This is a genomic window from Planotetraspora mira, from assembly GCF_016863275.1.
GTDB classification, from domain to species: domain Bacteria; phylum Actinomycetota; class Actinomycetes; order Streptosporangiales; family Streptosporangiaceae; genus Planotetraspora; species Planotetraspora mira.
This window is the reverse complement of the sequence record NZ_BOOO01000001.1, coordinates 283,794-382,220: the sequence shown is the minus strand read 5'-3', so window position 1 is coordinate 382,220 and position 98,427 is coordinate 283,794. Positions and strand designations below refer to the sequence as shown.

93 protein-coding genes and 1 riboswitch (1 of these 94 cut by a window edge) are annotated in these 98,427 nt (G+C 69.7%); of the genes, 40 read left to right on the top strand and 53 right to left on the bottom strand.

Translation table 11 applies throughout. The annotated features are described in order from the left end of the window. Positions 1-100: 100 nt before the first annotated feature. On the bottom strand, positions 101-544 hold the full coding sequence (locus tag Pmi06nite_RS01755) for a VOC family protein (RefSeq protein WP_203950977.1): 444 nt from the start codon (positions 542-544) through the stop codon (positions 101-103). A gap of 358 nt (positions 545-902) precedes the next feature. Between Pmi06nite_RS01755 and Pmi06nite_RS01750 the strand changes: the two genes are divergently transcribed. Beyond that, positions 903-1,676: an alpha/beta fold hydrolase gene (locus Pmi06nite_RS01750; RefSeq protein WP_239113470.1), complete on the top strand. Its 774-nt coding sequence runs from the start codon at positions 903-905 to the stop codon at positions 1,674-1,676. A gap of 110 nt (positions 1,677-1,786) precedes the next feature. Here the strand turns inward: Pmi06nite_RS01750 and Pmi06nite_RS01745 are convergent, their stop codons facing one another. Beyond that, entirely contained in the window at positions 1,787-2,665 is an 879-nt protein-coding gene (locus tag Pmi06nite_RS01745) for an alpha/beta fold hydrolase (RefSeq protein WP_203950976.1), read from the bottom strand. 340 nt (positions 2,666-3,005) lie between these two features. Next, a complete protein-coding gene (locus Pmi06nite_RS01740; protein WP_203950975.1) occupies positions 3,006-3,341 on the bottom strand; it encodes a hypothetical protein in 336 nt (111 codons plus the stop codon). 483 nt (positions 3,342-3,824) lie between these two features. Between Pmi06nite_RS01740 and Pmi06nite_RS01735 the strand changes: the two genes are divergently transcribed. Continuing rightward, positions 3,825-4,316: a hypothetical protein gene (locus Pmi06nite_RS01735; RefSeq protein ID WP_203950974.1), complete on the top strand. Its 492-nt coding sequence runs from the start codon at positions 3,825-3,827 to the stop codon at positions 4,314-4,316. 47 nt (positions 4,317-4,363) lie between these two features. Beyond that, a complete protein-coding gene (locus Pmi06nite_RS01730) occupies positions 4,364-4,702 on the top strand; it encodes a tyrosine-type recombinase/integrase (protein WP_203951026.1) in 339 nt (112 codons plus the stop codon). Between the two features lie 27 nt (positions 4,703-4,729). Here the strand turns inward: Pmi06nite_RS01730 and glnA are convergent, their stop codons facing one another. Then, positions 4,730-6,154 carry a type I glutamate--ammonia ligase gene (gene glnA / locus Pmi06nite_RS01725; RefSeq protein ID WP_203950973.1) on the bottom strand — a complete coding sequence of 475 codons (1,425 nt, stop codon included), beginning with the start codon at positions 6,152-6,154 and terminating at the stop codon, positions 4,730-4,732. 193 nt (positions 6,155-6,347) lie between these two features. Then, on the bottom strand, positions 6,348-7,490 hold the full coding sequence (locus Pmi06nite_RS01720; protein WP_203950972.1) for a DNA glycosylase family protein: 1,143 nt from the start codon (positions 7,488-7,490) through the stop codon (positions 6,348-6,350). 112 nt (positions 7,491-7,602) lie between these two features. On the opposite strand from Pmi06nite_RS01720, the gene Pmi06nite_RS01715 reads away from it, so the two are divergent. Then, positions 7,603-8,067: an RDD family protein gene (locus tag Pmi06nite_RS01715; protein ID WP_203950971.1), complete on the top strand. Its 465-nt coding sequence runs from the start codon at positions 7,603-7,605 to the stop codon at positions 8,065-8,067. A gap of 31 nt (positions 8,068-8,098) precedes the next feature. Here the strand turns inward: Pmi06nite_RS01715 and Pmi06nite_RS01710 are convergent, their stop codons facing one another. The 11 genes from Pmi06nite_RS01710 to Pmi06nite_RS01660 form a co-directional block, all read right to left on the bottom strand. After that, positions 8,099-8,887: a class I SAM-dependent methyltransferase gene (locus tag Pmi06nite_RS01710; RefSeq protein WP_203950970.1), complete on the bottom strand. Its 789-nt coding sequence runs from the start codon at positions 8,885-8,887 to the stop codon at positions 8,099-8,101. A 63-nt stretch (positions 8,888-8,950) separates the two neighbouring features. Continuing rightward, the gene (locus tag Pmi06nite_RS01705) at positions 8,951-9,607 is read right to left on the bottom strand and encodes a DUF4191 domain-containing protein (protein WP_203950969.1); all 657 of its coding nucleotides are present in this window, start codon (positions 9,605-9,607) and stop codon (positions 8,951-8,953) included. Positions 9,608-9,655: 48 nt separating this feature from the next. After that, positions 9,656-10,585: a lipoyl synthase gene (lipA, locus tag Pmi06nite_RS01700; protein ID WP_203950968.1), complete on the bottom strand. Its 930-nt coding sequence runs from the start codon at positions 10,583-10,585 to the stop codon at positions 9,656-9,658. Between the two features lie 4 nt (positions 10,586-10,589). Then, positions 10,590-11,264, bottom strand: coding sequence for a lipoyl(octanoyl) transferase LipB (lipB, locus tag Pmi06nite_RS01695; protein ID WP_239113468.1), 675 nt, complete (start codon positions 11,262-11,264; stop codon positions 10,590-10,592). A 3-nt stretch (positions 11,265-11,267) separates the two neighbouring features. After that, entirely contained in the window at positions 11,268-12,008 is a 741-nt protein-coding gene (locus Pmi06nite_RS01690; RefSeq protein ID WP_203950967.1) for a Type 1 glutamine amidotransferase-like domain-containing protein, read from the bottom strand. 30 nt (positions 12,009-12,038) lie between these two features. Then, positions 12,039-12,932, bottom strand: a complete 894-nt coding sequence (locus tag Pmi06nite_RS01685; protein ID WP_203950966.1) for a TIGR01777 family oxidoreductase — start codon at positions 12,930-12,932, stop codon at positions 12,039-12,041. 182 nt (positions 12,933-13,114) lie between these two features. Further along, positions 13,115-14,602, bottom strand: a complete 1,488-nt coding sequence (gene sucB / locus Pmi06nite_RS01680; RefSeq protein WP_203950965.1) for a 2-oxoglutarate dehydrogenase, E2 component, dihydrolipoamide succinyltransferase — start codon at positions 14,600-14,602, stop codon at positions 13,115-13,117. 30 nt (positions 14,603-14,632) lie between these two features. Beyond that, positions 14,633-16,012, bottom strand: a complete 1,380-nt coding sequence (lpdA, locus tag Pmi06nite_RS01675; protein ID WP_203950964.1) for a dihydrolipoyl dehydrogenase — start codon at positions 16,010-16,012, stop codon at positions 14,633-14,635. Between the two features lie 78 nt (positions 16,013-16,090). Continuing rightward, on the bottom strand, positions 16,091-17,578 hold the full coding sequence (locus tag Pmi06nite_RS01670) for a leucyl aminopeptidase (RefSeq protein ID WP_203950963.1): 1,488 nt from the start codon (positions 17,576-17,578) through the stop codon (positions 16,091-16,093). A gap of 262 nt (positions 17,579-17,840) precedes the next feature. After that, positions 17,841-18,773 carry an adenosylcobinamide-GDP ribazoletransferase gene (locus Pmi06nite_RS01665; RefSeq protein ID WP_239113467.1) on the bottom strand — a complete coding sequence of 311 codons (933 nt, stop codon included), beginning with the start codon at positions 18,771-18,773 and terminating at the stop codon, positions 17,841-17,843. Between the two features lie 34 nt (positions 18,774-18,807). Beyond that, complete coding sequence (locus tag Pmi06nite_RS01660; RefSeq protein ID WP_203950962.1) at positions 18,808-19,869, bottom strand: bifunctional adenosylcobinamide kinase/adenosylcobinamide-phosphate guanylyltransferase; 1,062 nt, start codon at positions 19,867-19,869, stop codon at positions 18,808-18,810. Positions 19,870-20,029: 160 nt separating this feature from the next. Here Pmi06nite_RS01660 and Pmi06nite_RS01655 point away from each other — a divergent pair, with 160 nt between their 5' ends. Continuing rightward, positions 20,030-20,236, top strand: coding sequence for a hypothetical protein (locus tag Pmi06nite_RS01655; protein WP_203950961.1), 207 nt, complete (start codon positions 20,030-20,032; stop codon positions 20,234-20,236). A gap of 47 nt (positions 20,237-20,283) precedes the next feature. On the opposite strand, the gene Pmi06nite_RS01650 is transcribed toward Pmi06nite_RS01655, so the two are convergent. From Pmi06nite_RS01650 to Pmi06nite_RS01640, 3 genes are all read right to left on the bottom strand, one after another. Continuing rightward, positions 20,284-21,285, bottom strand: coding sequence for an aldo/keto reductase family protein (locus Pmi06nite_RS01650; RefSeq protein ID WP_203950960.1), 1,002 nt, complete (start codon positions 21,283-21,285; stop codon positions 20,284-20,286). Positions 21,286-21,311: 26 nt separating this feature from the next. After that, complete coding sequence (locus Pmi06nite_RS01645; protein ID WP_203950959.1) at positions 21,312-23,321, bottom strand: multicopper oxidase family protein; 2,010 nt, start codon at positions 23,319-23,321, stop codon at positions 21,312-21,314. A 366-nt stretch (positions 23,322-23,687) separates the two neighbouring features. Then, positions 23,688-24,281 (bottom strand): DUF3043 domain-containing protein, encoded by a 594-nt coding sequence (locus tag Pmi06nite_RS01640; protein ID WP_203951023.1) that lies wholly within the window; start codon positions 24,279-24,281, stop codon positions 23,688-23,690. Positions 24,282-24,447: 166 nt separating this feature from the next. On the opposite strand from Pmi06nite_RS01640, the gene Pmi06nite_RS01635 reads away from it, so the two are divergent. From Pmi06nite_RS01635 to pspAB, 4 genes are read left to right on the top strand one after another with little or no spacing between them, the layout of a single operon-like run. After that, positions 24,448-25,245 (top strand): PspA/IM30 family protein, encoded by a 798-nt coding sequence (locus tag Pmi06nite_RS01635; protein WP_203950958.1) that lies wholly within the window; start codon positions 24,448-24,450, stop codon positions 25,243-25,245. Beyond that, the gene (gene pspAA, locus Pmi06nite_RS01630; RefSeq protein ID WP_203950957.1) at positions 25,242-25,520 is read left to right on the top strand and encodes a PspA-associated protein PspAA; all 279 of its coding nucleotides are present in this window, start codon (positions 25,242-25,244) and stop codon (positions 25,518-25,520) included. The genes Pmi06nite_RS01635 and pspAA overlap by 4 nt, the downstream gene beginning before the upstream one ends. Next, positions 25,520-26,413 (top strand): zinc metalloprotease HtpX, encoded by an 894-nt coding sequence (gene htpX / locus Pmi06nite_RS01625; protein WP_203950956.1) that lies wholly within the window; start codon positions 25,520-25,522, stop codon positions 26,411-26,413. Before pspAA ends, htpX begins: the two co-directional genes overlap by 1 nt. Next, positions 26,413-26,961: a PspA-associated protein PspAB gene (pspAB, locus tag Pmi06nite_RS01620; RefSeq protein WP_203950955.1), complete on the top strand. Its 549-nt coding sequence runs from the start codon at positions 26,413-26,415 to the stop codon at positions 26,959-26,961. The genes htpX and pspAB overlap by 1 nt, the downstream gene beginning before the upstream one ends. 49 nt (positions 26,962-27,010) lie before the next feature. On the opposite strand, the gene nadA is transcribed toward pspAB, so the two are convergent. After that, a complete protein-coding gene (gene nadA / locus Pmi06nite_RS01615) occupies positions 27,011-28,165 on the bottom strand; it encodes a quinolinate synthase NadA (protein ID WP_203950954.1) in 1,155 nt (384 codons plus the stop codon). A 219-nt stretch (positions 28,166-28,384) separates the two neighbouring features. Here nadA and erpA point away from each other — a divergent pair, with 219 nt between their 5' ends. Next, positions 28,385-28,738: an iron-sulfur cluster insertion protein ErpA gene (gene erpA / locus Pmi06nite_RS01610; RefSeq protein ID WP_203950953.1), complete on the top strand. Its 354-nt coding sequence runs from the start codon at positions 28,385-28,387 to the stop codon at positions 28,736-28,738. A 190-nt stretch (positions 28,739-28,928) separates the two neighbouring features. Further along, complete coding sequence (locus Pmi06nite_RS01605; protein WP_203950952.1) at positions 28,929-29,915, top strand: carbohydrate kinase family protein; 987 nt, start codon at positions 28,929-28,931, stop codon at positions 29,913-29,915. Positions 29,916-29,975: 60 nt separating this feature from the next. Here the strand turns inward: Pmi06nite_RS01605 and Pmi06nite_RS01600 are convergent, their stop codons facing one another. Further along, complete coding sequence (locus tag Pmi06nite_RS01600) at positions 29,976-30,296, bottom strand: sulfurtransferase TusA family protein (RefSeq protein ID WP_203950951.1); 321 nt, start codon at positions 30,294-30,296, stop codon at positions 29,976-29,978. Beyond that, complete coding sequence (locus Pmi06nite_RS01595) at positions 30,296-31,429, bottom strand: cysteine desulfurase family protein (RefSeq protein WP_239113464.1); 1,134 nt, start codon at positions 31,427-31,429, stop codon at positions 30,296-30,298. Before Pmi06nite_RS01595 ends, Pmi06nite_RS01600 begins: the two co-directional genes overlap by 1 nt. 186 nt (positions 31,430-31,615) lie before the next feature. Between Pmi06nite_RS01595 and ctaC the strand changes: the two genes are divergently transcribed. From ctaC to Pmi06nite_RS01575, 4 genes are all read left to right on the top strand, one after another. Continuing rightward, positions 31,616-32,446 carry an aa3-type cytochrome oxidase subunit II gene (gene ctaC / locus Pmi06nite_RS01590; protein ID WP_203950949.1) on the top strand — a complete coding sequence of 277 codons (831 nt, stop codon included), beginning with the start codon at positions 31,616-31,618 and terminating at the stop codon, positions 32,444-32,446. 5 nt (positions 32,447-32,451) lie between these two features. Next, positions 32,452-34,107: an aa3-type cytochrome oxidase subunit I gene (gene ctaD / locus Pmi06nite_RS01585; RefSeq protein WP_373317236.1), complete on the top strand. Its 1,656-nt coding sequence runs from the start codon at positions 32,452-32,454 to the stop codon at positions 34,105-34,107. After that, a complete protein-coding gene (locus Pmi06nite_RS01580; RefSeq protein WP_203950947.1) occupies positions 34,104-34,499 on the top strand; it encodes a cytochrome c oxidase subunit 4 in 396 nt (131 codons plus the stop codon). The genes ctaD and Pmi06nite_RS01580 overlap by 4 nt, the downstream gene beginning before the upstream one ends. 152 nt (positions 34,500-34,651) lie before the next feature. After that, complete coding sequence (locus Pmi06nite_RS01575) at positions 34,652-35,827, top strand: L,D-transpeptidase (protein WP_239113461.1); 1,176 nt, start codon at positions 34,652-34,654, stop codon at positions 35,825-35,827. Positions 35,828-35,917: 90 nt separating this feature from the next. Here Pmi06nite_RS01575 and qcrB read toward each other — a convergent pair whose 3' ends face one another. Genes qcrB through ctaE form a run of 4 tightly spaced genes read right to left on the bottom strand, consistent with a single transcriptional unit; the run spans position 35,918 to position 40,072 of the window. After that, positions 35,918-37,549: a cytochrome bc1 complex cytochrome b subunit gene (gene qcrB / locus Pmi06nite_RS01570; RefSeq protein ID WP_203950946.1), complete on the bottom strand. Its 1,632-nt coding sequence runs from the start codon at positions 37,547-37,549 to the stop codon at positions 35,918-35,920. After that, a complete protein-coding gene (gene qcrA / locus Pmi06nite_RS01565; RefSeq protein ID WP_203950945.1) occupies positions 37,549-38,628 on the bottom strand; it encodes a cytochrome bc1 complex Rieske iron-sulfur subunit in 1,080 nt (359 codons plus the stop codon). Before qcrA ends, qcrB begins: the two co-directional genes overlap by 1 nt. Then, positions 38,625-39,458, bottom strand: coding sequence for a cytochrome bc1 complex diheme cytochrome c subunit (gene qcrC, locus Pmi06nite_RS01560; protein WP_444544141.1), 834 nt, complete (start codon positions 39,456-39,458; stop codon positions 38,625-38,627). The genes qcrA and qcrC overlap by 4 nt, the downstream gene beginning before the upstream one ends. After that, on the bottom strand, positions 39,455-40,072 hold the full coding sequence (ctaE, locus tag Pmi06nite_RS01555) for an aa3-type cytochrome oxidase subunit III (RefSeq protein ID WP_203950943.1): 618 nt from the start codon (positions 40,070-40,072) through the stop codon (positions 39,455-39,457). Before ctaE ends, qcrC begins: the two co-directional genes overlap by 4 nt. A 162-nt stretch (positions 40,073-40,234) precedes the next feature. On the opposite strand from ctaE, the gene Pmi06nite_RS01550 reads away from it, so the two are divergent. Both Pmi06nite_RS01550 and trpD read left to right on the top strand, forming a co-directional pair. Next, positions 40,235-40,642: a hypothetical protein gene (locus Pmi06nite_RS01550; RefSeq protein WP_203950942.1), complete on the top strand. Its 408-nt coding sequence runs from the start codon at positions 40,235-40,237 to the stop codon at positions 40,640-40,642. 23 nt (positions 40,643-40,665) lie between these two features. Further along, positions 40,666-41,709, top strand: coding sequence for an anthranilate phosphoribosyltransferase (gene trpD, locus Pmi06nite_RS01545; protein ID WP_203950941.1), 1,044 nt, complete (start codon positions 40,666-40,668; stop codon positions 41,707-41,709). Between the two features lie 359 nt (positions 41,710-42,068). Here trpD and Pmi06nite_RS01540 read toward each other — a convergent pair whose 3' ends face one another. Both Pmi06nite_RS01540 and Pmi06nite_RS01535 read right to left on the bottom strand, forming a co-directional pair. Next, entirely contained in the window at positions 42,069-42,356 is a 288-nt protein-coding gene (locus Pmi06nite_RS01540; protein WP_203950940.1) for an Lrp/AsnC family transcriptional regulator, read from the bottom strand. A gap of 51 nt (positions 42,357-42,407) precedes the next feature. Further along, the gene (locus Pmi06nite_RS01535) at positions 42,408-44,138 is read right to left on the bottom strand and encodes a DEDD exonuclease domain-containing protein (protein WP_203950939.1); all 1,731 of its coding nucleotides are present in this window, start codon (positions 44,136-44,138) and stop codon (positions 42,408-42,410) included. Positions 44,139-44,271: 133 nt separating this feature from the next. On the opposite strand from Pmi06nite_RS01535, the gene Pmi06nite_RS42480 reads away from it, so the two are divergent. Continuing rightward, positions 44,272-45,507, top strand: coding sequence for an acyl-CoA dehydrogenase family protein (locus Pmi06nite_RS42480; protein ID WP_203950938.1), 1,236 nt, complete (start codon positions 44,272-44,274; stop codon positions 45,505-45,507). Positions 45,508-45,524: 17 nt separating this feature from the next. Here Pmi06nite_RS42480 and Pmi06nite_RS01525 read toward each other — a convergent pair whose 3' ends face one another. Next, complete coding sequence (locus Pmi06nite_RS01525; protein ID WP_203950937.1) at positions 45,525-46,115, bottom strand: 1,2-dihydroxy-3-keto-5-methylthiopentene dioxygenase; 591 nt, start codon at positions 46,113-46,115, stop codon at positions 45,525-45,527. 96 nt (positions 46,116-46,211) lie between these two features. On the opposite strand from Pmi06nite_RS01525, the gene Pmi06nite_RS01520 reads away from it, so the two are divergent. Genes Pmi06nite_RS01520 through mtnK form a run of 4 tightly spaced genes read left to right on the top strand, consistent with a single transcriptional unit; the run spans position 46,212 to position 51,136 of the window. Beyond that, a complete protein-coding gene (locus Pmi06nite_RS01520) occupies positions 46,212-47,297 on the top strand; it encodes a substrate-binding domain-containing protein (protein ID WP_203950936.1) in 1,086 nt (361 codons plus the stop codon). Further along, complete coding sequence (locus Pmi06nite_RS01515; protein WP_203950935.1) at positions 47,294-48,817, top strand: sugar ABC transporter ATP-binding protein; 1,524 nt, start codon at positions 47,294-47,296, stop codon at positions 48,815-48,817. Before Pmi06nite_RS01520 ends, Pmi06nite_RS01515 begins: the two co-directional genes overlap by 4 nt. A gap of 34 nt (positions 48,818-48,851) precedes the next feature. After that, a complete protein-coding gene (locus Pmi06nite_RS01510; protein ID WP_203950934.1) occupies positions 48,852-49,907 on the top strand; it encodes an ABC transporter permease in 1,056 nt (351 codons plus the stop codon). After that, entirely contained in the window at positions 49,904-51,136 is a 1,233-nt protein-coding gene (mtnK, locus tag Pmi06nite_RS01505) for an S-methyl-5-thioribose kinase (protein WP_203950933.1), read from the top strand. The genes Pmi06nite_RS01510 and mtnK overlap by 4 nt, the downstream gene beginning before the upstream one ends. Here the strand turns inward: mtnK and mtnB are convergent, their stop codons facing one another. The 8 genes from mtnB to Pmi06nite_RS01465 are packed head-to-tail and all read right to left on the bottom strand — an operon-like array spanning position 51,137 to position 59,139. Continuing rightward, positions 51,137-51,766, bottom strand: coding sequence for a methylthioribulose 1-phosphate dehydratase (gene mtnB, locus Pmi06nite_RS01500; protein ID WP_203950932.1), 630 nt, complete (start codon positions 51,764-51,766; stop codon positions 51,137-51,139). It lies immediately after the preceding gene. Continuing rightward, on the bottom strand, positions 51,763-52,461 hold the full coding sequence (gene mtnC, locus Pmi06nite_RS01495) for an acireductone synthase (RefSeq protein WP_203950931.1): 699 nt from the start codon (positions 52,459-52,461) through the stop codon (positions 51,763-51,765). The genes mtnB and mtnC overlap by 4 nt, the downstream gene beginning before the upstream one ends. Beyond that, a complete protein-coding gene (locus tag Pmi06nite_RS01490; RefSeq protein ID WP_203950930.1) occupies positions 52,458-53,414 on the bottom strand; it encodes a nucleoside hydrolase in 957 nt (318 codons plus the stop codon). The genes mtnC and Pmi06nite_RS01490 overlap by 4 nt, the downstream gene beginning before the upstream one ends. Continuing rightward, positions 53,411-54,448, bottom strand: a complete 1,038-nt coding sequence (locus Pmi06nite_RS01485) for a translation initiation factor eIF-2B alpha/beta/delta subunit family protein (protein ID WP_203950929.1) — start codon at positions 54,446-54,448, stop codon at positions 53,411-53,413. The genes Pmi06nite_RS01490 and Pmi06nite_RS01485 overlap by 4 nt, the downstream gene beginning before the upstream one ends. Next, a complete protein-coding gene (locus Pmi06nite_RS01480) occupies positions 54,445-55,356 on the bottom strand; it encodes an ABC transporter permease (protein WP_203950928.1) in 912 nt (303 codons plus the stop codon). The genes Pmi06nite_RS01485 and Pmi06nite_RS01480 overlap by 4 nt, the downstream gene beginning before the upstream one ends. Further along, on the bottom strand, positions 55,353-56,462 hold the full coding sequence (locus Pmi06nite_RS01475; RefSeq protein ID WP_203950927.1) for an ABC transporter permease: 1,110 nt from the start codon (positions 56,460-56,462) through the stop codon (positions 55,353-55,355). The genes Pmi06nite_RS01480 and Pmi06nite_RS01475 overlap by 4 nt, the downstream gene beginning before the upstream one ends. Continuing rightward, complete coding sequence (locus Pmi06nite_RS01470; RefSeq protein WP_203950926.1) at positions 56,459-58,096, bottom strand: ABC transporter ATP-binding protein; 1,638 nt, start codon at positions 58,094-58,096, stop codon at positions 56,459-56,461. Before Pmi06nite_RS01470 ends, Pmi06nite_RS01475 begins: the two co-directional genes overlap by 4 nt. A 2-nt stretch (positions 58,097-58,098) precedes the next feature. Then, positions 58,099-59,139 carry a BMP family ABC transporter substrate-binding protein gene (locus tag Pmi06nite_RS01465; protein ID WP_203950925.1) on the bottom strand — a complete coding sequence of 347 codons (1,041 nt, stop codon included), beginning with the start codon at positions 59,137-59,139 and terminating at the stop codon, positions 58,099-58,101. A gap of 209 nt (positions 59,140-59,348) precedes the next feature. Between Pmi06nite_RS01465 and Pmi06nite_RS01460 the strand changes: the two genes are divergently transcribed. The 3 genes from Pmi06nite_RS01460 (at position 59,349) to Pmi06nite_RS01450 (ending at position 63,465) form a co-directional block, all read left to right on the top strand. Beyond that, positions 59,349-60,665, top strand: coding sequence for an NYN domain-containing protein (locus tag Pmi06nite_RS01460; RefSeq protein WP_203950924.1), 1,317 nt, complete (start codon positions 59,349-59,351; stop codon positions 60,663-60,665). Positions 60,666-60,890: 225 nt separating this feature from the next. Next, a complete protein-coding gene (locus tag Pmi06nite_RS01455; protein ID WP_239113458.1) occupies positions 60,891-61,838 on the top strand; it encodes a C40 family peptidase in 948 nt (315 codons plus the stop codon). An 882-nt stretch (positions 61,839-62,720) separates the two neighbouring features. Continuing rightward, positions 62,721-62,879, top strand: a riboswitch (cyclic di-AMP (ydaO/yuaA leader). Positions 62,880-62,943: 64 nt separating this feature from the next. Continuing rightward, positions 62,944-63,465, top strand: coding sequence for a C40 family peptidase (locus Pmi06nite_RS01450; RefSeq protein ID WP_239113455.1), 522 nt, complete (start codon positions 62,944-62,946; stop codon positions 63,463-63,465). Positions 63,466-63,607: 142 nt separating this feature from the next. Here Pmi06nite_RS01450 and Pmi06nite_RS01445 read toward each other — a convergent pair whose 3' ends face one another. Then, positions 63,608-64,336: a LysR family substrate-binding domain-containing protein gene (locus Pmi06nite_RS01445; protein ID WP_239113453.1), complete on the bottom strand. Its 729-nt coding sequence runs from the start codon at positions 64,334-64,336 to the stop codon at positions 63,608-63,610. Between the two features lie 55 nt (positions 64,337-64,391). On the opposite strand from Pmi06nite_RS01445, the gene Pmi06nite_RS01440 reads away from it, so the two are divergent. Then, complete coding sequence (locus Pmi06nite_RS01440) at positions 64,392-64,763, top strand: DUF5997 family protein (RefSeq protein WP_203950922.1); 372 nt, start codon at positions 64,392-64,394, stop codon at positions 64,761-64,763. 178 nt (positions 64,764-64,941) lie between these two features. Here the strand turns inward: Pmi06nite_RS01440 and Pmi06nite_RS01435 are convergent, their stop codons facing one another. From Pmi06nite_RS01435 to Pmi06nite_RS01425, 3 genes are all read right to left on the bottom strand, one after another. After that, positions 64,942-65,559 (bottom strand): DedA family protein, encoded by a 618-nt coding sequence (locus tag Pmi06nite_RS01435; protein ID WP_203950921.1) that lies wholly within the window; start codon positions 65,557-65,559, stop codon positions 64,942-64,944. Positions 65,560-65,570: 11 nt separating this feature from the next. Next, a complete protein-coding gene (locus tag Pmi06nite_RS01430) occupies positions 65,571-65,720 on the bottom strand; it encodes a hypothetical protein (RefSeq protein WP_203950920.1) in 150 nt (49 codons plus the stop codon). Between the two features lie 80 nt (positions 65,721-65,800). After that, positions 65,801-67,429, bottom strand: a complete 1,629-nt coding sequence (locus Pmi06nite_RS01425; protein WP_203950919.1) for an MDR family MFS transporter — start codon at positions 67,427-67,429, stop codon at positions 65,801-65,803. Positions 67,430-67,551: 122 nt separating this feature from the next. On the opposite strand from Pmi06nite_RS01425, the gene Pmi06nite_RS01420 reads away from it, so the two are divergent. Continuing rightward, entirely contained in the window at positions 67,552-68,211 is a 660-nt protein-coding gene (locus Pmi06nite_RS01420) for a TetR/AcrR family transcriptional regulator (RefSeq protein WP_203950918.1), read from the top strand. A gap of 71 nt (positions 68,212-68,282) precedes the next feature. Here Pmi06nite_RS01420 and Pmi06nite_RS01415 read toward each other — a convergent pair whose 3' ends face one another. The 5 genes from Pmi06nite_RS01415 to Pmi06nite_RS01395 all read right to left on the bottom strand — a co-directional run bounded on the left by Pmi06nite_RS01415 (position 68,283) and on the right by Pmi06nite_RS01395 (position 75,789). Continuing rightward, positions 68,283-70,367, bottom strand: a complete 2,085-nt coding sequence (locus Pmi06nite_RS01415; RefSeq protein WP_203950917.1) for a xanthine dehydrogenase family protein molybdopterin-binding subunit — start codon at positions 70,365-70,367, stop codon at positions 68,283-68,285. A 201-nt stretch (positions 70,368-70,568) separates the two neighbouring features. Further along, a complete protein-coding gene (gene argG, locus Pmi06nite_RS01410) occupies positions 70,569-72,017 on the bottom strand; it encodes an argininosuccinate synthase (protein WP_203950916.1) in 1,449 nt (482 codons plus the stop codon). Positions 72,018-72,108: 91 nt separating this feature from the next. After that, positions 72,109-73,269 (bottom strand): NAD-dependent formate dehydrogenase, encoded by a 1,161-nt coding sequence (locus Pmi06nite_RS01405; RefSeq protein WP_203950915.1) that lies wholly within the window; start codon positions 73,267-73,269, stop codon positions 72,109-72,111. A gap of 101 nt (positions 73,270-73,370) precedes the next feature. Further along, positions 73,371-74,339 (bottom strand): LysR family transcriptional regulator, encoded by a 969-nt coding sequence (locus tag Pmi06nite_RS01400; RefSeq protein WP_239113451.1) that lies wholly within the window; start codon positions 74,337-74,339, stop codon positions 73,371-73,373. Between the two features lie 49 nt (positions 74,340-74,388). Then, positions 74,389-75,789 (bottom strand): MFS transporter, encoded by a 1,401-nt coding sequence (locus Pmi06nite_RS01395; RefSeq protein ID WP_203950914.1) that lies wholly within the window; start codon positions 75,787-75,789, stop codon positions 74,389-74,391. A gap of 196 nt (positions 75,790-75,985) precedes the next feature. Here Pmi06nite_RS01395 and Pmi06nite_RS01390 point away from each other — a divergent pair, with 196 nt between their 5' ends. Beyond that, a complete protein-coding gene (locus Pmi06nite_RS01390) occupies positions 75,986-76,837 on the top strand; it encodes a peptidase MA family metallohydrolase (RefSeq protein WP_203950913.1) in 852 nt (283 codons plus the stop codon). A gap of 274 nt (positions 76,838-77,111) precedes the next feature. After that, positions 77,112-78,260: a glycosyltransferase family 4 protein gene (locus Pmi06nite_RS01385; RefSeq protein WP_203950912.1), complete on the top strand. Its 1,149-nt coding sequence runs from the start codon at positions 77,112-77,114 to the stop codon at positions 78,258-78,260. A gap of 10 nt (positions 78,261-78,270) precedes the next feature. Here Pmi06nite_RS01385 and Pmi06nite_RS01380 read toward each other — a convergent pair whose 3' ends face one another. Further along, the gene (locus tag Pmi06nite_RS01380) at positions 78,271-80,055 is read right to left on the bottom strand and encodes an AMP-dependent synthetase/ligase (RefSeq protein WP_203950911.1); all 1,785 of its coding nucleotides are present in this window, start codon (positions 80,053-80,055) and stop codon (positions 78,271-78,273) included. Positions 80,056-80,293: 238 nt separating this feature from the next. On the opposite strand from Pmi06nite_RS01380, the gene Pmi06nite_RS01375 reads away from it, so the two are divergent. From Pmi06nite_RS01375 to Pmi06nite_RS01345, 7 genes are all read left to right on the top strand, one after another. Next, a complete protein-coding gene (locus Pmi06nite_RS01375) occupies positions 80,294-81,061 on the top strand; it encodes a metallophosphoesterase family protein (protein ID WP_203950910.1) in 768 nt (255 codons plus the stop codon). 14 nt (positions 81,062-81,075) lie between these two features. Then, positions 81,076-81,513 (top strand): SRPBCC family protein, encoded by a 438-nt coding sequence (locus tag Pmi06nite_RS01370; RefSeq protein WP_203950909.1) that lies wholly within the window; start codon positions 81,076-81,078, stop codon positions 81,511-81,513. Then, positions 81,510-82,670 (top strand): ArsA family ATPase, encoded by a 1,161-nt coding sequence (locus Pmi06nite_RS01365; RefSeq protein ID WP_203950908.1) that lies wholly within the window; start codon positions 81,510-81,512, stop codon positions 82,668-82,670. The genes Pmi06nite_RS01370 and Pmi06nite_RS01365 overlap by 4 nt, the downstream gene beginning before the upstream one ends. Beyond that, positions 82,667-83,152 carry a hypothetical protein gene (locus Pmi06nite_RS01360; protein WP_203950907.1) on the top strand — a complete coding sequence of 162 codons (486 nt, stop codon included), beginning with the start codon at positions 82,667-82,669 and terminating at the stop codon, positions 83,150-83,152. Before Pmi06nite_RS01365 ends, Pmi06nite_RS01360 begins: the two co-directional genes overlap by 4 nt. A 159-nt stretch (positions 83,153-83,311) precedes the next feature. Continuing rightward, positions 83,312-84,253 (top strand): ROK family glucokinase, encoded by a 942-nt coding sequence (locus tag Pmi06nite_RS01355; protein WP_203950906.1) that lies wholly within the window; start codon positions 83,312-83,314, stop codon positions 84,251-84,253. A 28-nt stretch (positions 84,254-84,281) separates the two neighbouring features. Continuing rightward, positions 84,282-84,971 (top strand): endonuclease/exonuclease/phosphatase family protein, encoded by a 690-nt coding sequence (locus Pmi06nite_RS01350; RefSeq protein ID WP_203950905.1) that lies wholly within the window; start codon positions 84,282-84,284, stop codon positions 84,969-84,971. A 103-nt stretch (positions 84,972-85,074) separates the two neighbouring features. Then, positions 85,075-86,253 carry a beta propeller repeat protein gene (locus Pmi06nite_RS01345; protein ID WP_203950904.1) on the top strand — a complete coding sequence of 393 codons (1,179 nt, stop codon included), beginning with the start codon at positions 85,075-85,077 and terminating at the stop codon, positions 86,251-86,253. A 27-nt stretch (positions 86,254-86,280) separates the two neighbouring features. On the opposite strand, the gene Pmi06nite_RS01340 is transcribed toward Pmi06nite_RS01345, so the two are convergent. Beyond that, on the bottom strand, positions 86,281-86,745 hold the full coding sequence (locus Pmi06nite_RS01340) for a hypothetical protein (protein WP_203950903.1): 465 nt from the start codon (positions 86,743-86,745) through the stop codon (positions 86,281-86,283). 12 nt (positions 86,746-86,757) lie between these two features. Next, entirely contained in the window at positions 86,758-87,522 is a 765-nt protein-coding gene (locus Pmi06nite_RS01335) for an alpha/beta hydrolase (protein WP_203950902.1), read from the bottom strand. A gap of 126 nt (positions 87,523-87,648) precedes the next feature. Here Pmi06nite_RS01335 and Pmi06nite_RS01330 point away from each other — a divergent pair, with 126 nt between their 5' ends. Both Pmi06nite_RS01330 and Pmi06nite_RS01325 read left to right on the top strand, forming a co-directional pair. Next, complete coding sequence (locus Pmi06nite_RS01330; protein ID WP_203950901.1) at positions 87,649-88,347, top strand: lysophospholipid acyltransferase family protein; 699 nt, start codon at positions 87,649-87,651, stop codon at positions 88,345-88,347. Positions 88,348-88,416: 69 nt separating this feature from the next. Further along, positions 88,417-89,955: an MDR family MFS transporter gene (locus tag Pmi06nite_RS01325; RefSeq protein WP_203950900.1), complete on the top strand. Its 1,539-nt coding sequence runs from the start codon at positions 88,417-88,419 to the stop codon at positions 89,953-89,955. Positions 89,956-90,038: 83 nt separating this feature from the next. Here Pmi06nite_RS01325 and mmuM read toward each other — a convergent pair whose 3' ends face one another. From mmuM to Pmi06nite_RS01310, 3 genes are all read right to left on the bottom strand, one after another. Then, the gene (gene mmuM, locus Pmi06nite_RS01320; RefSeq protein WP_203950899.1) at positions 90,039-90,893 is read right to left on the bottom strand and encodes a homocysteine S-methyltransferase; all 855 of its coding nucleotides are present in this window, start codon (positions 90,891-90,893) and stop codon (positions 90,039-90,041) included. 463 nt (positions 90,894-91,356) lie between these two features. After that, complete coding sequence (locus Pmi06nite_RS01315; RefSeq protein WP_203950898.1) at positions 91,357-93,936, bottom strand: VIT domain-containing protein; 2,580 nt, start codon at positions 93,934-93,936, stop codon at positions 91,357-91,359. Further along, positions 93,933-94,802, bottom strand: coding sequence for a MerR family transcriptional regulator (locus tag Pmi06nite_RS01310; protein WP_203950897.1), 870 nt, complete (start codon positions 94,800-94,802; stop codon positions 93,933-93,935). Before Pmi06nite_RS01310 ends, Pmi06nite_RS01315 begins: the two co-directional genes overlap by 4 nt. 548 nt (positions 94,803-95,350) lie before the next feature. Here Pmi06nite_RS01310 and Pmi06nite_RS01305 point away from each other — a divergent pair. After that, the gene (locus tag Pmi06nite_RS01305) at positions 95,351-96,562 is read left to right on the top strand and encodes an alkaline phosphatase PhoX (RefSeq protein WP_239113449.1); all 1,212 of its coding nucleotides are present in this window, start codon (positions 95,351-95,353) and stop codon (positions 96,560-96,562) included. Positions 96,563-96,791: 229 nt separating this feature from the next. Here the strand turns inward: Pmi06nite_RS01305 and Pmi06nite_RS01300 are convergent, their stop codons facing one another. Then, entirely contained in the window at positions 96,792-97,700 is a 909-nt protein-coding gene (locus Pmi06nite_RS01300; RefSeq protein ID WP_203950895.1) for a bifunctional helix-turn-helix transcriptional regulator/GNAT family N-acetyltransferase, read from the bottom strand. A 294-nt stretch (positions 97,701-97,994) separates the two neighbouring features. Between Pmi06nite_RS01300 and Pmi06nite_RS01295 the strand changes: the two genes are divergently transcribed. Next, positions 97,995-98,427, top strand: the beginning of a protein-coding gene (locus tag Pmi06nite_RS01295; protein ID WP_203950894.1) for a 6-phosphofructokinase. The gene runs 593 nt beyond the window's last position; the window shows 433 of its 1,026 coding nt (coding positions 1-433); its start codon is at positions 97,995-97,997; its stop codon lies off the right edge, out of view.

The following is a 98,427-nucleotide window of genomic DNA, read 5'->3' as shown; positions in this document are numbered from 1 at the left end:
CCCGCCAGTGCGGCGGGAGCCCGGCCGTCGTGCCGAGCGGAAGCGACGCCGGCCGAGCAGCGGTGAGCAGGCCGATTCAGGCCTCGCCGGGTCTATGTGTCTACCCCTCCTCGACCAGCCCGAGGTGCACCCGGCCGCTCTCGTCGACCCGCCAGCCGGGGTTGTGGGCGATCTCCCAGATCACGCCGTTCGGGTCGGCGACATGGCCGTGGTAGCCCCCGAAAGCCGCGATCTGGGGACTCTTGACGAGCGTGCCGCCCGCCTCGACCGCGCGACGTACGGTGGCGTCGACGTCGTCGGGGGTCGGCACGTTGTGCGACAGGGTGAGACCTCCGAGTTCGCCGTCGGCCGTCGTTCCCCGCATGTCGGCGACGAACTGCGCCCTGTCGAAGAGGCCGAGGACCACGCCGGGGCCCACCTGGAAGAAGACGATCTCGCCCGGAACGTCCAGGAGCGCCGTCCAGCCCAGCCCCTCGCAGTAGAAGGCGCGCGCAGCGTCGAGGTCGGGCGTCGACAAGGTGATGAAGTGGATCCGTTGTTCCATCCCCCAAGCATGGGCTGGTCAGGGGGCGGCCGTCTTGAACGGATCGGACGCCGCGTCGCCTCGCGACAACAGGGGCACGCACTGATGCGGGTCTGTCCATTGAAAGAGAGACAGAGCCGTTCGTCTTACAGTCCCGGCGGCGGCGTGCGCCGTGACGGCGTTGGTCGACAGAAAAACTGTTTGGCGGGGCCGCGTCCGGGTTGATAGCGTTCCGGAGCCGTGACACCGCCCGAGGAGGTGAGACCCATGAACGCTGTACGCACGTGGGTGCTCCCTCACTTCGTTACGGTCGGGCGATTGACGTAGGTGTCGCCGGGAGCGCCGCACCAACAAGGCACTCCCGAAAGGCAGCAAACCTATGCATTCTGTGCGTTTCACCACGGAGACATCGTCGAACGGTGTCCTCGAACGCGACTTCATGGTGGGCGAAGTCCCCGGCGTGCTCTGGTCGCCCGTATCCGGCTCCGATCACGCCCCGCTGGTGCTGATGGGTCACGGCGGCGGCCTGCACAAGAAGACGCCGGCACTCATGGCCCGCGCTCACGACATCGTGACCACCCACGGTTTCACCGTGGCCGCCATCGACGCACCCGGACACGGCGACCGCCCGCGCACGGTGGAGGACGAGCAGGCCCGCGCCGACCTCCGGCAGGCCATGGCGGCGGGCGAGACCGAGCGCGTCGAGTCGGTCAGCGTCCGGTACGGCACCTCACTGGCGGAGCGTGCCGTGCCGGAATGGCAGGCGACCCTGGACGCCCTTCAGCGACTGCCGGAGATCGGCACCGAGGCGCCGATCGGCTACGGCGGTGGCATCACGTTGGGTACCGGGATCGGGATACCGCTGACGGCGACCGAACCCAGGATCACCGCCGCGATCTTCGGCGGCGGGTTCGTCGTCAAGGAGGCCCTGATCGAGGCGGCGAGGCGAATCACCGTTCCGGTCCAGTTCCTGCTCCCGTGGGACGACGAGCACGTCGACCGCCAATCCGCTCTCGCGTTGTTCGATGCCTTCGCCTCAAAGGAGAAGACGTTGCACGCCAACCCGGGAGATCACCGCACCATCCGCTGGTTCGGGCTCGACAACGACTTCCTGGTCCGGCATCTCGGCCGGACCGGCACGTCACCGGCCTGACCTGACACGACAGCGGTATCGGCGTCCGGCTCCGCATCGGGCGCCGATACCGCTGTCGCACCTCGTCGCAGCCGAGCATGGACAAGGAGGCGTCGTTCGAATGCCGCCCCTCACTCCTTCGCGGCCGCCGCCACGTGTTCAAGGACGTGTGTCGCCCACGTCTCCGGTGCCTCCAACGGGCTGAAGTGCCCGACGTTCTTCATGATGTGCAGGCTGTAGTCGCTGTAGTAGTCGTCCAGGGTGTCGCTCCATTCCGTGGGGAAGAGCGGGTCGCTGTCCGGCCACAGGATGGTGATGTTCTTGAAGAACCGGTCGGACGGAGCCGGCTTGGTCTCATTGGCGTAGTAGGTGATCGGGTTGCCTTCGGGGTGCCGGAACCACATCACGCTGGCCAGGAAGGCGCCCGGTGCGGAGTGGTTCTCGGTGAGGTGGTCGAGGAGTTCGTCGACGACGGAGGATCCGGGGGCCGACCAGTTCTGCAGGTTCTCCTTCAGCGCCGCCCGGACCGCGTCAGGCTTCCCGTCGATGAGATCCTCGACGAGTCTGGTTTTGTACAAAATGGCGTTCAGGAAGGCGTTGACGGCATCTTCCTCCAGGACCCGTCGCCCCACCCCCATGGTGGGCGGGGCGATGACCAGGGAGTGCGCGAGGTCGGGCCGCTTCATGGCGATGGTTTGGACGGTGAAACTGCCCACGTCGTAGCCGCACAGAACGGCGTCGCTGATGCCCAGTTCGTCAAGGAGCGCGATGACGCCGTCGACCTGGCCGCTGAGAGCGTAGGCATTGCCGACGTTCTCCAGATGGTTGTCGGATTGCCCGTAACCGCGCAGGTCGGGGACGACGACCTCGACACCGTCCCCCAAGAGAGGTACCAGGCGAGAGTATTCCTTGTGGTCCCCGGGATTGCCGTGCACGAGCACGACGGGCGTCCCGCTACCGGAGCGCTCGTAGTGGAGCCGGAATCCCTGTGTGGGCTGCGAAAACGGCATTGCATCCACCCCTCGACCGGTTGTCTGCTGGTGAAGTGCAGCGAATACGATTTTCAAAGTCGTCCGACTTTCTAAACGCTAGCACCGGCTCTCCAAGCGACACTGAGCGCCACAACGCGAAAGGCCACCGACCGCGCCTTCGATGCGGCGCCGGCCGATGGCCTTCCTTTGGACGTGAGTGCCCTTGATGTGCCTTGGACGGAAGCCGTACGGCTTTCCGTCCAGGTCAACGGCTCAGGAGATCACATCGACGGAGAGAGCTACCGGGAAGTGCGTCGCACATGGCTCGATCCATCGACGGGAGCCACGGCTGGCGCACCGGAATGAGCCCTGCATCCGCTCAGCCCGGTTCTTGCTGGATATCGGTGTAGCGACCGGGCATGACCATGCAGTACAGGCCGCCGGTCTCGTTGGTCATGCAGTAGACCGGCCGTGACGTGTCGAAGTCGCCCGCGTTGCGCTGCTCGCCGACTTTCTGGATTGTGATGTTCTGCGGGTTCTTGGGGGCCTCTTGCACAGGGTCCTTATCCCATGGGTGCCACGCCAGCAGGCCTCCACCGATACCGGCGAACAGGATCGCGGTGGCTAGCAGGCCATTGCCGACCCGGGGTTTCGTGGTCGTTGCCTGCGGCTGAGGCGGTGACGGCTGCGGTACAAGGGTCTCCGGGGACGACATGCCAGACAGTCAACATCATCGCTTCCCTGATCGGATAGGTGAGCGGGTGTGCTGCCCGCCGCCCAGGTCCAAAGCATCGACGGAGAGAACTACCGGAAAGTTCGTCACACGGCTCGATCCGTCGGCAGAAGCCACGGCTGGGAGTGAGCCCTGCACCTTCGCGCGCCGATTCGGATGTTGAAGCGGAACTCTGATCGTCACTCCACCGACGTGGGCGTTTCGCTCTCTGCGCTGGTCGAGCGGCCTTCCGGGCGTCACGTCGGTAGTTGTTCGTTGCCGACGTTTCACAGTGAATTGTGCCCCGTACGTGCCCCTGCGGGCTGCTGGTAGCGGGACTTTTTAGATACCTAGCGAGCTGCTCCGCCAGCGGAACGCAACGGGAACTGCAACGGAGACACCTCGACCGAAAGTGGTGGTCACATCGATCTGGTTGTCTGAACGCGTAACTGTGGGACCCGACATCCCTATTGCCATACTTGGCCGATGAACCCCGTGCACGACGAGCAGGTCCATGCCAGCGACCGATGGGTCTTCGGCCTCGAGGAGATTCCGGCGTCCGACAAGGGCGAGGACGGCGAGATCTACCGCGTCGCCTCCTCCTTCGGTCGGACGGTGATCAGGACTCCCGTGGGCACCCCGCAGACAGTGCAATGGGCGGCAGAGGAGATCGTCGCCCAGTGCGGACCCGAGTGGGTAGCCTCAGCGATCCTCTTACAGTGGCTCAGGATCGAGGCAGGAGACGAACGTCGGCTGGGAGTAGAAAGCTGCGTTCTGGAACGCATCTCCGATGATGAGATCCTCTTCCATGCCCACTACAACCAGTGGGAGGACATAACAGTGCCCATCTCCGACGTCCGGCGCATGCTGATCGACATGATGCACTTCATAACGAATGAAGCTCGTCGCCCACTACCGAGGTGGCGGATCAAGTACTTCAGCGAAAGAGACTGGACGCAAAAGCGCGTGGAGGGTTAAGGCAGATCGCCGCCACGTTGCGGTGCCCCTTGAACGTCGGCAGCTACATGGTCGGGCGTCGACGCACGCCAGACCACCTGACTGTCCATCCCGTCTGCGCCCCGGTCGGCCCGTGGAAGCTCGAACGCGCAATGCGAAAAGCCCGTGGCAAGGTGCAGGACCTTCCCACGGGCTTCCGGTTCCACGACTTGCGGCACTACCTCGCGTCACTCCTGATTGCCTCAGGCGCAGACGTGAAGGTAGTTCAGGCCCGCCTACGACATGCGAGCGCCGACACCTACGGCCACTTGTGGCCGGATTCCGACGAGTCGACGCGGGCCGCGATCGATGCGGTGCTTGTCGCTCGGACAGAACTGAGGCAGAACCAGACGGACACCGCGCGATGAACTTGCAGGTCACCGCGCGGTAACCGGTCACACGTCGTAGTAGAGCTCGAACTCGTGCGGGTGCGGGCGCAGCCGGATCGGGTCGATCTCGTTCTCGCGCTTGTACGCGATCCACGTCTCGATCAGGTCGGGCGTGAAGACGCCGCCCTCGAGCAGGAACTCGTGGTCGGCCTCGAGAGCCGCGAGGACCTCAGGCAGCGAGCCGGGAACCTGCGGAACCTGGCCGGCCTCCTCCGGAGGAAGCTCGTACAGGTCCTTGTCGACCGGCTGCGGCGGCTCGATCTTGTTACGGATGCCGTCGATGCCGGCCATGAGCTGCGCGGCGAACGCGAAGTACGGGTTGCACGACGGGTCCGGCACGCGGAACTCGATGCGCTTGGCCTTCGGGTTCGATCCCGTGATCGGGATGCGGATGCAGGCGGAGCGGTTGCGCTGGGAGTAGACCAGGTTGACCGGCGCCTCGTAGCCCGGCACCAGACGGTGGTAGGAGTTCACCGTCGGGTTGGTGAAGGCCAGCAGCGCGGGCGCGTGCTTGAGCAGACCGCCGATGTAGTAGCGGGCGGTGTCCGACAGGCCCGCGTAGCCCACCTCGTCGTAGAAGAGCGGCTCGCCGTCCTTCCAGAGCGACTGGTGGCAGTGCATGCCCGAGCCATTGTCACCGAAGAGCGGCTTCGGCATGAAGGTGACCGTGTGACCGGCCTCGATCGCCGTGCTCTTGATGATGTACTTGTACAGCATCAGGTTGTCGGCCGTCTTCAGCAGCGTGCCGAACCGGAAGTCGATCTCGGCCTGGCCCGCGGTGCCCACCTCGTGGTGCTGCATCTCGGTCTCGATGCCGGCGTCGATCAGGTTGCGGACCATCTGCGAGCGCAGGTCGGTGAAGTGGTCCATCGGCGGAACCGGGAAGTAACCGCCCTTGTAACGAGGCTTGTACCCGAGGTTGCCGCCCTCGGAGGCCTTGCCCGTGTTCCAGGCGCCCTCGACCGAGTCGATGTAGTAGTAGCCCGCGTTGGACTTCGTCTCGAAGCGGACGTCGTCGAAGATGTAGAACTCGGCCTCGGGGCCGAAGTACACGGTGTCCGCGATGCCGGTCCCCTTGAGGTACTCCTCAGCCTTGCGGGCGACGTTGCGCGGGTCGCGGCTGTAGGCCTCGCCGGTCAGCGGGTCGTGCACGAAGAAGTTGATGATCAGCGTCTTGTGCTGACGGAACGAGTCAAGCACCGCGGTCGTCGGGTCGGGCAGCAACAGCATGTCCGACTCGTGAATTGCCTGGAAACCGCGAATTGACGAACCGTCGAACATGAGGCCGTCGGTGAAGACGTTCGGACCAAAGTTCTCAACCGGGAAAGTGAAGTGGTGCGTCGTACCCGGCAGGTCCGTGAACCTGACGTCGACGAACTGCACACCCTCCTCACGGATGAACTTGAGGACGTCATCGGCAGAGTTAAACACTCTTGAACCTCCCAAGGGCATGTGCTAGCAGACCCGAAAATAGGCCGAGGCCGTTTCCGCTCGGTGTCTCGATTGTTTCGTGGGTGTTAAGGGGAGCGTCCCTTGACGCTATCCCCGGCGGTCGGGCGAAGGCCTGCTGACCCGCGCCGGTTGACCCACTCTTGTCCCGGCCCGCTAGGACTCTCCGCGCAGGTCACGTGCCCATGGTGGGCAGGCACCGGTGGCGTCCGGCCTGGTTCTCCCTCCGATCGTACGGGTCGACCTGTGGGCCCGAGGGCCCGGCCTCCCTCGGCTGGCCGGGAGTCCCGGGACTCCCGGGATGACCGGGAAGATCGGGATGGACGAACCCGTCCCCGGCGGCGCCGCGAAGGTCGCATCTGGTGCCGAAGGTGCTCCGTGCGATGCCGTCCACCCAGATCACGAGCCGGCCGCCCTCCCGGTAGGCGGAGATCCTCACCACGTAGTGGGCCACCACCCGCATCGTCGTCACCTGATCACCGTGCGGGCGGACCGCGTAGACGAACAGATAGTCCGATTTGATCGTGACGCCCTTCCGCCCCTTCGCGGCCGTCCCGGCGCGGTCCCGCCTGTCACCGCTCCGGGTCGCGGCGATCGTCGTCTCGCCGTCGACCTTGACGGTGTCCCCGTTCGGCTCCGCCGTACGGGGATCAAGACTGAACACCCATGTCCGGGTGTCGGGTGTGCCCGCCTTGTCGAGATGACGGGTGAACCACTTGCGCTGCCCGGGGTCGAGCAGCTTGACGAAGGCGTCAGGACTCTTCCCGCGAAGGGCGGCCGGGTCGAGATAGGCGGCGGCGAGCAGGCTCCGGACGCGGGAGAGCGCGGCCCCGACCTCCTCTTCGGTCAGCCCGCCCAGAGCCTCGGCCGTGGGCATGACGAGACCGGCCTTCCCATCGGCGAACGCGGCCGCCGGGGAGCCGGCGAAGGGATCTGCGAGGCGCGGCAACTCCTGCCCGGCGTCGTCGTCCGCGATGGGAGTGAGGATCGGATCGGCCCTCGCGACAGTGGGGGCGTCGCCGTACCGGGGGCTGGGAGTGTCGCCCTGGCCGGGATCGCCGAGCATGTCAGGGCTGAGGCTGATGATGAGGCCGATGAGCACGACCAGCCCGGACAACACGATCACCACGATCGGGAGTGCCCCCCGGCGGTCGAAGCGCCGGCGGGGAGCGACCACAGGAGACTCATCGGGATCTTCGGCCGGGTCGTCGGCGAGGCCCTCGGCCTCCTCGGTGAGACGCCTGATCTCGTCCTTGTCGAACTGGGCGATCAGCGCTTCGAAGCGCGCGTCGATGTCGTCGGGATCCCTCGGCCGCATCGTTCCCTCCCATGGATGAAACAGGCGGAAAAAAGCCGATCGCCGTGCCCATGATGAACGGCTTAGCCTCCGAGCGGAAGACCGATCACCGGCCCCGATACGCTGGGGGACCATGAGTGACCGGCAGCCCCGATGGACACAGACCTGGCTCGGAGGCGTGCGGGCGGCCGGAGCCGACTTCGGCTACCCGGGACAGCGGCTGGACCTGCCCGAGGAGGGGTCCGGCTCCGTCTCGGGCTTCGGCAGGAGGCTCGCCGCGATCGCGGTCGACTGGCTGGTGTGCACGGTGGCGATCGCCCGGGGCCTGCTGCACGCCGATCCCCGGGATCAGGGCTGGATCGGTCTCGCCGTCTTCGCCGCGGAGTACATCCTGCTCGTCGGCACCCTGGGGATGACCTTGGGCATGCGGCTGTTCGGGATCCGGGTGGCCGCGATCGAGGGCGGCGGCCGCCCCGCGTTCCTGCCCGTGCTGATCCGCACGTTCCTGCTGTGCCTCGCCGTACCGGCGCTGATCTGGGACAGGGACCGCCGCGGCCTGCACGACCGTGCCGCCGGCACGGTCGTGGTCAAGATCTAGCAGGCTCGTACGGCACGGCCGCGGACGTGCCTCACGGCCGGCGGCACTGGAAGATCGCGGTCCCGGGGAAGAGCCGGCCGCGAAGAGGGCTCCAGCCGCCCCAGATCTGCTCGTGTTCCTCCGGCCACTCCGGTTCGACCAGCCCGGTCAGAGTGAGGCCCGAGGACACGATCAGGGCCACCCAGTCGCTCATCGTCCGGTGGTGCTCCACGTAGGACGGCACACCGTCGTCGGAGAACTCGACGTACGGCGTCCGGTCGAAATACGAGCGGTCGGCCGTGAGACCCCCCGGCCCGGGGTCGTCGGGGAACGCCCACCGGATCGGATGGCTGACCGAGAACACGAACCTTCCGCCCGGGCGCAACACCCGGCGGATCTCGGACAGCACCGCCCCGGCGTCCGCCACGAACGGCAGCGCCCCGAAGGCCGAGCAGGCGAGATCGAACGAGCCGTCCGCGAACGGCAGGACCTCGGCGTCGGCCTGGACGACGGGCAGCGCCCCGCCGGTCGACAGGTCGATGCGGCGGGAGTGTTGCAACTGCCGGTGGGAGAGATCGAACCCGGCGACCGAGGCGCCCCGGGCGGCCAGCCACCGGCCGCACTGCCCGGCCCCGCAGCCCACCTCCAGGACGTTCCTGCCCGCCACCTCGCCCAGGAGGTGCGCGTCGGCCTCGTCCAGTCCCTCAGGGCACCAGATGAAACCGTCGTCACGCAGGAACTCGCCGTGCTCCGCCTGGTAGTCGTCGGCCTCGCCGTCCCACCAGCCGCGGTTGGCCGTGGAGGCCTCCGCGCGCGAGACCGCCCTCCTGCCGACGTCCATCCTGGAACCCCCCGAGAACCTTCTGCCGGCCCGCCTGAGCGGGATCCACGAGATCCGTGCGGATCAACGGGGCCGCTGCTGCGAGCGCGGCATCGGGCCCTTTGGAATCGGCATCGCCGGGGTCAGCGCGCGCATGCGGTTGTTGACCTCGGAGACGACCGGCTTCTTCAGGTTGCGGGGGAGCTTCATCAGGTGCCGCTGAAGCTTGGCCAGCGGCACCTGGCCCTCACCGTTGCCGCACTGGATGTCGTACACCGGGACGTCGATGGCGACCCGCTGGACGCGCTTCTTCTCCGCGACGAGCATCTTCTGCACCCGGGTCCCCGGCCCCTCGGAGACCAGGACGATGCCGGGATAGCCGACGACGCGGAACACCACGTCCTGGTCGCGGTTGAACGCCGCCGGCTTCTCATCGACGTACCAGTTGCCGCGCATGTTCTTCATGACGGCGAGGCTCGCGCCGGGCTGACCGTCCATCATCGAGTACTGCGCGCGCTGAGACCTCCGGCCGAACAGGAACATGCCGACCAGGACGGCGGCGAACACGCCGGTGACGTACCAGGTCCAGCCGAAGAACAGGCCCAGCACCACGAACACGACGAGCGTCCCGAGGGCCGACGCGTACACGATCGGCATGGCCTTGGGATCGCCTTGCTTGGTGATCTGGACCAGCATCCGGATCTGCTTGAGCCGTCCGGGAGCCGCAGGGTCTTTCGCCATGGTCTGAAGGATACAAATCTCAGGGTGGATTAATGAAAACGAGACCGATCAGAGGGTCTGCCGCGCGGCGATCGCCTGCTGGTACAGACGCCCGGCGCGGTAGGACGAGCGGACGAGCGGCCCGGACATGACGCCGGCGAAGCCGATCTCCTCGGCCTCCCGCTGCAGCTCGACGAACTCTTCCGGCTTCACCCATCGGTCCACCGGGTGGTGGCGCGGAGTGGGCCGGAGGTACTGCGTGATCGTTACCAGGTCGCATCCGGCGTCGTGCAGGTCGCGGAGGGCCTGGGTGATCTCCTCGCGCTCCTCGCCCATGCCGAGGATGAGGTTCGACTTGGTGACCAGACCGGCCTCGCGGGCCATGGTGATGACCTGCATGGACCGGTCGTAGCGGAAGGCGGGCCTGATCCGCTTGAAGATCCGCGGCACGGTCTCGATGTTGTGGGCGAAGACCTCGGGCCGGGAGGAGAAGACCTCCTCGAGCTGCCCGCGGTCGCCGTTGAAGTCCGGCACGAGCAATTCGACGCCGCAGCCGGGGACCATCGCGTGGATCTGCCGCGCGGTCTCCGCGTACAGCCAGGAGCCGCCGTCGGGCAGGTCGTCACGGGCGACACCGGTCACCGTGGCGTAGCGGAGGCCCATCTGGGTCACCGACTCGGCCACGCGGCGCGGCTCGTCCCTGTCGTACTCGGCCGGCTTGCCGGTGTCGATCTGGCAGAAGTCGCAGCGCCGGGTGCACTGGTCACCGCCGATGAGGAAGGTGGCCTCCCGGTCCTCCCAGCACTCCGAGATGTTGGGACATCCGGCTTCCTGGCAGACCGTGTGCAGTCCCGCGCCCTGCACCAAGGATTTGATCTCGTTGAAATTGGGGCCGTTGTGCAGCCGCGTCTTGATCCACGGCGGCTTCTTCTCTATGGGGGTCTGGCTGTTGCGCACCTCCAGGCGGAGGAGCTTGCGGCCTTCTGGTGCAACCGTCACGCGTTCAGCTTATTACCTCGGCCAAATCTTCCTCGTACAGGTCGTACGCCTCGGCGCCGAGGGCCTCCGCCAGGCGTTTTCCCGCGGAGGGGATGACCTGCTCGACGGTGATGCGACGTCCGGTCTCCGCCGACAGGGAGGTGACGCCGCCGTCGCCCGCCGCCGCGGGCCGGATGCGGTCGTACCAGCTCAGGTCGTTGACGCAGTTGAGCGCGAAGCCGTGCATGGTCACGCCGCGGGACACCCGGATGCCGATGCTGCCCAGGCGGCGGTCGTCCAGACCCCGCAGGGGATCGCCGGGCACCCACACCCCGCCCCGGCCCTTCACCCGGCTCGCCGCGACCCCGAAGTCGTCGCAGACCTGGATCAGCACCTCCTCGAGGAGGTGGACGTAGGCGGAGACGTCGTCGATCCGGATGATGGGATAGCCGACGAGTTGGCCGGGGCCGTGCCAGGTCATGTTCCCGCCGCGGTCGACGTCGATGACCGGCGTGCCGTCGGTGGGCCTTTCGTCCGGACGCGTCCGCTTGCCCGCCGTGTAGACGGGTGCGTGCTCCAGCATGAGGCACAGATCGGAGACCTCGCCGGCCACCCGCCGGTCGTGTGCACGCCGCTGCGTGCTCCACGCCTGCTCGTACGGAACGTCGACACCCATCCGAACGATGGCCAAGCCCTTCACGTCCTAAAGGGTAGAGGCCAGCTGACGAGGTTCGATACGGAACTCCTTGACTCCCGCGCCGTCACGCTCGATGCGGTAGGCGTAACCGCTGGGATCGACGGTGACCGCCTGGATGAATTCGGTGCCGACGTAGTGGAGTGCGACGCCCTCGTCGGCGGCGTATCCCTCGGGCAACTCGCCGGACGCCACGGACTCGTGCAGCAGTTTGCGGCGCTGCGCGTCGGAGTTGTAGTGCACGCCGCAGGAGTACGGCAGGAGGCCGAGACCCTCGGACCAGGGCCGCAGTTCGGGACCGAAGGAGTCGGTGTTGCCGCCGACGTGCCAGCACAGGGCGCCCGCGCTCTGGCCGGACAGCACGATGCCGGACCGCCAGGCCTCGGCGAATGCCTCGTCGAGGCCGTGGAGCCGCCACAGGGCGGCGAGGTTGGCGACGCTTCCGCCGCTGACGTAGATGGCGTCCTGCTCGAGGATCCACTCACGCGCGTCGGCGACGTTGGGCATCGGGAAGACGGTGAGGTGGCTGACCTCGACGTCCCAGTGGCTGAACGCGCCGTACATCTTGAGCAGCCAGTCGGCGTCGTCACCGGTGGCGGTCGCGAGGATGCCCAGCTTCGGACGGTCCTCGCCGGTGAGGTCCAGCACGTAGCGCATCAGACCCGTCGGCTCGATGAATCCGTACCGTTCCGTCTGCCGGAACGACCCCCCGCCGATCGCGACGATGTGCGACTGCCCGATCCGGCTCATTGTTCACTCCAGTGTCAGAAGAAGGACTCACTAGAGTACGGCCGCCAGTGCCTCTCCGAGGGTGGGATGGGTGAACCGGTAGCCCGCGTCGAGCAGGCGCCGGGGGACGGCGCGCTGGCCGATGAGGAGTCCCTCCTGTGCGAACTCCCCGAGTGCGAGCCGCAGTGCGAAGGCCGGGGCGGGGACGGGCATGGTCGGCCTGTGGAGCGCCTTGGCGAGTTCCCTGGTGAACTCGGCGTTCGTGACCGGCTCCGGCGCCGTCAGGTTGACCGGCCCCGACATCCCCTCGTTCGCCAGCAGGAAGCAGGTGGCCGCCACCCAGTCGGGCAGGGAGATCCACGACATGTACTGCCTGCCGCTTCCCAGCGCCGCGCCCGCTCCGATCTTGAAGATCGGCAGCATCCGGCCGAGCGCTCCGCCGTGCCCGCTGACCACGAAGCCCGTCCGCAGGCGCACGACCCTGATTCCGGCGTTCTCCGCGGGCGCGGCCGCATGTTCCCACTCACGCGCGAGGCCGGCGAGGAACCCCTTGCCCGCCGGCGCGGACTCGTCCACGACGCGGTCCCCGGTGTCGCCGTAGAACCCCACCGCGGAGCCGGACAGCAGGACGCGCGGCTTGCGGTCCAGTGCGGCCATGGCCTTCGCGAGGGTCCGGGTGCCCGGCACCCGGCTGGCGAGGAGCTTGCGCTTGTACTCGGGCGTCCATCTGTGGTCGCCGACGCTCGCGCCGGCGAGATGGACGACCGCGTCCACGCCCTCCAGGACTGCGGGGGCCAGGACCCCTCCTGCCGGGTCCCAGAAGGCCTCATCCGGGTTTTGCGGGCAGTGCCGTACGAGTCTGAGGATCTGGGCTCCGGCTCCCCGCAGAGACTCGATCAGGGCCGAGCCGAGCAGGCCGGACGAGCCGGTCACCGCGATCGTCATTTCATCCACGTTAGGGCTTCTACCCCACCCCGCCCGCCGATGCGGGCGCTCCCGCGAAAGGACGCCGCTCGGTGGGCCTCCCGGGACGGTGAGGAGCCCGTGAAACGGCGGAAGCCGCCCCGCGCGACGGCGAGGCGGCTTCCGGACGGCGACCGCCCGGGTGCCGGGCGGGCGCGACCGTGTCAGGCGAGCCCGAGCTGGCCCTCGAAACGGCCCTCCTCGAGGCGGCGCTTGATCGTGGTGAGGAAGCGCGCGGCGTCGGCGCCGTCGACCAGGCGGTGGTCGTAGGTCAGCGCCAGGTACACCATCGAGCGGACCGCGATGACCTCGCCGTCGGGGGTGTCCACGACGACGGGGCGCTTGACGACCGAGCCGGTGCCGAGCATGCCGACCTGCGGCTTGTTCAGGATCGGCGTGTCGAACAGCGCGCCGCGGCTGCCGGTGTTGGTCAGCGTGAACGTCCCGCCGCCCAGCTCGTCCGGGCCGATCTTGTTGGTGCGGGTGCGCTCGGCCAGGTCGGCGATCTTGCGAGCCAGCCCGGCGATGTTCAGGTCACCGGCGTTCTTGGCGACCGGGACGATGAGGCCGCGCTCGGTGTCGACCGCGATGCCGAGGTTCTCGACGTCGTGGTAGGTCACCTCGCTCGTCTCGTCGTTGATCACGGCGTTGAGCTTGGGGTGAACCTTCAGCGCCTCGACCGCGGCCAGGGCGAAGAACGGCATGAACGACAGCTTCACGCCCTCGCGGGCCTCGAAGGCCGCCTTGGCGCGCGAGCGCAGCGTGGCCACGCGCGTCACGTCGACCTCGACGACCGTGGTGAGCTGCGCGGAGGTCTGGAGCGACTCCAGCATCCGGTCGGCGATGACCTTGCGCAGGCGCGTCATCTTCTGCGTGGTGCCCCGCAGCGTGGTGTCCACCTTGACCGGCTCGGGAGCGGCGGCCGGGGTGGCCGCCACGGCCTGAACGGGAGCCGGAGCGGCGGCGGCCTGCGGTGCGGGCGCGGGAGCCGCGGCGGCGGCCTGCTCGCGCTGCACGCGGGCCGCCTCGATGACGTCCTGCTTGCGGATGCGGCCGCCCACGCCGGTGCCGGTCAGGGCGTCCAGGTCGACGCCGTGCTCGGCCGCGAGCTTGCGGACCAGCGGCGTGACGTACGGGCTCTCGCTCGACGAGGGGAGCGGGGCCGGCTCGACGGCGGGCGTGGTCGCGATCGGCGTGACGGGGGCCGGAGCCGGGCTCGGCGCGGGAGCCGGTGCGGGCGGCGTCACGACGGCGGGCGCGGGCTGCGGGATCGAGGAGATCGGCTGCACCGGGGGCTGGGCCGGCGCGGGCGGCGCGGCCTGGACCGGGGCGGGAGCCGGCTCGGGCTCGGGGGCGGGCTCGGGCTCGGCGACCGGAGCCGGCGCCGCGGCGGGAGCCGGAGCGGCGGCCGCGCCGTTGGAGTCGATCAGAGCGAGTTCGGCGCCGACCTCGACGGTCTCGTCCTCAGCAACAATGATCTTGGTGAGATAACCCGCCGAGGGCGAGGGGATCTCGGTGTCGACCTTGTCGGTCGACACCTCAAGAAGCGGCTCGTCCGCCTCGACGTGGTCGCCTTCGCTCTTCAGCCAGCGGGTGACGGTGCCCTCGGTAACGCTCTCACCGAGCTGGGGCATTGTTACGGAGACCGGCATGGTCCTTCTCTCTCGCGTTTCCTAGAGGGCTTAGTTGTGTACGTGCAGCGGCTTGCCGGCCAGGGCCAGCATCGCCTCGCCGAGAGCCTCGGACTGGGTGGGGTGCGGGTGGATCAGCTGGGCGACGTCGGTGGTCGTGGCCTCCCAGTTGAAGATCAGCTGAGCCTCCGCGATGAGCTCGCCGACACGGCTGCCCACCATGTGCACGCCCAGGACCCGGCCGTCGCGCTCGGAGACGACCTTGACCTCGCCCTGAGTCTGGAGGATCTTGCTCCGTCCGTTCCCCGCGAGGTTGTAGGCGAGCTCGACGACGTCGTGACCCCGTTCCCGGGCGACGGCCGTGCTGATGCCCACCGACGCCACCTCGGGCTCGGAGTAGGTGATGCGCGGCACGCCGTCGTAGTCGATCGGCACCGGGTTCAGGCCGGCGATGTGCTCGGCGACCAGGATGCCCTCGGCGAATCCGACGTGGGCAAGCTGCAGGGTGGGGATGAGGTCGCCCACCGCGTACACGCCCGGCACGTTGGTCTGGCAGTACTCGTTGACCAGGACGTAACCGCGGTCGACCGCGACGCCCGCCTCCTCGTAACCGAGGCCGGCGGAGACCGGTCCGCGCCCGACGGCGACGAGCATGAGCTCCGCGTCGAGGGTCTTGCCGTTCTGCAGGGTGACGACCACGCCGGTGTCGGTGGTCTTGACGCTCTCGAACCGGGCGCCCAGCTCCGACTTGATGCCGCGGCGGCGGAAGGCCCGCTCGAGCAGCTTGGAGTTGGACTCGTCCTCGAGCGGGAGCAGGTGGGGGAGCGCCTCGACGATCGTGACCTCTGCGCCGAAGGAGCGCCACACGCTGGCGAACTCGACGCCGATCACACCGCCGCCGAGGACGACGACCGAGGACGGCACGCGGTCGAGGACCAGCGCGTGCTCGCTGGAGATGACCTTGTCACCGTCGATGTCGAGGCCGGGCAGCGACTTCGGCACCGATCCGGTCGCCAGCACCACATGGCGGCCTTCGAAGATCTGGTCACCGACCACGACGCGGTTCGGGCCGGCCAGACGGCCCTCGCCCTCGACCACGGTGATCTTCTTGCTCTTGATGAGGCCGGCGAGGCCCTTGTAGAGCCCGCTGACCACCTTGTCCTTGTAGGAGTGGACCCCGGGGACGTCGATGCCCTCGAGCTTGGTGCGGACGCCGAAGGCCTCGCCTTCGCGGGCCTGGTCGGCCAGTTCCGCCGCGTGCAGCAGGGCCTTGGTGGGGATACAGCCCCGGTGCAGACAGGTGCCGCCGACCTTGTCCTTCTCGATGAGGACGACGTTCAGGCCGAGCTCCGCCGCTCGCAGGGCGCAGGCGTAACCACCGCTGCCGCCACCCAGGATCACTATGTCGAAGGGGCCGCTGCCATCAGCCACTGGAATGCTCCTCGCTGGATTCACGCACCGCCGGATCGATCCGACAGCATCTTTTCATTTGTCTGTGAAGATCGGGGTTCAGTTGCCGGCGTAGCGCTCGGCGATGCCGATCAGCGTGCGAGTGATCGCGCCGGTGCCGCCCTTGGGCGTGTAGCCGTGCGGCTCACCCTTGTTGAACGCGGGGCCCGCCATGTCGACATGAGCCCAACGAATGCCGTCCGGCACGAATTCCCGCAGGAAGATGCCCGCGGCGAGCATGCTGCCCCAGCGCTCGGGCTGGAGGTTGGCGATGTCGGCCACCGGGGAGTCGAGGCCCTTGCGCAGCTCCTCGGGGAGGGGCATGCCCCAGGCGCTCTCGCCCACGCCGCCGGCGATCTCCACGACCTCCTCGCGCAGGGCGTCGTCGTTGGACATGACGGCGGCCGTGCGCCATCCGAGGGAGACGATCTGCGCGCCGGTCAGGGTGGCGACGTCCACGATCAGGTCGGGGGAGTCCTCCGCGGCGCGGGCGATGCCGTCGACCAGAACCAGGCGGCCCTCGGCGTCGGTGTCGAGCACCTCGACCGTCTTGCCGCTGTAGGTGTGGAGCACGTCGGAGGGGCGCTGGGCGGAACCGGACGGCATGTTCTCCGCGATGCAGAGATAACCGACGGCGTTGACGGCGAGGCCGAGCCGGGAGACCGCCAGGAGCGCGCCGAGCACGGCGGCCGCGCCGCCCATGTCGGACTTCATCCAGTCCATCGAGGCGGCGGGCTTGAGCGAGAGGCCGCCGGAGTCGAACGTGATGCCCTTGCCGACGAAGGCGACCGTCCGCGTGGCGTCAGGGTGCCGGTAGCCGAGCCGGACGAGGCGGGGCGGGTTGACCGAGCCCTGGCCGACGCCGACGATGCCGCCGAAGCCCTGCTTGCGCAGCTCGGAGTCGTCGAGCACGTCGACGGACAGTCCGGCCTCGCCGCCGACCTCCTGCGCGATCTCCGCGAACTTGCCCGGCCACAGGTCGGACGGGGGCGTGTTGACGAGGTCGCGGACCAGGTCGACGACGCCGGCCACCGTGGTGGCGCGCTGGAGCGCCTCCTCGGCGCCCGCGGCGGCGGACGACACGACCAGCTCGCCGACCGGGGCCTTCTTGTCCCCGTTGGTGCGATATTTCGAGAAGCCGTATGCGCCCAGCAGGCCGCCGGTCGCGATGGCCTCGGCCTGCTCGGCCGTGGCGGCGGGCAGGGCCAGGACGGCGGAGGCCGTGCCGGCGAGGGTCCTCGCTGCGGCGCCCGCGGCGCGGCGCAGGGTCTCCAGCTCGTAGTCACCCTCGGGGGCGGCGCCCAGTCCGACGGCGATGACGACCGGTGCGGGCAACGCCCCGAGCGTCGGGATCTTGGCGATTTCCTCGGCCTTGCCCGCGAATCCCACTGTGGTGAGGATTTCGGCGAACCGGCCGTCGAAGGCCTGGTCGAGTCCGTCCGCACCTGGGGCCGTCCGGGGTCCTTCCGGAGAGGCATGGATGCCGACGATCAATGCATCGGTCTCGATGGAGACCGATTGAGAGGCGTTGAGGCGCACTGTGGTCACGTGAGCCGATGCTAGCCCTGCTTACTCCCCCACGCATAAACGAGGGTTCGTCCTACGAATGACCGCGTCGGGCCGGGCCCCCAACAGGCAGTGGGGTGATCATGCACAGGCTCGGTGATATGCCGCCCGACCAGCCCTGATTTCAGGCGTGATCATGCGCGGATTCGATGATCACGTGCCTGACCGGCGACGTCACGATTTGTGATCATGCGCGAGTTCGCGGGAAGGCCGTTTCGCCGGGAAATCGCCGGGAAACCGGCCGTCAAAGCAGGACCCAGACGAGCAGGCTCACGGTCGTGGCGGTCTCGACCAGCGCGCCGAGCACGTCGCCCGTGATGCCGCCTAGCCGTCGTACGGCCCGCCGGCGCAGCAGGGCGGCGGCGGCGAGCCCCGCCGTCAGCGAGAGCACGAGGACGAGCAACATGCTTGCGGGGACGCCGATCGCCTCGCAGAGGCGGGCCGGGCCCACGGCCACGGAAGCCTTGCCTGCCGACCAGAGGTCGGGGACGGCCGGGCAGGCGGATCCCGTCCAGAAGTGAGCGGGTCCCGTCCAGAGGTGGATCGAGAGTGCCGCCAGGGCGAGGACGGCCGCCGACACCGCCGTCGTCGTGATCGCCTGGCTCCGCCGTACGGCGCCGGCGACGAGGGCCCCGAGGCCGTCGGGGCGCGCGGGGGGCACGCCTTCACGGCAGGCCCAGGTCGCGGCGAGTCTGCCCGTGGTGCAGGCGGCCACGAGGGCGAGTGCTCCGTACAGGGGCGCCGGATGCGGCGCGGCGGTCTGGACCCGTGCGATCGAGACGATCTGGACGAGGAGCGTGAAGATCAGTGTGACGACGCCGAACGGCCCGATGTCCGACTGCTTCATGATGTCGAGCGCCCGCTGCGACGGCGCGCGGCTGCCCAGCCCGTCGGCGAGGTCGGCCAGCCCGTCCAGATGGAGCCCGCGGGTCAGCCAGGCCAGCGTGCCGACGGCGAGCGTCGCGGCCAGAGGCGCGGACCCCGACAGGTACTGCACGATGAGGAGGACCCCCGCTGCCACGAGCCCCAGCGACATGCCGGCGAAGGGCGCCAGTGCCATGCCACGGCCGGCGACCGCGCGGTCGACGGTCCCGATGCGCACCGGGAACACGGTCAGCATGCCGACCGTGAACCGCCATGCGGAAAGAAGGCCAGGCTGTTGCGGCGTTCCGGACACAACCGACGATCGTACTGACCGGGGACGGCCCGGCTCAGAGCGGCAGCGGCAGCACCCGTCCCGCGACGACCAGAGCCGCGTCCTCCGATTCCTGCGCGAGCCGCTGGTTGAGCCTGCCGAGCGCGTCGCGGAACAGCCGTCCGCTCGCGGTGGCGGGGATCACCCCGAGCCCGACCTCGTCGCTCACCGCCACGACCCGGCCGGGCGCCCGCCGCCAGGCCGCCACGAGATCGTCGCAACGCCGGGCGACCTGGTCGGCCGCGGGAACCTCGGACTCGTCCGCGGAGCCGGGCTGTCCGGGCCACGCGCCGCACTCGTCGAAGACCGCCGCCAGCCAGGTCCCGAGCCCGTCGATCAGGAGCGTGCCCGGTGGGTCCGCGAGCAGGGGAGCGAGGTCGGTGGTCTCCACCGTCCGCCAGTGCGCAGGGCGGCGGTCCCGATGGGCCTTCACCCGGGCCAGCCAGGACGGGTCGTCGCCGCCCGACGGCCCCGTCGCCACATAGGTCACGTCGGGGTCGGCGGCCACGCGTAACTCGGCCTCCGCCGACTTGCCCGAACGGGAGCCGCCGAGCAGCAGCGTGCGGCCCCGGGGCCGGGGAGGAGCCTCGTCCGGCGGGCCATGGACGACGACGCCGAACGAGGTCCCGTCGGGTACGGCTCTCGCGTCCCAGAACGCGAGCCTCCTGGCCAGCTCGGCCTCCGAGGTGACGCGATGGTCGACGCCCACGGCGACCACCTGTGTCTGAGGGGACACCAGCCCGCGACGGCGCAGGTCGCCGAGGCGTTCCGGCCGGTCGAGGAGGTCGATGAGCACCAGATCGAAGGGTTCCGGCGCGTGCGGCCGCGAGCCGGGCCGCCGGGAGGCGGCGGAGTGGAGGAGGCGCCCTCCGTCAGGCGCGATGACCTCGTCGCCGTCGGGCCCCCGCCTCACCTCGTATCCCTCGGGCAGTGCCTGACCGGGAAGCCACGGATGACCGTCGAGGAGGATCGACGCCGGTCTGCGGTGCCCGGGGGCCAGGCGTCCGCAGGACGCGCATCCGCAGCCGGGGGCGGGCCAGCCCTCTGGCCCGGCCGTGCCCTCCAGGTAGACCTCCACGCGACCTCCGGTTCTTCACGAGGTGCCCGACCCTAGCGCCGCGCACCGACGTTCCCGGCACGCGCCTCGCCCCCCGCCGAGCCCACGCCGATATAGGGTCGGCTGCATCCCACGGGGGGAGACCCACGTGGTGAGGACGGTTCGGAAAGGGCGTGCGGGCATGACATGGCGCTGGCGTTACGAGGACGCTAAGGGCGGCGAGCTGACGGACCGCCCGCTGCCGCGTGAGATCTTCTCCAGCCAGGCCGACGCCGAGTCGTGGCTGGGAGAGACCTGGCGCGACCTGCTCGAGACCGGTGTCGAGCAGGTCACGCTCATGGAGGACGAGCGCGTCGAATACGCGGGGATGTCCCTGCGCCAGGCCTGACGGGGTTTGCGCCAGGCCTGACGGGGTTTGCGCCAGGCCTGACGGGGTTACGGACGCCGGGCGGGGCTCACGGTTTTGGCGGGATCGCGTTCCACCACGGAGCCGAGCACCTCGTCGATCTTCTTCATGGCGTCCGCGTCGAGCGTGACGCCGGACGCCTTGACGTTGTCCCGGACCTGCTCGGGACGGCTCGCGCCCACGATGGCCGACGAGACGTTGGGGTTCTGCAGCACCCAGGCGACGGCGAGCTGGGCCATCGTGAGGCCGTGGTCCGCAGCGATGGGCTTGAGGTCCTGCACGCGCTGGAGCACGTCGTCGTGGAGGAGGCGGCTGATGAAGTTGGCCCCGCCGGACTCGTCCGTCGCGCGCGATCCCGAGGGCGGCGGCTGACCGGGCAGGTACTTGCCCGTGAGCACGCCCTGCGCGATCGGAGAGAAGACGACCTGGCCGATGCCCTCCTTCTCCGACAGGGGGACGACCTCGGCCTCGATGACCCGCCACAACATGGAGTACTGCGGCTGGTTGGAGACGAGCCGGTCGAAGCCCATGTCATCGGCGATCTTGACGGCCCGGGCGATCTGCTCGGCCGACCACTCGCTGACCCCGACGTACAGGACCTTGCCCTGCCGTACGAGATCGTCGAAGGTCTTGAGGGTCTCCTCGAGAGGCGTCTCGACGTCGTAGCGGTGGGCCTGGTAGAGGTCCACGTAGTCGGTCTGCAGCCGCCGGAGCGATCCGTGGATCGACTCGGTGATGTGCTTGCGGGACAGACCCCGGTCGTTGCGGCCGGGACCGGTCGGCCAGTAGACCTTGGTGAAGATCTCCAGCGACTCGCGGCGCACGCCCTTCAGCGCCCGCCCGAGAACCTCCTCGGCCTTCGTCCCCGCGTAGACGTCGGCGGTGTCGAACGTGGTGATGCCCTCGTCGAGCGCCGCCTGCACGCACGCGCGCGCCGCGTCCTCCTCGACCTGAGAGCCGTGGGTGATCCAGTTGCCGTAGCTGATCTCGCTGACCATGAGACCGCTGCGGCCGAGATGGCGGTGTTCCATGATCCGACACATTAGATCAAATGCCGTCACATGTGACCGTGTCCCGCACGCATCGCCATGACCGCGTGCGGGAAGACCACGAGCGGGCGCATCATGCCCTCATCCTGGTGTTCCAGCAGGTGGCAGTGGTAGGCGAAGCGCCCGGTCGCCCCCTCGAACCGGCCGGCGATGGTGACGACCTCGTTCACGCCGACCTGGATGACGTCCTTGAGGCCCTTCTCGCCCTCCTCCAGCACCCCGGCCTGCTTGTACGCGATGGGCTTGGTCGTGGCGCCCATCGTCGCGTCGAATCCACTGATGTCGTAAATATCCCGAGAAAGGGCTTGGAAGCGCATCAGGTGGATGTGCATCGGGTGCGGGAAATCGGTGGCGTTGATGAACGTCCAGAGCTCCCAGGCGCCCTCCATCGCGAAGTAGTTGACGACGTCGTCCGGCCCGTTGGCGATGCGCCGGTAGGTGAGGACGTTGCCGTCCGCGGTCTTGAGCTGGACGATCCCGTCGGTCCCGAGCTTGACGGAGTCGGCGTTCACCTTCTCCATCTCCCACATCTCCGAGTGCTTGCCCCCGCCCACCTTGGTGAGCACGATCCGGTGCGTACGGTCCACCGGGAGGCTGTCGTGGGTGGTCCGGACGAAGCCGGGGGAGACGACCCGCGGCAGTTCGAAGGTGTCGCCGCCGCGGTGTCCGCCCTCCTGTTCACGGTTGCGCCCCGCGGCCGGCCGGCCGACCCGGAACTGCATGACCTCCGGGTACGGGATGCCCGCCGCCGGTTCGCCCGGTGTGGTGCCGGCGAGGGTGTTGACCAGGCGCAGGCGCTTCCCCTGGTACGCGCTGAAGTCGATCAGCACGTCGGCGCGCTCGCCCGAGGCGAGTGACAGGAAGGGCTCGATCGGCACGGGCGAGTGAAGCAGGCCGCCGTCGGTGCCGATCTGCTTGATCGCGCCGGTGACGGGCTTGCCGGTCGTCTCGTCGATCAGCGCCAGCCGGAAGGTTCTGGAGTTGGCCGCGTTCAGCACGCGGAACCGGTACCAGCGGGGCTCGACGTCCAGATGGGGCCAGATGATCCCGTTCACCAGCGTGTACGGCCCCTCGAACGGCCGGGTGACCCGCTGGATCTCGTTCCTGAACGTCACCTTGTGCAGGAGCCGGCCGGTGAGCAGGCCCGAGGAGTCGGTCTCCAGGTTCCGGTCACACAGGACGAGAGGCATCTCGTACCCGTCCCTCGGCAGCCCGAGCGCGTCCTCCTCCTCGTCCCTGATCCAGTACATGCCGAACAGGCCGGCGAACAGGGTCCAGGTCGAGGTGTGCATCGCGTGGTCGTGGTACCACAGGGCCGCGGAGGGCTGCTTGTTCAGGTACTCCGAGTACTGCACCTCGCCCGCCAGGTGCCCGTTCTCCGACCAGCCGTCCTGGCCGCCCCCGGTGATCGCGCCGTGCAGGTGGACCACCAGCCAGGGCGGGATCCCCGCGACGTCGTCCCGCGGCACGGCGCCGCCGCTCCCGGGCAGCGTGTTCGGCAGCGTGGGCTTGCCGACCTCGGCGAACGCCTGCACCGCCGTCACCGGGACGGTCTCGTTCTCGATCCGGTTCGTCCAGGCGACCCGCAGACGCTGCTCGCGGCGCACCTCGATCGTCGGGCCGGGGAAGCAGCCCTCGTACGTCCACAGCCGGGTCGGCGGAAGCTGCGAGTGCAGGCGCTTGGTCACGGCCCGCATCTCGATCGACAGTTCCCCGCCGGCCGGTCTGATCATGGGAGGGATGTACAGGGCGTCGGCGAACGGCGTCAGCGTGGCCGTCACCGGCCCGTCCGCGCCCGCGAGGTCCCGGCCCCCTCCGCCCGGTCCGGCCCGCCCCTCACCGGCTCCCGGCTCTCCTGGCGTCCCGGATGCGACGGGCGGCTCCGGTGTCCCGGACGGGACCGGTGTCCCGGGGACTCCTGTGGCCCGCTCCGCGTTCGCGGCCGTCGTCGGCGCCGTGGCGCCCGCCACGGCGACGGCCGTCGCGAGCCCGAAGAACTTCCGCCTGCTGGTGTCCAATGGTTCAGCCCCTTGTCGAGATCGTTTCGCCCCCCAGCGATCCGACGGCAAATCCTGGAGCGTAGTGGCGGGGGCTTCGAAGATCATCGTGAAACGCCACGGGTGAGGGCTGAACTTGATCGCACCTTGGCCCGACCGGGGGTTCGGGCCGAGGGAACCCGGTCGGTCCGATGGGGTTCGAGAGGGCCCGGCCGGTCCGATGGGGTTCGGGAGTGGACGTCCACCTTGCGGTGAACGGAGGCGCCCGGGCACGCCTGGTCCGGTTCGCCCCGCATACGACAACGGCGCCGGTGGCCGTGGAGGCCGCCGGCGCCGTGCCGTGATCAGAAAAGCCGTGGCAGAAAGTGCGTGCTCCGCCGTACGGAATCAGGCCTTGGGTGGGACGGGGGCGCCGCCGGGACGGACGGTGGGCTTCGGGTACCGCAGGGGGCGCATCTGGAGCGCCCGCATGGCGGCGTAGAAGCCGATGCCCTTGAGGTTCTCGTCGGGGAACTTCTCGGCGGCCGCCTTCTTGACCCGCAGCGCCATGAAGTACGACAGCGGCAGCAGGAGGATCATCACGGGAACCGAGTAGTTGTAGATGTAGAAGAAGAAGGCCCTGATCGGCGTGGGGAACGGGATCACCGTCAGGATCAGCAGGGCGAGGATCGCCGGCAGGGCGTACGCCCAGGGGACCCGGCGCGAATCCACCCAGTCGCGGGCGAACTTCCGCACCGGACCGCGGTCGCGGGGCTGAAGGTACCGCTCGTCCCCACGCAGCCGGCCCTCCCGCTCGCGGACGCGTGCCGTCTTGTCCCGATCACGCTGGAGGCGGTAGGCCTCCTTGCGGTTGGTCGGGGCCGTCATGGGCATGCGGCGTCGGCCCTGTGACTCGCTCCGCTTGGGGGTGGGACGCCCCTTGCTCGGAGTCGTGTGGGGTTTAGGATCAGCTACAGGGACGGGGGAGTCGTCCGTAGGCATCTGGATACGGCGTCGGAACACGCCGCCCAGCCTACCGGGAGTGCAACTTAGTGACGCCCTCGCGCGTTATGCGTAGGGTGAACCCAGGCGGTTGGACCGCTTATCGGATGGCTGGAACGGCTGGGGTCACCCACGCACAACCTTGAGAAGGGGACGGCCGACGCGCATGAGCGTGATGAAGAGACTTTCCATGATCTTCAAGTCCAAGGCCAATAAGGCTTTGGACAAGATGGAAGATCCGCGGGAAACCCTTGACTATTCCTACCAGCGGCAGCTGGAGTTGCTCCAGAAGGTGCGTCGGGGCGTAGCGGACGTCGCCACCAGCCGCAAGCGGGTGGAATTGCAGATCAACCAGCTGGAAGGTCAGGCCACCAAGCTGGAGAACCAGGGCAGGCAGGCGCTGTCGGCCGGCCGCGAGGACCTGGCGCGCGAGGCGCTCAACCGCCGCAACGGCGTGAACACGCAGATCGCCGATCTCCGCATCCAGTACGGCAACCTCCAGGGCGAGGAGGAGAAGCTCACCCTCGCCAGCCAGCGTCTGCAGACCAAGGTGGACTCCTTCCGCACGAAGAAGGAGACCATCAAGGCCACCTACACGGCGGCCGAGGCGCAGACGCGGATCAACGAGGCGTTCTCCGGCATCTCCGAGGAGATGGGCGACGTCGGTCTCGCGATCCAGCGTGCCGAGGACAAGACCGCTCAGATGCAGGCGCGCGCGGGCGCGATCGACGAACTGCTCGCCAGCGGAGCCCTCGAGGACTTCACCGGCCAGCGCGACGACATCCAGGCCGAGCTCGACCGCATGGGCGGCGGCTCCGACGTCGAGCTCGAGATCGCCAAGATGAAGGCCGAGCTCGGCCAGGGCCCGGCGCCGAAGAGCGCCATCGAGGCCGGCCAGCCGGGTCAGGCCGGGCAGCCGGCGCAGCAGCCGACCCAGCAGTACAAGCAGGGGGAGGGGCTGTGATCGTTCGCATCATGGGGGAGGGACAGGTCGAGATCGGCGCGGCCGACATCGACGTCCTGAACACCCTTGACGTGGAGCTCGAGGCGGCCATCGAGTCCGATGACGAGGAAGTCTTCCGCACCAAGCTGCACGCGCTGCTGGAGAAGGTCCGTCAGGTGGGCAAGGCCCTCCCCGACGAGTCGCTCGAGCCGTCCGAGCTGATCCTGCCTCCCGCCGACGCTTCGATCGAGGAGGTGCGGGAGATGCTCGGTGACACCGGGCTCATCCCTGGCTGATGGCCGGCACCAGATTCGCGCCTGACCGCGGTCTGTCCGTGCGGATGACCGTGACGATGTTCCTGCTCGGCCTGCTCTACGTGGCGTTCATGGCCATCCTGATCGCCGTCGGCGTTCAGGCTGTGGTGGTCCTGGTGATCGCCGCGGGCTTCCTGCTCGTGCAGTACTTCTTCTCGGACAAGATCGCCTTGTTCGCGATGCACGGGCGGGAGGTCTCCCCGCAGGAGGCGCCCGAGCTCCACGGCATCATCGACCGGCTCACGGCGATGGCCGACATGCCCAAGCCCCGGGTGGCGATCGCGGACTCCGACATGCCGAACGCCTTCGCCACCGGGCGCAACCAGAAGAACGCGGTCGTCTGCGTGACCACGGGGATCATGCGCAGGCTGGACGCGCAGGAGCTCGAAGGCGTTCTCGCCCACGAGATGTCGCACGTCGCCCACCGTGACGTCGCGGTGATGACCATCGCCTCGTTCCTCGGCATCGTGGCCGGGCTCATGACGCGATTCGCGCTGTACGCCGGCCTCGGGGGTCGCCGGGACAGCAACAACGGGCCGCCCATCGGGCTGATCATCTTCCTGGTGTCCGCGCTGGTCTACGCCGTCAGCTTCCTGCTGACGCGAGCCCTGTCCCGTTACCGCGAGCTCGCCGCCGACCGCGCCGGGGCGTTCCTCACCCAGCGTCCGTCGGCCCTCGCGAGCGCCCTGGTGAAGGTCAGCGGGGACATCGCCCGCATCCCCACGCGGGACCTGCGTGAGGCCCAGCCGTTCAACGCGTTCTACTTCACCCCCGCGCTGTCCGGTCAGAGCGTCGCGTCGCTGTTCTCCACCCACCCGTCGCTGGAGCGCCGGCTGGACCAGCTGGCGAAGATCTCCGCCGCTCTGGGTCGCTGATGGGCTGGCTCGACACGCTGCTCGGACGCTCCAAGCCCGCCAAGCCGGATCTCGACGCCCTGTTCGCGCTTCCGTCGGCCGCCGTGACACTGGAGGCCGCCACGGGCTTCAGACCCACGGGGGCCGGTTCCGTGGCGTTCCGCGCCGCGGAGGGCGGCGCGTTCGCGCAGCTGGAAAAGGACGTCGAGACCCTGCTGGGAAAGGTCGAGGTGTCCCAGGACACCTACGGATACACCTGGCTCCTGGTGCGCAACCTCGACGTCTCCGCCCTGGTCACCGACCTTCACGGCGTCAACTCGTCGCTGGAGTCCGCGGGCTTCGGGCCGTCGTTGTTGTGCTCGATCGTGACGTTCTCCGACCCGTCGGACCGCACGCTCGCGATCGTGTACCTCTACAAGCAGGGCACCTTCTACCCCTTCGCCCCGGCGCGTGGCACGCAGCGCGACAACGCCCTGGAGTTGCAGGTGCGCGGCGTCCTGGCCGGCGAGCTCAAGATCGAGTCCGACCTGTCCCGCTGGTTCCCCGTCTGGGGCGCCCCCGGCCTGTGACCCGCCCCGCCGTACGGGGACGACCCCGTACGGCGAGGCCGGCCGATCCTTACGGCAGTGCCAGCATCCGGTCGAGCGCGACCTTCGCCCAGTGCGTGGTGTCGGGGTCGACGGTGATCTGGTTGACGACCTCCCCGGCGGCGAGCGACTCCAGCGCCCAGACCAGGTGAGGCAGGTCGATCCGGTTCATGGTCGAGCAGTAGCACACGGTCCGGTCGAGGAAGGTGACCGTCTTGTCCGGGAACATCTGGCCGAGGCGCTTGACCAGGTTCAGTTCGGTGCCGACGGCCCATGAGGATCCGGCCGGGGCCTCCTGCAGGGTCTTGATGATGTACTCCGTCGATCCCACGTAGTCGGCCTTCGTCACGACCTCGTGACGGCACTCGGGGTGCACGAGCACGTTGACGCCCGGGATGCGGGCACGCACCTCGTCGACGCAGTCGGCCGTGAACCTGCCGTGGACCGAGCAGTGGCCCTTCCACAGGATCATCTTGGCGTTCTCGAGTTGCTCCTGGGTGAGCCCGCCGTTGGGGCGGTGGGGGTTGTAGACGACGCAGTCGTCCAGGGAGAGCCCCATCTCCAGCACGGCGGTGTTGCGCCCGAGATGCTGGTCGGGCAGGAAGAGGACCTTCTCGCCCTGTTCGAAGGCCCATTCCAGCGCCCGCCTGGCGTTGGAGGAGGTGCACACGGCGCCCTCGTGCCGTCCGCAGAAGGCCTTGATGTCCGCGCTGGAGTTCATGTAGGTGATCGGGACCACCCGCTCGGCGATCCCGGCGTCCTCCAGCGCGTCCCAGCAGTCCTCGACCTGGGTGAAGGTCGCCATGTCGGCCATCGAGCAGCCGGCGGCCAGATCCGGGAGGACGACCTTCTGGGCGTCACCGGTCAGGATGTCCGCCGACTCGGCCATGAAATGCACGCCGCAGAACACGATGTACTCCGCGCCGGGGCGTGCGGCCGCGTCGCGGGCAAGCTTGAACGAGTCTCCGGTCACATCCGCGAACTGGATGACCTCGTCGCGCTGGTAATGGTGCCCGAGCACGAACACGCGGTCGCCGAGCCGTTCCCTGGCCACGCGAGCGCGTTCCACCAGAGCCGGATCGGAGGCGGACGGGAGATCTCCCGGGCAGTCCACGCCACGCTCGCTGTGCGGGTCGGTGCCCTGGCCCAGGACGAACAGCGGAAGTCCGGTCTCAGCGATCGTCACGGACAACACCCCCTTCGGGGACTTATCGTCGAACTGACGACTAAGCATTTCACATGCCTCAGGCAGCCTCGATCCGGGGTGGAGGAAGGGGGCTGGAGAAGTCCGGGGGCCCAGGCAGGAATGTGTATCGATCGGCGGGTGTTGGTAGCGTCTAAGTAGGACGTCGGAATCAATCGACCGCTCCGGGTGGGCGGTTGGCGCAGACGCGGGAGTCAGCACATGACGATTGAGAGCAGCGAGACCACGCAGCAGGGCATCCTCCTGACTGACGCGGCCGCCGCCAAGGTCAAGAGCCTGCTGGAGCAGCAGGGCGAGGAAGGGCTGCAGCTGCGCGTCGCGGTCCAGCCGGGCGGCTGTTCCGGCCTCCGCTACCAGCTCTTCTTCGACGACCGGTCCATGGACGGAGACGTCGTCTCGGACTTCGGCGGCGTGGGCGTCGTGACCGACCGCATGAGCGCGCCGTACCTCATCGGCGCGAAGGTCGACTTCGTCGACACGATCGAGAAGCAGGGCTTCACGATCGACAACCCCAACGCGACGGGCTCCTGCGCCTGCGGCGACTCGTTCAGCTAGAGCGCATCGCCTGGACGACAAGAGAGACTTACTGGAGCGAGGGAGCTCGGCAGAGCGCACCTGAGCTCGCATGACCGGCCTCGTACGGCTTCCCGTACGGGGCCGTCATCATTGCGACAGGGTACGCTCGACAGGTTCGGCAAGATTGCCCACCTATCCCCAAGATGCTGACAACGAGGAGAACGACCCCGTGCGCATCGCCATCACCGGCTCCATCGCTACCGACCATCTGATGACCTTTCCCGGGCGTTTCGGCGACCAGCTCATCGCCGAGCAGCTCGACCGGGTTTCGCTGTCGTTCCTCGTGGACGAGTTGCAGATCCGACGTGGCGGGTGCGCCGCGAACATCGCCTTCGGAATGGGCTGTCTCGGCCTGACCCCGATCCTCGTGGGTGCCGTGGGCACCGACTTCGCCGACTACCGGTCCTGGCTGGAGCGGCACGGCGTCGACTGTGAATCCGTGCACATCTCCGAGGTGCACCACACGGCCCGCTTCCTCTGCACGACCGATGAGGACCACAACCAGATCGCGTCGTTCTACACGGGAGCGATGGCGGAGGCCCGCGAGATCGAGCTCCGCCCGATCGCCGATCGTGTCGGTGAGCTCGACCTGGTCCTGGTGAGCCCCAACGACCCGGCCGCGATGCTCCGGCACACCGACGAGGCCCGCACGCGGGGGATCCCCTTCGCGGCCGACCCGTCGCAGCAGCTCGCGCGGATGCCTGGTGAGGAGATCCGCCGGCTGGTCGACGGCGCGGCCTACCTGTTCAGCAACGACTACGAGCTCGGGCTGATCGCGCAGAAGACCGGCTGGTCGGACGAGGAGATCCTCGAGCGGGTCGGCGTCCGCGTCACCACCCTCGGCCCCAAGGGCGTCAGGATCGACCGCAAGGGCGAGCCGTCCCTGCACATCTCGCCGGCCCCCGAGCTGGGCAAGGCCGACCCGACGGGCGTCGGCGACGCCTTCCGCGCGGGGTTCCTGTCGGCCCTCGCCTGGGGTCTGTCGCTGGAGCGCTGCGGCCAGGTCGGCAACCTGACGGCCACACACGTCCTGGAGCAGGTCGGCGGCCAGGAGTACGAGCTCGGGCAGAAGGTCTTCATCGAGCGCCTCTCGGCGGCGTACGGCCAGGCCGCGGCCGACGAGGTCGCCGCTCACGCCCGCTACCACTACGCCTGACAGGAGTCCGCAGGTCGGGCGCGCCCCCGTTCAGGGGCAGCGCCCGGTCGGGCGGCTCGATCAGTAGTTGCGCCGCACGTGGATCGACCATCCGCCGCGCGGCAGGTCGTAGGTGGCCACGTGGCCGTGTGACTTGAGCCGGCACCAGGCCGGGATGTCGGTGAACGCGGCGGGGTCGTCGGCGTGCACGGCGACCACGCCGCCCAGTGGCACGACGTTGATCTGCTCGGCCAGCATGATGATCGGGATGGGGCACTTGCGGCCCAGCGCGTCGATCGTCAGGTCCGACTGGGGCTCCGCCGGCGTCTGCTGCGTCTCCCGGGCCTCGGGGGCCTCACGGGTCTCGGCGCTCGCGCCGCCACTCGACCGCCTGCGCCACATCAGTGAACCCCCAAGCTCGCCCGGATCCGCCGCACGATGTCCGGAAGCACGGCGAGAAAGCGATCGACGTCGCCTTCGGACACGCCACGGGGCAGCGATACCCGGACGTTCCCGTGTGTAAGCACTCCCATTGCCTCCAGAACATGCGATGGGCGAAGCGTACTCGCCGTACAAGAACTTCCGGACGAGATCGCGAACCCTGACTTGTCCAGCTCTGTCAGGAGCGCCTCACCCTCCACATAGAGGCAGGAGAACGTCACGATGTGGGGCAGGCGCGCGACCGGGTCGCCGATGACCTCCACATCGGGCACGAGGCGGGGGACCTCGCGGCGGATCCTGTCCACCAGCGCGGACAGGCGGGGCCCCTCCGCGGCCTCCTCGGCGGCCCTGGCGCGCAGCGCGGCGGCCGCGGCGACGATCGCGGGGACGTTCTCGAACCCGGGGAACCTGCGGCGCTCCCGCTCGTCCTCCGGGTACGGCGAGCGCCAGCGGGTGCCCTTGCGGACCGCCAGCACGCCGACGCCGGCCGGGCCTCCCCACTTGTGCGCGCTGGCCGCCAGCACGGACCAGCCCGGGGGGATCGGGAGCCGGCCCGCCGACTGTGCGGCGTCCACAAGGAGCGGCACGCCCGCCGCCGCACACGCGTCGGCCACCTCCTCGACCGGCTGGAGGGTGCCGACCTCGTGGTTGGCGGTCTGGAGACAGGCCAGTGCCGTGCCGGGGCGGGAGACCGCCTCGGCGAAGGCGGCGGTGTCGGCCCGGCCGGTGAGGTCCACGCCGACGGTCTCGACCTCGCCGCCGTCGCGCTCGTGCACCGAGGCGGCGTTCAGGACGCTGGAATGCTCGACGGCGTTCACCACCAGCCGATGGCCCGACCGGCGGCGGCCACGCAGGGTCCCGAGGACGCCCGAATGAACGGCCTGGGTTCCCGAGGACGTGAACGAGACCTCGTCGGCTCGGGCGCCGATGATCTCGGCCACCTCGGCCCTCGCCTGATCCAGTAACATCTGGGCCCGGCGGGCCGTGCCGTACAGACGGGCGGGGTCCGCCCAGCCGGCGTCCAGGGCGGTCATCAGCGCCTCACGGGCCGCCGGGTGCAGGGGTTCGGTGGAAGCCGCGTCCAGATAGGCCACGGTTAGGACACTAACGGGGGCTGCTCGGAGGGGCATGGCCGGTCCGCGCTAATGTGTCCCCAGCGTGAAGTGACCAAGTAAAGGGGGGACCGGCGACAGGACAGTGCCGGTCGTCCTTGAAGCGCAAAATGTGAAAAATCGCCCAGGAGAAGGACTCTTGGGCTTCATTTGTGGGGTAGGCGATCCGTGAGTCCGACCCGCCGTACGACACGGCGACCGTTGGCCCGCCGCCGGTTGACCGGCGGCGTCGCCGTGGCGCTGCTTCTGGCGACCGCTACGGCGTGCAGCAGTGATGCCGTTGACCAGTGGAGCCGCGGAGGGATGCCGGAGGGCATCACCAAGCAGGCGACCATCGTCCAGACGTTGTGGAACGGCGCCTGGATCGCGGCACTCGCCACCGGCATCGTCGTCTGGGGCCTGATCCTGTGGGCGGCGGCGTTCCACCGTAAGAAGAAGAACTCGATCGATCAGCTGCCCCCGCAGGTGCGGTACAACCTGCCGATCGAGATCCTTTACACCGTCGTGCCGGTGATCATGGTCGCGGTGTTCTTCTTCTTCACGGCGCGCGACGAGACGGCGATCACCAAGGTCGACGGTGACGCCCCGGTCAAGGTGGCCGTCGAGGGCTACCAGTGGAGCTGGCGCTTCACCACGGACTTCCAGGGCCAGAAGGCGGTCACCGCCGGTGTCCCCGTGGACCTGAGCAAGCAGAGCCTGCAGACCCCGCAGGGGCCGCAGCTCGTGCTGCCGGTCGACACCAAGATCCAGTTCGACCTGCACTCGCCGGACGTCATCCACTCCTTCTGGGTGCCGGCCTTCCTCTTCAAGCAGGACGTGTTCCCGGGGAACGTGCACAACAAGTTCGAAATCACGACGCTCAACCGAACGGGCGTCTTCTTCGGCCGATGCGCCGAGCTCTGCGGTGTCGATCACAGCAGGATGCTGTTCTCCGTGAAGCTCGTGCCGCAGGCCGAATTCGCCCAGTACATCAAGACCCAGGCGGGGAGTGCGCAGTGACCGCCATTCAGGAACCGGTTCGCGTCGCCGCGAGGCCGTACACCAAGGGCACGGTCGTCGCCAAGTGGCTGTCCTCGACGGACCACAAGGTGATCGGGCACCTCTACCTGATCACATCGTTCGTGTTCTTCCTGATCGGCGGCGTCATGGCGCTGGTCATGCGAGCCGAGCTCGCCCAGCCGGGCCTGCAGTTCGTGTCGAACGAGCAGTTCAACCAGCTGTTCACGATGCACGGCACGATCATGCTGCTGATGTTCGCGACGCCGCTGTTCGCGGGCTTCGCCAACGAGCTCATGCCGCTGCAGATCGGCGCGCCCGACGTGGCGTTCCCGCGCCTGAACATGGTGAGCTACTGGCTCTACCTGTTCGGCAGCACGATCGCGGTGAGCGGTTTCTTCACCCCGGGTGGCGCGGCGGCCTTCGGCTGGACGGCGTACGCGCCGCTGTCGAACGCGGTGACCTCGCCCGGCCTCGGCGGTGACCTCTGGGTCCTCGGCCTGGCCCTGTCGGGTCTCGGCACGATCCTCGGCGCCGTCAACTTCATCACGACGATCATCACCATGCGGGCTCCCGGCATGACGATGTTCCGGATGCCGATCTTCACCTGGAACATCCTGCTCACCAGCATCCTGGTGCTGCTGGCCTTCCCGGTCCTGGCCGCCGCGCTGCTCGCGCTGGAGGCCGACAGGAAGCTCGGCGCGCACATCTTCGACTCGCCGACCGGCGGTCCGATGTTGTGGCAGCACCTGTTCTGGTTCTTCGGCCATCCCGAGGTGTACATCATCGCGTTGCCGTTCTTCGGCATCATCACCGAGGTTTTGCCGGTCTTCAGCCGCAAGCCCGTCTTCGGCTACGTCGGCCTTGTCGGTGCGACGATCGCGATCGCCGGCCTGTCCGTCACGGTCTGGGCGCACCACATGTTCGTCACCGGACAGGTGCTGCTGCCGTTCTTCTCCTTCATGACGTTCCTCATCGCGGTGCCCACCGGGGTGAAGTTCTTCAACTGGATCGGCACGATGTGGCGAGGCCATCTGGTCTTCCACACACCGATGTTGTTCGCCGTCGGCTTCCTGGTCACCTTCCTGTTCGGCGGGCTGACCGGCGTCATCCTCGCCTCGCCGCCGCTGGACTTCCAGATCAGCGACAGCTACTTCGTCGTCGCCCACTTCCACTACGTGGTCTTCGGCACCGTCGTGTTCGCGATGTTCTCGGGCTTCTACTTCTGGTGGCCCAAGTTCACCGGCAAGATGCTCAACGACAAGCTGGGCAAGTTCCACTTCTGGACGCTGTTCTTCGGCTTCCACCTGACGTTCCTGGTGCAGCACTGGCTGGGCGTCATCGGCTTCCCGCGGCGGTACGCCGACTACTCGGCGGCCGACGGCTTCACCGACCTGAACATGATCTCCTCGGTGGGCGCGTTCCTGCTGGGCGCCTCGACGCTGCCGTTCCTCTACAACGTGTGGCGTACCTGGAAGACCGCGCCCAAGGTCATGGTCGACGACCCGTGGGGCTTCGGCGGCTCGCTGGAGTGGGCCACCTCATGCCCGCCGCCGCGGCACAACTTCACCTCGCTGCCGCGGATCAGGTCCGAGCGTCCCGCGTTCGACCTCAAGTACCCGCACCTCGCGGCGAACAAGTCTGAGCTGGAGGATGTCCGATGAAGATCCAGGGCTGGATGTTCCTGCTCTGCGGCGTCTTCTTCGCCGCGGCCGACGTCGTGTACTGGTTCTGGTCCAAGGAGCCGACAGGCACCACGGCCATGGCGATCTCCGTCGGGCTCGCCTTCATGATCGGGTACTACCTGCTGTTCACGGCTCGCCGCATCGGCGACCAGCCGGAGGACAACAAGGAGGCCGAGATCAGCGACGGCGCTGGCGAGTTGGGCTTCTTCAGCCCGCACAGCTGGTGGCCGCTGTTCGTGTGCCTCTCGGCCGCGCTGACGTTCTTCGGCTTCGCGATCGGCTGGTGGCTGTTCTTCATCGGCGTGTTCGCGACGATCATGAGCACCATCGGTTTCGTGTTCCAGTACTACCGGGGCAACTTCTCCCACTGACCCGGGTGAGGCCACACGTCGCGGCCGGTCGACCATCGCGTCGACCGGCCGCGACGTCTTTTTTGCCGGGAATCAGGACTGCCCGGTGCACGTCCTGAACCTGCTCAGGGAATAACCCCCGGGAAACTGATCACGGCCGGGGGGAGATCGACGTGCGCGCTGGTGCAGGGGCGCTGGCCCTACTGATGGCGACCGGCTGTTCCGCCGCGGTTCAGGATGGTGCGTCGTCCGCACCGAAGACGGCGATCAGCATCACCCCGCTCAACGGGATGCAGGGACTGGCTCCGGAACTGCCCATCATGGTGGGCACCACCGCCGGATCGTTGAAGAACGTCACCGTACGGGCCGGAGGGCAGCCTGTGGCGGGCGTGTACAGCGCCGACAGGACTCAGTGGCGCAGCGAGCGCCCGATGTCTCCTGGGCTCTCCTACAGCGTCACCGCGGTGGCCGCGGATCCCGGCGGCGGGACCGTCGAGCGGACCAGCTCGTTCTCCACGGCCAAGGCGGCCACGACCTTCGGGATCCAGACGCTGCTCCCGAGCAAGAGCGACACGGGACTCACCGTCGGCGTCGGCATGCCGATCATGCTCACCTTCGACAAGCCGATCACCGACCGGGTGTCGATCGAGCGCAACCTCTTCGTGCAGGCGTCCAACCCCGTCGAGGGGGCCTGGCACTGGTTCGACAACAAGAACGTCGTCTTCCGGCCCAAGCAATACTGGCCGGCCCACACCAAGGTGCGGTTCGTCGCCCGCCTCCAGGGCGTGCGCGGGGCCGACGGGATGTACGGCAAGCAGGACTACTCCAGGGACTTCACCATCGGCAGGTCCCAGATCAGCGTCGCCAACACCCAGACGCACCACATGAAGATCGACCGCGACGGGAAGCAGATCAAGAACTTCCCCATCAGCGCGGGCATGGGCGGCGCCATGAGGCACTACACGACCAGCGGCATCCACCTGGCGATGTCCCGCGAGGACGTCACCGTGATGACCTCGCCGGACGCCGGTCCCGGCCAGGCCGGCTACTACCAGACGACCGTCTACGACACCGTCCGGATCTCCAACAGCGGCGAGTACGTCCACTCGGCTCCGTGGTCGGTGGGGGACCAGGGCAACTCCAACGTCAGCCACGGCTGCATCAACGTCAGCCCGGAGAACGCGAAGTGGTTCATCAAGAACACCCTGATCGGGGATCCCGTCGTGGTCGAGGGCACGCCGCGGAAGCTCGAGGCGACCAACGGCTGGGGCCACTGGCAGGAGTCCTGGGGCGACTGGCTCAAGTGGAGCCGCCTGCGGGCCGACATGACGAGCCCGCTGAGTTCGTAGGGCGGCCTCCGGAAACGTGAAACGGCCCGGGTGGGGAATCCCCACCCGGGCCGTTTCACGTGCCGGCGATCGTGCCGACCGCCTCTGTTCTCAGTGCCCGTCGCGGTGACCGTCGGAGTGGTCCCCGGCGCCGATGGCCGCGTGCTCGTCGTGGCCGTGTCCCTCGTCGAGCGGGATGTGGTCCGTGCCGTAGGCCTCGCTGGCCTTCGCGCGCAGACGCCCGAGGGCGGTGCGGGCTCCCTTCGGCGGGATGCCGTCGCCGTCCACGCCGCTCTCGATGATCGGGATCTCTTCCTTGCCCCGGATGTGGTCGGCGATGTCCTGCGCCGCCGGGGTGTGGACCTCGATGTACTCACCGTTCGGCAGGCGCTTGATGACGCCCGACTCCACGCCGTGGGACAGCACCTCGGCGTCCTTGCGCTGGAGGCCGATGCAGATCCGGTACGCGACGAAGTAGGCGAGCGCCGGGACCAGGAAGATCGCGAAGCGCCCGAAGATCGTCGTCTCGTACAGGCTGATGTGGAAGTTGGCAGAGATCTCGTCGTTCGCTCCGAGCAGCCACAACACGCCGTAGAACGCGATCCCGGTGAAGCCGATCGCGGTGCGGTGAGGGTTGTTGCGGGGACGGTCGGCGGTGTGGTGCTCCCGCCGGTCGCCCGTGACCCACTGCTCGATGAACGGATACAACGCCAGACCGGTCATGACGACGCCCAGCGGCACCAGTGCAGGGATCAGCACGCTCAGCGACACCGTGTGATCCAGGAAGTTGATCTCCCAGGAGGGCATCAGGCGCAGTGAGCCCTCCAGGAATCCCATGTAGAAGTCGGGCTGGCTGCCTGCCGAGATGTCCGCCGGCGTGTAGGGGCCGAACAGCCAGATCGGGTTGATCTGGGCGAAGGTCCCCAGCAGGGCGATGACGCCGAAGGTGAACAGGGTGAACGCGCCCGCCTTGGCCATGAAGGTCGGGTAGAACGGTGCGCCCACCACGTTCTTGTTGGTCCGGCCGGTGCCCGGCATCTGCGTGTGCTTCTGGACCCACATGAGGACCATGTGAGCCGAGATCAGCGCCAGCAGGATGCCCGGGATCAGCAGGATGTGAATCGTGAAGAACCGCGAGATCACATCGTGCCCGGGGTACTCGCCCCCGAACAGCAGGAACGTGAGATAGGTGCCCACCACGGGGATGCCCAGCATGACACCCTCGGTGATCCGCAGACCGGCGCCGGAGAGCAGGTCGTCGGGGAGGGAGTAGCCGGTCAGGCCCTCCAGCAGAGCGAGCGAGAGCAGTCCGACGCCGATGAGCCAGTTCAGCTCACGCGGCTTGCGGTACGCGCCGGTGAAGAACACCCGCAGCATGTGGACCATCATGCCCGCGATGAACAGCAGCGCCGCCCAGTGGTGGATCTGCCGGATCAGCAGACCGCCGCGGACGTCGAAGCTGATGTTCAGCGCCGAGGCGTAGGCCTCGGACATCTTCACGCCCACCAGAGGCTGGTAGGAGCCGGAGTACACGACTTCGCCCATGCTCGGCTTGAACCAGAACGTCAGGAACGTGCCGGTCAGCAGCAGGATGATGAACGAGTACAGCGCGATCTCGCCCAGCAGGAACGACCAGTGGTCGGGGAAGATCTTCCTCATGTTGCGCTTGAGGAAGCTGCCGGCACCGATGCGGTCGTCGAGGAAGGTGGAGACTCCTGCGATGGCCTTGGGAGTAGTGTCCATCACGCCTTCTGCTCCCTTGCTTCCGCCTCGGCGTCGCCGCGCTCCCAGAAGCTGGGGCCGACGGGGACGTTGAAGTCGGACTTGGCGACGAGGTAGCCCTCGCTGTCGATCGCGATGGGCAGCTGAGGCAGCGGCCTGGCCGCGGGACCGAAGATGACCTTCGCGCCGTCGGCCGCGTCGAAAGTCGACTGGTGGCACGGGCAGAGGATGTGGTGCGTCGTCTGCTCGTAGAGGGCGGCGGGGCAGCCCACGTGGGTGCAGATCTTGGAGTACGCGACGATGCCGTCGTGCGTCCAGTTCAGGTTGGTGCCGGACTTGATCTCGTCCGGGCGGAACTTGAGCAGGATCAGCGTGGCCTTGGCCAGCGCGTTCAGATCCTCCTCGTAGCCCTCGGGGATCACCGAGAGGATGCCGCCGGGAGAGTTGAAGTCGGCCGCGCGGATCGGCTGGCCCGTGCCCTCGACCACGAGGCGGCGGGGCTTGCCGTCCTTGGTCGGGGTGCCCCACACCGTGTGCCGCAGCGCGGTGCCGGGCAGCGGGCCCATGTCCTTGAGCAGCACCAGCGGGGCCAGGCCCAGCGGCGCCGCGGCCAGCAGCAGCGTCCTGCGCAGCATCTTGTGCTTGACGAAGCCGCTCTCGTTCGCACCCTGGAGGAACGTCTCCTCGACGTACTCCTTGGTGTCGGCGTCGGAGGCCATCGGGTGGCGCTCCTGCACGAGGTTGTACTTCGGCATGATCTGGCGGACCCACACCACGATGCCGGCCGCCAGCGAGAGCAGCGCGATGCTGAGCGAGCTGCCCAGCGCGTAGTTGGAGGCGGCCGTCCTGTCGATCGTGCCGACCTGGAAGATCACGTAGGACGCGATGAACGCCACGCCCGCCAGGAAGGTGATCGTGAACAGCAGTGCGACGATCCGCTCCGCCCGCTTGGCGACGGCCGGATCGGCGGGAATGACGCCGGGCACGCCCTTCGCCTCGTGGACGATCTCGTCCCCGAGGATGGGGCCGTTGGAGGGCGGGGTGCCGATGACGCGCGCCGGCGCGCGACCCTCAGGCTGCTCGTTGATGTTGTCTGTCATGCGTGCGTCCGTCGCTTCTTCGCCGTGATCCAGATGGCGGCCAGGATGAGAAGGCTGAGACCAACGATCCACGCTACAAGGCCTTCGGTCACGGGGCCGATCCGGCCGAGACCGGAGCCTCCCGGGTCGACCTGCTGGCGCACGTGGGTGATGTAGGCGATCATGTCCCGCTTCTGGTCGGGAGTGATCGTCGAGTCGTTGAAGACCGGCATCGCCTGCGGGCCCGTGGCCATCGCCTCGTAGATCTGCGTCGGCGTGGCCGGGTTCAGCGGCGGAGCGTACTTGCCGTAGGTCAGCGCGCCGCCCGCGCCGACGAAGTTGTGACACTGGATGCAGTTCGCCCGGAACAGCTCACCGCCCTTCGCGGGGTCGCCCTTGGCGGGGTCGACCTGCTCCGCCGCGGGCCTGGCCGGACCGCCGCCCAGCGACTGGACGTACGCCGCGAGGTCGTCGATGGCCTGCGGGGTGACCCACTCGCCGAGAGGCTTGCGGGGGGCCTGGGGGCCCGCGTCCGCGGCCGGCATCCGGCCGGTGCTGACCTGGAAGTCCACGGCGGCCGCGCCCACGCCCACCAAGGTGGGAGCCTTGGCGGTGCCCTCGGCGTTCATGCCGTGGCAGCTGGCGCAATGGGCCACGAACAGGCTCTTGCCCTGCGCCACGTCGTCGGCCTTGCCCGACGCGATCGCCGCGTCCGCGCTGCTGCCTCCCGGCGCGGCCACGGCGTAACCGCCGCCGAGCAGGCCGAGTGCGAGCGCCACGACGGCATATCGTGCGAGAGGATGGCGCCGTCGGGCGGTGATGGAGTTCACCGAATTTCCCGTTCCGATCATTTGATGATGTAGATGGTCGCGAAAAGGCCGATCCAGACCACGTCCACGAAGTGCCAGTAGTAGGACACGACGATCGCGGCGGTCTTCTGCTCAGTGGTCAGGCGCTTCGCGGCGTACGTGCGTCCCAGCAGGAACAGGAACGCGATCAGGCCACCCGTCACGTGCAGGCCGTGGAAACCCGTGGTCAGGTAGAACACCGAGTCGTACGGCGAGTGCGAAAGCGTGTGGTGCTCCCGCGCGAGGTTCGCGTACTCGTACAGCTGACCGCCCACGAAGAAGGCGCCCATCAGGAAGCTGATGAGGTACCAGAAACGCAGCTTCTTGACGTCACCCCGCTCCACTGCCCACACGCCAAGCTGGCAGGTCACGCTCGACAGGACCAGGACGGTCGTGTTGAACGTCGCGAACGGGATGTTGAGGTGCGCCTCAGGCCAGGGACTGTGCTCCCCGAGGCTGACCGACCGGATGGTGAAGTACATCGCGAACAGCGCCGCGAAGAACATGAGCTCAGAGGACAGCCACACGATCGTTCCGACCTGAACCAGGTTCGGCCGGTTGTACGAGTGTGGTCTCGTCGTCGTAGTAGTTGCGGATGCTGTCGCCACGGGCGCCATTATTGCGGTTCTTCGGGCCGGGTCGCCGCACGACCCCCCGTTAGGGGCTCATCCGGCGTCTAAAACGGGCATTGCACAGCAATAACCCCGGGGCTACGCGCCTGGCGGCCACGCCGGTAGCATCACGATGACCATACCCCGCGATTCGACAGTGAGCGTGACATGAGGGTTCTCGTCTACAGCGACGACGCCGGCACCCGTGAGAAGGTGCGACTGGCCATCGGGCGGCGTCCTGCCGCGGACGTTCCGCTGGTCGAGATCGTCGAGTGCGCGACGCAGCCGGCCGTGATCAAGTTGCTTGACGCCGGGGACATCGGCGTGGCGATCCTCGACGGCGAGGCCGTACCCGCCGGAGGGATGGGCGTCAGCAGGCAGGCGAAGGACGAGGTCCACAACTGCCCGCCGATCCTGCTGCTCATCGCGCGCCGCGACGACCGCTGGCTCGCGAACTGGTCCCGGGCCGACGCCGTGGTCGCCCAGCCGATCGATCCCGTGATCCTCGCGGAGACGGTCGCCGGCCTCATGCGCAGCCGCCTCAGCCTCTCCGGCAATTCCAATCATTCCGTCTGACACCTGAGCCCGCGGAGCCCGCCATGGACACGCGCACCACTTGGCCCTCGTTGTTGACCGCCCTGCTCTCCGGCGAGAACCTGACGTCGGACGAGACGTCGTGGGCCATGGGGGAGATCTTTTCGGGGAAGGCGACCTCGGTGCAGATCGCCGCCTTCGTGGTCGCGCTGCGTGCCAAGGGCGAGACGGTGGCCGAGGTGACCGGCCTGGCGCGGACGATGCTCGACCGGGCCACCCCGCTCACGGTGGAGGGGCCGGTCGTCGACGTCGTCGGCACGGGCGGTGACCGGGCGCACACCGTCAACGTGTCCACCATGGCGGCGATCGTCGCGGCGGCCGCCGGGGCTCGTGTGGTCAAGCACGGAAACCGGGCCGCCTCGTCCCTGTGCGGCGCGGCCGACGTGCTGGAGCATCTGGGGATCATCCTCGATCTGCCCCCGGAGGTGACGGCACGGGTCGCCGTGGAGGCAGGCATCGCGTTCTGCTTCGCGCCGGTCTACCACCCCGCCCTGCGGTTCGCCGGCCCGGCCCGCAAGGAGCTCGGCGTCCCGACGATCTTCAACTTCCTCGGGCCGCTGACCAACCCGGCCAGGCCGTCGGCCCAGGCGATCGGCGTCTACGACGCGCGGATGCTGCCGGTGATCGCCGGTGTGTTCGCCGAGCGCGGGGTCTCCGCTCTGGTGTTCCGCGGGGAGGACGGCCTCGACGAGTTGTCGACCGCGGCGCCGTCCACCGTCTTCGTGGTCAGGGACGGCACCGCCACCCAGACCCTGTTCGACCCCGCCGAGATCGGCGTCCCGCGCTCGCAGCCGGGAGATCTCCGGGGCGGTGACGTGGAGTTCAACGCGGCGGCCGTACGTGACCTGGTAAATGGGAAGACCGGGCCCGTGCGTGACGCGGTGCTCCTGAACGCCGCGGCCGCGCTGGTCGCGCTGGACCAACCGGACGGCGACCTGGCGCCCGCTCTCAGCGCCGCCTTCGCGCGCGCCGCCGACGCGGTCGACTCCGGCCGGGCCGCGACGACGCTCGACCGGTGGGTCGAGGTCAGCCGGTCCCTGGCCCGCTAGATCGTCTGAGGTTCCAGGGTCCCTGATCCCTCCCCGTGGGCCGTATTCCGGGTCGTCCGGGCTGCGGCCGGGGCTGCGCCGTCCGGCTCGCCGCCTTCGTGTGATCTGGACGTGCATGATCACGAAAGGCGTTCACGCAGGCCGGGAGGCCTTTGGCTGAACCTGTGCATGATCACGAACGATGTCCGCGCAGGCCGGAGGGCTTACGGCCGAATCTGTGCATGATCACGCCGTGAGAAGGCGCAGGTCGGCGGGGCTGCCGCCGAACCTGTGCATGATCACGACATGGGGAGGCGCAGGTCGGCGGGGCTGCCGCCGAATCTGTGCATGATCACGCTGGAGGGTTTTTTGGGGGGAGATCAGTCGGATTCGCCTAGGCCGATGGCGAAGGCGGCCTCCAGGTCGTGACGGGAGTACGTCCGGAAGGCGATGTGCGTCTCGGTGTGCGTCACGCCGGGCACCTTGTTGACCCGGCCGGGGATCACTTCGGCGATCTCCTCGTACCGCTCGACCCGGACCATGGCCAGCAGGTCGAACTCGCCGGTGATCGAGTAGACCTCGCTGACACCCTCGATCTCGGCGATGGTCTGGGCGACCTCGGGGATCCGGTGGACATCGGCCTTGATGTGCACGATCGCGGTGACCATTCGGGTCTCTCCTGCTTTGTGGCGAGTACGGCTATGCCCCCGACCCTAGCGTCATCGCAGCGGCCTGCCCTCACGTGGCTGGTGTGGATGCAGTCCCTGGTAGGCGCGCTCGATCCGGTCCCTGAGCCGGCCCGCGCCGTACGCGGGGACGCTCCAGGTGCCGTCGACCTGGACCAGCCGGACTCCGGGGGAGTCCAGCCAGCGCAGGACGCACTCGGTCTCCTCCGCGCTGGCGGCGGGGGTGGGCCCCGGCCCGGGCGTGACCGTCTCCGCGGTGGCCACCAGCGCGTCCACATAGGGCGTGGGATGCGCGCCCCGTGGCATCACCCCGGCGGCGGCGAGCCTGCCGTACCGGACCACGTGGATGTCCCAGCCGCCGTCGAAGGCCGGGCTCGCCGCCACCATCTGGGAGATGGCCGTGAGCGACCTCAGCCGCTGCATGCGGGCCGCCGTCCTGATGTAGACCGCGAGCCGGTCCCGGTCGACGGCGGCCTCCTCGTATCGCTGCTCGGTGGACAGCCGCCGCATGCGGGCCTCCAGCGCGGAGAAGACCGCCTCCGAGTCGTGCTCCATGGCCCTCTTGGCGCCGCGGACGTGCCGCGCGTAGGCGTCCTCGCTCTCGCGGCCCTCGCACGGGGCTCCGCACCGGCCGAGCTCGGCGAGCGTGCAGGCGCTCCGCCGGGTCCGGGAGGAGAGCCGCTCGGTGCACTGGCGCAGCGGCAGGGCCTCGTGCATGGCCGTTCTGGCGTCGTCGGCGGCGCGGCTGCTCCCGAACGGCCCGAGATAGGTGGCGCCGTCGTCCTTCACCTCCCGCACGATGCTGAGCCGGGGGAACGGCTCGTTGGTGAGCTTGAGCCACACCGCGCGCTCGGGGAAGCGGGATCTCTTGTTGTAGCGGGGCTTGGTGGAGCCGATCATCCTGAGCTCGCGGATCTCGGCCTCCAGCCCCGTGGCGCACACGATCGTCCTGACCCGCTCGGCGATGCCGACCATCTCGCGGATCCGGGAACGCGTCTCGCTCGCCGTGAAGTAGCTGCGGACGCGGTTGCGCAGGTTGGAGCTCTTGCCGATGTAGAGGGCCTCGCCCCTCGTGTCCTCGAAGACGTACACGCCCGGGGCGCTGGGAACCCCCTCGGCGAGGTGGCGCTTGCGTTGTTGCTCGGGCGTGGGGGTCCTGGCGAAGCTCCGCAGCTCCTCCAGCGTGTGGACGCCGAGCGAGCCGACCCGGGCGATGAGCCCGTGCAGGACGTCGACGGTGGCCTTGGCGTCGGCGAGCGCCCGGTGACACGGCTCGGTGGTGCTGCGGAACAGCCGGGCCAGCGTGCCCAGCTTGCAGTTGGGCGTCTCGTCGCGGGTCAGCACGCGCCGCGCGAGGTCGGCGGTGTCGACGATCGGGTTGGCCGGCGGCGGGTATCCGTTGGCCGCGCAGGCGGCCCGGATGAACGACATGTCGAAGGGCGCGTTGTGGGCGACCAGCGCCGCCCCTTTGACGAACTCCAGAAAGCTCGGCAGGACCTGGGAGAACGGCGGGGCGGCCAGCACCATCGCGTCGGTGATGCCCGTGAGCACGGAGATGAACGGGGGGATCGGGCCGCCCGGGTCGACGAGGGTCGCGAACTCGCCCACCACCTCGCCGCCGCGCACCTTGACCGCGCCGATCTCGGTGATCGCGTGCTCGGCGGCCGATCCGCCTGTGGTCTCCAGGTCGAAGACCACGAACGTGACCTCTCGCAGGGGAGTGCCGAGCTCGTCCAGGGTGCCCTGTACCGCGTCCACGGCCATGACCTTAGGGAGTCCGACCGACAATTGGCGCGCCCGCACCGCCTGGGGAGGCGCGGCAGGCCCCGGGAATGCGACACCGGTATATTTACGGCATTCAGGTAGGAATTAGGAACTTTACGGAAGATCTCTGACGATGACGCCCACTTTCACCGAGCGGTCCGCGGGCACGGCCCGCCGGCTCGCCGTGGCGGACGACCTCGCGGCGGCGCTGGCGGACGACGTCGCCGGCCGTGACGCGGCCGGCTCCGCTCCCGCTTCCGAGATCGCGCTGCTCAAGGAGTCCGGCCTGCTGGGCCTGCTGGTCCCCGAGGAGCGCGGCGGCGCGGGCGAGCCGTGGAGCACCGTGCTCGAGGCCGTGCGGATCCTCGCGAGGGCCGACGCGTCGGCCGCGATGCTCCTCGGCTACCACCACCTCCATCTGTGGCGGTTGTCCCACTACGACAACCCGGCGCTCGCCGAGCGGGCGCAGCGCGGCACCACCGGCGAGGGATGGTTCTGGGGCGGAGCGAGCAATCCGCGCGATCCCGGGCTCGTCCTGTCTCCGCATGAAGACGGTTTCCTGGTGCGAGGGCGGAAGGGGTTCGCCACGGGCGCGCAGGTCGCCGACCGGATCGTGGTCAGCGGCACTGTGGAGGGTGGCACCGGGTCGGCGGCGCAGGGTGCGGCGGAGACCGGCGGCAAGGTCATGGTGGTCGTCGACGGCCGGGCGGACGGGGTGCGGCACGCCGACGACTGGAACGCGCTCGGGGTCCGCAGGTCCGCCAGCGGCAGCGTCGAGTTCGACGGGGCCCGGGTCCCCGCGGACTGGGTGGTCGGGCGGGTGCCGTCGAGCGAGGAGTCGGCGGCGCCGTACCAGAGCCTGGTCGTGCCGGGCTTCCAGATCGTCTTCGTGCACCTCTACGTCGGCATCGCCCAGGGCGCGCTCGCCGCCGCGGCCGGTTACACCCGGACGAAGTCACGGCCGTGGACGGGAAGCGGCGTCGAGTCCGCGGCCCAGGACCCCTACATCCTGGAGGCCTACGGAGACCTCGCCGCCCAGACCGCGGCGGCCGACGCCCTCGCGGAGCGGGCGCGCACGGCCTTCGACCGGGCCGTGGGCAGGGGCGCGGAACTGACGCCTGATGAGCGGGGGGAGACGGCGCTCGCGATCTCGACGGCCAAGGTCGTCGCCCAGCGTGCCGTCCTCGACGTGACCACCCGGATCTACGATCTGATGGGGGCGCGGGCCACAGGCTCGGGTGCGGGATTCGACCGCTACTGGCGGGACGCCCGTACGCACACCCTGCACGACCCGATCGCCTACAAGTTGCGCGAAGTGGGTGACCACGCGCTCAACGGCACGCTGCCGAAGCCCGGGCCGTACAGCTGACCGGGGCGGGCGCCGCGTCAGCCCCGGACGGCGGCGCGGCGGGCGGCGATGGCGTCGTAGTCGGGGATCCTGGCGGCGATGGGGTCGCCGGTGAAGTTGCCGACCCAGCCGTCGTCGTCGTGGAAGAACCGGATGGCGGTGAAGTCCGGCGCGGTTCCCATGTCGAACCAGTGGGTGGTGTTCTTCGGCACGTTGAGCAGGTCGCCGGCCTCGCACAACACCGCGTGCACCCTGCCCGCCGCGCGTAGGTAGAAGATGCCGGAGCCGCCGACGAAGAAACGGACCTCGTCGTCGTCGTGGGTGTGCTCGGAGAGGAACTTCCCCCGGGCCGCGGCGGCCTTCTCCGGCCATTGCGGGTCGTCCTCGGGGTGCAACTGCGAGACGTCGACGAAGGTGTAGCCCTCCTCGGCCACCACCCGCTCCACCTCGGCGCGGTAGGCGTCGAGGATCCGCTCCTGGTCGGCTCCCGCCACCAGGTCCTCGACGACCCCCCAATGGCGCAGCCGTACGTCGATCTCCTTCAGCGCCGCGGCGATCTCGCTCGCGTCCTCGGTCTCGAGCACCGTCTGGGGGACGTCGTCCTCGGTGTACACCGTCAGAAATGTCATGCCCCGATTCTGCGCCGACAGTGTCGTTCTCCACAAATCCGGGTATACATGTATGAATAGTGGACAATCGGCTTCTAGCTGCATATCCTCCCCGATGTGATCCCCGTAAGAGTCCTCGGAGCGGTCGCCGGCGTCCTCGTGCTCGCCGGTTGCTCCCAGGGAACCTCCTCCACGGCCACGACGGCCGTCCCCAGCGCGACCTCCTCCGCCGCGGCGAGCCCGGCGGCGCCGGTCCCCGCGAAGTTCGCCTCCGGCGGGGTCGAGATATCCCTTGTACGGCAGCTCTCCTCCGGGGACTACTTCGAGCAGTGGCTCGCCGGAGCCCAGGCCGAGGCCGAGGCCCTGAACGTGAAGCTGGACGTCTCCAGCGGCGACGGCAACAACGACAAGCAGGCGCTCAACCTGGAGCAGGCGATCGGCCGCAAGCCTGACGCGATCATCGTCGACCACGGGTTCGCCGAGACGGTCCAGCCGACGATCAAGAAGGCCGTGTCCGCGGGCATCCCGCTCGTGGCCTACGACGTCGACCCCGGATCGCCGGACGCCGTCGCGATCTCGCAGGACGACCACGCGATCGCCGAGCAGGGGCTCGGCGTGCTCAAGGCGGACACGGGAGGTTCCGGCGACGTCATCTACGTGTACGTCGCGGGCTACGCCGCGCTCGACCACCGCAACGAGACGTGGACCCAGTTCAAGAAGGACAACCCCGGGATCAAGCAGGTCGCCCAGATCGGCGTGGTGAACAACTCCACGGCCGCGGCCGTGGCCGACCAGGCCAAGGCCGCGCTGACCGCCAACCCGGGAGTGAAGGCGATCTTCGCGCCGTACGACGAGTTCGCCAAGGGCGCCACTTTGGCCGTCAAGGAGCTGGGCCTGCAGGACAAGGTCAAGGTCTACGGCGCCGACGTCTCCACGGCCGACATCGGCGTCATGACGGAGCCGGGCAGCCCGTGGGTCGCCACCTCCGCGGCCGACGCCTCGAACGTGGGACGCATCGCCGTGCGCGCCGCGGCCCTCCTGGTCGCCGGTCAGCAGGTGGACCACACGCTCGAGGTGCCTCCCGCGCTCATCACTCAAAAGCAGCTGCGCGACGGCGGGATCGGCAACATCCAGCAGCTCGTCACGGCCGTCCCCGACCTGCTGACCCCCGACGTGGCGCGGGTGCCCTGGGCCGCGTCGTGACCGAGGCCGCCGAGCCGGTCGTGTCGGTGTCGGGGGTGTCCAAGAGGTACGGCGCGACATGGGCACTGCGGGAGGTGACCCTCGAGATCGGCCCGGGCGAGATCGTCGGGCTGATCGGCACGAACGGCGCGGGCAAGTCAACGCTGATCAAGGTGCTGTCGGGAGCCGCCCAGCCCACCTCGGGCACGATGCGGCTCGACGGCCGGGCCGTCCGGCACGCGGGCCCGCTCGACGCGCTCGCCGCCGGTGTGCAGACGGTGCACCAGAACATCGACGACGGGGTGGTCTTCGGCACGACCGTGGCGGAGAACCTCACCCTCGACTCGCTGAGCCGCAAGGGCGCGGGCTGGTTCACCACCCGGGCCAGGACCAACGCCGAGGCCCGCGAGGTGGCCGCCGCCGTACGGCTGGACGCGCCGCTCGACGCCCCGGTGGAGACGTTGTCCGCGAGCGACCGCCAGCGGATCGTCATCGCCCGCGCGGTGTCGAGACGGCCCCGGCTGCTCATCCTCGACGAGCCGACCTCGACGCTCTCGACGGTGGAGGCCGGCCTGCTGCTGGACATCGTCAAGGAGATGGCCGCGGCCGGAGTCGCCGTGCTGTACGTCTCCCACCGGCTGGCCGAGATCGAGGACCTGTGCCATCGGGTCGTCGTGCTCCGCGACGGGCGGGTGCGAAGGACGTTCGCCGCTCCCGTCGACCGGACGGCCGTCGTCGAGGCGATGCTGGGCGACCTCGCGCACGCCGGCCCGGTGGACGGCGCCGGCTCCCGTGCCGTCGCGGATCAGGCCGCGACCCCGGTGCTCGTGGCGGCCGGAGTCCGGACCAGGCCAGGTGGCGAGCCCTTCGACGTCGAGGTCCGCCCCGGGGAGATCCTGGGCGTGGTCGGGCTCGTCGGCTCGGGCAAGACCGAGTTGCTCGAGCAGTTCTACGGAGCCCGCCCGCTCCAGTCGGGCGGCCTGCTGCTCGACGGCCTGCCGTACCGGCCGCGTGATCCGCACGCGGCGGTGAAGGCGGGGGTCGCGTTCGCGGCCGAGGAGCGGTCCGCCCAGGCGATCGTGCCGGGCTGGTCGGTCAGGGCCCATGTCACGCTTCCCCGGCTCCGGCAGCACAGCCGCTCGGGCCTGCTTTCCCGGCGTTCGGAGTACGGCTCGGCCGCGGCGGTGATCGAGCGGTTCGGGGTCCGGGGGCCCGGTGTCGACGCGCCCATCGAGACCCTGTCCGGTGGCAACCAGCAGAAGGTCGTCGTCGGGCGCTGGCTGGAGGCGTCGCCCCGGCTGCTGATCCTTGATGAGCCGTTCCGGGGCGTGGACGTGGGGGCACGCGCCGACATCGGCCGCACCCTCGCGGAGCACTCGGCCGGAATGGGCGTGATCGTCGCGTCGTCCGACCCGCAGGAGGTCGTCGAACTCGCCGGGCGGATCCTGGTGCTGCACGAGGGGAACCTGGCCGGAGAGATCCGCGCAGGGGACGCCACCGCCGGACGGCTCGCCACGCTGATGTCGGGAGCGGCGGCATGACCGCGCGTGGTGCCCGGACGCGCGGGAGGACGGCATGACGGCCCAGGAGACCTCCGTGCCCTCCCCGTCCGCCGGGCCCCAGGAGGCGCCCGTCGCCGCGCGCGTGCCGGAGCGGGTCGCAGCCGCGGCCCGCCGGTTCGGGCTGGTCGTCCTGCTCATCGTGCTGCTGCCCGTCTTCGCCGCCCTCAACCCGGCCTTCGCCACGTACGGCAACAGCATGATCGTGTTGCAGTCGGTGGCGGTCGTCGGCGTGGTCGCGCTCGGGGTGACCGTCTCGATGACCACGGGCGGGTTCGACCTGTCCGCGGGGGCGTGCGTCGGCTTCGTCGTCATGGTGACCGCCCTGACGATGGTGCGCTTCAACCTCACCGGCGGGACGGCGATCGCCGTGGGCCTGGCCGCCGGCCTGGTCGTCGCGGCGGTCAACGTGCTGCTCACCGTGGTGGCGAAGGTGCCCGACCTGGTCGCCACCCTCGGGACCATGTTCCTGTTCCAGGGCCTGGCCCTCATCGTCACCTCGGGCCAGTCGGTCTCCGCGGGCATGACGGTCGCCGGGGCGCCCGCCCCCGGCCGCTACACGGAGGGCTTCGTCTGGCTCGGCGGCGGCACGGTCGCGTCCGTGCCCGTACCCGTCATCGTCTTCGCCGTGCTCGCCGCGGCGGTGTACGTGTTCCTCAACCACACCCGATGGGGTCGGGCGCTGTACGCCATCGGCGGCAACGCCGAGGCGGCGCGGCTCGCCGGCGTGCGGGTCGCCCGCTACCGCGCCCTGGCCTACGCGATCTCCGGGCTGTGCGCCGCCCTCGGCGGCATCCTGCTGTCGGCCAGACTCGGCAGGGGGGACGTCGGCGCGGGCGACCCGTACCTGCTGCAGAGCGTGGCGGCGGCCCTCATCGGCTTCGCCGTCCTCGGGGCCAACCGGCCCAACGCACTCGGGACCGTCGTCGGCGCCCTGTTCATCGGTGTCCTGATCAACGGCCTGACCATGCTCAACGCGCCCTACTACACGCAGACCTTCGTCCAGGGGGCGCTGCTCGTCGGCGCGCTCGTGCTGAGCTACACCGGACGTCGGGAAAGGAGCGACAGGTGACCGCCGCCGTCGAGGCCGAGCAGGCCTACGAGATCCTCACGGTCGAGACCGTCCCCCGCTACATCGCGGAGCGTCCCGCGCTGCGCGGCCTGATCGATCCCGCGCAGATCACCCGGGTCCGCGACGTCGGCGACGGCAACATGAACCTGGTGTTCGTCGTGGAGTCGTCCGGCGGGAACCTCGTGCTCAAGCAGGCCCTGCCGTGGGTGCGGATCGACCCGACCTGGCCGATCACTCCCGAGCGCAACCGGTTCGAGGCCCAGGCGCTGCGGGCGCACGGTTCCGCCGCGCCCGGGCTCGTCCCGGCGATCTACGACGCCGACGACGCCCGGCACGTGGTGGCGATCGAGGACCTGTCCGATCACCGGGTGTGGCGCGGCGCGCTCAACGAGGGGCTGCGGCACGAGGGGGCGGCCACCGACCTCGGTCACTACGTGGCGCGGGTGGCGTTCGGCACGTCGGTCTTCGGGCTGGGCGCCGAGGCGCACAAGGCGGCCGTGGCCGCGTCCGTCAACCCCGAGCTCTGCGAGATCACCGAGGACCTCGTCTTCACCGAGCCGTACATCCGGCACGAGCACAACAAGATCCTTCCCGCGAACGCGCAGGACGTCGCCGACTACGCGGGCGATCCCCGCGTCAGGACCGCCATCGGCATGGCCAAGCTGGCGTTCATGACGCACGCCGAGGCGCTCATCCACGGCGACCTCCACACCGGTTCCGTGCTCGTCCGCGCCGAGGAGCCGGGCAGGGCCCGCTCGACGCGGGCGTTCGACGTCGAGTTCGCCTTCTACGGTCCCGTCGGCTTCGACATCGGGGCGCTGTGGGGCAACTTCGTGCTGGCCGCCGCCCGGGCGCGCGCGCTCGGCGACGACGAGCACGCCACGTGGGTCCTCGGCCTGGCGGAGGAGGCCTGGGCGGCGTTCCGCGCGGAGTTCGCGGCGTTGTGGCCGGGCCGCGCCGATCCCCGGGTGTACGGCGACGGCGTCCTCGAGGGCTTCCTGTCCGGCGTGTACGGCGACGCCGTGGCGGCGGGCGCGGCGAAGGCCGCGCGCAGGGTCATCGGCTTCTCCCGGGTCGCCGACATCGAGACCCTCCCGGAGGACCTCCGGGTGACGGCCATCCGCGGCGTGCTCAGGGCGGCCAGGCTCCTGCTGGTCGAAGGCGCGGCCACGGAAGGCCCCGGCGCGCTCTTCGACCGGGTGGGAGACGCACTCGCCGGCGAGTCCTGATCAGCCGACGGCCAGGGCGTAGGAGAGCAGCCACTCGACGCACTCCGTCACGTGCCTGGCCTTCTTGAGGTCGGATCCCCAGGCGTACAGACCGTGGGAGGCGACGATCACGGCAGGGGTCCGCGGGTCGTACGCCGCCTCGAACCAGTCGCCCAGTTCGGCCATGTCCTGGCTGTTGCGGATCACCGGGATGACGACCTCGTCGTCGTGCGCCAGCCTGCCGATGCCCTTCAGCGTCTCCACGTCGCGCAGGAGGACGCCGCCCGGCCAGCGGTGCCCGGCGACCACGGCGTTCAGCGCGTGGACGTGCACGACCGCTCCGGCTCCCGTGAGCGCGGCCACGCGGGCGTGCAGACCCGCCTCGGCGGAGGGGACCAGCGGCGGCACGCCCTCGACCGCGACCGGGTCGCCCTGCGGGTCGACGACGGCGACGTCCGAGGCGGTCAGCTCGCCCTTGTCGAGGCCGCTGGCGGTGACGGCGAGCCGGAGCGGCTCCCTCGTGACGACCTCGGACAGGTTGCCGGACGTGCCGCGCATCCAGCCGAAGCCGGTGAACCTGGCCGACTCGGCGGCGAGCCGTCCGCCCGCCTCGAAGACGCGGCCGGCGGTGAGCGGTTGCGGAGCGGTCATCGGACGCGCACCTCCTCGAACGACGTGACGACGGGGTGAGGGCCGAAATCGGCCGCCGCGCTCGGCTCGCCCGGGCGGCGCACGCCCGTGGTCCGCCAGCCTGCCGCGGCGGCCGCGTCCAGCTCGGCGGGCACGTCGGACAGGAAGAGCAGAGTGGCGGGCTCCCCGAGATCCTGGGCGATACGGGTGTAAGAGGCGGGCTCGCGCTTGGGGCCGGCGTTCACGGTGTCGAAGTGGCGCTCGACCAGCGTCGAGAGGTCCCCGGCGTCGGTGTGCCTGAACCAGGGGCGCTGGCTCGCCACCGAGCCGGACGAGAAGACGGCGAGCCTGTGCCCGGCCTCGTGCCACGCCCGCAGGGCCGGCGCGACGTCGGGGAAGAAGTGCGCGGTGAGCTCTCCCGCCGCGAAGCCCTCCGCCCAGATCCGGCCCTGGAGCGTCTTCAGCGGGGTGGCCTTGACGTCTCCGTCCATCCACTCGTGGAGCACCCGGACGACCTCGGCGGTCGCCGCCTCCTCCGGAAGGCCTGCTTCCGCCTTCACCTGGGCGACGGCGGAGCGGACGTCGGGGTCGCCGGGACGGCCGTCGATCCACGGCCCGAGCCGGGGCCGCGCGTAGGCGTAGAGCCCGACATGGACGGACTCGGTCGAGCTGGTCGTGCCCTCGATGTCGAGCACGATCCATCGGATCTCGCTCACTGGGTCAGCACCTCCACGAAGTCGGCGACGAAACGGGCGGCGTCCACCTGGGTGATCACCCGGGTGTCCGGAGCGGGATGGTAGGGGAAGGCGGGCGGCAGGCCGTTCACGGTCCGCATCAGGCGGGCCCGGGACAGGAACCCGTCGGTCACCACGTTGACGGGCCCGTCTACCCACCCGGTCGCGAAGCTCGGGTCCAGGAGGATCCCGGCGGCCAGCGGATCATGCAGAGGGATGATCCGGCGGCCCCACTCGTTCTGATAGAAGTCCAGGTAGGCCTCGAGGATCTCGCTCGCGAACCGGGATCGCGGAGTGCCGGCCGCGCCGAGGGCCGCGATGGCGTGCTCGCCGAGGATGGTCCCGCCCGTGACGTTCACCCCGACCATCACCAGCTCGTTCCTGGGCGCGGAGAACACCGCCCGCGCCGCCTCGGGATCGTTGTTGACGTTGGCATCGATCATCAGCAGGGTTCCCGGCTCGGCGTACGGCCCGGAGCCGCCCATCAGCACCACGGAGCGGTATCTGGTGAACAGCTCGGGGTCGATCCGCAACGCCAGGGCGAGGTTGGTCAGCGGGCCGAGTGCGAGCAGGTCGAGTTCACCGGGACGCTCGGCCGCCAGCCGTACCAGCAGTTCGGCCCCGGTTTCGCCGGTGACCTCCGGTAGCGGGCGGTCGTAGCCGCGGTCGCCGAGGCCGTCGCCGCCGTGGACGTGACCGGCGATGCGCGGGTCGCCCTTGAGAGGTGCAGCGGCTCCGCGGGCGATCGGGACGTCCAGGCCGAGCAGCCGGGTCACGTAGCCGATGTTCCGGGTGGAGTCCTCCTCGACGCAGTTGCCGTACACCGAGGTGAGGGCGACGATCTCCGCGTCGGGGCGGCCGGCGAGATACAGCAGGGTGTGGGCGTCGTCGATGCCGGTGTCGGTGTCGACGACGACGCGCCGGACCTGGCTCATGGATTCTCCTCGAAATGACCGGACACCTGGTCCGGCCGGTAGACGCCGCGCTCGGTGACGATCGCCGTCACCAGCGCGGGCGGCGTGGCGTCGAAAGCGGGGTAGTAGCCGACGGCGCCCTCGGCGGCGCTGCGCGTCCCGAGGACGTGCAGGACCTCGTCGCCGTCGCGGCGCTCGATCACGACGTCCTCGATGGTGGGGGCCAGCGGGTCGGGCGCCTGGACCAGCGCGTACAGGGGGACGTCGAAGGCCTGCGCGGCCAGCGCGACGCCGAGTGTGCCGATTTTGTTCACGACGTGGCCGTCCATGGTCACGCGGTCGGCGGCCACCAAGGCCACGTCGGCGAGACGGTCGGACAGGGCGGCCGCCACCATCCCGTCCGTGATCACTGTGGGCCGGTAGCCCATCTCCACCAGTGTCGCGGCCGTGAGCCTCGCCCCCTGGAGGTAGGGCCGGGTCTCCGTGCAGACGAACTCGAGCCGCTTGCCGGCCTCCTGCGCCGCCTCCACGGTGGTGATCAGGTACGCGTCGGCCCAGCAGTGGGTGAGCACCCGGGCGCCGTCGCCGAGCAGTGAGGCGGCGTTCCTGCCGAGGGCGACGCTGCGCGACCAGTACCGCGCGTCGTGCTCCGCGGCGGCCGCCTCGACGGCGTCGGCCAGCTCCTGTCCGGAGGCCCCGGCCAGCGGCCCGTCCACGGTGGCGGCCAGGATCGCGCGTACGGCGTCGCGGATGTGGTTGTTGGTGGGCCGGGTGGCGACCAGTCGCCCGCCGGCCGCCCGCAGGTACGCCGCGGCGGCCTCGGCGGGCTCGTGGCGTGCCTCCCTGGCGGCGAGTGTCATGCCCGCCGTGGTGGCGAACAGCGGCCCGGAGCTCTGGGTGACCATCTGCTTGATGGCCGCCGCGACCTCCTCGCTCGTGGCACAGTGCACCCACCGGGTCTCGAACGGGTAGACCCGGCGGTCGAGGATCTCCACGCCGTCGCCGGTGAGGCGTACCGAGTCGGCGAGGACCGGACGCGGGCGGGATGTGCTCATGCCGTCTCCAGTGGTGTGCGCCGCCTCCGGCCGGCCGCGCCGGCGAGGATCAGAGCGAGCAGTGTGATGACGTACGGCGCGGCGTCCGCGAGTTGCTGGGGCAGGCCGGCTCCCTGGAGCCGGAAGCCGAGGGCCTCGGCCACGCCGAAGAGCAGGCAGGCGGACAGGACCCGGAGCGGCCGGACGCCGCCCAACATGACCGCGACGACGGCGACCCAGCCACGGCCCGCGCTCATCCCCTCACTGAACAGCGTGACGTTGCCCAGTGCGAGCTGCGCCCCGGCGAGGCCGCACAGGGCGCCTGCGGCCAGGACGGCGCCGTGGCGGTAGGCGCCGACCTTGAGGCCGAGCGACTCGGCGGCCTCCGGGTGTTGCCCGATGCCCCGCAGCCGCAGTCCTGACCTGGTCCGCCTGAGCCACCATGCCGTGGCCGCCACCAGGACGAAGGCGGCCGGCACAAGAGGCGACTGCGAGCCGAGCACGGGCCCGATCACCGGCACGTGGTCCAGGCCCATGCCGGCCAAGGTCGGCAGGCCGTGAAGGTCGGGGGAGGTGTAGGTGCCGCCGACGCCGAGGATCTGGCGCATCAGGAACGCGGTCAGGCCGAGCGCGAGCAGGTTCATGCCCACCGCGATCACGACCGGGTCGGCGCGGAAGGTCACGGCGAGCACGGACAGGACCGCGGAGTACAGAGCCGTGGCGGCGACACCGCCCGCCACGCCCCACCACGCGCTGCCCGTCAGATGGCTGAACGACACGGCCGTGAAGGCGCCCCACAACATCTGGCCTTCCAGAGCCATGTTGAACACGCCGGACACCGAGCACAGCAGTCCGCCCAGCGCGGCCAGCACCACGGGGGTGGTGGCCGTGAGGACGGAGGCGACGAAGGTCAGCTCCAGGATGTTCACGCGTTCGCCTCTCCGACGTCGATCTCCTGAGCCCGCCGCGCGCGCCTTTCCCGCAGGACGCGCGTGGTCGCGAGCGCGGCCACGATCACGATGACGAGCCCCTGGATCACCTGGGTGAGCTGGCTGGGAACACCCGCGTCACGCTCCATCCCCTCTCCGCCGACCTGCAGGATCGTCATCAGCGCGACGGTGAAGGGGACGGCGATGGGTCGCCCGGTCGCCAGGAGCACGGCCGCGATCGCGGTGAAGGTGTACCCGGGAGCGGTCAGCGCCCCGTCGACGAAACGGAACGGCGGACCCAGCACGATGAGCCCGCCCACCAGGCCGGCGAACGCGCCGCCACCCGCCATCGTCACCACCGCGAGCCGGTCCACCCGGACGCCGCCGTATCGCGCGAACTCGCGATTGGCGCCCGTGGCCCGGATCTCGTAGCCCGCCACCGTGCGGCGGTCGACATATATCCAGCCGGCGGTCAGCAGAAGGATCAGTGGCAGGCCGATGGTCACATAGCCGCTGGCGCCGATGGCGGGCAGGTGCGCGGCGTCCGGAAGCAGGGGCGTCTCGGCGATCCCCGTGCGCGGCTCCGCGAGCGGGAATCGGACCAGGTAGGACGACAGGGCCACCGCGGGCGTGCTGACCAGGAGCGTCGTCACGATGGCCGGGATGCCGAATCGGGTGTGCAGCGGCGCTGAGATCCCGGCCACCACCGCGCCGGTGAGCGCCGCGACGACGAGCGGGAGAGCGACGGCGACCCCGGGTGGAAGCGGCACGCGTAGCGCCAGCGCCGCCGCGGCCACTCCGCCGAGCGCCATCTGGCCGTCGCCTCCGAGGTTGAACTCGCCGGTCCGCAGCGGGATCGCGAAGGCCAGGGCCATGCCGAGGGTCGGCACGAAGGCCCCGATCGTGTACTCGAGGTTGCCGTCGGCGACCGCGCCTCTGATCAGGGCGGGGTAGGCGTCTGAGGGATCCACTCCCACGACGAGCATGACCAGCGTCGTCACCACCAACGCCCCGGCGACCGCCAGGACGGCGGGGGCGCTCCTGCCGAGCGGCCCGAGCGCGGCCGCACGCCCTCGGGCCAGGGAGCCGAGCCTGACGGCACTCACCGCGTCGTTCCCTTCGCGTCGGCCGGTCCCTGTTCCCGAGCCGTCGCGGAGCTTTCCGTCTCCGCGGCCGGTGCCGCCTGCCCAGGTGTCGCGGTCGCCCCCGTCATGGCCGCGCCGAGCCGTTCCTCCGTGGCCTCGTCGCCCGCCAGTTCGGCCACCACGCGGCCTTCGAACATCACCAGGATGCGGTCGGCGAGCGCCCTCAGCTCGGACAGCTCGCTCGACTGGAGCAGCACGGCCTGGCCCGCGGCGCGGGCCTCGGACAGGAGGCCGTGGATCTGCTCCTGCGCCCCGACGTCCACTCCTTGGGTCGGCTCCTCGACCACGATCACGGGAGTCCCACGGGAGAGCTCGCGGGCGAGCACCGCCTTCTGCGCGTTCCCTCCGGACAGGGCGGAGATCGGGTCGCCGACGGACGCGGCGCGGATGGCGAATCTCTCGACGAGCGTCCTGGCCCGTTCGCGCACCGCGGCGGCCGACAGCCCCGCCCGGCCGCGCAGAGCGGGGGTCCGGTGGTCGCCCATGACCAGGTTCTCCGCGAGGCTCATGGTGGCGGCGGTGGCCCGGCCGTGCCGGTCCTCGGGCACGTAGGCGATCGCGGGTTCCCTGCCTCGCCGTACCGGCCTGCCGGACAGCAGCACGCCGCCGGAGGTCGCCGATCCCGGTGGGCGGAGGCCGGTCACGGTGTCGATGAGCTCGCGCTGCCCGCTTCCGGCGACGCCCGCGATGCCGACGATCTCTCCTGGGCGTACGCCGAAGGACACGTCCGACAATCTCGGAACCCCGTCCCGGTCGAGGACGGTCAGCCCGTCGACCTCCAGGGCGTACGGCCGACCGGCGGGAGTTCCGTCCGGCTCGCCATCGGGTGCGGCGGGTCGGCGCGGCGGGCCCAGCGAGCGGCCGATCATGGCGATGACGAGCTCGTCCGCCGTCGTCTCCGCGGTGACGAACCGGCCGGTCACCCGGCCCCGGCGGAGCACCGTCACGCGGTCGGTGGCCGTGAGGACCTCGCTGAGCTTGTGCGTCACCAGCACGACGGACGTGCCCGTCCGCGTGACCGTCTTGAGCACGTCGAACAACCGCGCCGCCTCGCCGGGGGTGAGCACCGCCGTCGGCTCGTCGAGGATCAGCACCTCGGCCTCCCGATACAGCGCCTTGAGGATCTCCACCCGCTGTCGCACCCCGACCGGCAGGCGGCCGGCCCTCGACGCGGGGTCCACGTACAGGCCGAAGACCTCGCCGAGCCGTTCGATCTCCCGCCCGGCGGCGGCCAGGTCGACGACGCCCCGGCGTGTCGGCTCGGCCCCGATCACGATGTTCTCGGCCACGGTCAGATCGGGGAAGAGCCGGAAACGCTGGTGGACCATGCCGAGGCCGTGGCCGATGGCCTCGGCGGGGGAGCGCAGGCGCACGCGCGTCCCGTTCCTCAGCACATGCCCGGAGTCCGGCCGCCGCAGGCCGTACAGGATGGACATGAGCGTGGACTTGCCGGCCCCGTTCTCACCCACCACCCCGTGGATCTCGCCTCGTCTGATCGCCAGGTCGATCCCGTCGTTCGCCACGACGGGACCGAACCGCTTGGTGATGCCGACGAGTTCGGCGGCCGGCGCCTCCGAGTCGCCGCCAGTTGGCATCCCTAACCTGCCAGGGGGTCCGCGACCGTGATCTTGCCCGCCACGATGTCGTCACGGACCTGCTTGACCTTGGCGATCACATCGGGGCTCGCCGCGACCGCGCACTTCGACGAGGTGAGGTCGGTGTCGAGCGCGTTCACGCCCACGCCGTCCTCGGCAAGGCCGTAGACCTTCACGCCGCCGGCCTTGCCCGCCGCGATGTCCTTGATCGCCGCGGCCTCGGCGACGTCGACGTGCTTGATGACGTTGTCGATGACGTTGCCCGGACTCTGGGGGCACTGGTCGACGTCCACGCCGAAGGCCTTCGCCCCGGCGGCCGCCGCGGCCTCGAAGACGCCCTGGTTCCCGCCGGACGCCGCCGCCTCGATCACGTCGACGCCCCGGCCGATGAGCGTCTGGGCCTGAGACTTGGCGCGAGCGGGGTCGCTGAAGGGGTTGCTGCCTCCGACGAAGAGCGGGGTCCCGGTGGCCTTCGGGTTCACCGACGCGGCGCCCGCGAAGAACGGGTCGATCCAGCGGTGGATGAAAGGCGAGTCGAGGGCGGCGACGACGCCGAGCTTGCCGCTCTTGGACAGCAGTCCGGCCTCCACACCCGCCAGGTAGGCCGCTTCGTGCTCCTTGAAGGAGACGCAGGTCAGGTTGGGGGCCTGGGCCTTCGGGCACGAGTCGATCTCAAGGAAGCTCTGACCGGGGTGCTGCTTGGGGACGGTGGTGAAGACGTCGTCGAAGGAGAAGCTGATGCCGACGATGACCGTGGGCTTGGCGCGGACCGCGGCGTCGACGTTCTGCGCGATGCTGGTCGGGTCCTTGCTCTCGTACAGCTTGAACGAGGCGCCGATCTCCTTCGCGGTCTCCTGCGCGCCCTTCACGCCGAGTTGCAGGAAGCTGTCGGTGCCGACGGGGTTCGGGGTGATCAGGATGATCGACTTGGTGGACGCCGAAGCGGCGGCCGGGCCGGTGGAGTCGCCGCCGCACGCGGCGAGCGCGAGGGAGAGCACGAGGCCGGCGGACGTGAGGAGGGCGATCTTCGAGGCAGGTCGCATGCTATGTCGTCTTGTTCCTTGAGATCCATCGTACGGGCGATATGCCCGGCTCATCTGGTGCAGCATATCCATTTATTTCCTACTTGAACAACGTGGATTAGTGCGCTTTCGTCCGGGATGGTCCCGGGCGGGCCGACTCGACGAGGCGACTCGGACAGGGGCGCGTCAGCCGTACCCTTGACGAAAGGACAAGTACAAGGAGCGGCAGGATGAGTTCAGCCGGAGAGGGCCTGTCTCGTCCGTTGCCTGAACAGGTCCGGTTACAGGTGGTGGAGCTCGCGGCCCAGGTGCTCGGCTCCATGTCCGCGACAGCGGTTCCGGGACCGTTGCGGGGGATCGCCAAGTTCGACCCGCGCAAGCGCGCCCGGCTCGGCAGCGCCCCGATCGCCGCGCAGTTGGAGAACGACAAGGAGTTCCGCGAGCTGGTCGCGGAGACCGTCCAGGAGGCCTGGCCCGAGCTGGTGGCCGCCCTCGCCGAGGGCACGGTGCCCCCGGCGGCGGAGCCGGTGATGGTGGCGGCCGCGGCCTATCTGACCCGCCCGCCGGGGTGGCCCGACCTGGTGGAGCTGGCGCGGGCCGACCTCGAGCAGGCGGCGGCCGCCGGGTCTCAGCGTGAGCAGGCGGAGGTGCGGCTGCGCGAGCAGCTCGCGGCCCACCGGGCGACGGCCAAGGAAGAGATCGAGCGGGTCCGCGAGCAGCTCAGGTCCGCCCGGTCCGAGAACGCGGAGTTGCGGCGCAAGCTGCACGACGCCCGCGAGCGGGTCAGGTCCGCCGAGGCCAGGGCCGCCGAGCTGCAGGCCGAGACCGCCGAGGCGACGAGCAGGGCGGCCACCGCGGGCGGCGCGGCGGAGACCGAGCTGCGCAGGCTGAAGGAGCGTCTCGCGGAGGCGGAGAGCCACCTCGAGGAGGGCCGCCGTGCGGCGCGTGAGGGCCGAAGTGTCGAGGACACCCGCATCCGCGTGCTCATGGACGCCCTTCAGGACGCGGCCGCCGGGTTGCGCAAGGAGCTCGCCCTGCCCACCTCGATCACCCGGCCGGCCGACTACGTCACCGGCGTGAAGCCCGGCGAGCCGGGGGTGGGCGCGGTCCCCGCCAGGGCGCTGGCCAACGACGACCCCCAACTGCTCGACCAGTTGCTGGCGATACCCAACCTGCATCTGATCATCGACGGCTACAACGTGACCAAGACGGGGTATCCGTCGCTCACCTTGGCCGACCAGCGGTCCCGGATACTCACCGGGCTCGGCGGCCTCGCCGTGCAGGCGCGGGTCGAGGTGACGTGCGTCTTCGACGGCGCCGAGCTGAACGGCCCCGTCCATGTCTCCGCGCCGCGTGGCGTCCGGGTGATGTTCAGCGCGCCGGGGGAGATCGCCGACGATCTCATCCGGCGCCTGGTCCGCGCGGAGCCCTCGGGGAGGGCGATCGCGGTCGTGTCGTCCGACCGCGAGGTGGCCGAGTCCGTGCGGCGGATGGGCGCCCGGCCCGTCCCGTCGACCCTCCTGCTGCGCCGTCTCGGCCGGACCTGATCGGCCGCCCGGGGGAGAGGCCCGATCGACCCGATCGGGCCCCTCGGGGAGGGCGCACGGGATTGGACCGTGCCGTTGGTCACCCTTCGGACGGTTTATGTCGCAATCGGTGACGATTGCCGTGAATAGCTGCGAATAGGTTGAAGCTCCAAGATCGCCCCAGTAGAGTCGCGCCCGCCGGTTAGGGTCTATCCCGAGGGAGCCTCGATGCGAGGGCGTGTACCGGTGGCCACTGGATTGGCCGCCGCGGTTCTGCTGCTGCCGATGACGAGCGCGCAGGCGGATCCAAAACCCACAATCGCCCAGGCCCAGGCCAAGCTGAAGACGCTGAACTCCAAGGCCGACAAGATCGTTGACGACTACAACGCCGCCAACGAGAAGTGGAAGAAGGCCAAGAAGAAGTACGACAGCGTCAACGACGACTACGAGAAGCAGTACTCCAAGGTCGACGTGCTCCGGCAGACGGTCGTCTCGATCGCCGTGAACACCTACCAGACGGGCGACGTCTCGATGCTGGGAGGCGTCTTCTACGGGTCCGACCCCGAGTCGGCGCTCAGCGGCATGGCCGCGCTCGACCAGTTGTCGCAGGGCCGGGCGAAGCAACTCGCGGAGTACGAGGCCGCGATCCAGGGGCTCAAGGACAAGAGGGACCAGCAGAAGGCGGCCTACGACGACGCCAACGAGACCAAGTCCGACCTCTCGAAGAAGAAGGCGGACGCGGAGAAGCTCGTCAAGGACCAGAAGGCGCTGCTGAAGAAGCTCGGCGCCTACAACGTCGGCAACACCAACAGCGCCGGCATCACCTACACCGGCTCGGCGTCGGGCAACGCCCTGACCGCCCTTCAGTTCGCGTACAAGCAGGTCGGCAAGCCCTACCAGTACGGCGCCACCGGTCCGGGCTCCTGGGACTGCTCGGGCCTCGTACAGGCGGCCTGGGGGGCCGCCGGGGTGAGCCTGCCGCGGACGACGTACGAGATGTGGTCGTGGGGAGCGAACCGCCGGGTGTCGACCAGCAAGCTCGAGCCCGGAGACCTGCTCTTCCACCCCGGCTTCGGCCACGTCGGCATCTACGCGGGCGGCGGCAAGGTCGTGCACGCGCCCCAGACCGGCGACGTCGTGAAGGTCGTCAGCCTCTCCGCCTACGGCGGTCTCGCCGGCGCGGTCCGCCCCTGACCCCCTCGCCCCTCCCGCGTGATCATGCACACCTTCGTGCAAGGCAGCCCTGAGCTGGCCTCACATCGGGCGTGATCATGCGCAGGTTCGGAGATGGGGTCCGTGAGCTGCGGTTTCGTCAACCGTGATCATGCGCACTTTCGCGCGTAGCGCTCGCGACCAGGGCGTTCGCGCTTTGTGATCATGCACGGATTCGCGCCGTGCGCCGTGCGCCGGGCCGTACGCCGATGGTGACCAGGGAATCGCGTCGAGGGCGTCCTCGGCGCGATTCAACTGTGCTCGGCAGGTGGCCACACGCGTGGCGCGTCCACCGGCCGTCCCTGAGCGGCCAGGCGTCCCCCTATGCCGCCGGGCGCGTGGTCGCGCGTGCCGCATGTCCGGTCCCCTTCCGCAGGGCCTGTGGCCTCGTCACCGGGCATGCCGTACGAGCATGTATGCCGCTTCGGTATGGCCTGACCGGAGCCGGTCTCGCCGCCGTCGTCCGCCGTAGAGGGTGGGCGCTTCGCCGCCGGGCCCCGACCGGATGGGGTCGCCTCGCCGGCTCAACTGGACCCCGGCGGGTCGTCGAAGATCTCTAACTGGTGTGACCAATGTTACTGATGTGACGCCGTTCAGCATTTGTTTTATTAAGTGTGAGCAGAGTCACATTTAGCGTAGATATCCATTAGATATCCAGCAGTTTTGCTTTCGTGATCAGCAAAAGTCGATCTCCATTTCCTTGTGTTCGTTTTGCCGAAGCGCGCGATCAATGGATAGCTTCTGGCGTCGCGACGAGCACGCCATGCACGTCGCCGGGATCGGTGAGCCGATTCCGGAACAGCCATCCATGCGTCGCCGTCGCCGTCGACTCGATCACACCTGGGCCCTGCGAGGCCCGCCGGCGGCGGTGACCTGCCGAGTCCGTGCAGTCAAGAGGCACGGAGCCGGGGAACCATTCGACCTTCGATGAAGGTCCGGGGTGAATCGGCGCGATTTGCGCCGTAGGGCGACTTCCCTGCCCGAATCCGTCAGCTAACCCGGTAGGCGCAAGTGGAAGACCGTAGGAGAGATCCTGTCCAGCACCCCCGTACGTCTGTCCCGTCGTGCCCTCGTCTCCCTCGGGGGCGTGGCGCTGACAGCCTCCGTCGGAGCCTTCTCCGTACAACCGGCGTCGGCCCAGACGGCGACGGCCGCGAAGGCGGCCACGGCGACGGTCACGACGACCGCCGCCACGGCCTCCACGAAGACCGTCAAGAAGAAGAAGCTGAGCAAGGCCGCCCTGCAGCAGTCCAAGGCCAGGCGGGCCATCTCAACCGCGAAGAAGCACATCGGCGACCCGTACCGCTGGGGAGCCACCGGACCTCACGCGTTCGACTGCTCGGGTCTGGTCAAGTACGCCTGGCGCAAGGCGGGCGTGAAACTGCCGCGTACGACCTACTCCATGCGCAAGGCCGTCAAGAAGAAGGTCTCCTGGGGACACTTCAAGATCGGTGACCTGATCTTCACCAGCGGCGGCGGCCACGTGGGCATGTACGTCGGGCACGGCAAGATGATCCACTCGCCGCACTCCGGTTCGCGGGTCCGGATCGACAAGCTGAACTCCTACCGCAAGCAGACGTTCGTGGGAGCGGTTCGGCCGGGTCTGTAGACCTGCCGGTTCTCAGAAAAGATGACCTTTTCTCAGTGGAGACGTCGGCGCCTTATGGACGTCTCCACTGAGAAAGGGGATCGGTTCTGAGGCACCTCGTGACGGATGTCAGCGGGTCCGAACCGGAGTCCGGGGCCGCATGTCACCGAGGCCGGCGGCCCTTGCTCTTACGGCCGGCCGGCACGGCCCGGCGACCGGAGCCGCTCTGTGCGGGTTTCTGTGCCTGCCGCTGTGCCGGTTTCTCCGCAGGGGAGGCAGGGGTACGGCCCCGCGAGCTGTTCGCTGTCCGGCCGCGGACGATGCCGATGAAATCCTCCACCAGGTCAGTGGTCGCGTCCGTGGGCCAGGTCAGCGCGACCTGAGACTGCGGCGCGTCCGGCACCGGCCGGTAAGTGAGATCCCCGCGATGGTGGAGGCGTGCCAGCGACTGCGGAACCAGGAGAATCCCAGAGCCGGCCGCCACCAGTTCGACCGCGTCCGCCGTCGTCGCCGGGCGGGTGAACGCGGGCAGCCCGGGCCGGACCGCCCACTCGATGGTGTCGTCCAGAGGGTGGAAGACCTCGTCGTCGACGAGGTCGGCGATGACCACCTCGTCGGCGGCGGCCGCCGCATGGTCCTTGGGCACCACGACCACCGTGGTCTCCACGTAGAGGGGAATCACGCTGAGCCCGTCCCGGTCGACCGGCAGCCTGACGAATCCGGCGTCGGCGCCGCCGTTCCGCAGGAGCCCCACCACCTCGGCGGCGGGAACCGTGACGAGGGCGACCGGCACGTCGGGCATCCTCTCGGTCCAGATGCCGACCCATTTCGCGGGTGTCACCCCGGGCACGTACGCCAGCCGAAACACCCTGCCGGTCTCTCCATCAGTCACTTCCACAGGGTAGCGATGTCAGGGGATCCCGTTCCGACTGACTACTCTTGGCACCATGAGCTCGCCCAAACCAAAGACCATCCAGACGATGAAGCCCGCGACCGCGGCCAAGAAGCTGGGTGTCCTCCTCTCGGCCACTCCCGCCGAGTTCCAGGAGGGCGTCGTCTCCCGGGACGAGCTGAACGAGTTGCAGTCGAAGCCGCCCGCCTGGCTCGCCGACCTGCGTCGCAACGGCCCGCACCCCAAGCAGGTCATCGCCGCGAAGCTCAGGGTCTCCACTTCCGGCCTGATCAGAGGTGGGATCACGGGACCGCTCACCACTGCGGAGATCGATGCGCTGAAAGCGGAGAACCCTGCGTGGCTGGAGCGCGAGCGGTCCATCCACGCCGAGGCCCGCAAAGAGGCACTCCGCCTCGAGCAACCTTAGACAGACGAGGGTCGCGCACGTCTCCGAGCCCGGACACGTCTCGCCGCAACCGCCTGGCTGAGTGAGAGCCGATCGTCGGCTTGAGGACCCACTGGTGAGGCCCAGACGCGGTGCCATGGCCGTATGACGCCGTATGAAGGTGCCCGCGCCGACGTGCCGGTTGAGCCGCGGTTCTTCGTTACGGCGACGGGTCGTCCTCCGCCAGGTGGGCGGTGCGAAGCGCGGGCACGCGGCGGGCGACGGCGATGATGACGGTGGCGGCCAGGAAGATCAGGCCCGCACCGGCCAGGACCGGGGTGGGGATGAGGTGACCGCCCAGAAGGCCGAGCAGGACCGCGGGAACCGCCCACAGGGCCTCGGCGGCCAGGGCGTAAAGGGCGTAGCGGCGCCAGGGGTAGGCGCGCCGCCCAGCGGTGACCGCCGCGATCGTACGGCCGGCAGGCAGGTAGCGGGCGGCGATCAGGGTGAGCACGCTGGGCCGCAGGACGCGGGCCTGCCATTTCCTGAGGGGCGAGTCGCGGCGGCCGGTGGCGGAAGGCGGAGCGGTGCGCAGGTCGGCGAGACGGCGGGCGATTCTCCGGCCGATGCGGTAGCCGCCCAGGTCGCCGGCCCAGGCGCCGACACCGCCGGCGGCCATGACGGCGATGGAGGAAAGGTCGCCCCGGGCGGCGAGCGCGCCACCGGCGATCAGCAGGGATCCGGTGGGCAAGATCGGCAGGAACAGGTCCAGCGCCGCGATCACGCCGACCGTCAGGTAGGCGAGCAGCGGGGTCGTGGGGAGCGCGAGGTCGAGCATGATGGCGTCGTTCAGGGCCTGGTAATGCCGGCGATGTCGCGGCAGGCGCCAGGGGTGACCCGTCGGACGGCGGTGACCATCCGGCGGGGCTTGTCATGGGGATCGGCGGCGCTGATCGGCACACCGACGGATCCGGTGCCGCCGAGGACGGTCGACTTCACGGTCTCTCCTGATTTGGTGAACCGGTGCGGTGGTCTGGGCTCGGAGTCTCACCCGGCGATCTGCTCCGGTTCGGAGGAACTCAACTCCTCGCCGCGACCGGCTCGGCGACAGCGTCGGAGTCGGCCCCGGCGTCGGAGTCGGGCGTGGCGGTCTGGGGCTTGGCGGCGCTGCGCAGCGGGACCTGGCGGATGAACAGGGCCAGGACGATGCCGACGGCCGCCACGGCCGCGCCCCAGGTGAACAGCGCGGTGATGCCGTCGGTGACGGCCTGCTGGAACAGGTGCTGGGCCGCTTGGGGCAGGGCTCGCAGCGCCTGCGGGGTCATCGAGGTGGCGGACGCGGCCACGCTCTGTGCGCCGGGCCCGGCGGCGACCAGGGAGTCGGCCAGGTGACTGGTGTAGACGGCGCCGAGCAGTGAGATGCCGAGCGAGCTGCCCATGTTGCGCAGGAAGGTCGACACTCCGGTGCCCGCGCCCATGTCGCGCAGGTCGAGGCTGTTTTGGGCGATGAGAGTGCTGGTCTGCATCATCGCGCCCATACCGGCGCCCAGAACCACCATGTAGAGGCTGGACACCGTGGCGGAGGTGCCGACGTCCATCGTGGCGAACAGCGCCAGGCCGGCGGTGACCAGGATGGAGCCGATGATCGGCAGCGATTTGTAGTGCCCGGTCTTGCTGATCAGGGCGCCGCCGCCCAGGCTGACGACCATCGCGGCGATCATCATCGGCATGAGCAGCAGGCCGCTGTTGGTGGCCGACGCGCCCTGGACGAACTGCTGGAACTGCGGAAGGAAGCCCATGGCGCCGAACATCGCGAAGCCGGAGATGAAGGCGACCGCGCCGGACAGCGAGAAGTTGCGGCTCTTGAAGACCCGCAGCGGCATGATCGGCTCGGCGGCGCGTCGCTGGACGATCACGAAGGCGACGAACCCGGCCACCGCCGCCACGGCCAGGCCGAGGATCTGCGGTGAACCCCAGTCGTACTGGGTGCCGCCCCAGCTGGTGATGAGCACCAGCGCGGTGATCCACACCGTCAGCAGAGCGGTGCCCCACCAGTCGATCACGGCCTTGCCGGTGCCCTGGGGCAGCTTGGCCAGAGTGATCCAGCACAGGGCGAGGGTGACTGCGCCTAGCGGCAGGTTGACGTAGAAGGCCCAGCGCCAGCTGAGGTTGTCGGTGATGAAGCCGCCGATCAGCGGGCCACCGATCATCGCCACCGGCATGACGGCCATCATCACGCCCTGGTACTTGCTGCGGTCGCGCGGCGGGATCATCTCACCGATGATCGACAACACGCCCACCATCAGGCCGCCGGCACCCAGGCCCTGCAGCGCGCGGAAGCCGATCAGCTGCGCCATGTCCTGGGAGACTCCGCACAACGCCGACCCGAGCAGGAAGAGCGCCACGGCGGCGACGAAGGTGATGCGCCGGCCGAACAGGTCACCGAGCTTGCCCCAGATCGGCGTGGCCACGGTGGAGGCCAGCACGTAGCCGGTGGCCACCCAGGCAAGGTGGTTCAGGCCGCCCAATTCGCCGACGATCGTGGGCAGCGCCGGGGCGACGATCATGTTGTCCAGCATCGCCAGCAGCATGGCGATGACCAGGCCGCTCATCGTCACCAGGATCTGGCGGTGACTGAACCCCAGCCCGACCTGCCCTCCTGCCGCCGGAGGACCATCCGCGTCTGTCACGCGGTCCTTCGCCGCCATGGCGATCTCCTTCTCTTACACGCCAAAACTTACCTGTCGGTCGGCAAGCTTACTTGCTAACCGGCCGGTAAGCAAACGGTGTAGACTCGGGGGAGCAGCGCCTCCAAAGCAGGGGAAGACCGATGACGAAGACGGAGCAGGTGACGGCCGCTCGGCGCAAGGGCAGCCAGACGCGGGCCGAGATCCAGGAGGCCGCGCTGTCCCTGTTCACCGAGCGCGGTTACGACGCCACCTCGATGCGCGAGATCGCCGAGCAACTCGGCATCACCAAGGCCGCGCTCTACTACCACTTCGACAGCAAAGAAGCGATCATCCTCAGCCTGTTCCAAGAGCACCTGGGAGCGCTCGACGCGATCCTCGACTGGGCCGCGGATCGACCGCACACTCCCGAGCTCTCCTCGGAGTTGCTGGGGCGCTGGCTCGCCCTGAGCGCCACGCGGGGACTGCGGACCATGCGGTTCGCGGCCGCCAACCACACCGCGCTACGCACGGCGCTGCCCTCAGGCCAGGGCGGAGTGCTGGAACGGATCGACAGGGCGGCGCAGCTCATCCTCGGCCCCGGCACACCGCTGCAGGATCGCCTGCGCGTCCGGCTGGCCCTGCTCAGCGTGCACAACACCGTGCTGGCCGCCCAGGGTACCGAGGCCGCGGACGCCGACATCCTCACCACGGCCATGCAAGCGGCGAGGCTGTTGATCGGCGACCTCTTCCCGGCCCCGGAACTCCCCGACTCCGAGGAAAGCGCGCAGGCGCCCGAACTCCCCGGAACGGCAGGCGGATAAGCGGCGAACGCGGCAGGCCCGACTCGGCCGGGCCGAGAAGGGCGATCCGCGGACCGAAGGACGACGGCGTTTCAGCCCAGCAGTCGGTCGATGCGCATGGGCAGGTCGCGCACCCGGATGCCGGTGGCGTGGTGGACCGCGTTGGCGATGGCCGCGGCCGTGCCGACGATGCCGATCTCGCCGATGCCCTTGGAGCCCATCGGGTTGATCCGCGTGTCCTCCTCCTCGATCCAGTACGCCTCGATGGCGGGCACGTCGGCGCACGCCGCGATGTGGTACTGGGCGAAGTCGTGGTTGAGGTAGTCGCCGAACTCCGCGTCCATGACGCTCTCCTCCATCAACGCCATGCCGATTCCCATCGTCATGCCGCCGATGAACTGCGATCTCGCCGTCTTCGGGTTGATCACCCGGCCGACGCCGAAGACGCCGAGCAGGCGGGACACCCGTACCTCACCGGTGTCCATGTCGACCCTGACCTCGGCGAACTGCGCCCCGAAGGCGTGCCGCGAGAGCCGCGGCTGCGACGCGATCTCATCGGCCGTGTTGACGCGGACCTCGATCGGCCGCGTGCCGTTCCGGCGGTCGATCTCCTCCAGCAGCGCCTCGCAGGCCCGCACGACGGCCGTGCCCCAGGACGCGGTGCCCATCGACCCGCCGGCGATCGGCGCGGTGGGCAGGCGGCTGTCGCCGACCTCCACGCGCACCTTCTCCAGAGGGGCGCGCAGCGCGTCGGCGGCGATCTGGGTCAGCACCGTGCGTGCGCCCGTGCCGATGTCGGCTGCGGCGACGCCCACCGTGAAACGGCCGTCGGTCTCCGCACGCGCCGTGGCCTCGGACGGGCGGCGGTAGGACGGGTAGGTCGAGGCGGCCACACCGGTCCCGACCAGTCGGCGGCCGTCTCTGCGCACGCCGGGGGCGGGGTCGCGATCCGCCCACCCGAACCGCCTCGCCCCCTCGCGCAGGCAGGCGACGAGACTGCGCGAGCTGAACGGCTGGCCGGTCTCCGGGTCCGTCGCGGGTTCGTTGCGGATGCGCAACTCGATCGGGTCCATCCCGCAGGCGATGGCCAGTTCGTCCATCGCCGACTCCAGGGCGAACATCCCCGGGCACTCGCCGGGCGCCCGCATGAAGGTCGGGGTGGGCACGTCGAGGGCCGTCAGCCGGTGGGTCGTCCGGCGGTTGGGCGCCGCGTACATGACGCGGGTCGGGGTCGTCGTCTGCTCGGCGAACTCCTTGACGGTCGAGGTCTGCTCGAAGGCGTCGTGGATGATGGCCGTCAGCCCGCCGTCGCCGGCGGCGCCCAGGCGGACCCGCTGGATGATCGGCGTGCGGTAGCCCACCAGGGAGAACATCTGCTGCCGGGTCGTGGCGACCTTCACCGCCCGGCCGCTCACCTTCGCGGCGATTGCGGCGAGGACCACCGGGGGATGGGGCGCCAACTTGGAGCCGAAGCCGCCGCCGACGTGGGGTGCGATCACGCGCACCCGGTCAGGGGGGAGTCCGAACAGCCTGGCCAGCACGTCGCGGACCGTCGATGATCCCTGGTTGGAGTCGTACAGCGTGAGGCCGTCGTTCTCCCAGACGGCCACCGTCGAGTGCGGCTCCATCGGGTTGTTGTGCTGGGCAGGCGTGGTGTACGTCAGGTCGACGCTGACGGCCGCCTCCCGCAGCGCCGCGTCCGGGTCGCCCAGTTCGGTGTCGGTCGGGTAGTCGGGCGCCACCTTCGACGGTTTGTACATCTTGGGGTCGTCGACCCGCAGGACCACGTCGTGCTGCTCCTGGGCGTACTCGATCCGCACCTGGCCGGCCGCCTCGCGGGCCGTCTCGATCGTCTCCGCGATCACCGCCGCCACGATCTGTCCTCGGTACGCCACCCTGTTCGACTGGAACAGGGCGAGTTCGCGGTCGTCGGAGGGGCCCAGACGGGGCGCGTTGCCGTACCAGATCACCGCGATGACGCCCGGCAGGGTGAGCGCCGCCCCGGTGTCCACGGTGATGACCTCACCCCGGGCGATGGCCGCCTGCACCGGCACGGTGTAGGCGGTGTCGCGGTCCTGCGCGTTCTCGAACGCGTAGCGGGCCGTCCCGGTGACCTTCTCCTTCCCCTCGATCCGGGTCAAGGCCGCCCCGACCGCCTGCGTGCCCGTGAGCGTCATGGGATCACCGGTACCGCGAGCGTGCGGACGAGAAGGGCCATGCCGGGCCGGTGGATTTCATCCATCATGGGCGAATTTCTACCCTTGAGCGGATAATTTCCATCTATAGGGAAATATGAGCCTGCTTGACCTGAAGAGCGGCACCCCGCGGGTCCGCGTGCGGTGCCGGCCGGCACCGCACGCGATCTCCGTCGTGTCCGGTCAGTCCGTGCCGGACTCCATCGCGGCGTGATCGAGCAACTCGTCGTCGACGGGGATCTCTCCGCGGGAGGCGATCGCCTCGGCCCCGCCCTCGGGCATCGCGCCGATCAGCCCGGTCGAGGCCGCCTGTGCGACGCCGATCAACGTCGGGTGCTGACTGCCGACCATGCCGAGTCCGGCGTACTGCTCCAGCTTGGCGCGAGAGTCGGCGATGTCGAGGTTGCGCATGGTCAGCTGGCCGATGCGGTCGACCGGCCCGAAGGCGGAGTCCTCGACCCGTTCCATGGAGAGCTTGTCCGGGTGGTAGCTGAACGCCGGACCCGACGTGGCCAGGACGGAGTAGTCCTCACCGCGCCGCAGCCGCAGGGTCACCTCGCCGGTGACCGCCGTTCCGACCCAGCGCTGCAGGGACTCGCGCAGCATCAGCGCCTGCGGGTCCAGCCAGCGGCCTTCGTACAGCAGCCTGCCCAGTCGCCGCCCCTCGTTGTGGTAGCTGGCGAGGGTGTCCTCGTTGTGGATCGCGCTGACCAGCCGCTCGTACGACGCGTGCAGCAGCGCCATTCCCGGTGCCTCGTAGATGCCCCGGCTCTTGGCCTCGATGACCCGGTTCTCGATCTGGTCGGACATGCCCATGCCGTGCCGTCCGCCGATGGCGTTGGCCTCCAGCACCAGGTCGACGGCGGAGGCGAACTCCTTGCCGTTGATCGTCACCGGCCGTCCGTGCTCGAAGCCGATCGTGACGTCCTCGGCGACCACCTCGACCGCGGGGTCCCAGAACCGCACGCCCATGATCGGTTCGACGATCTCGATGCCCGCGTCGAGGTGCTCGAGCGCCTTGGCCTCGTGAGTCGCGCCCCAGATGTTCGCGTCGGTGGAGTAGGCCTTCTCCGTGCTGTCCCGATAGGGCAGGCCGCGGGCGAGCAGCCACTGGGACATCTCCGTGCGACCGCCGAGCTCGCTGACGAAGTCGGCGTCCAGCCACGGCTTGTAGATCCGCAGAGAGGGGTTGGCGAGCAGGCCGTAACGGTAGAACCGCTCGATGTCGTTGCCCTTGAAGGTGGACCCGTCCCCCCAGATCTGCACGTCGTCCTCGAGCATCGCGCGCACCAGCAGAGTGCCCGTGACGGCCCGGCCGAGCGGGGTGGTGTTGAAGTAGGTGCGGCCGCCGGACCGGATGTGGAACGCCCCGCAGGCCAGGGCTGCGAGACCCTCCTCCACGAGCGCCGCCCGGCAGTCGACCAGCCGGGCGATCTCCGCGCCGTACGCCGTGGCGCGCCCGGGCACCGAGGCGATGTTGGGCTCGTCGTATTGGCCGATGTCAGCGGTATAGGTGCACGGCACTGCACCCTTCTCGCGCATCCACGCGACCGCTACCGAGGTGTCGAGGCCTCCGGAGAAGGCGATCCCGACACGTTCGCCGACAGGCAGAGAGGTGAGCACTTTGGACACGAGTAGAAGTATATACACACTAATGCATGACCATGCAATGCCTTCGAGGCCCCGGTGGAGACGCCATGTCTCCACCGGGACAGCCGGTCGGTCAGGTGCGGGTGGAGTAGGAGTGGGCTCCGACGCCGGCGAGGCCTCCGCCTTGGACGATGAGGTATTCGTCGCGGATCGGGGTTCCGTCGAACCAGGCTTCGAGGATCTCCCGGGTTCCGGCCGCGTAACGGGCTTGGGCGGACAGGGACGACCCGGAGATGTGGGGGGTCATGCCGTGGTGGGGCATGGTCCGCCAGGGATGGTCGGCGGGGGCGGGCTGGGGGTACCAGACGTCGCCCGCGTAGCCGGCCAGTTGGCCGCTTTCCAGGGCCCGGACGACGGAGTCGCGGTCGGCGATCTTCGCCCGGGCGGTGTTGATCAGGTAGGCGCCGCGCTTCATGGTGGAGATGAGCTTGTCGTCGAACAGGCCCTCGGTCTCGGGGTGCAGGGGGGCGTTGACCGTCACCACGTCGCAGAAGGGGACCATCTCCTGGGTGCTGGCGTGCCAGGTGAGGTTCAGTTCCTCCTCGATCTCGCGGGGGAGCCGGTGCCGGTCGGTGTAGTGCAGGCGCACGTCGAACGGCTTCAGCCTGCGCAGCACGGCCAGGCCGATCCGTCCTGCGGCGACGGTGCCGATCTGCATGCCCTCCACGTCGTAGGAGCGGCTCACGCAGTCGGCGATGTTCCATCCTCCGTCGAGCACCACCTGGTGGGAGGGGATGTAGTTGCGCACCTGGGCCAGGATCATCATGACGACGTGCTCGGCGACGCTGATGCTGTTGCAGTAGGTGACTTCGGCGACGGTGATGCCGTGGGCGATGGCCGCGTCGAGGTCGACGTGGTCGGAGCCGATTCCGGCGGTGACGGCGAGTTTGAGCTTGGGTGCTTTGGCGATGCGTTCGGCGGTCAGGTAGGCCGGCCAGAACGGCTGGGAGACGACCACGTCGGTGTCGGGCAGTTCGCGGTCGAAGACCGAGTCGGCGCCTTCCTTGTCGGAGGTGACGACCAGGGTGTGTCCGCGCTCTTCGAGGAAGCGGCGCAGGCCGAGTTCGCCCGAGACGCTGCCGAGCAGGTGGCCGGGGGTGAAGTCGACGGCCTTGGGCGTCGGCAGGGTCTGGCCGCCGGGGTAGGCGTCGATGACCGGCAGGTCGTCCCGGGCGTACGTGGTGGGGTATCCGTCGGTCGGGTCGTCGTACAGGACGCAGAGCACTTTCGCCATGGTGTCGACTCCTCATTGAGGACGGGGGCAGATGCCTCCACCATCCGCGCGGGCATATCCGCACGTCAAAGCGAAAGTTCCTATCGCGAGATAGGACGCTTCTATGAGTTCTCCGTGCGTGCCTGCGGCGGCACGGCCGTCGGCAGCGGCGCGAGGTGGTCACGCAGCAGCCGGTCCAGGGTGTCGCGCAGGTCCAGCCCCCGGGTGATCTCCAGCAGTGCGCCGGCGAGGACCGGTTCGGGGCTCCGGTCCGCGACGACCAGGCCGACCCGGGGCACCTGCGCGGGCTGTTCCATCCGGACGACCCGCATGCCGTCGGGCACGCCGAACATGTACAGCCAGGCGTGCGCGATGACGCTCGACCACCGGTGCGTGGCCACGTGGGCGTACAGCGCCGAGACGGTGTCGGTCTCGATGGCGGGCACCGCGACGGCGCCGGCGGCGCGGAAGATGCCGTCCAGGATGCGCCGGTTGCGCATCTCGGGAGCCAGCAGGCACAACGGCAGCGCGGCGACCTCCGCCCAGCGCGCGACGTCCCGCCCGGCCAGCGTGCCGTCGTCCGGGGTGAGCAGCAGATAGCGCTCCTCGTACAGCGGGCTCGCGCGCACGCCGCCGAGCTCGTCGTCGTCGAGGTAGGTCATCGCCACATCGATCTCGAAATCGGCGAGCTGCCTGTTGATCTCCCTGGACGACAACGACGACAACGACACCCTGGCGTGCGGGTGGCGCTCGCAGAACGGCGTCGTCAGCAGCGACGCCGCCGTCAGCGCCGTCGGTATCGCGCCCATGCGCAGCGTGCCCGACAGGCTCTCGCGCATCACGGACAGGTCGTCCCGCAGCCCGTCGCACTCGGCGAGGATGCGGTGGGCCCAGAGCAGGACGCGGTCGCCTTCGGGGGTGAGCCCGGCGAAACGCCGGCCCCGCCGTACGAGAGGGACGCCGAGTTCGCGCTCGAGCTTGCGGATGGCGGCCGACAACGACGGCTGCGAGACATGGCAGGCGGCGGCGGCACGGGCGAAGTGCCGCTCCCTTGCCAGGGCGACCAGATATTCCAGCTGGCGCAACAACACGCCACAGGATCGCCTGTCCGCCGCCGCCGCGTCTAGGTCATTTCGGGACTCAGTGGTGATCCGCCGCCGCGGTGCGGGGGAGCAGCGGCAGGCACAGGCCGCACAGGACGATCACGCCCAGTACGGCCAGCAGGACGGTGAACACGCCGGCACGCATGCCGTGAGCGGCGCCGACGGCCAGAAAGATCGTCGATACGCCCGCCGCGCCGACGGCGTTGGACAGTTGCTGGACGGCGTTGAGCGTCCCGCTGGCGCTGCCGGACTCCTCCGCGCCGACGTCGCCGAGTGCGACGGCGAAGATCGACCCGAAGCAGCAGCCCATTCCGAGCCCGCACAGGAACAGCGGAGCGGTCAGCGGCCAGATCGATCGCCCGTCCGCGCCGACGAGGATCAGGTAGCAGAGCACTCCCGCGCCGATCAGAGCGAGGCCTGCCGCCACCACCCGGCGGCCGTGCCTCGCGATGAGGCCTCGTGCCGAGAACGAGGCGATGATGATGCCGACGGACAGGGGCGCCATCGTCTCCGCGGTCTGCGACGGCACCAGCCGCAGGCCGTCCTGCAGATACAGGGAGGTGACGTAGAGCAGCCCCGCGACGACCGCGGAGAACAACGCGCCGAGCAGGACACCGGTGACGAAGCCCCGGTCGCGGAACAGCGAGGGGGCGAGCAGCGGGTCGTCACTGCGAAGCTGGTGCAGGGTGAACAGGGCCAGCCCTGCGACGCCCAGGACGATCGCGAGCACCGGCCGCGCGTCCCAACCGTGGTCCGCGCTCTGGACGAGGCCGCCGAGCACGCCGAGGACTCCGAGCATCAGCAGGACGGACGCCAGGGGATCGATCACCGCCGCCGGGCGTCCCGGGTCGCGCGGCAGGACCCGTACGCCGGTGAGGAACACGGCGAGACCCAGGACGGCGTTGGCGACGAAGACGCCCCGCCAGCCGAGCCCGAGCGGGTTCGCCTGGATCAGCAGGCCGGCGACGACCGGGCCGCTGATCGAACCCACCGCCATGAGCGGGCCGAAGAGGCCGAAGACGCGGCCGAGTTCCGCACGGGGGAAGGCGCGGAGCAGGATGCTGAAGCCCTGCGGGATCAGCAGGGCGCCGAACACGCCCTGCAGGAGACGCGCGGGGACGATGGACGCCGGATTCCAGGCGAGCGCGCACAGCAGCGAGGCGGCGGTGAACCCCGCGCCGCCGATGAGGAACGACCTGCGGTAGCCGTACCTGTCGCCGATCCTGCCTCCGATCACCAGGACGGAGCCGAGCGTCAGGGAGTACGCCGACCCCAGCCAGGGCGTCAGGGACGGCGGGGCGTGCAGGTCGCGCAGGATGGTGGGCACGGCGATGTTGGTGACCGTCGTGCTCAGCAGATCGAGGACGTCCGCGACCAGGATGACGGCGAAGATCCACCATCTGAGGGAGGTGCGGACAAAGGTGCCAATTTCGGGCATGGCGAAGAACTCTCTGATGACGAGAGACTTGACGCCACCGATCGCGGTGACGTCGTGCCGGCCGGAAATCCCGACACGAGACCACGCCGAACGTGGCTCGCCGCACCTTACGGATCAAGGTTACCGGGCCGGGCGGCCGCCTCGTACGCCGCTGGACGGCGGTGAACCCTCAGATGGGGGCAATACCATGCTCGGCATGCGTGCTCACGCACGGTCGAGGGCGGTGTCCGTGCTGGCGGCCGTCCTGGTGGCCTTCGCCGTGGCCGGGCCGACGTCCGCCGCGGCGCCCGACACCCTGTTGCCGAGGGCGCGGGCGATCGTGCGGGAGCATCCCGGCATGTGGGCGCAGGCGGTCGTGGCCAGGGGCGAGCACACCGTCGTCGTCGGCCGCTCCGCGCGGCAGGCCGCCGAGATCGCCGCGGTCGCCGACCGGGCCGGCCATACGGTCGCCAAGGTCTGGGGGCCGGTCGACGCGGTCGTGCTGGTGCCCGCGACGGAGGCGCAGGCCGCGGAGCTGGCGGCGCCCGCGCACGTCGAGGGATTCGCGGCGTTCGCGGGGGTGGGCCGCGTCATCGTCGACCCGTCCGGCTTCGGGCGGCTCAGCCGGACCGGTCGTCAGGTGGTGCTCACCCACGAACTCACCCATGTCGCCACCGGTGCGGTGCTCACGGGAGACATGCCGGCCTGGCTGGTGGAGGGTTTCGCCGACTACGTCGGATATCTGGACGCCGGTCTGCCCGTGCGCGCGGTCGCGGCCGAGCTCGCCGAGGAGGTGCGTGCCGGGACCCCGCCGCGCGAGCTGCCCGGGCGCGCCGAGTTCCAGTCCGGGTCGGTACGGCTCGCGCAGGCGTACGAGGAGGCGTGGCTGGTGTGCCGCTACATCGCCGAGCGGTTCGGAGAACCCAAGCTGGTGGGCCTGTACCGTGCCGCCCTGCGGTCCGGTGTCACGGCGGCCCTCAGGGACACGCTGGGCATGACCCTTCCCGGCCTGACCGAGGCGTGGCGGGATTATGTGGTGCGGCAGCTCGGTCCTGTGGCCGCCTCGTGAGCACCCGGTCGCGGCGTGCCCGGTCCGGATACGTGCGTGATCACGTGAGGGGTTCGCCCAGGTGGCCGGGCCGTCCGCCGAACCTGTGCATGATCGCGCCGCGGATTCGCCCAGGTGGGCGGGGGTGTTGCCGAAAGTGTGCATGATCACGCGACGCGTTCGCGCAGGTGGATGGGGGGATTCCCGAGTCTGTGCATGATCACGCGAGATGAAAGGGCCGGTCAGAGGTGGCAATCCCGAATTTGTGCATGATCACGGGGAAGGGAAGGTGGCGATGGGGAGGACACTGATCGTCACCAATGACTTTCCGCCGCGGGCCGGGGGGATCCAGGCGTTCGTCCATGGGCTCGCCTCGCGGCGGCCGGCGGACTCCGTGGTCGTCTACGCGCCCAAGTGGAGGGGATCGGACTCCTTCGACAGGCGGCAGCCGTACGAGGTGGTCAGGCATCCGGGAACCCTCATGCTTCCCACGCCCGGCGTCGCCCGGAGGGCGGCGGAGCTGGCCAAGGGCTGCGACACCGTGGTCTTCGGCGCCGCGGCTCCGCTGGGGATGCTCGCGCCCGGTCTGCGCTCGGCCGGTGTGGGCCGGGTCGTGATGCTCACCCACGGGCACGAGGCGTCGTGGGCCCGGCTGCCCGTCGCCCGTGACATGCTCCGCCGCATCGGCCGGGGCGCGGACGTGGTGACCTACCTCGGCGACTACACGCGGCGCAGGCTCGCATCGGTGATACCGGAGTCCAAGCTGGTGCGGCTGGCGCCCGGAGTGGACACCTCGGCCTTCCACCCGGGCGCGGGAGGCGCCGGCGTCCGCAAGTCGCTGGGCCTGGAGGACAGGCCGGTGGTCGTGTGCGTCTCCCGCCTGGTGCCGCGCAAGGGCCAGGACATGCTGATCCGGGCCTGGCCGCGGGTGTTGCGGGAGATCCCCGACGCCGCGCTGCTCCTGGTCGGCGGCGGCCCGTCCCGCAACGCGCTCGAACGGGCGGCGGCCGGCCACGTCGCGAAGGGTTCGGTCGTGTTCACCGGGTCGGTGCCGTGGGCGACGCTTCCGGCGCACTACGACGCGGGCGACGTGTTCGCCATGCCGTGCCGCAGCCGCCTGGCCGGGCTCGACATCGAGGGGCTCGGCATCGTCTACCTGGAGGCGTCGGCCACCGGGCTCCCCGTCGTCGCCGGCTCGTCGGGCGGCGCCCCCGACGCCGTACGGCACGGCGAGACGGGCCTGGTCGTCGACGGCACGTCGGAAACGGAGATCGCCGGAGCCCTGACCGGCCTGCTGTCCGACCCGGCCCGTGCCCGCGCGATGGGGGAGCGGGGCAGGGCCTGGATCGAGGAGGAGTGGGGCTGGGACCGGGTCGCCGCCCGCTTCTCCGGCATCCTCACGGCCACCGCGACGGGAAACGAGCCCGCCGCGGAGTGCCGGTGAAGGCCGGGGATCAGCCGTAGAGCTCGTCGATCTGCTTGGCGTAGTCGCGCATCACGAGCGCACGCTTGACCTTCAGCGACGGCGTGAGGTGGCCGGTCTCCTCGGTCAGGTCCTTCTCGAGAATGACGAACTTCTTGATCTGCTCGGGCTTGGACACCATGCGGTTGGCGACGTCCACGGCGCCCTGCACCTCGGCCAGGAGGGCCGGGTCGGCCGTCGAGACCTCGGTCTTGGCGTTGGCCTGCTTCCACTGGTCCATCGCCTCGGGGTCGAGCGTGACGAGCGCGGCGATGAACGGACGGTCGTCGCCGACCACCATGACCTGGCTGATCAGCCGGTGCGCGCGGATGGCGTCCTCGAGCGGCGCGGGGGCGACGTTCTTGCCGCCCGCGGTCACGAGGATCTCCTTCTTGCGGCCGGTGATCCTCAGGTAGCCGTCGCCGTCGAGCTCGCCCACGTCACCGGTGTGGAACCAGCCCTCGGGGTCGATGGCCTCCTTGGTGGCGCGCTCGTTGTTCCAGTAGCCGTCGAAGACGTGGCGTCCCTTGACGAGGACCTCGCCGTCGTCGCCGATCCTGATGCTCACACCGGGGAACGGCTTGCCGACCGTCCCGATCTTGTTGGCGCCCGGGATGTTGACTGTCGACGGAGCGCTCGTCTCGGTGAGGCCCCAGCCCTCGAGCACCTCGATGCCGACGCCGCGGAAGAAGTGCCCGAGCCGCTCGCCGAGGGCCGACCCGCCGGAGACCGCCGTGTTCAGGGCTCCACCCGTCGCCGCGCGCAGCTTGCCGTACACGAGCTTGTCGAAGACCGCGTGCTTGGTCCGGACGCCGAACCCCGCGCCGCCCGCGCTCTCCGCGCGGCTCCAGTCGATGGCGGCGCGCACGGCGGCGTGGAAGATCTTGCCCTTGCCCTCGGACACGGCCTTCTGCTCGGCGGCGTTGTAGACCTTCTCGAACACGCGGGGCACGCCGAGCAGGAACGTGGGCTTGAACCCCTGCAGGTCGGGCGCGACGTTCTTCATGTTGGGGGTGTGCGCGAGGACCGTGCCGGTCTCGATCAGCACCACCTCGATGATCCGGGCGAAGCTGTGGGCGAGGGGCAGGAACAGCAGCGCCGCCCGGTCGTCCACCTCGAACATCGCCTCCAGGGGGCCGCGGGAGACGTTGCGCGCGGTGAAGAGCAGGTTGTCGTGCGTGATCCGGCAGCCCTTCGGCATGCCCGTGGTGCCGGACGTGTAGATGATCGTGGCGAGGTCGTGGCCGCCCCTGCTCGCCCGCCGCTCGGCGAGGGTGTCGTCGGCGACGCCGGACCCGAGCGTCTTCAGCTCGTCGATCCCGCCGTCGTCGATCCGCCAGACCAGCGGGAACTCCGGCAGGGCCTCCCGCACCGTCTCCTCGTGGCCCTTCAGTTCGACGACGACGGCCTTGGCGCCGCTGTCGGACAGGATCCACTTCACCTGGTCGGGGGAGGAGGTCTCGTAGATCGGCACGCCGACGGCGCCGGCCGCCCAGATGGCGTAGTCGGTGACGGTCCACTCGTAGCGGGTCCTGGACATGAGGCCGACCCGGTCGCCGGACTCCACGCCGGCGGCGATCAGGCCCTTGGCGACCGCGGCCACGTCGGCGCGGAACTCGGCGGCCGTGATCGGGTTCCAGGGGGAGTCCGCCGCGGTGCCGTCCTTGCGGCGGATCACGACGGTTTCGGGCTCGTCCACCGCGCGCTGGAACACCACATCGGTGCAGTTGGCGGACGGGGGCACGTCCACCAGCACGGGAACACTGAACTCGCGCACGGTCACTCCTCTGTCACGCACCGGCGGTCTCCGCGAGGCCGGAACGGCGTCGCGGACGTCATCCCTGAGATCTCCCCGGACGTTACCGCGCAAAGTTACGGACCGGTAGATCCGTCATATAGGCGTTATCCCGGGTCAAGCGCACGCTACCAGTGTCAGTCAGACGGGGTGGAGACAATCGTCTGACCGGCGGTCAAGCGCTTGGTAGGGGCGCGAGAAGCGGTACTACGATGTCGCCATGCGGGTACATGTCGTCAGCGACGTCCACGGCCGGGTCGACGCTCTGGCCCGCGCGGGAGACGGGGCCGACGCGCTCGTCTGCCTGGGCGACCTGATCCTCTTCGTCGACTACCAGGATCACTCCCAGGGGATCTTCGCCGACCTCTTCGGCCCGGAGAAGGCCACCGAGTTCATCGGCCTGCGCACGGCCGGCCGGTTCGACGACGCCAGGGCGATGTCGGCCGAGTTGTGGTCCGCCCTCGGCGGCGACCCGCGCGGGCACATCGAGTCGGCGGTCCGGCGGCAGTACGAGCAGATCTTCGCCGTGATGCCCGAGCCCGCGTTCCTCACCTACGGCAACGTCGACCTGCCGCTCCTCTGGAAGGACTACCTCCGGTCGGGCCACCAGGTGCTCGACGGCGCGAAGGTCGAGATAGGCGGCCTGACCTTCGGCTTCGTGGGCGGCGGGCTGCGCACGCGCTACCGCACGCCGTACGAGATCGACGACGAGGACTACGCGCGGAAGGTGGAGGCGGTCGGCCAGGTCGACGTGTTGTGCTGTCACATCCCGCCGGCCGTCCCGGAGTTGTTGTACGACGTGGTGGCCCGCCGCTTCGAGCGGGGCAGCGAGGCCACGCTCGAGGCGATCAGGGCCACCCAGCCCAAATACGCCCTGTTCGGGCATGTCCACCAGCCTCTGGTGAGCAGGACGCGCATCGGCAGGACCGAGTGCGTCAACGTCGGCCATTTCCGCGGCCGCGGCACGCCTTTCGCCCTGGAATGGTGAAGTACGGTTAGCCCATGGCTGATCGCACCACCTCGAGTGTCACCATCCGCGCCGACCGATCCGCGATCATGGCCGTGATCGCGGACTTCCCCGCCTATCCCGAGTGGGCGGGCCAGGTGAAGACGGCGGACATCCTGGAGGTCGGAGAGGACGGCAGGCCGTCCAAGGTCCGGTTCGTCATCGACGCCGGCGTGATCAGCGACCAGTACGTCCTCGCCTACGACTGGGTCGACGACACGGTCGTCAGCTGGGAGATCGCGGAAGCGGGCCGGATGCTCTCCCGCCTGAGCGGCAGCTACCGCCTCGCCGACGCGGGCGACGGCGCCGAGGTGACGTACGAGCTGGCCGTGGAGCTCAAGGTCCCCATGATCGGCATGATCAAGCGCAAGGCGGAGAAGGTCCTCGTCGACACCGCGCTGAACGGGCTCAAGAAGCGCGTCGAGAGCCTATGAGGATCCTCCTCTTCACGGGGAAGGGGGGTGTCGGCAAGACCACCGTCGCCGCCGCCACCGCGACCCTCGCCGCGGCGCGCGGCCTGAAGACGCTGGTCGTGTCGACCGACACGGCCCATTCGCTGGCCGACGCCCTCGCCGTCACCCCGTCAGAGGAGCCCGCCGAGGCCGCTCCCGGTCTCTTCCTTCAGCAGGTCGACACCCAGAAGTCGCTCGAACGCCACTGGGGCGAGCTGCGGGACTACGTCAGGAACCTGTTCGGCGAGCTCGGCCTCGACGAGATCACCTCCGAGGAGATCACGGTCCTGCCCGGGGCGGAGGAGATCATCGCTCTGCTCGAGCTGCGCGAGCAGGCCCGCACGGGCACGTGGGACGTCATCGTGGTCGACTGCGCGCCGACGGCGGAGACGCTGCGGCTGCTGGCCCTGCCCGAGGCGTTCGACTGGCACGTCAACCGCCTTCTCCCGGTCGGCCGGCGCGTGCTCAAAGCGGTCTCCCCGATGTTGCGGCACGTCGCGAAGGTGAGCGTCCCGCAGGGAGAGGTCATCTCGGCGGGGGAGCGGCTGCACCGCGCCCTGCTGGACATCCGCGAGTTGCTGACCGGCGGCGACGCCTCCGTCCGGCTCGTGCTCACCCCCGAGGCGGTCGTGGTCGCCGAGGCCCGCCGCACGCTGACCTCTCTCAGCCTGTACGGCTACCGCGTCGACGCCGTGATCGCCAACCGCGTCTTTCCCGTCGAAGGCGCCGACGAGTGGCGCACGGGCTGGGTGGAGGCGCAGGCCAGGCAGCTCACCGAGGTTCACGAGTCGTTCGCGCCGCTGCCGGTCCGCACCGTGCCGTACCTCGCGGCGGAGCCGGTCGGCCCCGCCGCCCTCGCGGAGGTCGCCGAGGAGCTGTACGGCTCCGCCGACCCGTTCGCCCGGCCCGACGCGGAGCCGCCGCTGCGCCTGACGGCCGACGAACTGGTGCTCGACCTGCCGCTCGCCGACAAGGCCGACGTCGATCTGGCCCGCAAGGGCGACGAGCTGATCGTCACCGCCGGCCCCTACCGGCGGGTGATCGCCCTGCCTTTGGCCCTCGCTCGCCGGGGTATCTCCTCCGCGACGCTCTCCGACGGCCGCCTCCGGGTACGGTTCGAGGCAGGAGGGGCGAAATGACAGATGGCAAGGACAGCAGCGGCGCCGACACGAGCGGCGGGCGGCGGCAGGACCCGCTCGGCTCGGCCGCGGAAGAGGCGATGAAGCTGCTTGACGCGCTTCAGCAGCGCATGGGCCGGGAGTTCGGCAAGGGCGTCGTGAAGGGCGGCGCCAACGGGTTCGGGATCAGCTTCGGCGGCGGCGACAAGCGGGACCGGGAGCACGACGTGTGGGGCGAGGCGGTGTCGGAGCCGCACGGCGACGAGTACATCTGCCGCGCCTGCCCGGTGTGCCGGGTGATCGCCGCACGGAAGGAGTCGGGCGGCGACGTCACCGACCACCTGATCGCGGCGGGCGGAGAGCTGTTCGCGGCGGTACGGCAGGCGTTCGACGCTCTGCAGCGGCCGTCGTCCGGGTCGTCCTCGGCGTCGCCGGGGTCGTCTTCCGGGTCGCCGGGCCCCCGGCAGGGGGAGCCCCGAGTGGAACACATCGACCTCGGCTGATTGGATCGGCTCGATCAGATTTGACCGGGCGTGGCTTCGGTCGGTTCCGGCGGTGCGGTCTCGTGGCGAGGACAGTCCTCGCGCGGGCCGCATGGTGTCTCCAAGGCCCGTGCCGGTCCGCGCCGTGAGCCGGACGCCTGAGGGCGAGAGGAAGACACCATGGCGCTGACCATCGGCGTGGACGTAGGCGGCACCAAGATCGCTTCTGGAGTCGTGGACGACGACGGGCGGATCCTCGAGCGGAGCCTCAGGCACACTCCGGCGGACAACCCGGAGAAGGTCGCCGTGACGATCGCCGACGCGGTGTCGGAACTGGCCGGACGGCACGAGGTCGAGGCCGTCGGCGTGGGCGCCGCCGGGTTCGTGGACGAGACGCGGTCGAACGTGAGGTTCGCGCCCAACCTCGCCTGGCGCGAGGAGCCGCTGCAGAAGAAGGTCAGCGAGCTCGTCGGCCTGCCCGTGGTGGTCGAGAACGACGCCAACGCCATGGCCTGGGGCGAATACCGCTTCGGCGCCGGCCGCGGCGAGACCCACGTGGTCTGCGTGACGGTCGGCACCGGCATCGGCGGCGGCGCCGTGTTCGGCGGTGAGCTCTACCGGGGGCGCTGGGGAATGGGCGCCGAGTGGGGGCACATGCAGGTGATCCCCGACGGCCGGCCCTGCGGCTGCGGCCACCGCGGTTGCTGGGAGAAGTACGCCAGCGGGAGCTCCCTGCTCATCGACGCCCGGGCGAGCGCGGAGGCCGACCCCTCGTCGGCCGTCCACCTGCTCGAGCTGGCCGGTTCCGTCGACGTCCTGCGGGGCGAGCACGTGACGGAGGCGGCCAGGAAGGGCGATCGGGCGGCCCTGGACGCGTTCGACTCGCTCGCGGAATGGCTCGCGCAGGGGCTGGCCGACCTGGCCGCGATCCTCGACCCCGGGCGGTACATCATCGGCGGGGGCGTCTCCGCCGCCGCCGACCTGTTCATGGACAAGGTCCGCGTGGCCTACGCCGAACGGCTGACCGGCCGCGGGCACCGTCCCCTCGCCGAGATCCGGGTGGCCGAACTCGGCCCCTCGGCGGGGCTGGTCGGCGCCGCGGACCTGGCGAGGCAGCGCTGACCTCCGCCCGGGCCCGCCGGCATCCGACGTGTTGAGAGTCGCCGCCTACAACATCCGCTCGCTGCGTGACGACCGCGACGCGCTGGTCCGTGTCGTCCGGGCGGTCAGGCCCGACGTGTTGTGCCTGCAGGAGGCTCCACGGGGACCCGCCTGGAGGCGCAGGCGGGAGGCACTGGCCCACGACACCGGGATGACCGTCGCCGCGGGCGGCCGGGTCGGAGGGGTGTCCATCCTCGCCGGCCCCGATGTGCGGGTCGTCCGGGGGCGGGGGGACCGGCTGCGCTGGATCCCCGGCCTGGAGTGGCGGGCGCTGGCCCTCGCGGTCGTCGAGAAGCAGGGCGTCCGGTTCGCCGTCGGCTCGGCCCACCTCGACCTCGTCCCCCGGGCCAGGCTCAGGCACGCCGCGCAGATCGTCGAGATCCTGGACGCCGCGGCGCGGACGTCGGGAGCGAGCGCCGTGCTGGCCGTGGACGTGAACGAGCGTCCCGGCGAGCCGGTGTGGACGTACCTGGCGGACCGGTACATCGACGCCCACGCCAGGTCGCCAAGAGGGGAGGGCCGGACGTTTCCGGCGCGGAACCCCACCATGCGCATCGACGCGATCTTCGCGGATCCGGGCCTGGCCGTCCTCGCCTGCGGCGGCGCGGAGGCCGCACGTCAGGACCTGCGTGACGCCAGTGACCACCTGCCCGTGGTCGCCGACATCGCACCGGCCTAGCACGTCCGGAGAAACTCCGCGCAGGTCGCGACCCCGCATCGCTTGGGGTGCGGAATCGTGACCTCTTGGCCGACGCGCTCCCCGGCCCCCGTACGATCAATTCATGACCCGCCGCCCGGTACGGCGTGCGGTGCCGATGTGTGTGCTGTTCGTCGGACTCATGGCCGGCTATCTCCTGCGCGCCACATCGGTGGCCCACGCGCACGCAGACCCGGGCCGCCAGAAGGCGGACCGGACGACGGCTGAGCCGGAGGTCGCCCAGGGCGCCTCATCGGCCAGGTTGCGCCCCGACGGATCGCTGTCCGACGTGGCCGGATCGTCCTCCAGCGACATCTGGGCCGTCGGCCAGCAGAGCGTCTGGGACATCTGGATGAACCGCGGTGTGATCACGCACTGGAACGGCACCTCGTGGACCGAAGTGGGGATCAAGGGGGACACGACGGGAGCGGGCCACCTGCGCTCGGTCGCGGTGTCCTCGAGCGACGAGGTCTGGGCGGTCGGCGAAGGCCACGACGGCCTGCCGTACGTGGTGAAGGGTTCGAGCGACGGGTTCGACCGGGTCACCGTGCCGCAGTTCCGGACGGGAGACTGGCTGGGCGGTGTGACGGCCTCGACCGGCAGGGTCGTCGCGGTGGGCAGCAGGGACGACCGGACCTTCATGGCCGTGACCAGCGGGTCGGCCAAGGGCGCGACGTGGACCACGGCGCTGGGTCCGCAAGGCGTCCTGTACGGCGTGGCGGTCTCCGGCAAGTCCGACGGATGGGCTGTGGGAGACGACGGGAAGCAGCCGTTGATCATGCGGTTGTCCGGCACCGGCTGGAAGAGCGTGCACCTGCCCTCCATCAAGGGCGGCTTCCTCCGGGACGTTTACGTGGACGACCGCAAGCACGCGATCGCCGTCGGCGGCGTCTTCCGGAGCAGCGGCAGGATCGCCCCGTTGGTTCTGCGATGGGACGGGAAGCACTGGACCCGGAACGACCCCCCGGAGAAGCAGGCCGAGTTGTACGGCGTGACCGGCGACGGCGACGGCACCTACTGGGTGTCGGGATACGACCCGGCCCATGGGGCCGAGGGATTCCTGCTGCGATACGACGGATCCAAGTGGACGACCCTACGGGGCCGCGCGGCGGCGGAGAGCCGGACGGTACGGCTCCAGGCCGTCACCCACGTCGCGGGTCTCACCATGGCGGTCGGCCACGTGCTCGACGCCGACGACCACTACACCGATCTCATCGAGCGGTTCGGGCCCCCGGAGGGCCAGGAGGGGTCCACCGCCGGGTGACCCGCGCCCTCAGCCGAGGGCGTCGGCTCAGATGACGGCGCCGTCGTCCCAGCCGGAGTCGGGAGGCGGGCCGTCGCCCATGCGGACCACCAGCGTCACGAACCCGCCGATGAACGCGGCCACGGCGGTGAAAACGATCCAGCCCTCCATGGGCCAGGTCATCAGGGCGGCGAGTAACAGGTAGGCCGGTCCGCCGAACAGCGCCACCCAGGCGAGCCTGCTGAGGGCGTCGCCATGAGGGAGCGGCGGCGGAGGCGGAGGCACGTAGTGACCCTCGTCGTCGGCCTGCTCCACGGAGCCTTCCGGCTCGTCCTCGGCCTCGTCCTGAGGCTCGTCCACGGGCTCGCGCGCGTCGTCGTCCTCAGGGCCGGCCTCGACGGCGACGTTCTCGCGGTCAGGCCATGGCTGATCGGCCGAGGCGTCCTCGGCCTTTTCATTGAATGAGGCGACGATCTGACGCCAGACCTCGTCCTCGTCACTTTGCGGCGTCACTTCGATCCCGGGTCACAAGTCCTTCGTCAAGGGTACAGAGGCGTGAGAGCGGATGAAGTCGAGGCTACCCTCGAAGATCGCGGTTGCGTCGTTGTCGAGGGTGGCGACGTGATAGCTGTCGAGAAGTTCTCTGATCTCAAGGTTGTCCCCCATCCTGGCTCTGAGGAACGCCGTACTCGCGGGTTTGACCACATGGTCATCCTGGCTGTGGAAGACCAGCACCGGCTGGGTGATCTTGTCGAGGTCGGTCTGGACGAGCTTCCACAGCCGCGGAAGCGTCGCGGCCGCCCTGACGGGAGTTCTGGCGTAGCCGAGTTCGGTCACACCGTCCATCTTGATGTCACCCGCGACGCCGGGCACCGACGGCAGCACCCACTTCAGCGCCGGAGCGAGCCGCAGTATGGGGGTGTCGTTCACGATGGACGGGTTCACCACCACCGCCCCCTGGACGGCTGCGCCGTGGATCTCGGCCAGGCGCAGCGCCATGCAGCCGCCGAGCGACAATCCCATGACGAAGGTCTCGGAGCAGCGTCCACGCAGGTCCGCGAGGGCCTTGTCCAGCGAGGCGTACCAGTCCTCCCACCGGGTTCTGCTCATCTCCTGCCACGTGGTGCCGTGACCGGGCAGCCGGGGGAGCGAAACGGTGAGACCGGCGCGCGCGAGATGCTCACCCCACGGGCGCAGCGACTGAGGGGACCCGGTGAACCCGTGACACAGCAGGACGCCGACCGCCCCGCCGTCGTGGTGGTACGGCTCCGCGCCCGGGAGCACTGGCATGGATACCTCCGCGTAGCAGGGCCGAAAACCCGGCTGTTTCGCCCGATAGTCGCATGTAAGTCGTCGTTAGTGCGAGAGGGCGAGCCGTGCGAAGATGACTTCACGTCCGACCGAGGAGGTGCCTGAGTGTTCTACTGGGTGTTGAAGGCCATCCTCTGGCCGATCCTCCACTTCATGTTCCGCCCGTGGGCGGAAGGTGTGGACAACGTGCCCAAGGAGGGCCCGGTCATCCTCGCGGGCAACCATCTGTCGTTCGCCGACCACTTCTTCGGTGCGCTGCCGCTGCCGCGTAAGGTCATCTCGCTCGGGAAGGCCGAATACTTCACCGGCCGGGGCCTCAAGGGCATGTTCAGCCGGTTGTTCTTCTCCGGCGTCGGCACCGTTCCGATCGACCGGTCGGGCGGCAAGGCCAGCGAGGCCGCGCTGCGCACGGGTCTTCGCATCCTGAAGGACGAGCAGGTCCTCGGCATCTACCCCGAGGGCACCCGCTCACCGGACGGCCGGCTGTACAAGGGCAAGACCGGGGTGGCGCGGCTCGCGCTGGAGTCCCGCGCCCCCGTGATCCCCTGGGCGATGGTCAACACGTTCGAGATGATGCCGCCGGGCCATCCCCTGCCCAAGCTCGGCATCCGTCCCGGCGTGCGGTACGGCAAGCCCCTGGACTTCTCCCGTTATTACGGCATGGAGAACGACCGTCTCGTCCTCCGGGCGGTCACCGACGAGATCATGTACGCCCTCATGGAGTTGGGCGCGCAGGAGTACGTCGACAAGTACGCCACGAGTGCCAAGGTCGAGATGTTGCGGGCCGCACGGGAGAATTCCTAGCGGAAAACCGTCAGGGTGAGGGAGTAGCGTGACCTAGGTCACCCCTCGTACCCCAGAACGGAAAGCCGCATGAGCGTTCGCGAGGAACAGGAAACGGTCTCCGGATACCTTCCGCACCGGCAGATCATGATCGTGCTCACCGGTGTGGCGGCCGGAATGTTGCTCGCCGCGCTCGACCAGAGCATCGTCGGCACGGCCCTGCCGCGCATCGTCTCCGAGCTCGGGGGGCTGGACAAGCTTTCCTGGGTCGTCACGGCCTACCTGCTGACCTCGACCGCCGCGACTCCGCTCTGGGGCAAGATCTCCGACCTGTACGGCAGGCGCGTCATCTTCCAGGCGGCCATCGGCATCTTCCTCGTCGGCTCGGCGCTGGCCGGGCTGAGCCAGAACATCGGCCAGCTCATCACGTTCCGCGCGATCCAGGGGCTGGGCGGCGGCGGGCTGATGGCGCTGGCGTTCAGCATCATCGGCGACGTCATCCCGCCCCGGGAGCGCGGCCGCTACCAGGGATACTTCGGCGCGGTGTTCGGGACGTCGAGCGTCGCGGGGCCCCTGCTCGGCGGCTTCTTCACCGACGGGCCCGGCTGGCGGTGGATCTTCTGGATCAACCTGCCGGTCGGCGTGATCTCACTGATCGTGACCTCGGTCGCGCTGAAGATCCCTGTGGTGCGCCGCCCCCACAAGATCGACTACTTGGGCGCCTCGATCATCGTCGCAGGCGTCTCCTGCCTGTTGCTCTACCTCGACTGGGCGGGCAACGAGTTCGGCTGGACGGCGCCGGGGTCGCTCGCGCTCATCGCGGGGTTCGTCGCGCTCGCGGCGCTGTTCGTGCTCGTCGAGTTGCGGGCGGCCGAGCCGATCATCCCCATGCGCCTGTTCCGCAACGGGATCTACAGCGTGGGCAACGCCTACACCTTCCTCGCCGGTCTCGCCATGTTCGGCGGGCTGATCTTCCTGCCGGTCTACCTGCAGGCCGTCCAGGGCATGTCGCCCACCAGATCGGGGCTGGCGTTGCTGCCGGCCGTCTTCGGCATCTTCTCCACGGCGATGACCTCGGGGCAGCTGATGTCCAGGACGGGCCGCTACAAGATCTTCCCGATCATCGGGGCGATCGTGCTCATCGTGGCGCTGGCGTTGTTGTCCACCATCCGCGTGGGCACGCCGTACTGGCAGGTCGCGATCTACGCCTACCTGTTCGGCGCGGGCCTCGGCTTCACCATGCAGACGATCGTCACCGCGGTCCAGAACGCCGTCGACCGCGCGGACATGGGCACCGCGACCAGTTCGACCACGTTCTTCCGGATGATGGGCGCGGCCATCGGGACCGCGATCATGGGCGCGGTCCTCACGACCCGGCTCACGCACTACCTCGCCGTAGAGTTCGGCGGGCGTGCTCCCGCGGGAGGGGTGGACTCCAACAACGTCCAGGCCATCCAGCAGTTGCCGCCCCCCGTCAAGGAGCACGTGCTGGTGGCGTTCACAAGCGCGATCGACGATGTGTTCCTGGTGAGCATCCCGTTCGTGGTCTTCGCGCTGGTGGTGGGGTTCTTCCTCAAGGAGATCCCGCTGGCGAGCCGTGGGGACGAGCCCGTCGCCATCGGCGGCTGACGGGCTCCCTTCCGGGCCGATCCACTGTCGGGCCGGTCCGTTGAGCGGGCCGGTCCGCTTTCCGGCCATGGGGCTTTCGGCCTTCAGGCGAGGTGTGACCTGATCTCGCGGATATGCGCTGGGGTGGTCCGGCAGCAACCGCCGATGTGCGTGGCACCCAGCGCGCGCCATTCCGCCGCGGCCTCGCCGTACTCGACGGGGTCGGTGAGACCTGTCCAGCGCTGCGCCGCGGCGTCCCACGTCTCGCCGGAGTTGGGGTAGACGACCGTCGCCCCCTGGCGGATTAGACTGGGGATGAACCGTGGCGCGGTGCAGTTCACGCCGACGGCGGTCACATTGGGCAGGTCCTCGAACAACGCGGCGGAGTCCTTGAAGGCCGTTCCGTCATTGATGTGTTCGCCGTCGCGGCAGGAGAAGCTCACCCACGCCTGCACGGACGGCGTCTCGCGCAGCAGCGTCGCCAGGGCCCGGGCCTCGTCGAATGAGGGAATGGTCTCGCAGGCCAGCACGTCGGCGCCTGACGTGGCGAGGATTTCGAACCGATCCCGGTGCCAGTCGAGGAGGCCGCCTTCGTCCAGGTCGTAGTCTCCGGTGTACTCGGCGCCGTTGGCCAGGTACGCGCCGTACGGTCCCACGCTGGCGGCGACCAGGCCATGTCCAGCGGCATCCCGGGCCTGCGCGGCCAGCGTCACCGACAGCCTGATGAGGTCACGGGCCTGGTCAGGGGTCAGGCCATGCCGGACGAACCCCGCAATGCTGGCCTGATAACTGGCGGTCGTCGCCACGTCGGCACCGGCCATGAAGTAGTCGAGATGTGCCCGGCGGATCACGTCGGGATCCTCCATCAGCAACTTCGCCGACCACAACTCATCGCTCAGATCGCAGCCGAGGGCCTCCAGATGAGTGGCAAGGCCGCCGTCGAGAACCAGGGAACTCACTCAGCAACCCTATGCGTTCTCCGTGCATGGGGCTTAAAGGGCTCATTAACCGCGTACTACGCCGTCGTTCACGCGTCCCCGCAGGCGGACGTGATGATCGACCCGACACAGGAGGTGTGCGGGAGCCTCGGCGACCCGTTCCCACCCCACCATCCGATGTCATCCGCCTACCAGAACCGAGCTGATCCGCCCTCCGGATCCCCAAGCGACCGGTCTGCCCGATCTGACGTCGATCGGGCTTGCCGGATCCCCAGTGATCTGTCTGGCGGATCCCGGCTGACCGGTGGGTGCCGGGCACCGGGCGTCGGCCCGCCCGGTGCCCGGTTCGGAGCAGCTCCCCGATTCTTCGCCCGGTAAATCGTCCGAAGAATCGCCTGATGACGGGCCCGGTGAAGTGCCCGGGCTCGAAGGCTTCGATCGCCTGAGGATCACCCGCAGATCAGCCATGGAGTCCAGCCGGGCTTCAGCCGCGCTTCCAGAAGTCTCTGCGGCGCGTCCCTTGCTGCTCAGGCCCCTGGGACGCGGACCCGTGCGATCCAGGGGGCGTCGATTCAGGCTCAGCTGAGCCGGAACCCGTCGTGATCGCGGTCAGGACGTCGACGGCTCGGTGCCAGAGCGCGTCCAGGTCCGCCGACGCCCTCTCGGCGGTTTCGAGCTGTGCGGCCAGGGCGGCCAGGTCCGGCTGACCGCCGACCATCTGGTCGATCACCCTGAGACGGCTGGCCAGATCCGCGAGGTAGCGCCGTCTGTCCTGCTCCGGCAGGGACTCCGCCGAACGGAGCCGGACAAGCTCCTCCGACAGCAGCGGGCGTACACCGTCGAGGTCGGTCTCCGGGGCTCTCCCGCGCGGATGCGGCATGCGCGCACCCACGGAGAAGCCGCGTCCGCCGGGGCTCCGGGGAACGGCCGGCGGGACGATCCCGCGCGGTGCGCCGGCTACCGCAGTGTCGGTGTACGCACCGGAAGGCGGCGGGAATGCTCCGCTCTCGGGCAGACGAAGGGCCTCGTCAGCCGTCCAGGCGATGGACTCGGTCGTGCTGAAGGCGGCCATCTTCGCCATCGGAGCACCGGCCGCCATCAGCGGTGCGGCGGCGACGGGCGCGTCCCAGCCGCTGGGCATCTCGACAGGCTGGATCACGCGGTGTTCCGGCCCGCCCTCGGCGACGACCCGCGTGTCCACGGCGACGAAGGCGGTGAACCTGCAGAGCACGCCGAACGTGAGCGATGTGTCGATGATCTGCTGCTCGAGTGAACGGTCGCCGGACAGATAGCGGTCCTCCAGGCGCCTCAGGAACGCCCGCGCCCACAGGGAACGCGCGGCGGTGTCCTGCACGGCCTGGCCGGTGACACCCGTCTCCCACGGCCTGCCGTCAGAGGTGAGCCCGCGTACGGCCACGGCTCCGGACGGCGCTCCCCGGTAGCGCCCGGAGACGGAGAGCGGCACGCCCGGGTAGAGGCTGCCCACGTGGGTGACGGTCTCCGCGATGATGTCGAGTCCTTCCGGCTTCACCGCGATGTCGGTCACGAGAGGCGACCCGATCCTGCGGTGGATGTGCTCCATCGCCTCGTCGAGGCGATCCTCCGACTCGACCAACTCGCATCGGCCCGATCCGAGCAGGGCCAGCCTGCCGAGGAAGCCGGCGTTGACCGCCTGGTCGATGCCGACCGTGTGGACCCGGATGCCGCTGAGCCGTGCCGCGGTCCGTTCCAGGATCTGGTCCTCGTTGCCCACCTGCCCGTCGGTGACGAGCACGAGCACGCGGTCTCGGGCACCGTCGGCCGCCGCCTCGCCGGGCCCGGCCGGTTCTCCGTCGCGCTCGGCCGCGGCCGAGGCGTGGTAGCCGGACGCCGTGATGGGGCCGCCCTCGGCGGACTCGGAGAGCAGGCGAAGCGCCTCCTCCATGGGGGCGAGGATCTCGGTGCCGCCCCGTGCGTCCAGCCTCGCGAGATGCTCCACCGCCCGATAGCGGTTGCGGTCGGTGGCCTCGACGAGCCCGTCAGGGAAGGCGCGCTCGATCACCGAGTCGAAGGACAGGACGGCGAACCGGTCACGTGTGGTGAGCGTGTCGACGATCCGGGCGGCGGCCCGCCGGGCGGCGACCATCTTCCACCCGGTCATGCTGCCCGATCGGTCGAGAAGGAGCACCACGTCGCGTGCGGCCGATGCGGCAACGGTGTCTGACGGCGGGATCACGCTGAGCGTGAACGTCCCTTCACCGCCGGATTCGGCGGCGTGGTCGTCCGGAGCCAGGGCCAGTGACGCCGAGGCCTCGAACGGAAGCCGGAGGATGAAGTCCCGGTCGAGACGCTCGCCGGGCCGGAGGCTGATCGTGTCACCCTCTTGGGAGACCTCGTGCAGGCTGGACCGGATCTCCCGCAGGTCGAGACCCGCCCCGTCGATGGTCGCCGTCAGCGACAGCCGTACGGGATCGGGGAACCCGGGGAGCAGGACGGGAGGGGTGATCCGCGACGCGTCGGGCACGGCGTCGGTGTCCGGGACCACGCCCGCGCCCGCCGGCGGTCCCCCCAGGGGGGCGCCGGGGATGTACCGGGGGGCCACCACCAGAGGGAAGCGGAACTCGGCCGCGCCGTCCTCGTAGGGGAGCGGCTGACTGAGGCTGAGCCGTACCTTGACGTGCTCGCCGGGCACGATGTTGCCCACCCGGATGGTGAAGACGTCGGGACGGTCCTCCTCCGCGATGGCCGCCCGCCTGCCCTCCGCCATGGCGCGGTCGTAGTCCGCACGCGCCTGGCCGCGCTCCTTGAGCACGCCCTCGATCACCCGGTCGTCGGCCTCCATCCGGAACGCGGTGACGGCGGCTCTCGGCGGCAGCGGGAAGACGTACGTCGCCTCGAGCGACACGTCGAACGGGTTGCGGAATCCTTGGACCACCTCGACTCCGGCCACGAGTCCGGTGATGTGCGCCGCGACGTCGAGGCTCTCGAGCGGCAGGTTCCCCTTTCCTGTTTCGAGCGCTCCCAGCCCGGCGTCCGGAGCGGGACGGCATTCCTCTGGCCTCAGCGGCGTGATGGGAACGGTCATGGCGTCATCCCTTCAGGGTGGTCGGACCGGTCCGTGAGCCCGAGTCTGGCCAGCATGGACAGCAGTGGTTCTGCGGCCTGGCGCAGTGCCCGCGCCTCGGCGGAGGTGACCGGCCGGCCCGCGGCGTCCAGCGTCACGGTCACGCCTGGCGCGAGCCGCACGCCGTAGACGACGTCGGCGGGCGCCGGTTCGAACGAGACCACGTGGTCCGACGTGTGGCGGACCACGTCGGCGCCGGTCATGAGCGGTTCGGCCGCGCCTCCGAAGACCACGCTCTGGTCCGGCGCCGGACCCCGTCGCGGCGTCGGAGCGGCGGGTGCGGGCGGCGGCACGGCGGGGGAGTCGGAGGCGGGTGCGGACAGCGCCGCGCCCGCAGGCGCGGGAGCGGGTGGTGGAGTTCGAACGGGGAGGGCCGGGGGAGCGGACGCCGGCCGCGTCCAGAACCGCTCGCGCCCGGTCACGTCCGGGTCGTCCGCGCCGGCGACCGTGACGCCGGAGTGGTTCGTGGAACCCTCCGCGGGCGCGTCGACGTCCGGTGGTCCCGAGACGTCCGGCAGGCCGGAAAGGCGAGCCGCCTGCAGGAGCATGGCGTCGGTCGCGCCGGTCAGCTCGGTCTGGATGGCGGCGATCGACAGCCCGTCCGCCTGCCGGCGCTTGACGGCGACGAGCTGGAGCAGGTGACGCCGCCCGTAGAGGGCGACCCTGCCCCGGCGGGCGAGGGGCGGATCGAGCAGGCCGATCGTCGTGTACCACCGGATGAGGCGCTCGTTGGGCACCTCGCGGACCCGGCCGTTGACAGGGCCGGCCGAGTCGAGCAGGCTCGCCGCCCGCTCCGCCAGCTCGCTGATGGTCCAGGTCTCTCGCATGGCCTCAGGATGACACTGTCACAATGACACTGTCAATATCGTTCACCACCCCAACCGCCATGGTTAGCGCAAAGTTTGGCCGCCGGAAGGACGTGGCTTCCCGTCGCGTTCACCGCCTTCCGGTCCACTGGACCGAGGTTGAGGCCGCTTGACCTGCTGGAAGGCGCGATAGTGGACGAAGAGCCGGCGCATCGCGCGCCGACACCCGAGGACGGGGCCACCGCACGTGCGGCTTCACGCCCCCGGCGGCAGGCACCAGGTCACAGCACAACGTCACATCACAAGGGCGCGCGCACAACGTCGCATCAGGACGTCGCATCACGACGTCGGACCGCCGACAGCGCCACGCCGTCTGACCACAGACGGCGTGACCCGGCGGAGCGGCCCGCGGGTGTGCAGGCGACGCACACGCGACCCGCGGATCCGGAGAAGAGCACCTCCGGAAAGGCGCACATCCAGATGCTCGACGCCGGCGACGCCCTCTTTCCCGGGTTCGCAGATCACAGACGCATACGCAGATGAAACGCGCAGATGGAGGAGGGATCACGGTGAGCCGTACGTTCGTCCGATCCAGGGCCCTGGCCGTCCTGTCGGGTTCGCTCTGGCGCTCGGCGTGTACGGCGACGGCTCCCCTGGCGCCACGGGCCGCGCGCCCGGGATCTGGGAGCACGACACCTGAGGCCGTCCCCGACGAGCGGGCGGCGCCGTACGGCGACCTCTGTCCACCGGACGCCAACGGCCTCGCGCTCGCCCGGGGCTTCACCGGCAGGGTCGTCGGCCGGTCCGGCCACCGCGTCGGCGGCGTCACATGGCATGCCGCGCCCGACGGCGGTGGGTGTTTCCCGGACGGAGACGGATGGATCTACGTCTCCAACTCGGCCGTGCCGCTGCTCGGCGGGGTTTCGGCCATACGGTTCGAACCGGACGGGACGATCGGCAGCGGCTACCGGATCCTGTCCGGAACCGACCTGAACGGCGCGGGCGGGGCGACGCCGTGGCAGACGTGGCTGTCGGGCGAGACGACCTCGCACGGCCGGCTCTTCGAGTGCGACCCGTACGGGCAGCGCGCCGCGATGCCACGCCTGGCCATGGGACAGTTCAGGCACGAGGGGGCCACATGTGACCCCGACAGGGGAGTCGTCTATCTCACCGAGGACGAGCCCGACGGGTGCTTCTACCGGTTCCGGCCGGATGACTGGGGCGATCTCACGACCGGCACACTCGAGGTGATGGCCGGGTCTCCGGACCGAGAGGCCGTGACCTGGAAGCGCGTGCCGAATCCTGTGGCGATGTTCGAGCCCGTCCGTGAGCAGGTCGTCGGCGCGAGACGCTTCAACGGCGGCGAGGACTGTCACTATTCGGAGGGTTTCTGCTATTTCACGACCCGGGGCGACAGTCGCATGTGGGCCTATGACGCCGCCAACGACCGGATCACGGTTCTCTACGACGGGTGCGCGGAGCCGTACGGGCCGGAGATCCGCGACACCGCGCCGGGCGGCGACACAAGCGGTCCGGAGCGCGACACGGTGGTGAGGTCGGGGGACTCCTACGTCGCCGAGGACGAGGGCGTCATGGAGATCACGGTCATCAGTCCCGGCGGCGTCGCCGAGCCCTTCCTCCGCGTCGAGGGTCACGAGGGGTCCCAGATCACGGGGCCGGCCTTCTCCCCCGACGGGACCAGGCTGTACTTCTCCTCCCAGTGGGGCGGGGAGGGCGCGGGCGGGATCACCTACGAGGTGTCGGGTCCCTTCCGCGGCTGAAAGCGGTCGCCCAGGCCCGCCGACGCCGCGCCCTCCTTACGATGCGACGACGCCGGTGCCGCCCGAGGCGGCCGATCTGACGACGTCCGCCAGTCGCTCCCGCAAGGCGGCGAAACGGGGGCCTGTCCGCGGGTGCGCGCCGAAGGGCAGGTCGGAACTCTCATCGAAGATCACCTGACCGGGCGCCCCGCTCAGCGCGATCACCCTGGTGCCGATTAAAGAGGAAATATTACAGATCGCGGGTCCAGATCTCATCGACGACCGCTTCACCGGACTCCTCGCCGTCGCGCCGCTCGGCGAGGACGAAGCCCGCACTCTTGTAGATGCGGCGGGCGCCCGTCAGGTTCTCCCTGGTCCAGAGCATGATCCGCCGGTAACGCGCGTGCCGGGCGAACGCCAGGCACTCCTCGACGAGCCGCCTGCCCACCCCCATCCCGCGCGCGGACGGCTCGACCAGCAACAGGCGGAGTTGTGCCGTCTCGTCGTCCTTCCGCATGCAGAACACGCAGCCGGCAGGCACGCCGTCGACCTCCGCGATCCACCCGGCCTCGCGCCGCGGGTCATGGCTGTCGGCGTAGTCGGCGAGGATCCGGGCGACGAGGGCCTCGAAGCCCGTTCCCCAGCCGTATTCCTGGCTGTAGACGACGCCGTGCCGGTGCACCACCCAGCCGAGGTCTCCCGGCCGCGGCGGTCTGATGACGTACGGCTCGCGCCTGTCGTCGGCGTCCAGCAGGCTCCGGATCGTCGTCATGCTCGCGACCAGCCGGCGGCGGCCCTCGTCGGTCAGCGCGGCGAGCATGGCCCGCACCTCGGTGGCCGAGCGGTCGTCGAGCATGCCGTACGCCTGAGCGCCGGCGTCCGTGAGCCGCACGACCTGGCGGCGGCCGTCCTCGGAGGACCGCTCACGGAAGATCAGCCCATCGGCCTCGAACCGCGTGAGGATCCGGCTGAGGTAGCCGGGATCGAGATCGAGCAGGTCGCGGAGAACGGATGCCTCGGCGGCGTCCCGGGTTCCCAGTTCGAAGAGCACCCGGGCCTCGGTCAGGGAATAGGGGGTGTTCAGAAGTCCCGCCTGGAGGACGCCGATCACCTCTGTATAGAAACGATTGAACGCCCGGACCTCGGCCACCATATCCATTGCCCACCTCAACTAACTCGTTGACTCAGTCAATCGTATTGGAACGCGAGTCGTACGTGAAGTGCGTGTGGGAGTGGGAGACTGGGAATCCCCTGGTGGCCCACCTGTCGGTTTCGAATGGTGGTTCACCTGGGCGTGCCCTGTGTTGTTGGGGCCGGTTCCGTCGCGTAGCCTCACTGATGGTCTAGACCATTGTTGGCGGCTGGGGCAGAATGCGTTCCGGCGACGCGGTGGCGTTTGCACCAGTCTGGCCGCCTATCTCATATGCGCGTAACTCATGTGGAGGATCCCGCCATGCGTATCGGAGTGCTCACCGGAGGCGGCGACTGCCCCGGGCTCAACGCCGTGATCCGCGCCGTCGTCCGCAAGGGCGTGGGCGTTTACGGGCACGAGTTCGTCGGCTTCCGCGACGGCTGGCGTGGCCCGCTCGAGGGCGAGACCATGCCGTTGGACATCCAGGCCGTCCGGGGCATCCTCCCGCGCGGCGGCACCATCCTCGGCTCCTCCCGGACCAACCCCATCAAGATCGAGGGTGGCGTCGAGCGGATCAAGGAGAACCTGGTCACGCACGGCGTCGACGCGTTGATCGCCATCGGCGGCGAGGACACCCTCGGCGTGGCCAAGCAGCTCTACGACCGCGGGGTGAAGGTCGTCGGCGTACCCAAGACGATCGACAACGACCTGAACGCGACCGACTACACGTTCGGCTTCGACACCGCGGTCAACA

What these genes read in the sequence shown, in the direction of transcription:
- Pmi06nite_RS01715 (WP_203950971.1), top strand. Translation starts at nt 7,603, where the DNA reads ATGAGTGACCGGCAGCCCCGATGGACACAGACCTGGCTCGGAGGCGTG.
- Pmi06nite_RS01300 (WP_203950895.1), bottom strand. Translation starts at nt 97,700, where the DNA reads ATGGATATGGTGGCCGAGGTCCGGGCGTTCAATCGTTTCTATACAGAG.
- Pmi06nite_RS01685 (WP_203950966.1), bottom strand. Translation starts at nt 12,932, where the DNA reads ATGACGATCGCGGTGACCGGCTCGTCCGGCCTGCTCGGCTCGGCCCTG.
- Pmi06nite_RS01315 (WP_203950898.1), bottom strand. Translation starts at nt 93,936, where the DNA reads ATGACCGTTCCCATCACGCCGCTGAGGCCAGAGGAATGCCGTCCCGCT.
- Pmi06nite_RS01705 (WP_203950969.1), bottom strand. Translation starts at nt 9,607, where the DNA reads ATGGCGAAAGACCCTGCGGCTCCCGGACGGCTCAAGCAGATCCGGATG.
- erpA (WP_203950953.1), top strand. Translation starts at nt 28,385, where the DNA reads ATGACGATTGAGAGCAGCGAGACCACGCAGCAGGGCATCCTCCTGACT.
- Pmi06nite_RS01405 (WP_203950915.1), bottom strand. Translation starts at nt 73,269, where the DNA reads ATGGCGAAAGTGCTCTGCGTCCTGTACGACGACCCGACCGACGGATAC.
- Pmi06nite_RS01730 (WP_203951026.1), top strand. Translation starts at nt 4,364, where the DNA reads ATGGTCGGGCGTCGACGCACGCCAGACCACCTGACTGTCCATCCCGTC.
- Pmi06nite_RS01385 (WP_203950912.1), top strand. Translation starts at nt 77,112, where the DNA reads ATGGGGAGGACACTGATCGTCACCAATGACTTTCCGCCGCGGGCCGGG.
- Pmi06nite_RS01375 (WP_203950910.1), top strand. Translation starts at nt 80,294, where the DNA reads ATGCGGGTACATGTCGTCAGCGACGTCCACGGCCGGGTCGACGCTCTG.
- ctaE (WP_203950943.1), bottom strand. Translation starts at nt 40,072, where the DNA reads ATGGCGCCCGTGGCGACAGCATCCGCAACTACTACGACGACGAGACCA.
- Pmi06nite_RS01435 (WP_203950921.1), bottom strand. Translation starts at nt 65,559, where the DNA reads ATGCTCGACCTCGCGCTCCCCACGACCCCGCTGCTCGCCTACCTGACG.
- Pmi06nite_RS01420 (WP_203950918.1), top strand. Translation starts at nt 67,552, where the DNA reads ATGACGAAGACGGAGCAGGTGACGGCCGCTCGGCGCAAGGGCAGCCAG.
- Pmi06nite_RS01745 (WP_203950976.1), bottom strand. Translation starts at nt 2,665, where the DNA reads ATGCCGTTTTCGCAGCCCACACAGGGATTCCGGCTCCACTACGAGCGC.
- Pmi06nite_RS01490 (WP_203950930.1), bottom strand. Translation starts at nt 53,414, where the DNA reads ATGAGCCAGGTCCGGCGCGTCGTCGTCGACACCGACACCGGCATCGAC.
- trpD (WP_203950941.1), top strand. Translation starts at nt 40,666, where the DNA reads ATGGACACGCGCACCACTTGGCCCTCGTTGTTGACCGCCCTGCTCTCC.
- Pmi06nite_RS01370 (WP_203950909.1), top strand. Translation starts at nt 81,076, where the DNA reads ATGGCTGATCGCACCACCTCGAGTGTCACCATCCGCGCCGACCGATCC.
- pspAB (WP_203950955.1), top strand. Translation starts at nt 26,413, where the DNA reads ATGGGCTGGCTCGACACGCTGCTCGGACGCTCCAAGCCCGCCAAGCCG.
- sucB (WP_203950965.1), bottom strand. Translation starts at nt 14,602, where the DNA reads ATGCCGGTCTCCGTAACAATGCCCCAGCTCGGTGAGAGCGTTACCGAG.
- qcrC (WP_444544141.1), bottom strand. Translation starts at nt 39,458, where the DNA reads ATGATCGGAACGGGAAATTCGGTGAACTCCATCACCGCCCGACGGCGC.
- Pmi06nite_RS01365 (WP_203950908.1), top strand. Translation starts at nt 81,510, where the DNA reads ATGAGGATCCTCCTCTTCACGGGGAAGGGGGGTGTCGGCAAGACCACC.
- Pmi06nite_RS42480 (WP_203950938.1), top strand. Translation starts at nt 44,272, where the DNA reads ATGACGCCCACTTTCACCGAGCGGTCCGCGGGCACGGCCCGCCGGCTC.
- Pmi06nite_RS01335 (WP_203950902.1), bottom strand. Translation starts at nt 87,522, where the DNA reads ATGCCAGTGCTCCCGGGCGCGGAGCCGTACCACCACGACGGCGGGGCG.
- Pmi06nite_RS01345 (WP_203950904.1), top strand. Translation starts at nt 85,075, where the DNA reads ATGACCCGCCGCCCGGTACGGCGTGCGGTGCCGATGTGTGTGCTGTTC.
- Pmi06nite_RS01710 (WP_203950970.1), bottom strand. Translation starts at nt 8,887, where the DNA reads ATGGACGTCGGCAGGAGGGCGGTCTCGCGCGCGGAGGCCTCCACGGCC.
- Pmi06nite_RS01540 (WP_203950940.1), bottom strand. Translation starts at nt 42,356, where the DNA reads ATGGTCACCGCGATCGTGCACATCAAGGCCGATGTCCACCGGATCCCC.
- Pmi06nite_RS01460 (WP_203950924.1), top strand. Translation starts at nt 59,349, where the DNA reads ATGAGTTCAGCCGGAGAGGGCCTGTCTCGTCCGTTGCCTGAACAGGTC.
- Pmi06nite_RS01360 (WP_203950907.1), top strand. Translation starts at nt 82,667, where the DNA reads ATGACAGATGGCAAGGACAGCAGCGGCGCCGACACGAGCGGCGGGCGG.
- qcrA (WP_203950945.1), bottom strand. Translation starts at nt 38,628, where the DNA reads ATGACAGACAACATCAACGAGCAGCCTGAGGGTCGCGCGCCGGCGCGC.
- Pmi06nite_RS01720 (WP_203950972.1), bottom strand. Translation starts at nt 7,490, where the DNA reads ATGCGGCCGAGGGATCCCGACGACATCGACGCGCGCTTCGAAGCGCTG.
- mtnB (WP_203950932.1), bottom strand. Translation starts at nt 51,766, where the DNA reads ATGACCGCTCCGCAACCGCTCACCGCCGGCCGCGTCTTCGAGGCGGGC.
- Pmi06nite_RS01470 (WP_203950926.1), bottom strand. Translation starts at nt 58,096, where the DNA reads ATGCCAACTGGCGGCGACTCGGAGGCGCCGGCCGCCGAACTCGTCGGC.
- Pmi06nite_RS01580 (WP_203950947.1), top strand. Translation starts at nt 34,104, where the DNA reads ATGAAGATCCAGGGCTGGATGTTCCTGCTCTGCGGCGTCTTCTTCGCC.
- Pmi06nite_RS01690 (WP_203950967.1), bottom strand. Translation starts at nt 12,008, where the DNA reads ATGAGCCGGATCGGGCAGTCGCACATCGTCGCGATCGGCGGGGGGTCG.
- Pmi06nite_RS01440 (WP_203950922.1), top strand. Translation starts at nt 64,392, where the DNA reads ATGAGCTCGCCCAAACCAAAGACCATCCAGACGATGAAGCCCGCGACC.
- htpX (WP_203950956.1), top strand. Translation starts at nt 25,520, where the DNA reads ATGGCCGGCACCAGATTCGCGCCTGACCGCGGTCTGTCCGTGCGGATG.
- Pmi06nite_RS01755 (WP_203950977.1), bottom strand. Translation starts at nt 544, where the DNA reads ATGGAACAACGGATCCACTTCATCACCTTGTCGACGCCCGACCTCGAC.
- Pmi06nite_RS01395 (WP_203950914.1), bottom strand. Translation starts at nt 75,789, where the DNA reads ATGCCCGAAATTGGCACCTTTGTCCGCACCTCCCTCAGATGGTGGATC.
- Pmi06nite_RS01655 (WP_203950961.1), top strand. Translation starts at nt 20,030, where the DNA reads ATGACATGGCGCTGGCGTTACGAGGACGCTAAGGGCGGCGAGCTGACG.
- Pmi06nite_RS01390 (WP_203950913.1), top strand. Translation starts at nt 75,986, where the DNA reads ATGCGTGCTCACGCACGGTCGAGGGCGGTGTCCGTGCTGGCGGCCGTC.
- qcrB (WP_203950946.1), bottom strand. Translation starts at nt 37,549, where the DNA reads ATGGACACTACTCCCAAGGCCATCGCAGGAGTCTCCACCTTCCTCGAC.
- Pmi06nite_RS01310 (WP_203950897.1), bottom strand. Translation starts at nt 94,802, where the DNA reads ATGCGAGAGACCTGGACCATCAGCGAGCTGGCGGAGCGGGCGGCGAGC.
- Pmi06nite_RS01535 (WP_203950939.1), bottom strand. Translation starts at nt 44,138, where the DNA reads ATGGCCGTGGACGCGGTACAGGGCACCCTGGACGAGCTCGGCACTCCC.
- Pmi06nite_RS01415 (WP_203950917.1), bottom strand. Translation starts at nt 70,367, where the DNA reads ATGACGCTCACGGGCACGCAGGCGGTCGGGGCGGCCTTGACCCGGATC.
- Pmi06nite_RS01650 (WP_203950960.1), bottom strand. Translation starts at nt 21,285, where the DNA reads ATGGAACACCGCCATCTCGGCCGCAGCGGTCTCATGGTCAGCGAGATC.
- Pmi06nite_RS01640 (WP_203951023.1), bottom strand. Translation starts at nt 24,281, where the DNA reads ATGCCTACGGACGACTCCCCCGTCCCTGTAGCTGATCCTAAACCCCAC.
- Pmi06nite_RS01550 (WP_203950942.1), top strand. Translation starts at nt 40,235, where the DNA reads ATGAGGGTTCTCGTCTACAGCGACGACGCCGGCACCCGTGAGAAGGTG.
- Pmi06nite_RS01465 (WP_203950925.1), bottom strand. Translation starts at nt 59,139, where the DNA reads ATGCGACCTGCCTCGAAGATCGCCCTCCTCACGTCCGCCGGCCTCGTG.
- Pmi06nite_RS01635 (WP_203950958.1), top strand. Translation starts at nt 24,448, where the DNA reads ATGAGCGTGATGAAGAGACTTTCCATGATCTTCAAGTCCAAGGCCAAT.
- Pmi06nite_RS01425 (WP_203950919.1), bottom strand. Translation starts at nt 67,429, where the DNA reads ATGGCGGCGAAGGACCGCGTGACAGACGCGGATGGTCCTCCGGCGGCA.
- Pmi06nite_RS01485 (WP_203950929.1), bottom strand. Translation starts at nt 54,448, where the DNA reads ATGAGCACATCCCGCCCGCGTCCGGTCCTCGCCGACTCGGTACGCCTC.
- Pmi06nite_RS01325 (WP_203950900.1), top strand. Translation starts at nt 88,417, where the DNA reads ATGAGCGTTCGCGAGGAACAGGAAACGGTCTCCGGATACCTTCCGCAC.
- Pmi06nite_RS01750 (WP_239113470.1), top strand. Translation starts at nt 903, where the DNA reads ATGCATTCTGTGCGTTTCACCACGGAGACATCGTCGAACGGTGTCCTC.
- Pmi06nite_RS01735 (WP_203950974.1), top strand. Translation starts at nt 3,825, where the DNA reads ATGAACCCCGTGCACGACGAGCAGGTCCATGCCAGCGACCGATGGGTC.
- Pmi06nite_RS01740 (WP_203950975.1), bottom strand. Translation starts at nt 3,341, where the DNA reads ATGTCGTCCCCGGAGACCCTTGTACCGCAGCCGTCACCGCCTCAGCCG.
- Pmi06nite_RS01600 (WP_203950951.1), bottom strand. Translation starts at nt 30,296, where the DNA reads ATGTGGCGCAGGCGGTCGAGTGGCGGCGCGAGCGCCGAGACCCGTGAG.
- Pmi06nite_RS01510 (WP_203950934.1), top strand. Translation starts at nt 48,852, where the DNA reads ATGACGGCCCAGGAGACCTCCGTGCCCTCCCCGTCCGCCGGGCCCCAG.
- Pmi06nite_RS01525 (WP_203950937.1), bottom strand. Translation starts at nt 46,115, where the DNA reads ATGACATTTCTGACGGTGTACACCGAGGACGACGTCCCCCAGACGGTG.
- Pmi06nite_RS01355 (WP_203950906.1), top strand. Translation starts at nt 83,312, where the DNA reads ATGGCGCTGACCATCGGCGTGGACGTAGGCGGCACCAAGATCGCTTCT.